Here is a 115,343-nt window from a genome sequence, read left to right as displayed (position 1 = left end):
CACAAATTTCATCTTTTTTCATACTACCCCACATTGTGAAATAGTTTTCAAGAATTCGACGTAATGTATTCTGAATAGTTAGGTTTGACTGATTATTGGTTTTAATATCTGACCAGAGTAGCTCATAGGCTGAACGAATAGGATTCTCAGAGCATTTTTCAATAGTAGAGCCGCTAGAATTTTTCTTGACCATCCAAAAGGTTTCATCGCCCATGATCTGATTCTGACTTCGTCTGTTATTAAAAGTAATTTCTTTATGAAAATAGACATTATGGGTCAAAACAAAAACTTGTTTAATCAAAGCATTATTAGTGCGAACATGATCAAATACACGCTTTATGAGGCTACTTACAATATAGAGAATATCACTATCTAAACTAGAAATAGGGTCATCAAAGACTACAATTCTATTTTCGGTAATTCCTGATGAAGAATGGGAGCCTTTTATAAGTGAATAAAAATAGAGGAAAGTTATAAATGTCTTTTCTCCTTCACTCAAAGATCGGCTAGCATCATCTCCATTTGCTCGGCAAATTCTATAATGACCTTGTTCATCTACAGGGCTTATATAGAATGAGGTAAAGCCGAATGATTTGAGAAGATCGTTTATTTCATTTACTGTCGGTATTGTTGACGTAGCTTTCTTTTCAAATACTTTTAGTTGAGCTTCTAAATTGCCTAAAATTTCTCTTTTTTGTTTTAAGCTATTGTTCATTCCATTAATGGTAGATTCGAGTCTCGTCTTATTTTTTAAATAACTACTCAAGTCACTATCTAACTCATTTATAATGTATTTCCAAACTTGATTTGTAAGGTTTTGCTTTTCAGTCGAGAGGTTCTGGACAACTTGATTGTGGAGCATAATCTTTTGATTTACATCTTGGATCATACCTAAGATTTTACTAATAATAGGTTCTAATGGTTCTAGAGAAACTTTTAGGCTCGGTTCTGACAATTTCCTTTGTAAGATACCTTTGTTCCGCTCCAAACGCTCATTGAGTATTTGAGCTTCTGCTTGAAAAAGGTCTATTTCTAAAAAAGGTATATTTTGACTACTTATGAATTGAATTGCATTTAATACCATTTCAGATGTATCTAGATATTGACTAAATATTTGTTCAACAATGCCTATTTCCTGCTCATATGTTTCACTAAAAAATTTAAGTAATTCATCAGAAAGACTTGGCGAAGTTATTTGTTGGCAAAAAGGGCATTGGGGATAACTTTTTTCAAAATGTTTACGTCCATGTTTAACCCAATCACTATTACCTATAGTTTCTATAAGCTTAGAGATATTAACATCTTGATTACCAATAATTATTCTTTGCAAAATCGGGTTGTTTTCTACTTCGATAAGTGTAGCAGCATTAAAAACTGGAATAAAATTGTATCTTTCGACGTTACGTGAAAATATTGTTGAGGCTTTCTCTTTTAACTCTTCTAATGATAAAAGAATTGATTGATTGATTTGTTTTTCCAGTAGAACTTTATCTTTAAATCTTTCCGCACTATTTCTAAATCCAGTAAAAGCATCCTGAAAATACGAGTCATACTTTTGTTTTTTTTTCCAACATTTTGCTTGTATTTCAGGGTCTAATGCTGCTCTCTCAGCGACTTTACCACCTTGGCTGGCTTCACCATTAAGTTGAATATTTAACCTACGTATCTCATCCTTTACTTTATCGATTTGTGGACGTAATAAAGCAATTTGACGTTCTGCCTCAACTTGATCGTCACCTAGGGTAAAAACTCCTTTAACGGTATTTTCTTGATTGAAATTACGATCAATAAAATCTTTATTATAGACGAGAGTTTTTATTGGTTCTCCACCAAGCCATTGAAGTAAACAATGTGTGTAGCCTGATGATTGATCTATGATTCTACCAATTGTAGATTTTCCGGACCCATTTGCCCCAAATATAAAATTTATTTGCTTTAACCCATCTAATTGTGTTGGTACACTATAAGTAGCAACATTATTTATATAGACTCCAGTAAGCATAGATTTCCCTATTTTTAATTTGCACGATTTAAAATTTATTTTTTTAGATTATATAGTTACATACAAATATCATCTACTAATTTTAGAAATATAAAATCGTCCCATAATAAATAACGGTCGTTTTCTTACATTCGGAACAAGATTCTGAAATGATTTAATTTTTGCTATCCCGTATAAGGTCTTAGATATGAATCGATTAACTTTTATAAACGGTGCGATTGTTTCTGCGACTGATGTTCGCAAATCTTGGAGCAAAATTGTTCAATGTGTCAAAGATAGTCATAAACCTGTTTTTGTTTATACGAAGAATGCGCCCGAAGCTGTTGTTCTGAGTTTTGAAGAATTTCAAAAAATGCAGGAAATTATTGAAGCTGTCCGGCGTGAACAGCTAGGACAACAAATGGTTTATGATCTTTTGGATATTAATCAGCTCACTGGTCAACCGATCAAACACATGCTTTTGAACCCAAAAGGTGTATTTGAAGAAGTAAATGGACAAGAAAAATAGCTTTTTGAGGATATTAACGGATTCGAGATTAGAGACAAGCTGATTTAAAAGTCATCTTATATTTATATTCGTTGAACAATGAGCTTTTATTTTCGTAAAATACTAAGAAGTGGAAAACATATTCGTAAGTTAAGTAGCACTGACATCATAGAGTTGACTAATTTTATTGAAAATTAAAAAGAACACTTGGATGTCTATAAAATTATATTAAATAACGTACTGGGTAAAGTAATAGACTCACCCTAATAGGCAAGTCTATTAAACCAAAAACTATTTAAGATTCTTATTGACCTCTTTAAAGATAGTTTCAAATCTTGATAAAGTAGCTTCTGAAAGGCTATTAACAAAATCCTTATTACTAGCAAATTCTTTTGCAGGTAAATAATGATTAAATCTATTCTTTTTAATAACTTTATTAATTTTTGATAATATATCTTCAATTTCAGTACTTAATTCTTCCACCTTAATTTCAGCATGGGTAGATGAGAGAGAAATATTAAAAAGTTGCAGATATTCATCAATAGTAAATATATCTTCAATATCAGCTTTTTTTCTATTATCCAAAAAATCATGGAAAAATTTTATATTTTTATCAGATATAATTTTTTGAATAGTTAGACTATCAAATCTTGCCTGAGACTTTTGGTCAGTAAACGAATCTAATAGGCAGAAAATTGATAGTTTTGAACCTCGAAGTAATGAAATAAAACTAGCAACTTTATCTAAACCGCCTGTAGGCACAATTGTAATATCTTCATTTAAGCCAGTTCGTTTATTCGCATTCAAATATTCTGAAATTGTGGTCAAGTATAGTAAGTCTGAGACACCTTCTACCAATAGATTTTTTTTAGAAATAAATAAATTCTGTGCAACATCATACCCTAAAGCAGCTTGTAAAGGGAAAAGTGTATTAGGGTCTTTTTGTTGAATACTATCACTAACGATAGAGCTATCGGAGTCACTAAATACCGTTCTGACCCGATTTAATTTCGTTGTTTCTACCATGAAAGGTGAGTGAGTTGTATAAATAACTTGATACTTATCAACTAAACTTTCTAAAAAACGTAGTAAATCTGCTTGAGCAGTTGCATGCAAGTTAAGGCCTGGCTCATCTAAGAGTAGAATATATTTTGAATTTGAATCAGCCTGAATTTTGTTAAACCAAACTAAGAATGAAAAAAACCAATTAAATCCTTTACTTCTATTCTGAAGAGGTAAAGAAACTCTCGTTTTCGAGTTTTTTACTCGAATATCTAAGACATGTTCAACAATATTTGTATCGACCGTTGTAGCACTGCCATAACTTGTATTTACTTGCCTTTTCACAGTAGCTGTTTTTTTATCAATTTTAAATTCAATATTTAAGTTCTGATTTGCAGACCAATATTGAAATAGTGTGTCAGAAATCAAAGCCTCAGTTGCTTCTAATTCAGCAATAAAGTCTTCGAAATCGTCTGCATTAATAAGTTCATTCACATTAATTTCGGATAAATCTAAGAGTGCCTTTGCTGTTTTTAGATCATCCGATAGATCAACATCATCATCTAAAAAACTTTCTAGAATAATCCTTGATGGGAGTTGATAATATTCATCATAGTAAATAAATTTTGGTAAATGTCTTTTTATTAAAACACTATATGCATATCTTTCAATAAAAGTCATCCATGTAGAACTTTTGAAGAAATATTTTCTTAAAGGCTCTAACCTTTCGGTTTCATCTGGGAACTTCTTTAATATTTGATCAAATTTCTCTTCTGTTAGAGCCAACTTCAACTCAGTTTTTACATCATCACCAATATCAGATAAATTTAAGTGTTTTAAAAATAATTCAAAATTTATCGATACACCACTTATTAATGTAGATGAATCACCATAAGAACTTGTTAGGGTGATTTCATTACTTCCTTGCCAAGTTCCTTTACCTAACCTATTTTCGATTAAGCCAATTAGTTCATCTGAAATATGATAAGTGCAAATAATTGCTTTAGGTTTGCTATCCGACTTACTGATACTTTTTAGTTCTTTTCGAGGATAGTCTAACGTTTCGTTAAATTTAAACTTTTCATCATCTTCAAAATAATTAGTTTTAGCTAAACATTCTAAAACAGAAGTTTTTCCCGATTCATTCATTCCTACTAAAACAGTTATATCTTCCTCAATGTTTATTGATTGAGGAGTTGTAAATGACTTATATTTTAATATCTCAATATTTTTAAGTTTAATCATAAATATTTCTCCCTAAAATTAAATATATAACATTGATAAAGATTAACAATTTCATTGTTTCCAAGTTTACTATGACAACTCGCAAAAAACAGTTTTAATGGATATTGGGCATCACCCATTATTTCAATTAATTGAAGTAAATTTATTAAAGCCAACATCAAACCAAGTTCCAATTTATAAAGTATTTTTATCACTTAAATTTACAAAATCTATTGATGAGGAATTTAATATATTTTAAAAAATTTTAAAATATAAGCTTTAGAAATCTTTTCACTAACAAACTAAAACCCTTATTCCTCTTTTTTAGTTTTACATGACTTTAATAAAAAAAGACTACCTTATGGTAAAAATAAAAAGTTAAACCACCTAATAATTTACTTTTCAAAATCAATCTGAACTTTTTTTGTTCATCGGCTCATTCAATTTAGCAATACTTAGCCCATACTTATGAGCATTATATTGCCACACTACAAACTGTTCTAACAACATAGCGTTTTCTTTTTCCAATCTGGTATTCTTGGCTTCCAAACTCTCAATTCTAGCTTGAGCAATTTTCAAGCTTGCAGGAAGCTTTTGTTGTTTTGATTTCAATATTTTTAAAGCTGTTGGAGATTTTTTTCCTAGATCATAAGCGTTCTTAATTCTTGCAAATTTCTGTAGTGTTTGACGAGTGGGTGCAGGTACAAGTTCTAGTTGCACTTCAATCGCTTTGCATAATCGTTCCCACGTTAACTTTTCATTTGGTGACCAATAATCAAGAATTTCAACAATATCTTGAATATTCTGATCCGTTAAATGTTGTGCCATGTTAACTCCATAAATCCATTAACAAAGATTCATGCAAAACTTGCTGTTTTTCAATCTGTTTACGTTGAGTATTCTCAATAGTAGGAATGCGTTTACGACCTGCCTTTTGATACGCTAAATCAAGATGAGGGATATCTTCAGAAGATGGAAGGCTCAAAGGTGTACCATCAGGAATGTTTGGATCGTTCAATAGTGCAATCATCTGTTCACAACGTTTAATCGTTAATTCTCTCATCTCCAACCACACCGTTGCACCAGTAACATTCTTACTAACAGACTCTTTATCCTTTGCCCATAAGATTTTTTCTTTTTTTAGTCTATCTTGAAGCCGTTTTTTCTTTTCTACATCACCTTTAATACAAACATGCTCAGTGCAATTCAAACAGTTTCTATACTTTAAGCAGGGTTCATCAATATACGAATGTGTACAAAGTCCAAATTCCGTAGTGTGCATAGACAACGTGGTTTTGGTATTTAACTCCTGTAGAGTTCGAGGTGTAGCGGTCTGAAATGTAAATGTACTATCAGTATTTACTATACCAACCTCATTTTTCTGCATCTCAATTAAGCCATAATTACGATCTTCAACCGTGGTATGGTCATATACTCGATTTTGCTTCATATCAGCTCGTCCCGACCATTTAGCAAGTAACAAGCTATCCATTCCATTCGTATTTGCTATGGTATTCAATAAATGTCGGAATTGATGAGTTGTCATACTATAATTACCATGTCCCCACCGCTGAAAAATAGATTTCATATTACATAATTGGCGTTTTCCTTTTAAATTTCTTCTTGTGGGCGATAAATCTTCATTTAAGTTATTAATTGTTGGAATCCATAATTCTGAAAAGATAGTTATCTTATTTGAATGAAATTGATTATGAAAAGATGCAAATAGAGCTTCTGACCACTTAATCTGAACTCCATTACCAGTTCTAAAAGGTATATAAGGAAAGCCCTGAGGCAGTCTATTACGCAGAATAATATTTAAATCATTCAGGCAGACTGCGTAATCACTAATAGGAATCTCACGAGTTATTAAAAAACTTTTGCCACTATTTTTTTCTTTACTAGTCTCATCATATAGCGACACATCAAATCCCATTGCCGACAATACTTCACTACGTTTTAATAATTGATCATCAGGCACTTTAGGACAGAACTTATGTCTCGGAAACTTATCGCTTGTCTCAAGCAAATATGCTAAATGTCTAGGCTGTTCTGACATCTTAATCAAACGTTCAATAGCCCGTTTAACCGTTGGAATCATGACACTCGGAATATATTTAATATCATACCCATAATTTTTCTGTGCATACCATCTAATACCTAATACTTTCTCAATATTCGAACCATCTTCTGCAAGCTCTAAACTGCTCTTAGAACGCCTTGGGACTTCTTCCTCGTAGATACAATTATGCTTTAAGAAAAACAGCTCTGATGCACGTTCAGGCGCAGCTAGAAGCAAACTCACAGCACTGGTGACAAAAATATCTCTATTTGACAACTCTGAATCTTTTCGTGAGAAAATATCAGCCAATGCAAAAATAGCATCTTCATCTGGAAGCTTAGATGATCTATATTCTTCTGACTCTTTATCTAGCAGAATTACCTTATCAGCAGGCTTTTTAATTGGATTTTTCCACTCTGGTAAATTCACTATTTTTAATTGGCGAATAAAATCCAAGAGAATCTTTAAGTGTCTTCCCACATGATAAGCAGAACTTGCTTTATAACTTTTCTTTGCATTCTCAGCCGCTAAATCAAAATCAGCAATAACTAATTTAGATAAATCCACTTCACCATATCGATCTAAGCATATTTTTTCTAATACCCGAATTCCCAAAATCGTATCTTGGGTTTTTAACTTACTATTAATTCTTTGATACTTAACATACGCCTTGGCAAATTCTAGAATTGAATGATCCAAGAGATTTTCAGGTCGTCTGTCTTGTGATGGCACACCTGATTTGACAAAGTTTACTTCGCCTTTCCAATAATTCTCATCAAATCTAATATCTTCATTTAATTCTGATAACTGTTTAACAAAATCAATAAACCGCTTAATTTCGAAGTAAGGAGACTGGATTTTGTCTGATGGAAAATATATTAAATTATCCATGATTAAACTCCTTACAAGCAGCAATTACTTGCTGAACGGCAATAATCGCTCGGTCATTCACAGCAGCGACTTCAAGGCTACATCCCATTGCTATTAGATCATCTCGTTCTTTAATTAATTGCTCTAGAACTAGATGATGGGGTGCATTTGCCCAAGGCATAAACTTGCTACACAGATAACATGCTATTGGCGCATGATCCCTACAATATTGATGTGTTCCACATGAGCCAACATCACAGTCCTGTTCCACACAAGATATTCGATTAGCATCTTTAATTTGTGATTGAGCCTCTATCTCATCCTTTACAACTCTTCCTTGAAAAGCATCTGCATATTTGCGTAAGTTCTCATCCATAATGGAAGAGATTTGTTGTGCAATTTCAGGAACACTTTGTACATAGCAATGTGCATTCTGGGTATCATGATGATCTAATAGCTTTGCAATGACATTCACACCTGCTTTCTGTCGAGCGGCATTAGTTCCAAGCGTGTAACGAAACCGATATGCAGTTACAGATATTGGTTTACCAGTTTCTCTAGAGCGGATACCAAGTTTTTGAATAGCTTTTTTCAAAATTTGGGTTAATTTATTGCTCGGTATATGAATAATTTCTTTTGTCAAAATCTCTGAAATTTCATTTTGATTTCCCCAATCCAAATTAACTAACTTCTCAAAATCATAGAATAGTGGTAGCTCTGTAAACTCTTGTTCAGATAGCTCTCTCTTTATTTGTTTAGTTAATTTTTGCTTTAGAATTTGAATATGTTCAAATAAAATTTTTGCAATGCTTTCTCGAATCCCTACTTCACTAAAAGCAAATCGGAATCCACTAGCACCTCTAATTTTAGCTCTCGGAATCTTAAGGATATGAACTGCATTTTTATCATTAAAACTATATTTATCAGACACGTATAGGTCTTTAACCTTTAGTCCTGAAATTTGGATGGGTCTTCTACCAGTCGCACAAAAAACACGAATTAAAGCAGCCTCATAATAGGAAATCTTATTTTCTGCTAAATATTCGTTAGTTTTAGTGATAATTGCTTGGAATTCAAATGGGCTAAATGGGCCTTCATCTGGATCAAGAGAAAGAACGGCTGTACCTTTTTCATTCCCACCTAATCTCCATGAATCTATTAAATCGTAAATTTCATCATCTACTGAAGAGTATCCTAAATTGTAGAGTTTTTTTAAAAAGACTCTAAACTTCGCTAACTTATATTCGTACCGTTTATCATTAAAATAGTTTTTATATTCTAAAATTCCTTTTAAAGTAATTTCTGACTCTCCTGTCAAAACAGGATATTTAAGAGCATAGCGGATCATTTCTTTAGCATGTGTGCTTGAGCTATATTTAGCAAAATGTATAAAGGTATTTAAAACATCCGCCCTAACTTTCTCCGAAAATTTTGAGAGATTCAACATATTAACTGTGTGATTAATATCTAAAACCCATGTATGATCATAAATATCAACTTCAAAGCCTTTGAATGAAATAAAAGAATTTGGCGGTTTATCTAAACTATCAACTTGAAGTAATTTAGTCATTTTCATCCTCAAATTTTTCTTGAATACTTAAACCTACTTCTATAGCTCGTTTATTTTCTGCACGTCTTGAATATCTTCTCGCACTTTGTGAGTTAGGTATCCATCCCATCAGATATGCACGATCATTTTCTACTTTAAATTCAGTTGTTTTACCTGTTGCCACTAAAATTTGAGATTTCTCAGAAAATTTATCATTCCAAGTATGTCTAAATGCATGTGCATGTACATTAAATGCAACAGTTCTCGAAATTTCAGAAAAGATTTTATCAAGAGCATTGATTGAAAGTGGCTGGCCTTTATTTGATAAAATTAAATAGTCCGTAAGTTCTACATTCGGCACGGTTGACCTATAATTTAAAATATAAGTTTCTAATTTTTTCTTTAGATTTTTATTGACTGCAATTGATCGACTTCTAGTTTTCACCAAGGGTTGATATAGTCTAGAATCACTCCCATCGTGAGGGTTACGTCTTATAGTAAGATATACAGCACCATTCTTTTGGGATGTTATATCTGTAATTTTTAAATTTAATAATTCCCCTTTACGACATCCTAGATACAAAAATAGATAGATAATCAGCTCATTTCTATAAGTAATATAATCTGAAATCCAAATACGATTCTGAGTATCAGGATCAACCGCCTTTAAAATTTTATATAATTGCTCACTATCAAAGGACTTATATTCAGACTCAATATCCATGGACTTTCGAGGTCTACGAGATGTAAACAAGCGTTTTGTGTTTGTTATTGCTGATGAATGAAAATATGTCTCTAACCATCCAATATACTCAGCAAAATTAGTTAAACGCCTATATATTAATTGTTTGGACACATAGTCCTGAGTAACAACCAATTTTGCTCTAGATCGCTCTCTGTTATTACCTTTTGGAAAATTTATAATTTTTTTATTTGGAGTCATTCCATCTAATCGGCTACGACTAAAACTGGCTAAATTTGATATAGCTTCGATTTCATTTAATTCCAAAAAGTCTTTACTTTTTATCCTTTGTTCTAAGTCAATTCCTAACTTATCTAACAACTGGAAGAGTAACTTAATATCTTCCAAATTAGCTGAAATTGTATTAATTGATTGACCACGATTTCTTAAATGAATAATCGTATATAAATTTGGATAAGTCATAGGAATACCATCACTATCCAAAAGAACAGCAAATCGCTCGCCACTACTCATTACAAATCTTTTAACAGACATCATGGCTAAAATTAACAAAAAATCTAAGTATTAAATACCATAGAATATAAGTAAAAAAATTTACAGAATTATTTCTAATATCTGTAAATTTTTTATTTAATTTATTGTTAAATAATAAAAAATATTAAAATTTAACAAAATGGGGGCTATAGGGTGTACTATAAAGCATTTGAGTAGCACTTAAGGTTAATAACTGCCGACCTCGTTCTCCACTGCTTAAATCACCAGTCGTAATCCCTCCTGAAAGCTGGGGATAGTAACCGGCTTTAGCAACGTCAACTCCTGAATTTTGACCTGCTAAAGTTGCAATAGATTGTGAAATATCGGGGCTACGCTGAATGGCAATTTTTACCGCATCTTGCAATGTCATCGTTCTAGATGGCAAGTTAGAAAAAGATGAAGCTCGATTATCATTAAGTTGAACAGTAGGAAATTCCTGCACAATAGAACGGTCTAGCTTAAAATTACTAAGCTTGTGCATTTTGGCAACTTTAAAGTCATCACTACTTTTAGGGACAAAAAGTTGTGACAAGTTCTCTTTCAGGGTGTGGTATTGCTCACTTGGCTTAGCAGCGTATATCACGACAGGTACATGTAGTGTACTTAAAAGCATAAGCCCTTTCAGGAAAGCCTGCTTTCTACATATCCCTCTTACTCTTCTTTGGTTATATCCAATCATGCTTATCTTGTTGATCTTGTTTGTTATCGTTTAAAAGCTTCTACATTCTATATAGTTTTTCACCTAAAGCAGCATAATTGATGGAATAAATCACACATTATTTTTTCATTAAATGATTGATATATGTATTTGTTTTTATTTATAAAATACTAAAAAATAAAAAAAGAGGCCTTGACCTCTTTTTAACCAAACAGATTAATGTCTTTAATTAAACTGTGAAATCATCACCTAAATAGACTTTACGTACCTGTTCATTGTCTAAAATTTCTTGTGGTGTGCCTTCGGCAATTACCGAGCCTTCACTTACAATATAAGCACGTTCACAGATTGCTAAAGTTTCACGAACATTGTGATCGGTAATGAGGACACCAATACCGCGATCCTTTAAGGTCTGGATAATATCTTTAATATCGCCTACTGAAATTGGGTCAACACCAGCGAACGGCTCATCCAGAAGCATAAATTTCGGATCTGCAGCCAAAGCACGTGCAATTTCTGCACGACGACGTTCACCACCAGATACACTCATTCCCAATGAATCTTTAATATGACTAATTTTAAAGTCATTTAATAACTCAGTAAGGCGCTGCTGACGTTGCTGTTTATTCAAATCTTTACGCGTCTCTAAGATTGACATAATATTTTCAGCAATCGTCAATTTTCTAAAGATAGAAGCTTCTTGAGGTAAATAACCAATACCCTTACGTGCACGTTCATGCATCGCTAGGTCTGACATATCCAAGTCATCAAGATGAATCTCACCTTTATCCATGCGCACTAGTCCAACCACCATATAGAAACTGGTGGTTTTTCCAGCGCCGTTAGGACCAAGCAAACCAACAATCTGTCCACTTTGCATACTAAAAGAGACGTCTTTGACAACCCAACGCTTACTATAGTTTTTTGCTAAGTGTTTAATACACAAAGTTTGCGGTTGTTGAAGAGCTTGCTGCATTAGTCACGCGCTCCTGGGAAACTTTTTGAACTTGAAGGTGGAATAATGATTTGTACACGGTTTGAAGAAGAACCTTGAGCTTCAACATCACCCTTATTCATACTATATTTCAGGGTGTTACCGCGAATACTTGAACCATCTTGGTATAAATATGCACCGCCAGACAAGGTAATAATGCCTGTATCTGCATTATAAACAATCGTTTGTCCTTCACCGCGTGCAATACCTTTATCAGCACTTATTTGTTGCTGAAACTTAGACGGTCTACCTTTAGCAGTGATCGTTTGAATTTCACGTTTAGAGTTTAGCGTAGCCACAATTGAGTCAGCCTGAAGCTTCATGGTGCCCTGCTCAATCACGACATTACCCGTATAAGTCGTCAAACCGGTTTTTTCATTATAAGTTGCACGGTCTGCCACTAACGAAATTTGTTGATTACGGTCAGACGGCAAAGCAAAAGTCGAAGCAGATGATAAAGCAACGAATGTAATTACCGCAGCTTGTTTTAGGAAAGCTGAAGAACGTTTTAAATTAAGACTTTGGTGCATACTTTCCTCGAATATTAAAAAATTCGTACTGACCATTATTCAAATTGGCTTTTAGTCCTTTGCTCACAAACTCGCCTTGTGGAGACTGAACTGTCACTTGATGATTAGTTTCAATATCTCTAGTTTTTGGATAACCAGTTAATTCATCGGTTTGAAACTCAATGGTTCCTTGCGGTGCCAGCTTAGTGGCTACCACATCACCTGATAACACAACCTTTTGATTATCATCATATCCATAAGCTTGTTTAGCAAAGAATGTTGCATCAACTTTACCTAATTTATACATAGTGGCATTGAGTTGATCCAACTTTGACGTTTTTTGTTGCATATCCTGTTCAAGCTGACGAACTTCAGCACGAATATACAAATTGCCTTTGTCATCAGTTTGAGTCAAATGGACGCCCTGCGCCGAATAAGTCATATTCTTCGCCGAACCAATGTCCAGTTTTTTTGCCTTGCCACTATAGTAGTAGTAACCACCACTCACAGCAGCAACCACTACAGCAACAATATATAAAACTCTGGTATCCATGAGCAGGAATAGCCTACCTTTTTAAGTAATCTTGTTATTAATGCGGTACTGCAAGATATTTTTCAAGAAGTTCTTGGTAAATGCCTTTTGCGATCAGCAACATATCACAAACTTCACGCACAGCTCCACGGCCACCCATCGCCTGTGTTACCAAATCCGCACGACGGCGCACTTCTTCATGCCCGTTTGGAACAGTAACACTCATTCCGGCAATGGCAAATGCTGAAAGATCCGGCCAATCATCACCCATATATAAGCAATCTGAAGGCAGGATATTAAACTGTGCACACGCTTCACGTAGCGCCGAGCCTTTATCTTCACGGCCTTGGAAAACCAGATCGACACCTAAATCGGACATGCGTTTTTCAACGATATTACTTTTTCGTCCAGTAATAATGATGACTTTCATACCCGCTTGTTGCGCAAGTTTCATACCCAAACCATCACGAATGTCGAATGATTTAATTTCATCGCCCGTGTTGGTTAATGTCACAAAACCATCACTTAAAATACCATCAACATCCAGAACCAATGCCTGCAAATGACGTGCTTGTTCTAACAATGCATACGATGCCATTGATTAATTCACCCCTGCCTGAATAAGGTCATGCATACTAATTACACCAATCACTTTGTTCTGGTCATCGACTACTACAAACTGACTGATTTTTTTCTGGTTAAGTTGTTGTAAAGCTTCTACAGCTCGTGCTTCTTGAGAGATCGTTGACGGTTTCTTTGTCATCACTTCAGACACAGGTAAATTTACATCAAACCCTTGCTGTTTATCGATGAGACGACGTAAATCCCCATCTGTAAAAATACCAAGTAGATGGTCTTGTTCATCAACAATTGTTGTCAAACCTAAACGCTTATTTGAGATCTCGTAAAGCACTTGATTCATTGGAGTCTCAGGTGAAACTTTCGGTAACTCGTCGCCTGTATGCATTAAATGTTTTACATGTAACAGTAAACGCTTACCCAACGCACCTGCTGGATGCGAACGAGCAAAGTCATCAGCAGTAAAACCACGAGCTTCAAGTAAAGCAACTGCTAAAGCATCGCCTAAAACCAAAGTCGCTGTCGTACTTGAAGTAGGTGCTAAACCTAAAGGGCATGCTTCGTCAGACTCACCTAGAGTTAAAGCAATATCTGCATTTTGCGGCATTGGGCCTTTATCATCACGACTAATCGTAATAAGAGGTACACCAAGATGCTTAATGAGTGGCATCAACATCATGATTTCATCGCTTTTTCCTGAGTTGGAAATTGCAATAAGTACATCGCCACGAACCAGCATTCCTAAATCACCATGTCCTGCTTCACCAGGATGCATAAAGAAAGACGGCGTGCCTGTCGAAGCAAATGTCGCTGCCATTTTTCGGCCAATATGCCCAGATTTACCCATACCTGTGATCACAACACGACCTTTGCATTGTAATAATATTTCACAAGCACGATTAAAACGGTCATCAATTTGTGTTGCTAATACATCTATGGCTTGTTGCTCAATGCGCAATGTCGCTAATGCACTGCTTTGGAAATCTGTAGGATTAGGCATACGAGTTTGACTCAAAATAATTGATCTGATCTCTGGTTGAGATCGGTGATTTTAATCAAAAGATTTGGGGGCATTCTAGCATAACTCAATCAGTTACACGTTTTTAAATGTATAAGATTTCACAAGCTTATAAAATTCATGCATAAAACTTTGTTAAAAATGATGCATCAGTTATGATGTAACACTATTTTTGTTGAGTGTTTGAAAACCCTTATGCAACCGTTTGTTTTATATAACTCTGAGCAACGAAAAAAAGTTGAATTTGTACCTCGCAAAGAAGGTCACATCGATATGTACGTCTGCGGTATGACCGTTTACGACTACTGTCATATCGGGCATGCTCGAGTTATGGTTGCATTTGACTACATTATCCGTTTTTTGCGTAGTCAAGGCTGGAAAGTCCGCTACATTCGCAACATTACCGATATTGATGACAAAATCATCAAGCGTGCGAATGAGAATGGCGAAACAATCCAACAGCTCACCACACGTTTCATCGATGCCATGAATGAAGATGCAGCGAACTTAGGCTGTTTAGCACCAGATGAAGCACCTAAAGCGACTGAATATATTGACCAGATGCAAAATATGATTGGCAATCTAGTCACCAAAGGCGCTGCTTACCCTGCTTCAAACGGTGATGTTTATTTTGAAGTCACCAAATTTGAAAAATATGGTCGTCTCTCTGGCCGTAAGCTTGATGATATGCAAGCAGGCGCAAGTGAGCGTGTCGATGTAGAAGTTGAAAAGAAACATCCTTTTGACTTTGTGCTTTGGAAACATGCAAAAGAAAATGAACCATCTTGGGCATCTCCTTGGGGTAATGGCCGTCCGGGTTGGCACATTGAATGTTCTGCAATGTCGACTTGCTGCCTAGGCAATCACTTTGACATTCATGGTGGCGGTTCAGATTTAATGTTCCCGCACCATGAAAATGAAATTGCGCAAAGTGAAGCTTCGACTGGTGAGCAATATGTAAACTACTGGATGCATGTTGGCTTTATTAACGTTGATGGTGAAAAGATGTCTAAGTCTTTAGGCAACTTCTTTACGATTCGTGACGTAATGGAGAAATTCCACCCTGAAGTAATCCGCTACTTTATTGTGTCTTCACACTATCGTAGCCCTGTGAACTTCTCTGATGTAGCACTTAAAGAGGCAAAAACATCTTTAACTCGTTTCTATCATTCATTTAAAGCTTATCAACAAGTGTACGGTCAAACGACAACTGAAACGCTTGATCAAAGCTTTATTGAACGCTTTAACAATGCAATGTGTGACGATTTCAATACTGCCGAAGCAATGGCCGTATTGTTTGAACTGAACAAAGAGTTAAACCGTGCCGTAAAAGAAGAGCAAGCTGACCAAGCGACTATGCTTTATTCGACATTACGTCACCTCACCAACATTTTAGGTTTGGTACAACACAATGTAGACGATTTCTTAAAATCAGATATTGGACAAGAAGCACTTGCTTTGTCTGATGCTGAAATTGAAGATTTCATTCAACAACGTGTTGATGCGAAAAAAGCAAAAGACTTTGCTAAAGCAGATAGTATTCGTCAGTCTTTACTTGAGCAAGGCGTAGTTCTTGAAGATACTCGCCAAGGTACAGTTTGGCGTCGTGCTGATTAAACGTTCAATTAGATCACAAGAGTGTTGACACTTTAATGAAACACTCTATAATGTGCTCACATTGCGGGAATAGCTCAGTTGGTAGAGCATAACCTTGCCAAGGTTGGGGTCGCGAGTTCGAGTCTCGTTTCCCGCTCCAAAATTTGTTGTTAAAAATCAATAAGCTGAAAGATTCTAGTAATCTTTTGGCTTGTTTTTTATTGTCGATAGGTCAGCTATGACTATTCAAAATAGTCATATTTCACATTAAAAAACGCTTTATATTTCCGTGCCGCCGCCAAAAAAGTGGGTGTCATTTGTACATCTTCAATTTTTGACGGCAGTGCGCCACCATGAAATTTGGAGTGTTAAAAATGCAGAAACCGACCCGTCGCGGCAACGCTTGGCGTATTGAAGTTCGTTTTAAGGGCAAGCGCTATGCTGCCACTCGTGACACTGCTAGCGAATGCGAACAGTGGGCAGCAACCAAACTATTAGAACTACAATCTGAACAACCAACCTCAGAACCTGAAAAAATCCATATTTCTTTTCAAGCCCTCTTTGATATGTATTATCAGGATGAAGGGCGCAAAATGAAAAGTGCTCGTTTAATTGTTCAAATGCTCAAATGCTTAAAGAAAAATTGGGGCGAACTAGCAGATGAGTCTATACACAATTTAACCCCTGCTCTAGTTAAACAATGGCGTGATAAAAGATTGAAGCAAGTTAAAGGCGCAACTGTCATTAGAGAAATGGCGATGTACAGTTCAGTTTTTGACTTTGCACGAAAAGAATTATTTTTAACTAAAGAAAATCCATTCAAAGAAATTACAAAACCTTCAGCACCGCCGCCAAGACACCAACGTATTAGTGATGACCATATTAATAAAGTAATTAAAGGCTTGGATTATGAATGGGGTAAAACACCTACGCAGCCAAGGCATCGAGTTGCATGGTCATTTTTATTTGCCCTTGAAACTGCAATGCGCAAAGGCGAAATACTTAGTGTGCAAAAGCATTTAATTTTTACTGACTTCATCAGGCTATTAGATACTAAGAACGGCTCTTCACGTGATGTACCCCTAACAGCCAAGGCAAAAGAAATGCTTTCTTGGTTGCCAGAGGATCCAAACGATACGCGAATGGTTCCACTTACATCGAACGCCTTCAGGCTAATTTGGCAACGTAATTTACGCCGTGTTGGTTTAGATGGGGTTATCACCTTCCATGATTCAAGACATGAAGCAATTACAAGATTTGTTCATGAGTATCGCTTACCTGTAGAAATTCTCGCAAAAATCACAGGTCATAAAACAATTAGCGTTTTAGTGAATACTTATTACAACCCGACTGCATCGGAAATAGCCAAGATGTTAAATGCTGCATAACAAAAAAGCCCCTTAATTGGGGCTTTATTTTTAGACGGGTCGCTTCTTATCGAAATGCCACCATACCTTTTTATAATAAACTTCATCACGCAGAAAGTTAACTTTTAACTCATTACCGTTGTAGTCAAACATCTTTGTAACTTCACCATTTTTGTCAAACTCTGCCAGTAAATCAATCATTTTAGAATTCGCTAAGTCGTGAACCTTAATTAATTCTTGCTTCATTATCTAAACTCAAAGTGCACTTACGCACAATGATACTTGAATGTTGTTGTTAATAGAATGTGCTGTGCATCCTGAAAACAGAATGCACAGCATGGTAATGAATGCAGCTAGTTTAGTTCTCTTACACAAAATCACTTTATGCGATTCGGTTACTGATCCAGCCATAAAAGAATTGCTCTTGCGTGGGATTGCGTTCACAAATTTCAATGTAACGTTGGCCTTGCATGATGTTCAGAACTTTAAGCATTACCTTCTCACCATCTTTACCACGTTTAGCAAGAAAGATTTTTAAGGCCCCTAACGTAGCTGAACCATAAATACCATCAACGGCTAAATCGGGCCAACCGCCTTTACCTTGGTTATTTAATAAATTCAACGCACGTTGTAATAAAGGCTTTGCAAAAGAGACACCACAATTAACACCAGTATCAAGCAACTCTTCAGCGATTAGAGGAGATAAAGTATTCACCTGATCAAAACGCGGGTTAATCCAATATTGCTGTTTATAAATTTGCTTTGCTAAATCTAAAGGCAAATCGCGCATTGGGCCCTTCCAACCATTGACACGCGCAACTGCTTCAGTAATTCCGTAGTTAGTTGCGCCGCCACGGTCGTTAGGGTTGTTTACATATCCACCTTCGCGCTTGATAAGGTCATCAATATATTTATCTACTGACATTTGCCCTCTCCTACTTGAATATAGCCTTGAATGCTTCTTTGATTTCAAAGATCAATTCACTAATGGTTTTACCTTTCAGTAATTGAATTGCCTGATACCAAATACCAATAAGCAACATCCCGAATACTGCAAAAATCAGCATGACAAACCCTTGGGTCATATGTGAGTAATGCCCCCAATCTTGATATTCAATAAATGCTGAACCGCCGTATAAGCTAATAGAAACGCTAATTGCGAATTTGATAATCACACCGATGTTGATTTTTATCTTTCCTTCAACATCAATATCGCCACTTAACATGAGCGCAAAAATGCCGCCCATCACCGCCGCCCAAATCTTGATAAACCAAGGTAAGGATTTAATTGTTAAAGGGTCGTTCATTTTTGCCACCAATCTAATGTTTTCATTATTTTATGGATTGGTTTAATTTAAGTATCGTTTTCTGTTGACAGTAAAAAGCCCCTTATTAGGGGCTTCAAAGACTATAGAATTATTCCTCTATCAGCCATTCGAGATTTTGACCTAGTCGCCAACCCTTGGAGTTCAGTCATGTTTAACGCCTTATTAAAAAATATTGCTTCTGCGAATGTTGCTAAATTGGTCAACGTATTTTGCAAAGAGTAAGCACTATTACCTAAAGCGTGATTATTTAATGAGGCATCGTATGTTGCAGCAGTATAGGTTGCTTCATTGCTGGTTTCAATATCTGCTTGTTTTGTAAAAATAATTCCTTGTTTAGTCACTTTATCTACGCTAATAGCAATAAAGAAATTGGATGTTTGAGAGATATTACTAGGGCACGCTAATGATGAAATGCCCCCAGGGCCACCAAGAGTTGTGGGCTTAACGGTTAAATAAGTTTTACCACCACTTGCAAACCCAGACAAACCACTACTTGTTGTGGAATTGCTCGGCACTAAATTACCTAATAAAATAGATAAGGCCGTTGTGTTACATTTAACTACTGCAGCCATTGTTATGCTTTGGTCTGACGAATCAACAATATCACTGATCAAAGCATTCCCCATGGCCGTTGATATTGTAACTCCACTATTACTAAACACTGGCACATATGCTGCATTCTGCTGTAATGTCAGTAAATGACCGTTAACAACACCTTTTAGAGAAGCCGATGAGTCTTTAAACACCCAGTGGTCATAAGAATTGTTTTCAAGATTAGGAACAATTGGCCCTACATCGTTCAATACAGGTAGTGCTCGATCGCTTACAAAATTTTCAGCTTTAAAAAATAATTGAGTCATTTTTAAATTCCTTTGTCTGTAAATGCAGTTAATTCAAAATGCGGGCATACGTGATATAGCGGTCTTTCTACACCTGCAATTTTAATTGAATCTGTTGTTGAATCTCGAAGATTTCCAGAAGCCCCCCCGGTTATAGATATTCCTGCGCCAAGATAATCGAGAGCATATCTAACCTTTACTGATGCACTTGCAGCAGGGGTGCTAGATATTTTGATAATAACTTTGTCATTTTCAGCAGTAATACTGGAAATCGTTGCAGACGCATCATTTACTAAAACTTTAAAACCGCTATCTGTGGTAGGCGCTAAAGTTGTTGTATCAAGTACGAGAGGGGCCTTCGGCACGTCAAAGTGGATATGAATTTCATCGCCAATCAATTGTGCCCCTTTTGGATTAATGAAATCAGGCTTACGGTTATCAACAATTAACTGTTTATATGCTCGTCCGAAATAAGCCCCCATCCATTTGTATCCCACATTTGTTAAATGGATATTGTCTGGGGCGTAAGGCATGTGATACATCGGCGTAGACAATGCAAATGAGTCAGATTCTTGAGCTAAGTGGAGTTGAACTAAAGCTTGGGCTGACCATGTGCGCGCCGCATATGAGAGCTGATATGAAATAAACTTGATATCATCGACTTGCCCCGTAATCTCCTTGATGTCATCATTAGCATCTCTTTGTAATTTTTCTAATTTTTGACGATAAAGCTCATAAGAAGTTTGTGTCCCGGTAATAGCATCGTTCTCACCTTGCACCCAAGCGATTGCTTGAACTTTGTAAGTTTTACCAGAATTTAGTCTTTTGGCTTCAGAAACATGGTGGAGTAGAAACTCATACCATGTTGTGCCCTTTTCAAGCTGATCGATCCGGTATCCGCCATGGCCCGCAGCTGAACAGAAAATCACATGGTCTTTCGGGTTAATCCCATTTTCTAGCATCATTGCACGGCTTGCGTAATTTGCTGCACCCGAACATGGGGTCTCGCCTCGGTCTGTGCCACCATCTGATGCCGGGCTATTAAATTGTTCTACCAACGGAATGACTGAGACTGGGGCTGAGTCCATGCGAGGACCCGTACCAAATGTCACATTAAAATAAGGCTGGTATGTACTTAATATTGTAGTAGCAGTCGCACCTATGCCTAGAGACTGCCCATCAAATACGAAATGATTTACTTCAGCAACTTCTGGTTTTTTGTTTGGTAATTCAAGGCCTGCGATTATTGCTTGATCTTTCTCCGTATCATAACCGATCAAGATTTTGTGCATTGAGTCTGTTAGAACAGCAACCTTCGTTGTGTCTTCTGACTTCATTAAATTGGGGAAGTTTTCAATTACTTGTTCTTGCAACCCCCCTGCCTCAATTCGATCTTTAGATTCATTGTATCCAATTAATATTTTATTCTGCGAATCGACAAGAACAGGGATCACAGATGAGTCCTCATTAGATTTTTTTATTTCTGAAAGATTTTGGGATAAAGACGAAATAGAAGCTTTAGTAAATTCATTGGATTGCTTAACAGGGTCATAATCACTTTTTACAAAAGCTACGCCATCAAAGTTATATAGCCCGGTATTATCACCGTCATTAGTCACATAAACCGTTGAGTTAGCGGGAATGTTAGCGGTATCAGATTGAGCCTCCGAAAAGGTCTTGTAAGCTTTTGCAGACCCACCTTCTAAACCACCGATTTTTGCTCTAAGGTCATTGTAAATATCATCTTCTCTAATAATCGCGCGCTGTTGTTCCTCAGCAACAGTCGCAATATTATGTTCAATGATCTTTTCTTCCCGTATGTAAGTCTCTTGCTTGAACGCAACATAATCGTCCGTCCAAAAAGGAACAGATTCGTTAAACTCTCTTTGGGTTCTACCATCCTTTGTGATAACCATACGGTCTGTAATACCGTCAAATACCTTTGGATTAGTGATCCCTATTAAAGCGTTGATATAACTTGTCAAACGGTTTTCTAAATTCTCTTCACGTTCCATTGCCAGAGAGTCGTAGTTGATATCAGCTAATATACGAGCTTGTTTTTCTTGGTCTAATTGTGTGCCCCACTCTTGAAGCAATGCAGTAAGTTTATCTAGCGCACGTTCAATAGCATCGGGATAAAAATTGTCGTAATTTGTAATATCAAGAAGTTGATCAAGAGGGGTTGCCCCCGCTATATAAAAATATACAGATGATGAAGGCGGTGTGTTAAATGTTACGTACCCCCCAAAGCCGTCTTGATTAAGGGTAACTGTATATGTAGAAGGGTCAACTGTTTCAAACTCAGTTGCACCTTTTTTACGGATAGCAACCCCCGTCGCATCTTCTTGATTGAATACTCGAAAGGTAAAATCAAATCGGGTGTTTGTGCCGTTACCAACATACAGTTGGCTTAAACGGTCGGAAATAGGAACTGTCATCTTTTGCCCACCAATAAAAAAGGCTGTAATCTCTACAGCCAATTTTATGTAAGCTAACTAATAAATAGTTGATTGCTAGTCTTGCACTGTCAACAGGCAATTAGAAAGCCAAATCTAAAGCTTCCTCTTCAGTGTCAGCAAATCCGACCACTTCTTGTCCAAGGTTTTGGATACCTTCCCACAACAATTGATTGGTTGAAGCATCGTATTTATAACTTTCAGCACCTACTAGCAATTCTTTATCGCTTTTTATAACGATAAATTCTTTACCTCCTTGTCGAACGTTGCCTTTACCTAAATAGAAACCGTGACCTAACTTTTTAATGACTAAATATCTCATGCGAAAAACTCCGTAATTTGGTTAGATATTGAACTAACAAAACTACGGAGTCAACTACAATTTTTAGGCAAATCGTTGTTATTTAATGAAAAATAACACTTGATAATTTCTTATCATTCTGGTGCATGTTTCCCTGTTATCGTACCGCGTGTTGCATCGTAAATACTGTCTGGTGCATCTTTCTTGCCTTGAGCTACATCAAGCCAATAACCAGAAGGTTTACCAAGTACAGCAAACGGAATGCCCGTAACGAGGGTTGCTGTATTCATTAAATCTTTTGAAGCTTTACCTTGATTAACTTCTTTATCCTCATCCAAAGCACGGCTTGCATGTTGGATTAATGAAAGTCCACCATCAAACATACTAAACACAGGTGAGGCGGTATAGCGGTCGTTCATCACGTTTTTATCCGTATTGCTGATCGCAGCGTTCGCGGCATTACCGACATACGGTACAAAAGCCGCCAACATTTTTAATTGTGAAAGCGCAAGCTTTGCAGATAAGTCATCCCATTTATTATCGTCATCGTCCTCATCTTTTAGACCGCCTGCGAAGATAACCCCAAGCAATTCAGACAGCATTGATGGAATGGAGATCATCATTAACGCCACATACGCCAAGCGTGGCGATGCTTGCACCCATGAGCCGTTGCTTGCCTCTAACGCTAACTTAGCTTCTGACATTGATGTGTTCCAAACCATATTGAACCAGTTGTAAAACATTAGAAACATGCGTCTAGCAGGCGTGCCGCGTTCAAGATTTGAAATCCCTTCTGGTGACATATCCGTCATGTATTGGCGAATGACGGCATCAGCCGCATGAACCGCATCGTATTGCGTCATACCTTGTTCAGTGTAATGGTTGAAAGCCGCTTGCCAAGAGATCATTTCCATTGGTCTTTGTATCGTTGTCTGCAATACATACGCGTGCTTCATGGTGAAATCTTTCACTGTTTGAATTGCGCCCTTTTGAAAAACAATTTCATCCACCGCATAACGGTATTCATCCGCTGCACGGTCGAATCGGGTTTTCATGAAGTCAGACATTTCCATGATGTTATTTGCCATGTCTTCACGGGTAGCAACTGAAGCAAAATAATGGGTCTGAGCTTTTAGTAATTGTTTCGGCGGTACTGCAACAGCAACTTGTGTAAAGCCTGTGAACTGCTCAACAGCATTTTTTAAGTTACCCGCCATAATCGCAATCCCAGTATTGCGGCGAAGTGTGCGGAAAATACTATCTAGCAAACTAATGCCTGAGCTTTCATCAACAGTCTGATTTGCAATTGCTTTAAGCCAAGGGTTGAAGACTTGTTTAACCCCAAATGGCAATACGCGCTCAATCTCATTTCTAAAATCTTTATTCAGCAATAAACGTCCGATTTGTCGAATCTGTAATTCAAGATGGATGTAACGCAATTCTTTATCAAGATGGCTTGGTAACCGAGACATATCTAGCTCAAGTTGATCGTGGTAACGATCTGCACGTGACTTGGTAAAGTTCGCGCCAGTCGTTGCGATATCTAGAGCCTGCAAGTTGTTTTCAGCTAAGTTTTTATCTTGAATGCGGTCTTGCTCATTTGAGCGAATACGGTCATAAGCAGCAGGCACATAACCGCCTTCATACTCACCAAATGGCGTACTAATAGGCGTACGTGGTAATTCATCAAAATAGCGACCGTTAATTTTTTTATGTGTGATTTGTGCTTGCTCTTTGTATTTATCAAAAAGATTCCAGAGTTTTTGGATGCTATCCATATCTTTTTTGGTAATCACACCCTCTTTAACCATCCGGCTAAAGAATTGATCCCATGCACTGAAATCGACCGAACCATCTTCTAAACGCGCACCCCACCCATAACCTAAAACAAGACGCTCTTTGTTGCTTAAATTACCTGTATGCAAAATCGCATGGAGCAAAGATTGCTTACCCACGAATGTAAAATTATTGAGTTCAGGTGCAGCAATTTTTGAATTATCGAGTTTGCCAAATCCTTCAAATATATCGACCACATCTTTAAGCATCTTGGCTTTTTCAATACGATATTTAGCCAAGGCATCTTGCATAGGGTTGATTAGATATGTACGGAATTTGCCATTTGCACCACCGTCTAACCAAGTTACTACCTGGTCGACACGTTTTGCTGAAGCGCCTAATTCCATGAACTTAGCTTTAAGTTCTGCGGTCTTATCTCTACCCAATAATGTTTGCTGAATCTTCTCAACGCTTTTCTTACCGCCTGTTTGCTGTATTAGTTCTTCACGGACCTGTTCCCGCTCAAAGGCTTCATTGGTTGTATGCCAAATCTTATTTTCTTTAGATCGATGCCAAAGTGTTTCGACCGCAGCCATAACTGCATTGAACTGTTCAAGCGTTAATTCGCGATAGTTTTGGTTTTCAGGCAATGCGCCTATGTTCTGTATTTCGGCATATGTGGTCGGGTCATATTTACGAATCAATTCTAGTTGATGCTCATAATTTGTTGATTCGCGGCCAAGATCATATTTGCCCAAAATGCCGCGGGCAGCGGTCACAAAATCAAAGTCACGGTTTTTAGATAACTTCTCGTTATTTCCAAAAACCTTTTTGACTAAATCAAGATGTTTTTGAATCTGGTCTTTTGCATCATAACTGTATTTGGTTGCATAGAACTGAACCAACTGATTGCGCTTATGGCGTGCAGCTTCTACCGTTTCCCCCTTTCTAAATGCTTCATTTGCCATGCGCCCTAAACGAGCATCATCTTGTGCACGTACATGCGGTCGAATATCTTTAATTTTTTGGCGCTGTACAATGTCTTGAGCAACTGTCTTTGCGGCTTCATTCAAAGCAGACTTGCGGCCAAGTAAACCGTTTAGTGCAGCCATTTCAGCGGAAAGCATACGCGCACGAACATCATTGTGTAATGCGGCTTCGACTGCTTCTATAATGCTTTGCTGATCGAAAAATTCAGAATATTGAACAGCCATACGCGCATCGGTGAGCTCATCAATTTTTTGCTTAGGACTCGGTGAATTAAGCAAGTCACGAATCAATGCATCGCCGCTTTCATATCCGAACATTTCAGCAACTACGTCGGGGTTTTCTCCACCGCGCTGTGCAAAACCATAAGCGCCTTTAGATATGCCTTGGTAAATATCACTATCACGGCCATATTTAGCTTCAATCCAATCTAGTGACAACTTGCCTTTGGTTGTGCGGCCTTCTGCATAGCGTTGCAGCAAATCCATGTCCTGTGAATAATCTAACAACTCAGGATCGACTTGATTTGAATATTGATTAACGCCGCGCAACTGTTCCGCAAATTTATCTTCAAGTTCACGGGTATCAAATTTGCCATGTTCATCTAAAGTTAAATACCCTTCTTCACTAAGCTTCTCAGCCATCGATTCAATTGACAGGCCTTTTACTTTTGACTTTGAAGAACGTACGACAGGTTTATTTCCAACGCCTGATTTGGTTTTAGCTGCTTCATCAATGCCCCAAGTGCTTTCTACTTCATTGGCATCAAGCCCGCCGAATTTAGCAATCGCTTCAAATAGATTGTCGCGTTCAGGCTCAACCTTGGTTGAGTCGCGCTTAGCAACTTGGTCAAGCGGTTGACGTAGAAATGCCATAGCCTGATATACAGGTTCTTGTGCAATTTCTTTTGCCATATCTTCACGAACGGTAGCGCGTTTTTTATCTGCTTCTTTTTGCAATGTTTTCAGATACTTAGACTTCTGCTTTTGGTACCAAATCATATTGCGCAGGGATTTTTGCTCTAAGGTATTTATAGATAATTCTGTTGCAATTTCATGATCTTGGCGCATTTCGTCATAATCTTTTGGCGAAATACCAAGGCGCATTGCATCATCTTGATGAATTAGCATTTCAAGATTTGATGCAGCTTGTGCTTCAGCAATTGCACTTGATGATGCAAGCATACGGTCCATTACACCTGTGATATCCGCATTCAATTCTGCACGGTCATTGATGCCCATAAACTTTTCAATGTTCCGGTACACGGCAATCATGAATTGTCTGAATCGGTTGAAAACTTGCTTTAATGCCGCGCTTGGTGCTTTACCCGTAAAAACATACTGTTCAAAAGTTTCTGCAAATTTTTCGTGTACTTCTGTTTTTTCTGCATCGGTGAAAAAGTCCCATTCGCCCAGATCAGTTGTTTCTGGTGAAGCCCACTTCATTACCGTTTCCATATCCGCGCGGACTTGTGCGGGCGCATCAGGACTTAGGGCGAGTTGCATATTCATTTCTAAGAAATGATGCCCAAGCTCATGCACAAAGGTTGAGAAATCAGCATTTTTGCTTAATACGATTGTTGAGCCATCTTGACCAATGCTGAAAGTAATAGAACCGCGTGTACCGCCATTCGCTTGATTATATTTACGACCATTTGGTGAACGGTACATACTTTCTGAAATTTCATAATCTTTATTTCGACCCTTGTTTTCAACAAAGCCGAGTTTTTTATAAAAACTTGTAAGTCTGCTTTTGTTGCCGCCGAAATCAGAACTTGGAGTAAGTGCGATTGTTTTATTTTGCGAGTCAGCATAGCTAATAATATCCTGCATTGCTTTAGTGCCATTACCTTGATTGCGCATAGCTTCAGGCACAACAATTTTATGCAATGAAAGAACATTACTTGATGGGCTACCTTTTAGACTTAATTCAATTCCATATTGTTTTTTAATGCTCTTAGCAAAATCATCTACTGAGATTGTTTGTTCAGGGTTAGCACTTTGATTAAATGAAATTCCTTTATCCGTGGTCGGCTCATCAGCAATACGAATTGGGTAACGGTCAAAAGCTTCTTTTGCTGAAATCCCAAGTTTATCGCCTAACGTTGAGTAGAAAGCTGAAGTTAATTCACCCGCTGCACGATTGTATTTAGCCGTAAATGTTCCGACTTTAGCCAATTGGTTTTGTACTTCTGTTGCTACCAACTCTTTTGCATCTTCAGCACTTTCAAAACGGGCTTGCTCAGCCATATATGTATCGGCTTCTTGCTGCATTTGTTCCGTTGTTTTTGCAAGGTTCTCTTGAGCTTCGCGATAAGTTGGCATGTCCGGGCTTGAACGAACGTTCTCGACAAAATCTGTTGGACGCTCAATAACCGACATTGCAGAAACAAATTCATTTACTGGTATCTGTACAGTGCCGTTAAATGTTTCCGCGGTACCCAACTGATCTTGCAGACTTGGCGCACGTTCAAATAAATCAGTTGGCTCAATATTACGGTCACGTAATAACTGGTTGAAGGTCTGACCATCTATATAAACTTCTTCAACCGCGCCGTGTTCTTCAACTGCCTGTTTGATAAATGCTTGGCTTGCAGAGTCATCACGTTGTGCTGTCTTGCTTTCTTTGTTGCGGTCAATAAGGTTGTTAAGTACAGCTGCAAACGTACTTGAACGAACAGCATCTTGCTGTTGATCTTGTCGCAATTGGTCTAATGCAAATTGTGCTGTACGTTGGTTTTTAACTTTGGCCGCAGATGTAATTGCTACTTCAGGCGCTGCTGTTGCAACTTCTAACAAGCCTTCTAATGCCATTTCTACAGGGTCGGCTTTTTCACCAACCGCATCGGCCGCACCTTGCACAGAGTACATGCCTGCCGCTGATTGAATGACAGCTTGACCGCCTACAGTACGCAAAGGGCCGCCAAAAGTTACAGGCATTAATGCACCGCCTAAGGCTGAATATTTTGCTGAACCCCATGTCTTTGCAGCTGCATAATCGATCTGTTCTTGGCGGGTTAAAAACTTTTCACGGGCTTCTGCCATGTTCTGCCCATATGACACCAGAGCATCGGCCGTGCCTGCACCTAATGCGCCTTGTGCCGCATTACCTGCGGTTGTTACTCCGCGTACTAACTTTGCCGCCTTTTCTAGGTTCATCACCAAAGGGGCATATTTAGCGGTATTTCGGATAAGTGAATTTGTTAAAACTCCACCTGCCCCCGCGCCTGCATAATATCCAACTAATGCGGGGGGTGCTTGTTCAATTAAAAACTCACCCACTAAACCTGCATCAGCATTGCTAACCAGTTCTTGTGCCGCACCCAATACACCTGCATCATTTGTCTGTGCTGCAAGTTGTGCTTGGTAAAGCGCTTGCGTCATTTCTTGTGATGGGGCAGCTTTATTTTTAACACGTGTTGCCAAGTTAAGAAGGCTATCGTTTCCTGTTGTCGCGCTAATTACTGCGCCTTCTGTCTGACCAATAGCCGCAACAGCACGAATAGCTGCATTTACATATCGATTGCCTTGTTCTTGTGGACTGGTAGGTTCAGCAGTTGCCGTGTGCTCCATCCAATAGACTTGGTTTTCATAGTATTTTTTAAACCGTTCGGCAGACATTACGCCTGCTGTTTTCTTGATGCGGTCGTAATGTTCTTTGAAAACTTGGTCTGATGTTTGGGGCACTAAAGATGTACTTAGCGTATCCAATAAATTAGGGTTTACATTCGGCTTGACCTGCTTTTGAGGGTCTTCGTAAATACCTAGTTCTTTCAGTCTCTTTTTTTGTTCTGGTGATGTTCCTTTAGACAAAACATTTTGTATGTCTTGGTATGAAACAGGTTCGTACGGTTTATTCAAACTAGAACCCAATAACGATACTTTATCGCTAATGTCTTTTAGGTTTTCAAAGTCATCAAGTGAAACAGCGGCTTGATTTGGGTTAAGTGCGTATTTACCCAATACAGGGTCACTTGCAACCACTTCATTGACGCGCTTTTGAGTGTTTACCTCATCAGCAACAGAAACGATCTGTTCAGGCGTTTCTGTCATCTTGTTATAGTCTAAGCCCAACGAACGTGCAGCCTTACGCGCACGGGCTTCTGTATCCGCAATTTGCGTTGGGTTCTTGCCTTGGTTTAATTCGAATAATTGACCAATTGTCAGATTTGTATTTTGATCAGACATAATAAAAGCACTTAAGACTACGGTTATTTGTAATCTTAAATGCTGTTATTGTTTAGACTGCCTTTTGCTGTTGACAGCTTGAGAATAGGGTGTGAATAAATTTATTCCTTTTTTAGTCCTTTTATCGCTTTTTCTTCAACTATTTTTTGGATAATTCTTTCCTTCAGTTGCGATGCAAGCTCTGCTGTTAACTCGTTTGATTGCACTCTTGCATACTTCCGATCAGCGTTACTTTTTGATGTTTCAGAAAGCATAGATTGTTCAGCAACCGCATTAAATGTTTCTTGATTAACTCTGCATTTTCCCATAACTGCCGTTGCTATGTTTTCGGTAGACTCGCCAGAAAGACTATAAAATTTTGTGCTAACATCCACGCACGACATCCACTTTGTAAATGCTATCTCTGTAGGTTCATCAGTCTGAACTTCACTTTTAGCAAACGATAATGGGGTTAAAAACCCACTTAATAAACAAACAATCAATACTTTTTTCAATTTTAAAACCCCCTTCTAGCCATTGAATAATAAGCATTAAGATATTCTGCCAATGTTACTTTTGATAAATCACGACCTTGTTTTTTAAACAAGTCATCAATTTTCTTTTGAGTATTAGGAGCAATATCGTCTTTACTTTTAACTGAGTATATGCGATTTAAATTGCTTTCAGAACTGCCAATTGACACACCAAACAAAGAACGTGATGTTGTGATTTTGGTATTTAGCCCGATCGTTTTAAGAACAGCTCGACTAAATTCATCCTTGGTCAGCTTGCTTCCTTTTCGAGCTTCAGCTTCACGCAATGTTTGTGTTACGTCTGCCTGAACAGCGGCATAATGATCGATCTGATTCTTATTTGTCTTATTTGTAATACCAAGCATAGGTAAATATGGATTTAAATAATCCGAAACCGTCTTAGGGCTAACTTCAATAGCATCTTCTTTTCTTACATCTTTTGGTGGAGCATTAACATCAATATACATTTTTGTGACAGCACGATAGTCTGATGCGGATAATTTATCAGCGTACTGATGCAAAACTGATTGTGGTTTTCCTTTGAAAAGCTCATCTTTATTTAGCATTATCATGCTGTAAATCGTAGGGTCAGTTTTAATATCCTTTTTAAATTTGGCATTACTGACCGCTTCTAAACTTTTGATCTGATTGGGCTCTAAAGCATTAATATCAACCACAGGAATCTGCTCATAAGTAAATTGGCCCGAATTAATACCTTTAAAGTAATAATCGTATACTTGGTTTTGTTTTTCTTCTTTAGCTTTATCCAACCCATTGTAGTACCGATCGGTAAAAATTAAGGCTTTTTGTTTCAACTCTACAGGCGCATTGCTATTCCAAATCTCTGATTGTGCTTGTTCTCGAGTTTTTGCAGGCTTGTTTGCGTACTGCCCAAAATCTTTAGTTAACCACTTATCCATACGTTCTAAATACGCGCGACCTCTAGGCCCTTTAGGTTGCCCCCCTGCTAATACCCTTCTTGCATCCTCATCCCCGCCATGATAGTAAGCGGCAATAACCATTGGGTCTTTTGTTTTATATTTTTTACTAATGTCTGAAATAAAATCAAAAGCAGCGTCAATAGTATCAGCGGGGTTGTTAATATCCCTTTGACCGCCTTTACTGTACTGTTTCCATGTATCAAGTATAAACTGCATAACAGATTTAGCACCCTTTTCAGAAACGGCACTATTATTAGATTTTTCACCAGCCAATCTTAGTCCTAAAATTAAAGGCGCTGCCCATTCCATGCCTTTTTCTTTTGCAGCATGCACAGTGTAAACATCCAAACGTTGATCATTGTATTTGATGTTTTTCATCTGTTCAGGTGTAAGACTTTTAAGCTCCTGAGCAATTTTTGCTGATGCTTGCGGGGGAACGTTTAAAGCAGGGTTGCTGCCCTCTTGAGTTCCGGTTGTGGCCATATTAACTAAAGATTCGACTTGCTGATCTTCAAGTTTTTGATGAATACGCTGATCTACCTTAAAGCTATCTGCTAATGAAATCTCGTCTTTATATTTATTTTTATAGGCAAGTGCTGCTTTTAAATCACCATTTTCGACAAAGGCGCTAATGTTTGTAATGTGGGCCACTGAGACATTTTTAAGATAAATGTTTTCTGCTTCAGTCGCTGCCTTTCCTTCAAGATTCATTAATTTACCTAATGAAGCTTTAAGATTAGCACGGCTTTCATCAATCTTAGTGAAGTCACCAGGATTCTCGTTTATTTCTCGAATAAAACGATCTGCAGAAGATGAATAAACGCTTTGCTGATAAACATCATTTTCACGTACAAAGTAATTTTGTAACGAGCCTTTGAACTGCACCGCGTCACGTTCAGACATTTCTTTAAACAAGGCACGTTGACGGCTATTGCCTAAAGTATTTGCAATTTGCCCAACTCCATCTTGATATGCTTTTGTATAGTAGTCTACAAACCCGCCACCGTTGCCATCATCAAAACTAACAACATCTACACCTTTTTTGTTGCCGTACCCGTCGACATCATTGTTTTGTAAATGGAGTTTTAATTCAGCGAGTTTATTTTGCGCATCAATAACCCGTACGCGGTCCGCTTCATCTTGGTATGCTTGGTACGCATTCAAACCTGAATTAAGTGCACCAACTAAGCTATCAGTTTTATTACCAACTAAGCTAGCGGCTTCGCCTGCTGACATGCCGCCACTGACTTGTACATTTGGAACACTATTGTCCGAAACTTGTCGATTAAATTGTGGGATACGCATTAACTAGCTCCAAACCAATTCCAATTATAATTTTGCCATGATGCACCTTGCGAATTACTGCCACCTATATCATAAAGGCTTGAAGCAAAGTCAGAACCGCCACTAGATGCGGAACCACTTTCAAGCCCTCCACCTAAACCGCCTTTACCCATACTTGAACCAAAAGCGGAAGCAGCTTCACCGCTAAGGTTTAGTATCGTGCTTAATACAGGTCTAATGGATTTCGCAGCAACACGGTAATTTTCGGCTTGATTGCGGTAATTTGTGGATTGAACCTTGTGCCCCCAAGACTGAAGCGCAGCATTGTATTTAATTGAATCAATATCGCCTTGAGCGAGCATCTCTGTTGAAGCAAGTAAATCAATGGCTGAACCTTGTGTTACATCAATACCATTCTCCGCAAGGGCGTTGATTTGGCTTGATTTAAAGGCCGAAACGTTACGCTGATAATCAGTTACGGCATTGGTACCATCTTCGATGGCTTGCCGAGCCTGATTATCTGAAAGGGTTGCATTGTAAAGGGCGAGCTTTTCTTGGTCCTTAAATGACTGTTTTTGCGCCTTCATTTTTGCGTAATTGGAAAGCGCTTCTACACCTTTAACCGCTGCATATGCATATGGATTTGTCATAACGCCCCCATCACGAACGGATGGAACATTTTATTGTTCGCGCCGTATGGTTCTGCTTTTTTTAAATCAAAGCCTAGTCTTTTTAAGAAACGTATAGCATTCTCGTTTTTTTCATACACATGATTTACAAGAACGGCATACTCCGACCGCATTTCCTTTAAAATACTTTGGCATTGTTTGTAAAATTCAAACGGATATTGTTTTATGAAATTTGTGCCAAGTAACCATGGGCAACCAACGTTGCCTATTAAACTTGACATTCCAACACCACAAATAAAAAGCAATTTACCGTTAACTACTACAGTCCAAGCATCGCTTGAATGCTTGATAGACATTTTGATCATCCAATGAAAATTGTCATTGAAGTACGCTTTCATTTCGTCTTTATCGGCATCACGCAGGTTTTCAACAAGAATACGAATATCGCGCTCAGTCGGCTTACGAATTTCAATATTATTTCGTCTCATGTCATTTTTACCTCAATTGCCAATAGCTTCATAGGTAAAGGTTTATCATGTTTTACAGTAATTTGAATGTCACTTTCGTAAGTACTGTCAACTGGTACCTCTATTAAGCCTGAATACAATTTAAGAGGGCTACCATAGCGCTCATTACTGCGCGGTTTAAACTCATCGATTGGTGTACGGTCCTCAATATCTTGGTTCGCACCGACCAAAATGTTTTGAGACTCTCTTACTCTTAGTTGAACTTTATTGACGACTTTAGGTTTAACGGGGTCATTTTGTTCTTGAAAAATTGGCAATGTTTGTAGTTCAGCTTCGTAATTCAGACCAACCCAAATATTAGATAATTCACGTGGCAGTTTTATTGTGCCGTTTTCTACTTTTACATTGGGTTTAACGCCCCCATCTGCAAATACAGATACTGTTTGACCTTCAAGCCAATCTAAGCCGGATAAAGTTGCTGTGGGGTCGCCCTTATACTGAATGCTGCTATCTAAATAGCACTTATCCTGCATATCTAACGGCTGCCTTGTAAGCATACGTTCAATGGTATAAAAACCGTCACGCTCAATAAACGCATATAAAACAGATTGATCATCTTCCGGTATTTCTGCAATAGACAAAAATTTACCGTTGGTGTGATGCTCTGCCCAAGCCCAAACCTGTTGTTTTGGCTCATATGTTAATGAAAGCAAAACACCATCGCCACGTACAAAATATATAATATTCAAAGGGTTACGCAATAATGCACAATCAATAATTTTTTGCCCATCAAAAAGTTGTGGGCACATTATTGATAAGTCGATTGTTTGATAAAAAGATGCGTTGTATCCGCTTGCCAATGATATTTCGTGTACGTGCCCTGTTTGATCAGAGGAAAAAATTGTTGCGCCATCAACTTCAACGGGTGTCACATCATTTGCACCTGTACTGTACTGCTTGTTCATGTTCACACTAGCAGCTGTTACGGCTCCATCCGCTGACATTTTCCAAAGTGCCCCACTTGTCAAAATAAGTAAATCACTCATTGTAACTAGGTGTTTAACACCGTTACCGTCGCGGGCAGCAAACCGTATTTGAATTGAATCTGTATCTTGAGTAGGAATGTGGTACCCGAAATTGTCATCCGTTGCCGTACGCGACATGCGAATCCATTGGGGGGATTTATAACCACCGCCATATACTTTTCGCTGACCATGGTATGCAACTGCGGTCGGGTAAAATTCAAAAGGATTACGAATTAATGGCGGTGTGATTGAACCGTTTGTCTCAATATTATCGTCTGTGAAGCTTGTTTCAGTTGTTTCACCAATAAAGCTTGCCAAACCAGATCGTAGTTTAAAAATGTTATAACGGTTCGCACCTGTTACCGCATCCCATGTAATCGTGTTGTAATTCCCTGCGAGTGTTAAGTCGTTTTGTACAACAACCTTTAAAGATGCAGCAGATTCATTTTGTTCATCTACTGCGGTGACTTGGTAAGAATAATCACGCTCAATGTATGAGTCGTGCATACTTCCACCGGGTTTATACTTATCTTCAATATGGGCAGTTGCGGCAACATTTTGTGGTGTGCCAACGCCATATCCCACTGTAACCAGTTCTGTTATCCATTCCGTTGCGCTTTTACGAATAATTTTTCTAGGTGGATAGTTAGGATGGGTTATTGTCACAACGTCCGCAGATTGAGCATAGCGGAGTTGCATTAAATGATCTTCGGCATACGGTACCGCAACTTCTAAAGGTTCATTGTTTTCATTCAGCAGCATACCGCCGTCAGCAAAGAAATTTATAGCGCCTGCACGAATAGCCAAAACAACGGCTTGCTCTTCACTAAAAACAAAACGGATTAAACGCATTTTGCCCATTGTTTTCGGGTAATGGTGTACGTAGCGGAAGCCTGCACGATAGACAACCCCGCCAAACAGTTCGACATAAAGGTTTTTGCATTTAGCTACACCAGTCTGATATTTCGCCTGATCAATGCGGCCAAACATATCCGGCGAAATTACGCCACCATTAAACGAATATTGCATTTATCGCGCCTCAAACATTGAGCCTGTATGCTCAGGCCGTGCTTCAATCCGATGTTGTTGCAGGTCAATGAAAATTGCTTTGTTCTTTTCAATTTCATAAAGCTGCATCATGGAGATTTGTTTTTGCTCATTCTGTGTCAAAGGGCCTGCTATTCGTGCGGCCAACAAATAAGATAGAGCGGTCTTGAAAGAATCGGGCATTAATGCCAAATCTTTCACATCATGAACATATCGTAAGATTGGTGCGGTATCTTCTGTGAATAGAAGATTGCCTTCTACATAGAATCGACTGCCTGATTCAAGCTGAAATATATGGACCTTATCACTTGGCAGAACATACGCCGTGCCAAACTCATACCCTGCATCGACATTCAAGCGAACGCGCTTAACGGCAAACGTCCATTGATGTTCGTTGTCCAACAGCTCTCTACGGCAAATTGGGTAAAAGGTATTACACAATCTTGCATGCTTTGTCGGTTCGGTTAGTTCATTTACAACATAGCCCTGCGCTAGATGCGACAGGGCTAAATTGCAAAGATCAACAATTGATCTCATAGGCTTTACTCAGCTGTTAAAAGCTCAATAATTTGCGCTTTGGTTTCAGCCCCTGTTAACTGAATGCCTTGTTCAACGGCAGCTTGTGTGAGCGCGTCTTTATTCATTCGTGTATATGGGTTATTAGGGTCTGCATTTTGCTGTTCTGAAATTACGTAATTTTCATTAACAGGTTTAAACCAAGTTTTTTTACCTGTAAGCAAATCGGAAGGCACAAAAAACTTAGTACCAACATCACGAATGCCGTGATAAAAACCCTTTTTAATCGCAACAACTTCAACTTGATTTGACATCTACCAACTCCTTAAACTGGAACAGTTGCGCCGCTTACAGCGTCGTAGTTTGTACGGATATCCGCTTCATTGCCCAACCAAGCCGAAATAGAACCGGTAGGCGCATTGGCAACTGCATAAGACAAACGGATAAAACGTTTTGTCGCACTGTTCACGTAAAAGAACGTACCTTTATTTAATTCAGCTGCTGTAAACGCTTTTGATGCGGCTGCTGCTGTAAACGTTGTACCGTCCGCACTTTCTTCAAGTGTCACTGTAACGGTAGCGTTTGCAGGTCCCACCACATGCCCTTGAAGGCAGACAGGTAAACCTGCTGTACCAACAGATTTATGCACTGTGTCCAAAGTGAAAGTACTAGCACCCGCCGCAATAGCTTGCTTATCGGAGAACTGTAGTAATTTATCAACTAATGCCATGGTTAAATTCTCCTTAAACTACACGGGCTTCAGTGTTAAGAATCACATCACAGATGCGAATTGGCTCACCATCCCATGCTTGAATTTTGCGGCTACCGTCTTTACGGAAGTCTTCAAGAGTCAAGCGCACATTTTTAAAGTGATTGACTTGGCCTTTAAGCGCTTGGTTAACAGTACGGTTCATGTAGATTGCTGTACGTGCTGAACCTGCAAGTGGTAAGAGAGAAAGTGCTTCGTCCAATAAATCAATAAGATTTGCACCAGTAGATGCGTCTTTTGAAAGGTCCGAAACATCAATGTTTGCGATACGAACAACCGAGCGCCAGTCACGTACAGATAAGCCCACGTCCCATTGGAAGTATGTTCGCATTGCTTCATAACGGCCGCCTTGCGCATCAAGTACCGTTTGTTGTCCTTTGTCTTGAATTTCAAGACCCGCTTGCGTACCTTGCGGATAGAACAAGTGAGTTTTTTCACGCCCCCACTGCACAATGTAAATTGACGTATTGTCAGTGCCTGTACCGCCTGCATCCAGAATGTTTACAGCGTTTGCAGGTGCTACGCCTGTTTCAGGGTCAATAAGATGGTTGTAACGCGTTGCTAAACCGTTAAAGGTAGATACATCGCCTGCAACATCACCATAGATAATGTTTTCCATTACCTCTTGTGACATACCCTCTAAGAAGCCTGCATCTTCTTCAGAGCGCCATTGCTTTTTATTTTCGCCTTGAAGGTCGTACAAGGTTTTATCAACTTCTGAATATGAAGTTAACTGACCAGTACTATCAGAGACTTGAACACGTGATGTTTTTTCAGGTTGCACACCATAGTTCAATTTACGCCATGTACCTTTTGGTAAACCTGAGCGAACGCTAGTTTTATTGTGGGTACCGCTATTTGCTTCAAGCACTACAGCATCGTCAAGTAAGTCTTGACGCTTGTTGAGTACTTCGATAATCGCCCCAACTTTAGAGTTCGTACCAATGTTGTGGGCAACGTCGGCTAATGTTGGATTTGTTTGTACAATCGTAGGCATCTAAGTATTCCTTATGATTTGTCATACCATACGGCCGCTGGTGCCACGTTCGCTGTATTTGTGCCTTTTCCATGGGTCATGTTGTCACCTTCTAACAACTTGCCAACTTCTGTCATAAAGCCAATTACAGCGGGATGGTTACCGAGTCCGCTCTTAAAGAGAATCTTAGAGATTTCAGCGCCACGTGGTAAGCTGAAGGCGCGTTGTGCTGTCAACAGGTTTTCCTTCAATTTTTCCCCGCCGTATTCAGGGTCTGCTTTAGCTGCATCAACCCAAGAAGCAATCACTTTTTGCTGTTCCTGTGCTTGTCGTTGTTGCATTTGCACGCCTAAATCGACAAGTTTTTGCACCGCTTCTTGCGGCATTTTGAACTGTTGCCCAAGTTCCTGAAGTGTTTTTGAATCTTCCGGATTCAGTGAGTACCCTTCAGGCATAGTGAAATCTGTGTATTGAATTGGCTGTTCTGCAGGCGGTTCTTCACCACCTAATAAAACTTCAGGCTTTGTTTCAGTATTTTCTGTAGTAGTAGTGCTTGTAGTAGGTGTAGTTTCAACCTGAGTTGTAGCAGGATTGCCCCCACCTGTTTCAGTAGCAGTTGTATTTGCAGCAGGTGTATCCGTTGTAGTAGCGGTAGTTGCTGCATCAGTTGCTGTCGTAGTTGTTGTCACTTCGCTCATGGTTCACCTTTTCTTTAAGTTTTGAAAATCGTAGTTTCTGCATGTCTAACCATGCATCTGAATTGGCTTGTGTGATTTCACCAAGGATGAATAGGCCAAACTCTCGGCGGCCTTCCATGAAAGCAAAATCACTGATTTGTGACCCACCGCCATAGGTGGGCTGAAATACGTTTGCCCGATCGATTAAGCGCATTAGAAAACGCTTACCGTATTCGGTTTCCAAGATTGAGCGCAGGTCATTTAGTTCCTGGTCGCGTTCACTCTTGTTTTCTTTGGCTTTGGTTTCTAAATCGCTCATGCGCCACCGCCTTGTAAGAACATGTCAGATAAAGTTTCTGCATCTGTATCGCTTACAGTCTTGACCGTATTGGCGTTAGTGTTTTGCGTTTGTGCTTGTTGGGCAGCAAGGGCTTGTTGCTGTGCAATTTGTTGTTGTGCTGCACGGTCACTACGGATTTGGTCAACGATACGTTGAGGACGGAAAATATCAGGCGATACGCCGTTAATCTCCGCGTATTCATCCATAAATTTATCTGTATCAACTTTATCAAGTACTTGCGGGTCGACTTGGGCTACTTGCCCAATCATGGCAAGGGCACGTTCAAGAATTGCCGAGCCAGAAGATTTCTGTGCAAGTGCAAGTATGGATACGAAATTGATTTCGACATCAGCGTTTTGAATTGCTTCTGGTGCAATTTGGCGTAGGTATTCACTGTTTGCCAAGACACGCTCAACACAGATTTCAACAAGCGGACGCAATAATTCATCAATTTGACGTTCAACTACCGGACCAAGCATGAGCATCTTTTCAGATTTGCGCTCATATACTTCTGTAGCGGTCATTTTGCCTTTATCAAAAGCATCAAGCATCATGAACAAATCTGTATGGAATGCGCGTTTAACACGCTCTTGACATTGTGCAATCTGCGCCATAACACCGTTCAAATCGAATTGCACATTCAACATCGCTTGAACTTGTGCAACTTGGCTCGTTGGTGACGCTTGGTAGAACGCAATGCCGTTTGGCAATGTCTCACGCTCATGACCTTTTAAGTAATCAGGTAAAAGCAAGGGCGGTCGAACTTGATAGTCCACACCTACTGCAATTTGTTGATGACCTTTCTGTAATGCACGTAAATCACCAATACAATCGCTTGCAGGTCCTTCACCGTACACATCACTACTTGAAACAGTCCAACGGCCGCAAATAACCTGAAAACCCATTAAGCCGCTTTCGCGTAGTAATTTATCCGATGAACTTGGTTCATAGTAAATTGAAGCGAAAGGCATGTTTTTAGGACCATACCCTTTTGCATCTACTCGTTCATAAATCGCATGGCAAACTTCAAACTCTTGTTCGTAGTTTTTATTTTCAAACGCATTCTTAATAGCATCCGAAACGTTATCCAATCCAAAATATTTAACCATGTTGATAGAGGTTAATTTGAATTTGCGATAAACGCCGTTCGGTTTATTAAACTCGTCCGTTGTGATGGCAAACTCACCGAAGGTAAGCGGTATTAAATCCATGAGTTGGGCTTTTGAATTGCGGCCATGTTCAGGTGCTAACGCCGCACCAATGCCAAAAGCGCCTTCTTGCATGTAAATATGATGCACAGTTCGATAAACATTGCTTTTTGAAAAAGCAACATAACAAGCATCCTCAACAGCTTTAAGCCATTGGCGAACTTCAATATCCTTTTGCAATGATTCATCTGCGGCTTGCAAGGTGAACCATTTACGACTTGGCGAACAAGTGCCCGATACCATACCCGCTGCAAGGGTTTTCAACGAGTCTTTACCAGTGTTATCAACAATTTTGGACCATGCAGATCGGTCATGCTTTTCTTGGTTTTTAATCGTTTTGATGGCAGCAGGCAAAACGTGTAACGCTAATTCGGCACAATAGTCGTCCATGTCATTTACACGTAATTGCCAAACAGCATCAAACCGTTTTTTCAGCGCTCTGATATCGTCTTCAGTCATCTTAACCGCCTAATAAAGTTTTCTTGCCTAAGCGCAAATCTTCGTCACTCACACCTTGAGCATCGGTATAAAGCGTATTTGCAATACCACCAGACATGGAGTTTTGTGCTTGCTGTACACGGTCAATAGTCGCGGATGAATCAGGAGATTTTGAATCTTGGCGAGTAGGTTGCTTCGGCGGTGCAATGACTTGCGCCTTTGGTGCATCCATCCCAAGAATATTGGTTACGCCGTCAAGAATATTTTTCACGCACATTGAAGGACTCCGATTAGTTTTGCCTTTTTCGACATTATGCGATTGGCACATGTAAAAGGCCCTGTTTCCTGTTGACACTACGCGTAAGGGTCGTAATCACGTCTTGCAGCTGATGCATTGATCGTCTGCATAATGTGACGTTTAGGTGTATCAATTTGCGCGTTGATAATTGCAGAGCCATAGTCGGGACTGCGGCCAATACGCTTGATGATTTCTTCGCGTGATTCCACTTTGATTTTGGTTCCCTGCAATCCCCAACGTGGCGCCGTTAAATCTGCTAAAAGCTTTGGTTCAGGCGGCAAAGCAACTGTACTGCCGTATGCAGGGTCCAATGCTTCACGGAATTGCCACCATAGTTGTGAACGCAGGTTGTAAAAACTAAGTTGGCCTGAACGGTCAAATGCAGTTGCAGCATTGCGTACGTCTACAGGCACAACATGAATGCCTGATTGCTTTAAGAAATCGTATGTACTTGCACCTACACCAATCACATCGACATGAATAGGTGCATGATCGCGAACATGTGAGACAGCAAACGATGCGCTTGTTGGTCCGTCAGGTGAGTCTTTGCCCTCAAGTACGTTCGGGTTGTCGTACCAATAACCGTAACGCGCAAAACCAATCGTGTTATCGCCGCCACCACGTGCAACGTCCAATCCGTAAGAATCCATCTTGAAATCGCCACGATGCAAAATGCGCATGTCTTCAAGTGGTTTCCAACGTGCTTGAGCTGCTTCAACCCATTCTGTAGGGATAACTTGCCAAGGGTCATCTTCAATACCCGCACCGAAATCGCCGTATAACATTTGTGACCTCAAAGGTTCAGGCAATGCTTGCAAAGTACTCATGTAGCCTGTTTCCATGTAGTACTTGTTATCTGTTACACGTGCAGGAATGAACGTGCGTGACTTGGGCTTAATAATGTGTTCAGGCTTGTAATCCTTCGGGTCGAAGTCATAAACAATTTGATCATCAATAAGTACAAATGGTTTATTACTTTCAACTTCCTGCTCCTTGCCTTTTACCATCGCGAACCAACGGAGCTCACCGGGCTTTGCAGGGTTCGGATGACCCTTCTTAATCCAAGGTGCAAAGTAATCAATTACCCAACGCCCTTCCGCTGTAGTTGGTGGGTTGAAGGTCATTAGACATTTCGATTTGATTGTTGGGTCTGATGAACGATTCCAACCCATTACAAAGCGTGCTTGTGACTCACGAATCTCTGTAGCTTCATCGAGTGCCTTAAAATCATGGGCACGACCTTGCCAACGCTTCTCATCACCCAAGTTATCAAGTCCACCAAATTCGATTAAACGGCCATTGCCCAAGTTCCAGAATGATTTTTGTGAGTTATAGCCATTCTTATGGCCTAGAATTTCTTCACAACGCTGTACGATACCGTCTGTTTGCGCTTTCTCTCGGCGTACAACCAAGCTACGTTTATGTACTGTTAAGAATGAACCAACGATTAAATCCGTTTTACCGCCACCTGCTGCACCGCCATAGCCAATAACATCGGCTTGAGATAAATACGCAGCCATTTGCGGGCCTTCCAATGGAAACCAAATAGGCGCATCGGCAAGTAGTTTTGCTATTTCCGCTTGTTCATCTTCATTGAGTGTTAATAGATATTGCTCAATTTCTGATTCATCCATTTCGGCAAGCAATGCAAGGATTTCATCATCAGTTGTTTTGGTCATAGGTTCACACCATGTACCTTTGCGTAAGTGGCGCAAATAACCAAAACCATTAGGAAAATCCAAAAGTATTTATCCATTTGAACACCTCATTTACCGATGTAATCGGTAACTATCGCTGCAATTGAGAAGACAGCCGCAGTAATCAAAAGAATCGTGTTATACGATCCTGACTGCTTATGATCGATACAAAAAGCTGCAAGTACTGCCATTATTAAAAAAACATATTTCATTGGTCGTTCTCCTTTGCTTTATCAGCTTTAGCCTTTGCTTTTTTCAGTTTGGCAAGCGCAGCAAGTTTTCTGCTTGATGCTTTGGTGTCAGTTAATGGGTTTTCAGGGTCGTTGCTGTGCTCTACACGTTCCTTGAACATGCCAATGTGTTGACCGGCTTTAATCAAAGCCGCCACTTGGTCATTCATTTTGATTTCTATGCCGTGTTGAGATTCTTTAATGCCTGCATAAAGCATTTTTGCTTGTTCGCTTACACGTGTTGTATCTGCAACAGTTACATAACCGTGGCCTTCACCTTGGCATTCAGGGCATTCAGGATTTGGCGCTCTGGTTTTATTAAAACCAAAACCACCATCACAATCAGGTTTAGGTTTCTGATTTACCAAAGCGTTGTAACAAGCATTGTGATACTCGCCCTTAGTCCATTGGTAATAGTGATCTACGCCCCAACAGTAGCGGCAATTAACACGCACATATCTGATTAGTTCGTTAGGGTCCGCAGTTGCCATTTCCCAAAGGCGATTTAGCACTTTGTCTTGAGTGATCTTGTTGCGTTCTGCAAGCTCTTTTTCACCCTTCTCAATTGCTTCCTTAACCTTATCAATCCTTAACAGACGAGATGCCATTACAGCAGCTACATCTTCGTTCTTAACCTTGTAGCCTGCTCTGATATATGCCTGTGCTCCGTTGCGATCTATCAGGTATTCATCAACAAAGCGTTGTTGTTTCCCACTTAGAGACATCAAATCACCTCCTTGTAGCAAATCTTGGTGCAAATACGTCTACACATCTCATGAGAAATATCGTACTTGTCTGCTAGTTGACGATAAGACAGGCCACCTTCACGTAAAGTTCTAATATTTTTTACGTCTGATTCTGTGACCTTTGGTGTTGAATCGCGTTTGACTTTGTCTTTCACGATGAACTCAGGTAGAAACGCAAGTACTGGCATAAACATTTCTCCTAAACCCACATTCCCCAAATCAACATTCCCGCATCGCGTTGTTCTTGATTTGTTCGACCTTGCCAACCAGTGATTCGTTTAAAATCTTCTGAATTGATTTTGGCTTTAGTGGGTTTTACTTCGATAACTGCCAAACCCATATGTTTAGCCATCTGAACAAGCAGCTTGCCTGTAGCATGGTTTTCACCCACACGTCTTGAAATCTGCTCATTAACAGCAATGGATTTGTTAGCACCGCTTCTAAAATTTGCTTTTTTGTTTAGCCAACCTGCTTCAATCACAACCTTTTTGATTAAGTCCTGTTCCGTCTTGAATAATTCAACAACCTCAGCAAAGTTGAGATTTTTTAATTCAAAATGCGATTGGCCTAAAACTGCTACCCCCGATTTTTCTAAATCAGGGTCAATACCGATAATGATTTTAGACATAGGCACCACCTACACGAGCATCGGACCAATTGCATTCAACAGTACGTAAACCATCATGCTGAAAGCGTGACCATAGACGGTCACCCAAATCTGCCTTGAGCTTATTCATAGAAAAATTTGAAATGAGCATCGTTGGTTTTTTGCGGTCATAACGTGCTGTCAAAACCTTATGAATAATTTCAAGTCTGGTACCACGGTCATGCAAACCGTATTCATCCAAGATCAATAAGTCGTATGTAGTGAACTCATAAATTACAGATGCTTCCGATTGATCTTTTGTGTCCTTATCCCATGCATTCATGACACGCTGCGCAAGCTCTTCACTTGTGATGTATCGAACGTACAGGCCTTTTTTGAGAAGTGTTTTTGCAGTTGCACAACCTAGATGGGTTTTACCCGTACCAGTTGAACCAACCATAATGAAATTGGATTTACTTGTAGGTTTAGGATTTTTTTTGTCCTCAGCATAAGCTGCAAGTAATTCTTGTGCATATTCGATGCATTCAGTAAGCGTATTTGCTTGTGCATGAGTAAGTGTTTTGTAATTATCAAATGCAGATTGAGCATGACGTTCGGGAAGCATTGCACCACCAAAGTGTTTATCACGTACCATTTGATCAACACGTGCTTGTTCACCTTGCTTTGAATCATGAACATGATTGATTGCACAGCTTGGGCAAATTTGATGCGGACCCGCTTGTACTTTTTGCACCTGGTGTATTTCGCAAAATCCTTCAGCTAATTTGAAGCCGTTTAAAAGATTCACCATCGCATTCATATTAAATCCTCCGGTATGTGCACAGTTCCTGTGAACGGGCGATCATCTGATTTAGGCTCGTCTTTCCAAGCGTCGTTGACGTTTCTTGAATCGTTAGCCGAATTTGTTTTTGCAGCGGGTTTCGCTTTAGCAAGACGGCTTGCTTTCAAAGCATCGTCTTTCACCCACTGGATGTATTTCGCGTAAATCTTGTTTTCAATGAGACGACCTGAACGTATGTCAGGTGCGTAATGCGGTAGGAAGGTAATCATGAAGGTGTCAAACTCTTCCTGAGTCGTTTTAGGTAGCCCTGCTCTTTGTCTCCATGAGTTAATTTCATGAAGTGAAGGCTTCCACAAACTTAGGTCCTCATCGAGGGAATTCGGCGTTTCTGATTGTGTATGTATATATATAGATGAAGGTGACGATGAAGGGCATGTCTCAAGCATACCTTGAGCATTGCTTGCATCATGCTTATGCATTGCTTGTGCATATGCATAAGCATTGCTAGATTGATGCTCAGTAGATGCATTAGTATTGCTAGTGTCTTGCTCTTTATTCCATCGTGCTTCCGCTGCTTTCTTTGCACGCTCTGACTTTGAAGACTTATTACTTTCAGCTTGAGACTTTAAATCATCCAAATATTTTGAAGATAATTCACTGTCTTTTACTTCAAATAAATTTGAATTTATCAAGATAGTTTTTAAAGCCTTCGCCTTACTCAAATTTGAACGAATTACGCTTGCAATAACGTTGTTGTCATCTGGTATTGCACCGTTACGCCAATAATCCATCATGAGTAAAAATGACGCACCGATTTGCTCGGTGGTCATTCGAGTGGTCTTAGCAAGCATGTCGCCAATATAAATTGGCATCCAAATATCTACGTCTTGGTTGCTCATACCACCTCACTAAACAAATCATTCTGTTTTTCAGCTTGAGGGTTAATCCATAGAACTTCCTCTCTTGGAACGGATCCAGATTGTCCCGAAGCTGCAACAGTTTTAGTAATTTTTTTCCAATTTAATGCTTCATAAATTGGATGCTCAAAACCGCAAAGAATGACTTTGCCTTTTACATTTTTTAGAACAGAAATTAAGTTTTCATGGTCGTCATTCGACATTTCGAATCGATAGGCGTTACAACCAATTGACCGTGTATCCATCACATATGGAGGGTCTATAAAAAATAGGGTTTCTGGTCTGTCATGATCTTGAATGACCTTAATGGCATCACGATTCTCAATAAGAACTTTCTTTAAACGTGCTGCAGCTTGAAGCACAAGTTCTGGTTGACGCTGCCAAATAGTAACTATGTCGCTACCACCTCGAGCTGTGTCTAATCGAAAGCCTGTATTACCCTTAGTCGCTCCTGCACTACCAAAACCCATTTGAGCGCGGACAACTAAGCGACGTGCTCGCTCAATTTTGTCTGTTGTATCAGCTCGAGCATTTAAAAACTCTGTACGTGCATAAGGTGTATGCTCAATTTGAATTGCAAGTTGTTCAGCAAGCTGCTGATCACGTAGCACTTCAAAAAAATTGACTACATCACTATCAAGATCGTTATAGACTTCAACACGGCTTGGCGCTTTTTGAAGTAATACAGAAGCACCACCACCAAAAGGTTCAACATAAGTTTCATGAGTTGGAAAATGACGAATAATCCATTCAGCCATTCGAAACTTACCACCGTGATATCGAATAAGAGGGTGTTTTAAACTCATGACCGCACCTCACTTGCTCGATACATAACTTGTCGGCCAGATATTTCACGTGAACCAAGCAAGCCTGCACCAATTACCCTACCTTCGCAGGTAGCGCACATAGGACGATTAGCGCTTGGTGTATCAAGTAAAATCCCTGTTCCTTTCCCTGTACCGCCGACACACATGGTCATGCCGCACCAACAATGCACGGCAAAATGTGATTTATTTCGGAAAGTAACAAGCGTTACGTGGCGAACTCGATGTGTGTATTCACCACGACGTGCTTCAACAAAAGGAACTGATTGTTTTATTGCTTTGCAGTTTTCATTGCCAAAGCCTTTACGCTTCATGTAGCGGCTTGGTTCAAGGGTGATCATTGCTGTCATGATTCACCGCCTTGGATAACTTTAAATTCGATTACCCACACCCAAGGATTTTGTTTCCATGAACCCTGACCGTAAACCCACTCCCAAACTCGTCTGAAAGCAGGTACTGGTAGTTCATACCAACCAATTTGAATAGCAGCTTCACTTCTAGAATTATCCAAACCCTCTGCTTTCGCATCTGCTTCAGAAAGTTCATTTAAACGTTCAACACGAATGTCAGTAATTTCAAGCAAAATACGAGATGCCCAACGTGGCATGTGGATAGATGGGCGTTTTATTGATGTCCAAGGTGCGAATAAACCATCAGCATAGTAGGCAGCTTGTTTTTCTGGGAAAAACTTAAATTCATCTTCTGCATCTGGATAAGTACGACCTATTGTGCCTTTTTGGTACCACGTTTCACGCACCCAAAGACGGTCACCGATTTGACCAAATGGGCAGTGCATTGGAAGGTCTTTAATTTTCGGAGATAAAAGGCCATCAAAACTTTTAGTAAGCCATTTGCCATCAAGAATACTATCTAGGCTATGGCCTAATGGTTGAGGCTTAACAGGGCGACGAGTTTGCGTCTTACGCCCTTCTAAAATAGCCTTAACCATATTGGTATTAAAAATAATAGGGCGTTCTTTCATGACTGCACCTCGAATACTTTTCTAAGTGCTGCTACGACTTGCTTTATTTCTTCTTCAGTGCGCCACCAACCGAAAGGAATGTGTTGCCCTACATATTGAGATTCTCTATAGCAATATTTTGCATTATCTAAGATGAATCCAATATCACTATGTTTAGGCTTAAACGGTGCAGGAACTTCAACACCGTTAATCAAAATGGTTTTAGGCTTGATGCGAAAAAAGACTTTTTGCACGCCTTCAGACATGCCAGAAAAGAAAACTTTAGTTGATACGTCATCTTCAAGAGGATTGAATGTATCCCAATTTTTTTCTTCCCAAGGCTCAACACTGATTTGAACTGTTTCACCTGCCAATGCAGCAGTTAAAGCAGCTTTACCGTCAACCAATCCTTCAAGGCCTTCAACTTTGATTGTGTTGTATTCAGTAGGTGCGCCAGATGGTTGAGTTTTAGGTAATAACGGTTTTTCCCACATTGCTTGTCGCATTTCATGACATTGCAATTCATCCCAACCATCTGAGCGATAGATATAAGACTTGTCATTTGAGTCTTTAAATATCTGATCACCACCTTCGGTTTCCCAATTCGCATCATTAACATCATTACGATGTAGAACAACAAGATCATTTAGCTGTGACAAAATTATGCTTGTGTGAATTTCTGGTTCATCTGCACTGGTGTAAATATTTCCATCTGAATGTGCATAAAGTGCAGTTACAAGAGGATGGAGATATGATTCTCGTCTAGTAGCTAATGAATATCCAAGTTGCAAAAAAAGATCGATAGCTTGGTTTTTATCATTACGCCCAAACAAAAATATTTTGTAGTTATTCATGACACCTCTCCCATTGCTTGATGAGCACGGTTGAGATGCATCAATACATCACACGAAGTAACGTGACAGTTTTTAGAAACATGATTTTCAATGTGACGGTCATCGCCCATATCTTCAATTTTTCGCTGTTCTACTGGTTGAACTAAACAGTGGTTACACTGCTCTCCTTTAAACTCAGGACATTTGTTTTTGCACTTATGTTCTGTTAAATTAGTCATGTGATTTAATCCCTATGGTTAATGAACAACTAAGCCTGATCCACGAAATCAGGCTTTTTTAATATCCAAGTTTTTCTTTTTGACCACTGATCTCGTCATGAAATAGGTCATCAACGGTCTCAATACGATTCATCCAACTTTTTGACATCACCAAAAGTGCAGCTACCCGTTCTTTATCAATACTTTGATAATCCTTTGGTACCACTTTCAAACCTAAGCAACTCAACAGCTCGCAAAAGTTTTCAATTTCTGTTAAGCCATTGCTTTTCTTGTCGTTTTTCATTCTCGACAAAGTGCTTGCATCTACATTTAGATGTTCAGCAATTTCTACATTTTTGTTTGATGCAAGCGCCTGCAATATTCGGGAGACGTCATTTCTGGCGCTTGCAGATAGATCGACTAATAATTTGCTCATGTGGTTTCTTCCGCTTTCTGAGTAACTTTCTTATGAAGAGCTAAGAGACCAGAAGCAATCTTGTGGGAAATGCGTTGTCCTCTTTTGCCATTCTCTAAGTCACTTACATAACTTTGAGAGCAAGGAACTTCAGCAGCTATTTGTGGTTGAGTCATACCGCTTTGTTTAATATCAGCGATTATTTCTTGCCAATTTTCCATAGATACTCCAATAAGTATATCGCTTTAGAAGTAATTTATCTTAATTGCGATATTAATGCAATCTCCATATCGATAAGCTTTTGTATCACAATTGCGATACAGAGAAGCTAGGATTTTTAAAATGGCAGAATTAACACCAGGTGATCGTTTGCGATTTTTAAGAACTCAAGCCGGTCTCAATCAAAAAGAACTTTCTAAAAAGACAGGTGTAGGGCAATCATCTATTTCTGACTTTGAGAACAATGTGAAAATTATGGCTGCTGATAAGTTGGCAGCAATTGCAAAAGCATTAAACAGTACATCTGAGTACATAATCTTTGGTGGCTCTAATGCCAAATTAATGGAAGATAAAAAGCTTGCTGTCTGGGAAGATGGTGATGAAATTCCATCAGATATGGTAGCAATTAAGTACTATGATGATGTCCGTGTTAGTGCGGGATATGGTTATATGAATGAAACCCCACAAACACATAAGCAGCTTTGGTTTAGACGCGATTCCTTAGATGCTTATAATGTAAGTATTAAAGATTCTGAAGCAGTCGTTGTGCAGGGTGAAAGTATGTACCCTGAATTTTCGGATGGACAAGTTATTGCTGTTGATAGATCAGCCACAAAAATATTTGACGGTGAAATTTACGCTTTCCAAGTTGGAGAAGACACTAAAGTAAAATTTCTCTTTAATTGGACAGAACAAGGTGAAGGCGGTTTTAAAGCAGTTTCACGAAATGAGGATAAAATTCGTTTTCCAGATGAGTACTACTCACCTGCCCGTATAGAAGCAGAAGGAATATACATCATTGGTCAATACTGGTGGAAATCTCAACTTAAAAGAATTAGAAGATAAACTGAATATCGCAAAAGCCCGCACTATGCGGGTTTTTTATTGTTATAAAGAAATCAAAATATCTTAATTGCAATATTTATCTCGATTGCTATTGACAATTAATATCTTAATTGCGATATTTATCTCACCAACTACTAAATGGAAAGTTAGGTGAATGTTATGCCAACTAAGAACACTTCATTCAGTCAAACCCTAGCAAACCTTCAACGTGGCGACACGATCGAAGAATTAGACGCACTTTTGACTGAAGCACTCCAAGCTTCAAACGACACAGGCAAAGTATCAAAAATTACTGTTACTTTGACTATTAAGCCTAATGGTCGTGGTACCTACAAAATTCAGGACGATATCAAGTCCACTCTTCCAAAATTCGACAAAGAACCAACCGTTCTATTTACGGATGGTGACCAACAACTCGTGCGTGAAGACCCACGCCAACAGAAATTGAATCTTGAGCACATTGACGCGGGCACACCTGCTGAGCTCAAGCAAATTCCAACTGAAAATAAACCAACAATTAAGTCTTTAAGTTAATCAATTAGCTTACTTAACTACTGTTTTTATTAATTTTTTCTAAACAAGCCATTACAGGAAAAAACCAATGAGCGAACTTAACAATATTGCTGAAACTAACTACAAGCTTGGTCAAGAAAGCCTGCAAAATGTCACTCAATCAACAGGTGTATTGCCTTTTGTTGTAGTGCCTGAAGGTAGTGAAGTTCATGAATTTGAAGCATTACTACAACGCCCTCTAACTTTAGCGCAAAGCGTTACTTTACATACAGCAAAAGACTTTATTGCCTATGTTACGCGTTATGCAGATAAAAACTCTTTAGTGTTTGTTGATGTATTAAAAGGCAAATTTAAAGCTGTTATCGATTATCACGAAGTCGAGAAAGAAACTAATACTGGCTCAGTACTTGCGCCACGACATGGCAAACATGCAGCACATTTTATTGCTGAAAAAACGCCTGAATTTCAAAAAGTTGAAGACAACTCAGGCCGTAAGTTCTCACAAACTGAATTTGCTTTGTTTTTAGAAGATGTAATGCCTTACATCAATCAACCAGACGCAGCAGTTTTGTATGAAATCGTACAAACATTAAATGCAAAAACGAATGTTGATTTTAAATCAGGCATCCGTACCGATAACGGCCAAGTTCAATTGACCTACAACGAAACAATTGAAGCGCGTGCCGGTACTGCGGGCAATCTCACTATTCCTGAACAAATCGTTTTCGGTATCCAAGTACATCGTGGCGGCAATCACTATGCCCTGCCTGCGCGTTTCCGCTATCGCATTAAAGAAGGCACGATTGTGTTCTGGTACGACTTAGATCAACTAGAAAAAGCAATCGAAAAATCAATGGAAGACACCGTCGAATATATTCGTGACGGTAAAACCATTACCAAAGATGATCAAGAAATTGAATTAGCAGGCCTGCCTAACTATGTGCAGATTCTGGAAGGTTCAGTTTAATTTTTTCTAACTTTTAGACATAAGAAAGCCCCGAAATTTTGGCGAAGGACGGGGCGATCTAAACAAGCATTACTTCTTCACTGTTATTCAACAGCTAAAGATAACGGGGTCATTATGGAACAGAACATTATGGTTAGTCAAATTTCAAATAATCATCGTAATCTGATTAAAGGATTAATTCGAAAACAAAAAGTAAAGCGAATTAAAAATGCTTTGCGAATTCAACGCGACCAATTAATTGCGGCAATAAAAGACGCATATAAAAACAGCCCTGCTTTAGGTTTTGGAACATGTTTTATTGGTGGGATTGTTGTTTTAGTGGTGACTATGAGTTTTGCACTAGCGTCTGCACATATGGCCTATAAGAATTTAGGCCCACAACAAATAAGTATTTTTTCACCTATTTACACAGTAGATGATTTGGATTTAGGCCCTTACAACGACTGCCACACTGATTGTCATGCATCAATTCTTACCAGTGATATGCGCTTCCGCATTGAAGTCGGCTTTGACTTCTCAGGCTATGACAACAGCAATGGATTTAACCGAGCTACAGGCATCCAAATTGATCGTTTAGAGCCAATCAATGTGGTTGATGAAGAAGGTGTTGTAAATGCCTATATCGACCGCTTTGAGCTTGTAAAGATCAATGAAGCGCTTGAAGAATCAATTGAAACAAAATTAGCAAAGTTGGGTGGCTGATATGAATACACAAATTGACCGTGAAAAATTCCTAGAAAACCGTAAAAAAGGTATTGGCGGTTCAGATGTGGCAGCCATTCTAGGTTTCAGCCCTTATAAATCACCATATCAATTATGGCTTGATAAAACAGGTCGTAGCGAGCAGTCAGAACAAAATGAATCTGCTCACTTCGGAAATTTACTTGAAGATGTAGTTGCTAAAGAGTTTTCGCGCAGATCAGGTATGAAAGTTCAGCGCGTAAAACAGCAATTATTTTTAAAAGATCACCCTTGGGCCCTTGGCAATATTGACCGTGCTGTGATTAATCCTGAAATCTCAGGGAACGTACGCTTTAAAGATGGTGCATTGACTACAGATCAATTGCTTGAATGTAAAACAGCTAGTGAATACATGAGCAAGTTATTCGGTGAACAGGACACTGACCAGATACCAGACTATTACCTAACACAATGTCTTTGGTATCTGATGATTACAGGCTGTCAAGTTATTCATTTAGCTGTGCTAATTGGTGGCAATAAGTTCCGTATGTATCGCATCGAACGCGATGAGGACCTTATTAAATCTATTTTCAACCAAGTAAAAGCATTCTGGTTTAAACATGTTTTAGCAGATGTACCACCGGAACCAACTTGTTTTGATGATGTTTTACATCGTTGGTCTAAACACGTAATTGGTAAACAGGTAGAAGCAACACGTGATCATTTAAAACTAGCTGAAGAACTAATCAAAGTTCAACAAGCTAAAAAGGATGCGGAAGCTCGCGAAGAAGCTATCAAGTTAGAAATCGCTACTTCTATGCAAGATGCTGAAATGATGATTAGTCGAGGTAAAGCTATCTGCACCTATAAAGCCCAATCTTCAACACGCATTGATACCAAAGTGTTGAAGGAAAAAGAACCTGAACTTTTTGAAAAATATTGCAGTACTAGCAGTACTCGAGTTTTTCGCATCGCAACCAAATTTAAAGAATCTCTAATTTAAGGAAACTTATCATGAATGCATTAGTACAAAACACAGGCTTTTTAACTCCAACTACATTAGCGGAAGCAATGCAGGTTGCAGATTTATTGGCTAACTCTGAAATTGTTCCTAAGGACTACCAGAAAAAACCAGGCAACATTTTAGTCGCAATGCAGTGGGGTGCTGAAATTGGCTTGCAACCACTTCAAGCAATGCAAAACATCGCGGTAATTAATGGCCGCCCTTCTCTTTGGGGTGATGCTGTACTTGCTCTTGTTCGTAGCTCAGGTTTGCTTGAACAGTTTGAAGAAACTCAAACAGAAGATATGGCGACTTGTACCGTTAAACGTAAAGGCCAAAAAGCTGTAACTAAAACTTTCACTAAAGAAGATGCTAAACGCGCAGGTTTATTAAGCAAACAAGGTCCTTGGACACAATATCCAAAACGCATGATGCAAATGCGTGCACGTGGATGGGCATTGCGTGATGAGTTCACAGATATTCTAAAAGGCTTTGGAGTAGCTGAGGAAGAGCGTGATAAAGAAATTGATGTAACACCTGAGCCATCGAAGCTACCAAAACATCAAGGTGCTGCGGGTTTAAAAGCTCAGTTAGCCGAACGTGAAGAACAACAAGATAAAGTAGTTGAATTAAAAGTCTCTTTTGATGTTGAAAAATGCATCGAAGATATTGGCAAGGTTGAAAACCTAGCTGATTTAAAATCACTTGGCTCAACGATTCCTTCTGATCTTGGTGAACCGGCACAGACGGATATTAAAAACGCTTACGCAAATCAGAAATTCTATCTTCAGCTTTTAGATGATTTGGAAGTTGCAAACTCAATTGAAGCAATTAATTCAATTATGGAAAAGCAATTTGAGCCAAACACATCATTCTTAACTGATGCACAGATTGATTCTGTCAGTGCATTGTTTGAAAGAAAAACGGCTGAATTAACCGCATAACTCACTATCACTTTTTAAATAAATTTTATACGAGCACCCTTAATTTTAAGGGTGCTTAGGGAAATTCATCCATGAAACCTACTCTTGAACAAAAACAAGCCATTGATATGGCAATTGATGGTGAGTCTTGCAAGGTAACTGCTTATGCGGGTGCAGGAAAAACATCAACGCTTAAATTGATTGGTAATGCTAAAAGCTATCAATCTGGCATGTACTTGGCGTTTAACAAAGCAATTGCTACTGAAGCACAAGGTAAATTTAACAGCAACGTTCGTTGTAAAACTTTCCATAGTCTCGCATTTAATTCGGTACCGCGTTGGTTTACTAAAAAACTTAGCAATCGTCGCTTAATGTCGAATCAAATTGCATCACGTCATGACCTTGAATCGTATCAAGTGCCTGTAGCCTTAACAAAGCAACGTGGTGAAGATGACCAAAAACGCTTATTTAACAATAAGCGCATGGCTACATCTTTAATTAATGCAGTTGGCTATTTCTGCCGATCTAATTATTCAGAAATCCAGTTATCACAGGTTTACGCTGCTTTACCCGATTGGATGGAAGAAACACATCGTGCGGAACTAGCCAAAATTCTTTTACCAAAGGCAAATGACTATTGGCAAGATATTCTCGACCCGTTCGGTGTAAACCGTTTAGAGCATGATCATTATTTAAAGTATTGGGCACTCAGTAAACCAGTCATCAACACAGATTTTATTCTGTTTGATGAAGCACAAGATGCTGACCCAATCATGCTGAACGTTTTAAATAATCAAGCTGCTCAGGTCATTTATGTTGGGGATAGACACCAACAAATCTATGCATTTCGTGGTGCAGTAAATGCAATGCAGTCTTTAGAAATACCAGAAACACGACTCAGCCAGTCATTCCGTTTCGGCAATGAAATTGCAGACCTAGCAAACAAAATTCTATTCAATGTGCTAGATGAAGAAATTCCTTTACGCGGTTTTGAACAAATTGAATCACAAGTTTGTGAGGTTCATGACAGCGTTGCTGATGCAATTATTTTCCGGACCAATGCCGCTGCCCTTTCACACATGGTTGAGCTTATCCAGTTAGGGCGTGAACCACGTCTTGAAGTTGATACAGCTACTTTAATTAAAAATATTGAAGATGCCAAAAAGGTTAAAGCCGGTGTACGCGTAGCCGATGGAAGTGCATTTGAAGGCTTCAGCACTTGGGAAGAAGTGCTTGAATACAGTCACGAAGTTTCAAACAGCGACCTTAAACCACTTGTGAGTTTGATTGAAAAAGTAGGCGAAAACGCACTTATTGAAGCTTTATTGAAAAGCAGTTCTAACGACTACGACTGTGTTGTGACAACGGCTCATAAATCCAAGGGACTTGAATTTAACAAGGTCAAATTGGGCGGTGACTATTTCTATAAAGAGGCAGTTTCTGAAGGTGAAAAGCCATTAACACCAGATGAAGCACGTTTGTTATACGTGGCCGCAACCCGTGCAAAAAAACAACTGGATATTACCGCTCTAAACCCTCTTTTCAAAAATATTAAATCGGGAGTCGCAGCATGAATACATCAACTGTTGTTTCATTAGATCAAATTAGAGCTGTGCTTGAGTCAAACACTACCAATGCACATGCAGAAGTGATGGCCCTTTTAGAAAAGCCATTATTAGCGGAAACGTTGATAAAAACACGTGGCAACCAGACTAAAGCAGCCGAATTACTTGGCTTGAACCGTGGAACCCTACGCCAACGTTTGAAAGCTCACAACATTTTAAAAACGAAGGTGGCAGCATGACAAATTTAAATAAATTAAGAAGTGATTTTGAGGCTATTTACTGGAATCCAACAGCAGTAGATTGGTTTTCTTTTAATGAAAAATTGAATCGCTATATTGACCTTGACCCGCATACAGGAAACTTTCCTCATGAAAGTGAAGAATTGATTCATCAATTGAATCAGTTAAACAACGCTTGGGATTTATACCAAAAAGCCAAAGCACAAACAGTGCCAAATGAAATCATCAATGAAATTCAATCTTGGATTGCTGTTAAATCATTCGCTGTAGAAGATGCACATCCAGATTTGCCAATCATTGATGCTAATGAATTAGGTGAATTTATCGAACAATTAGTTAAAGGCGAATCGGGAGCTGAGCAATGAACAATAACCCTGAAACAATCGAAATCAATGGTTTAAAAACCATTCACAAGCTTTGTGAATTTGCTGTAAATCACAATATGGAAGGATGTTCTTTTACAGAAATCGTTGAACGCATGTTCTCTGAATTAGAGGAAACCACCAAAAAGCTTGTGATGAAAGCAAGTCGAGTCGAATTAACCTGTGAACAATTATATGCCGCAGCTAATTTTGGCTCACCCGATAATGACCCTGATTTGATAGATACAGAAGTCACGATTGCTTGGTTTGAGAGTGGACACAGTGGAAGTGGTTACTACGCTTATATCAGTGAATATCCAGAAGAAGGCGCAATCAAATTAGAAAGTAAATTGGGAGCAGAACAGCCATGAAACCATTTTATTTAGTTTGGAGTGAAGGCCGTGGCAATCCTACTTATAAGCATGAAAGTTATGCGAATGCTGAACATGAAGCGCACCGATTGGCAAAACTTAATCCTGGTGAAGAATTTCATGTTTTGATATCAAGCTGCACTCTTCATATTCCTGACCCAGTTATTAAAACAGAGCATTTAGAAGACATGCCTTTTTAAAAATTTCTAATGAACATTCTTAGCAATGTTCTACAGGTGTAATCGCATTGCTGACCCTCTGTGATTACTCCTGAGAACATTGCTAAAACATAAGGTGTATAAAGATGGGAAAATATATTGTTGTAGTTGAATCAGAGAAACCGCCACAGATTTTTATTCACGATGAAATTCAAAACATCGGTAAAGTTTTAGAAATTAAAGCGGAAGAAATACCAAACCGTGTGCCGGCTTCTTGGTTGATGGAACGGTATAATTTATCAAGAAAAACTATTATTGAGGAATTAAGAGCGTTTAATCTTGGCGGTGATGGGAAGCACCTTTATAGTCCCGCTACTGTCATGCCGATTTTAGATAATCTAAATAAGGCTAAAGCCCAAAGGCAAGCAAGACGGAAAAACTAACAAGGGGCTTTATGCCCCTTTATTTATTTGGTTTTTAAGTATTTAAAATAAAAATCAGACATTTCTACAGAACAAAAAAAATCAAACTTTATTATGGAATCTCTCCAACTTTCGAGAACATCTGAACACTGAGGACTTGCACTTATACTGAAATATGGAAGTTTAGAAACAAACTCATCATTAATTTGCGAAATTCTAGTACTGTATTTCTCCAACTTATCTTTATGTTTTTCCAAAATTTCATTTGATTCAAAAGTAGAAAGACAACTTTTATATTCTAGGAGGGATTTTTGAATATGAGTTAATTCAGATGAGAATAATCTTATCTCAACACAAGCATCAATCCATTTCTTTTCCCCCTCTTGCACAGTTGAACCTTCAATCGTGGCAAACAACACTTGAGATTTTCTAAAATGGGCAAGCAATTTTGCCCCTTTGATCTTTAAATAGTCCTGATGTTGTTTCAATAAGTTGAATTTATGCTCATCTTTCCAATCGGTATAAAAATAAAATGCAGCAGTAGCAGCAACAATTGTTGAAAATGCTGAAAGATAATCTCCATCAATATTAAATTCATGCTTGAAGTAAATTGAGCAACTTAAAAAAAATAGAAAGCTAAAAATTAGGGTGCATATAATTTTAAATATTTTCATGTTAAATTTATGTATCAATGGATAAGAATTATTTTAAACAAAAAACAGATAATTTAAATATTTTATTACAATAAAACGCCCTGCCACCACTGCGCCACCACTCAATTCTAAGTCTTTGATTTATTTTAAATATTATAACCTTGCCAAGGTTGGGGTCGCGAGTTCGAGTCTCGTTTCCCGCTCCAAAATTTAAAAACCACTTAATTCGAAAGGATTAGGTGGTTTTTTATTAGCTATTGGTTAGTTTTGTCTAATTTAAACTAACTTATACTTTAAGTATTAAAAAACCCACCAAAAGGCGGGTTTAGAATTAAATATTTAAAACATCATAATTTTAAGGCCTATTTTTAAAGATCTAAACTTTTGAGCTCATTAAGACGCTCTTTAGTTTTATCGGCCTCACAACTCAAGATAATTAAATGAGAACCAGCACCCAATGTTTGAGCCCCATAATATCCCATTAATCCAGAACATTGTTTTGTACGATAATCAAGCCAAGCCTTTTGGGAATTTTCCAAACTAGCTTTCCCTTCACTATCTAAGTTTGAAACTAATTTATTGTAAATTTTATTCATTTTAGCTTTATCAGTTTTTAACTGTTTTTCAAAGCATTCTATATCAGAATAAATATTACCAGTCTTACATTCCGCATGAGCAACCCCACAAAATAACACTAACAAAGCAAGCATTAGTTTCTTCATTTATATGATACCTTTCAAATTTCTAACTATTTGAATCATTATATTTTAATTATGATATGAAATAACTTTTATTCTTATCCGAGTTTTTAGTTATCTAGCTACCTTAGCCATTTCAGTTACTGCAGCATGGTTAATGGATCGTTATAGCCTTTCTCGTAAATTGATTATTGATGAGCTTCGACCATTTAAGAAAGGAACAGATGGGAAACACCTTTATGATCGTAGTGAAGTCATTCCTATACTTGAAAATTTAAATAGGTAAAGACAGCAGCGGCAGTCGAGAAGGAAGAATTAAAAAGGTGCTTAAGCGCCTTTATCCTTTAGCCGATAACTTCCCTATCAAACTAAAAACGATCTCAACATAAAGTTTACCAACCAAGTCATTTTCGAGATCTCTAAAATTTTTTAATTTATTAATTGTTTCTTCATAGTTATTTGTATCTGGGATTTTTTGAATTTCATTACATACATTCTGATAAGAATTATATAGCTCATCTTCATAATCAATAATCGTTTTATACATCTCATCAAAATTATTAAAGTCACTCTTAATTTCTTTAAATACTCTTGAGAAAGTAGTATATGACAAAGTAATTTTTTCGATTACTTCAAACGTCAATGCTTGTGTAGGCCGATTGAATTTAAGCTTGTGTAGCATTTCATGTAAGCTATATAAATCTTCAATATATTTGACATTTAATTTTCTATAATCTTGTTTAATAGTTTTTATAAGTTCAGTGAACACCTGATGTTCTTGTTCATCTCTCCAATCATTGAAAAGTATAAGAGCAATAACTGAAGCAAATAAAGTTGCTGCAGCAGACAAATAGTCTCCTTCTAGACCAAAAATATGTTTTCCCATGAGAGAAAAAATTATACAGATTAGTAAAAGAGCTATTTCTATTCCTATTAATTCAAATTCATTAAAATTTTTCATTAGCTAAAGTTAGTAAATAGTTTCCTTAATCTTAACCTAAGATACTGAAAGTTTTAAAATTATTACTTTTTATTATCGACACTACTTTTAATAATTTTTATCTCTGTTAATAAAAGTAGGTATGATAGGTATTTCAACCCTTAGTCTTATTAATATTTACAATAAGAAAATATTACATTATATATTTAATAAATATTTATAAATTTTAACCATATAATTTTAGTTTTATCATGAGCCCGACATGACTTTTTATTACAGATCGGGGGGAGAAATAGATAATGAGCTTTGTCTACGTACCAATACTACAAACGAAACAAAATGAGTATGCTGCATTAAATGAACTTTCAGAAGATGTCAAAACAGCTATTAAACCTTTGTTAAGTTTAACAGAAGTTGATAAGGAAAGACGTTCAAGAGAAATTCCGAGACAAGTTGCTGAAAAATGGGGAAATTATCCATGTTATATAGACTTAAATACCAGTGAAGACTTCCAAATTGAAGAAGAGAATTATTTTAAATGGATAGGGCAAAAATGCTCAGAAAGAGGCTTACAAAATATCGATTTTATTTTATCTTTAGACTCTACTCAAACAGCAATACAATCTACCGCCTCAATAATAAGTACTTATGGTTTCGGTTTAGCGCTAAGAATTTCAATTGCAGAATTAAATACCGAAACCAACTCTAATATTGAAGCCCTTCTAGCTAGCTGTAATAAAAGACATGATGAAATAGATATTATTATTGATTTTGCTGAGAATGTAGCAAAAACTAGTTTCATTCATCAACAATCGATTGCTCAAGTTTTAAATACTATTAATAAAATCTCTTTATTCAAAAATATTGTAATTGCAGGCAGTTCAATTCCAAAAGACTTGCCAAGAGAAAGTTACAATCCCCATGGTTTTGAACCACGTACAGAGTGGATCTCATATTTAAGTTTAGTTACCCCCTATATAGGACAGGCAAACTCTAGAATTCCAGTTTTTGGAGACTATGCAGGGGTTCATCCTGAAGAATTTCTCTCCAACACCCCTGTAAAACCAAATGCTAAAATTAAATATACTCATGAAGATAATTATATGGTAGTTGTCCGATATCAAGCTCATGTGCATGATGATGGGTTTGGACAATATTTTGATATGGCAAATTATATTGTTAATTCTGGATATTTTTATGGTTCTAATTACTCAAGTGGCGACAAATATATTGATGATTGCTCCAAAAGAAAGGCTGGTCCTGGGAATTTTGGAACATGGGTCAAAGTTGGCGTCAACCACCATATAACTTTGGCAGTTAGTCAAAACGCCAAGCTACACGGGCCTTCAAGATAGACCGTACAGAATCTCTTATTTCATCAATACTTAAGTTATCTATTATTAATTGATAGATAGCTTTTTTTTGAAGCTTTTTTATCTTCCAGTCGACTTCTTCATAGTTTGATAGCAATTCAAGTGCTTCTTCTTTCCATATTAACTTTAAAACTTCCATAGGATTTATTTCAGTATTCTTCTTATTACGTCGAAAAGTACCTAAATGAATTCCACCCTTTTTTCCCTTCACAGCAACTTTAATCCCCCACCAATTAGGAACCATTTCAATTGCTTCTTTAGCGTGCTTCTCACCAACAACTAAAGTAACTTTATCCATTACAGCAGAGTAACAAATTGCCTGAGAAGGAAGTCTTTTTAAGGTATCAGAATCACTTTTTAGCTCATATCCATGAAGTTCGCCATTAACTACCGCGATGTCAATTCGATTACGGCCATAATCTAAGCCCAGCTCATCAATTACTAAGGTAGATGGATCATTTATATGGTCTTTTAAAACCTTATTTTTGACTGCTAGCCTAACATCCTTATCGAGCATTTTATTGATACTCATAACACCCCCCTCGTTCGCAAAACATCAAATTTATACTTGATGCAAAAGCGTAACGGATTATATGCTATCCAAAATCATGAATGAACATGCATTTATGTGAATGGTTAGTTACTATTCAAAAATTTTATATACTATTCTTATAAAATTAATCTTTGTAAGAATTCCTCTACTTAGTATTTAATTTAAACTAAAAACATAATTTACTCTACTGTTACTCATCAAATCGTTCAATATATCCGCTTCAATTGTAAAAGTTTATTCGACACCACTTCAGCACCATTTAAACATAACCTATTGTTATTTGATATTTATTATAACCTTACTAAGGTTAGGGTCGCGAGTTCGAGTCTCGTTTCCCGCTCCAAGATTTAAAAACCACTTAATTCGAAAGGATTAGGTAGTTTTTTTATTGTCTATAGGTCAATTCAAAATTCGCATTAAAAAACGCTTTATATTTCCATTGCAGTACCATGAAATTTGGAGTGTTATTATGCAAAAGCCGGTTAAGCGCGGAGACGCGTGGCGCATCACTGTCCGTTATTTAGGTAAACATTATACAGCTACTCGAGATACTGCGAGTGAGTGTGAACAATGGGCCGCTAAAAAATTATTAAAATTACAATCTTAACAGGCTAATCCTGAGTCTGAAAAAATCCATATCTCTTTCTATGCCCCTTTTGAACAGCACTATCAAGAAGAAGGCAGAAAAATGAAGAGTGCCCGCTTAATTGTTCAAATACTTAAATGCCTAAAGAAAAAAGAATAATGAAAATATAATTAATATCTTATGATTAAACCCATCATTAAGTTTTTATTGATATTGAAATTAAAAATTGGCTTAAAATTAAAAATTAGCTTAAAAGTATATTATCGCAAAGTCTCCCCCATTGAGGAGACTTTCTAAGTATTAAATGACTTAAGGATGAATTTTTTTCAATCCATCTTCTACAGCAAATTTAGCTTCCTCCCACTGTAAACGTGAACTGCCTTTAACTTGTTCCCATTTAGTTTTCAATTTAGATTCAACCTCGAAAAAATTAATTTCTGCATTATTATCTACACGATTTTCATAACCTAAACGATAAGCCGCCCGATAATCACGATCATATTCTAGATTCTTGTCTTCAGTATAATATGGCATTTTTTTATAGTTTTCTCGCCAATAATTATCTTCTTCTTGCCAGTCATTACTATCATCTTTTTGATTATTTGTTTGAGCTATATCATTACCTGCTATTGCCCCTACCACACCACCAATAATCCCCCAACAACAGCACCTGGAGGGCCACCAACAACACCAAATGCAGCACCTACCGCCGCTCCTCCCAAGGTTCCTGCACCTGTAGCAACCAAATTCTCTCCCCCTTCATTCATATCGGGTACATGATTGTTATTAGTCGGTGGAGAGTTTAAATCTGGACGAGCATTATCAATTGTGGATGAAATGTCTTGTAATGGTTTGCTATTTGATACATTACCATTAGAAGATGGCTCTTTTTGAGTCGTATGATTACCAACTGAATTTGATTGTTTTGTATTTACCATTTTCTTACTCCCTATATTTTAAAATCTAGTGACTTTCAAAAGAGCTAGAATATTAAAAGAACTTTTGAAGTATGCTTGACAATTATTATAATTCACCTTTAGGTTAGTTATGTTTCATAAATACCCCTATTAAGTAAGGAGATGTTATTAATTAAAGAAATTATTTCTCATCAATAAAAATTCTTATTCAAATAATCTTCACAATTATATCATTCTTTATCCCACAATCATTATATTTCGCTAGATTAAACACTACCCACAACACTCTAGTTTTACACCACCCTGCAGGAAATTATTATTTTATGTATATGCAATTTAAAAAAGCCTAGTTAATTAATACTAGGCTTTTTAAATGTATTTTTAAAAGATAATAATTATATATTATTTCATATTTTTAAATATATCTTCAGCTGCTTTTAGGTGTTTCGCAACAGCATCACGTGTTTGTACGAGCATATTTTTTAATTCAGAACTTTTCGTGTTTGGTATTAACTGCTTATCAATTATCGTTAAAACTTTACGGTGAACTTTAACTTGACTCATCATATAATTTTTATCAGTATCTGATGTTATTTGATTAAGCTTACTAACAATTTTATCACTATCATTTTGCAATGATTTACTAAGATTACTGGTTTGTGAAATCAACTGTAACCGACTTGCCAACGCTTGTGCATTTTTTTCATTGGCTGAATGTTCTTTAATCATCATTTCAGCATATTTCTTAGCTTCATCCATTTTTAGTTTTGGCAATGCAGTTTTTGCCTGCTTAATTTCACCATTATTAGCTGTACTTAATATCTTGAAAATTTGACTATCAGTCAAATTTTCATGGTTTTCATTTAATATTTTAGAGTGATTCTTCCCATCATTTATAGTTTGTTGATTCGCTGCCATAATCTCAAATGCACTGAAGCTTAAAACACCACTAATTGCGATACAGCTAATAATTTTCTTCGTTAAAATAGCTTTCATACCAATATCCTTTAACTTAATTCATGAGTATTTCTACCTATGGGTAGCTTTTTCACATTTCCAATCTATATCCCTACTTGTAAATTCAAGGTTGGGGTTATTTATTCATTATTTCAATCAACCATATTTATACCGCTCGTTGAATATTCTTCGCAAAGGGTAAATAGCTTATTTAAAGTAGATGATATAAATTTAATAATGAATCATGCCTCTGTATCCAATCTTATTAATGTAAATATAAAATATATATAATTTTAAAAAACATTAACTTAAAAAATTTTTATTTTTTATTTTTACGAAAATAACAATAAAGCTCGTTATATTAACTTATAGATACTAAAGCTAAAATTAAATATATTTAAAGAAAATTTAAACCAATTTAACTTATTCACCCATCTATAAAAAAGCGTTCTCCTAAAGATTTTAAGTCACACACTGCACACAAACAGTGACATGCACTTTTGTAGATATCGTATGAGCTGTGCAACCTGAAAGTAGAATACACAGCGAAATCAGAGCCTTCATAGTGAAACGCGGTTAGCAATCCAGCCATAAAGGAATTGTTCCTGCGTGGGATTTCACTCACAAATTTCGATGTAACGTTGGCCTTGCATGATATTAAGAACCCGAACTAATACCTTCTCTCCTTCTTTACCGCGCTTAGCCAGTGTTAGCGAAGAGGTAAGTAAGAAATAAAGTTCTATCTTCCAACCTAAGCTAGCCATTTCCCCCTAACACTCACATATTTTTAGCTAATTCTTTTGCCAAACATTGTTCATGCCAAGTGGTTTGAAAATTCTCGACAGCTTTTGACTTAATGAGAGGGTCTTCAAATAGCTTTGAAGAATATGCAGATTTGATAAGCTCTTTATAAAGTTGTTTGGCTTGTTGCTCTTCAAGATGATTGGCGATGTCATGTAACTCTTTAGCTGGCACTTCATGTTGTCTAGCATCCATCACGCCACTCGCTGCTTTTTTCACAGTTTCACAGTAATGGAGTTCCATCGCTTCCGATGCTGCATAACATTGAATTGAAATTGCGCTTATAAAGAGGAATATAAATCTCATAATCTCACCTTAATTTGACGCGCAAGGTTAGCAATTAATCTCCCAAAATTTAAGTTAAAAAAGGTTAATTTTTCTATTCTCTTATTTTATTTCACCTTTTGCACTTGAGTATCAGAGGCTTTTAGCAATTTTCCATCTGCCGCGACTGGCACCATAAATGGAATTTGTTGACCTGTATTTTTATCAATTAACAGAGAATGGCGCTCACCACTTTCGAATAAGTTGTGTTCTCCCCATTGACGTAGAGCAACAATCACAGGAAATAAACTCTCCCCTTTAGGGGTTAGCACATATTCCTGATAAGCCGTACCATCTGAAGCATCTTGCATTTCAAGAACACCAACATCCACCAACTTTTTCAGCCGGTCAGAAAGAATATTTCGTGCAACGCCTAAGCTCCGCTGGAAATCTCCAAAACGGCGCATTCCATCAAAAGCATCACGCACAATAAGCAGTGACCAGCGATCTCCTATGAGATTGACACAGCGTGCAACAGGACAAGGTTCTTCTTTCATCAATGTAGAGTTAGCCATTGAGTTTCCTTACCAATAATCAGTAACAAGATATCTAGTTGCATTTTAAAACCAGTCAATCTAATATTCAACTAGTTGCATTTTAAAACCAGTCAATCTAATATTCAACTAGTTGCATTTTAAAACCAGTCAATCTAATATTCAACTAGTTGCATTTTAAAACTAGACTGAATGGATTTAGGATAATGAAAGCTTCTCTTGTATCTTCAACATCTTCAGTAGATAACAATAAAACGCATTCGAACCTACCTCGTAGCGTAGTTTTACTATTTGCTATAGCAAGTGGTGCAAGCGTAGCAAATGTCTATTATGCACAGCCTTTGCTCGACATCTTGGCGAGTGACTTTAATGTTAGTCATGCCGTCATTGGTGGTGTGGTTACAGCCACTCAAATAGGTTGTGCACTTGCCCTCGTGTTTTTAGTGCCGTTGGGTGATCTTGTAAATCGGCGTCGGTTAATGACACTGCAACTACTGGCTTTAATATCTGCATTGCTAATGGTTGCCTTTGCCCACTCTACAATTGTTCTTTTGACAGGAATGCTTGCGGTAGGTCTACTCGGCACAGCCATGACACAGGGGCTTATTGCCTATGCTGCAAGTGCTGCGGCCCCACATGAGCAAGGGCATGTGGTTGGTACTGCACAGAGCGGTGTGTTCATTGGGTTACTGCTTGCCCGTGTATTTTCAGGAGGAATAAGTGATATAGCGGGTTGGCGCGGCGTGTACTTTTGCGCAGCTATCATTATGCTCATGATTGCCTTACCACTTTGGAGGCGACTCCCTCATTTAAATGTTCAGCCTGTTACCATGCGCTACCCGCAACTTCTATCTTCTATGTTAAAGCTACTGCGCCAAGAAAAAGTCCTACAAGTACGCGGTGTATTAGCCTTACTCATGTTCGCGGCATTTAATATTCTCTGGAGCGCATTGGTACTACCGTTAAGTGCACCACCCTATAACTTTTCGCATACTGTAATTGGGTCTTTTGGACTGTTCGGTGTAATCGGTGCTCTAGCCGCCACTCGTGCTGGCCAATGGGCCGACCGCGGATATGCTCAGCGCACAAGCTTGGCAGCACTGTTAATATTGCTGCTCGCATGGTGGCCGCTTTCACTTATGACCTACTCACTTTGGGCGCTGGTGATTGGCATAGTATTGCTCGACTTAGGTGGACAAGCCCTGCATGTGACCAACCAAAGTATGATTTTTCGTACTCGCCCAGAAGCGCATAGTCGGCTTGTGGGTCTATACATGCTCTTTTATGCAGTAGGTAGTGGACTGGGTGCAATCAGCACAACAGCGACTTATGCTTATGCAGGATGGCTCGGCGTATGTAGTCTAGGCGCATGTGTGAGTTTATTGGCGTTATTATTTTGGTGGAGAACGATGAAGCTATAACCCAAGTATTTTAAAAGTTCGTTCATCTAATTCTCTCAATTCATCCAAAGTATAGAGCCGCCCCTTTGGATCAAAAAATTTATCAAAATCAAATTGCCCTTCTTTATATAACTTATAACGTTTAGGGCCTAACCATTCTTTTTGGAAAAAATTATCGGTCAGATTAAAAAACTCTTTGAAGGAAATATTTGCATCTATTTGGCCCATTAACTGAGTCCGCTCATCTTTAGGAATATCTCGTACTTTTCTTTCATCCATAACGAAAGATCGGTTCCCAATAAGCCTTCCATCCTTACTTACAGGGACCAGAATACTTCGGCAGTTCGGATGCAAAGGTGGCACTCTTTTCGCCGGGTCATTCAGTTTCCAAATAGAACCATCAACGGCTGCACAGATTTTAGAAGTTCTACCATCTAAAACACTCACGAACCTTACATATTCAAAATTAAAATTTTTGAAGTTATATAAATAGACCTGATTTGATATATGGCTACGTAGCGTTCTAATAATTCTTTCAATATCGATTTTGGTACTGTTGAGCAATCCATCTTCGTACTTAAGGCGTTTTGTACCCGTAATACGTTTGATGATTTGCTGAGGCGTCATTCCGGTATTCATACCATCCCGAATAGCATATTCAATGCGTTGAAGGGCATTTTCACTAATTTGAGCTAAGGATTCATCAACCAAGGCACCTCCAGCCAAAGGCACTCGTTTTATTGACTGATAAAGCCGCTCTCCCTTTAAATCTTTAATAACCTTACCAAATAGTTTGGCCATATAGTTTGACTCATATATAGCCAAAGCAATTGCCGAGTGAGTAAACATTTCCAGTAAAACAGTATTAATTGAATTAAACCAGTTCGAAATAACAAGTTGGATGTTTTTTAGATGCTGAGTTGTATACTCACCACCAGCAAGAGCAAACCTCTCTGTTTCATTCAGCTCTTTCATTAAATTGCTTAACCGATCAAGCATAACCATCGTTTCACTATTAAAAAACTTATAAAGTTCATTTACCGATCGCGATGATGCTCGGTAGAGATAAGCTTGATGCTGGGTAAAAACATCAAAAAGTGATTTTTCAGTAATATTCTTCATGTAAGTTACCTCTACAAAGGTGCACTTTATTTTTCTTTTTATATCGCTGTTCTATAAAATTTATTAATAGTTTTGAGTAGTTAAAAAGTTTATAAAGCTAATTAAAATAGTACTTTTGTTTTACGAACTTTTTTTGCACACTAATATTTCTAATAAAATTAGTGAGCCACAAAATAAATTCATCCCTATACTCAAAACGAGGAAGTAGACTTAAGTCAACTTTTATCTCTCTTTCAGAAAGAGGCTTAGTTAAACATTCTTCAAAATCAATTTTGGTATATTTTAACTTTAAATCATTTTGTTCGGCTTCTTTTCTAATTTCTGCCATCACTCTATTGAGATTGGTTACAGGGTTATCCGTAATCTGGTACTTTTCATACATATTTTCGTATACATTTTCGGCAATATCTAAATATTTAATGAGTTCAGCATTCTCATTCATCTCTTCATCATCCTATTTTTTTGGAAATTATGTACCAGTAAATGTTTCTATACGTAATTTAAGATTATTTTTATGTGAAAAATATTTTAATAAAAATAACAATATAATCTCCAACTTATTATTTTTTATGTCATTATTAATTCTTTATAAAACATTTCCATATTTACTGACATTTTTGATAAGTTTTATATGCTGATCATTTAAGCTTGTTAAATAAAAAAACCGCCCCAGAAGGCGGTAGCTGAATATTATCAGCCAGATATAGAAGTAAGGTGGACAAATACTTCTATATTTAAGAGGATATTTTATTATTTTTAATGAAATCCTCAGATTTAAAGTAGTTAATAATCATCTCAGCATTTTCTTCTTTGCTTGGTTCAGCAGCCACAGGAATTTCGGCTTGATCAATTTTAAAGCCTTTTGGAATATAGTTTGAAATTGGAGGAAGCTTCTCTTTCCCTCCAATTGTCATTCGCTCAATAAAGCCTGCAAGCCACAAAATGAATTCATCTTCATTTTTAAACTTGGGCATAAGACTTAAATCAATATGCACTGATTTTTCTTTATTAAATTGATTTAAGCATTCTTCAAAATTTATAAAATTGTACTTAAGTTTGAACTCAGTACCTTTAATTGCTTTACGAATCAAGCTAATTAAACAATTTAAATTTTGAATGGTATCTTCAGTAAATAAATTATCTTTTTTAATTTCCTTGTATACTTTCTCCGCTATAGCTAAATACTTTGGCATTTCTTCCTCCTCAATATTATTATAAATAATTGAAAATAAAAAAAATTCATCTTCTGATTATGAAGACTTAATTGTAATTGAGTGCAAATAAATTTAAAACAATGTAAGAACTACCCATATTATGTAAAATTGCACCATAATGGAACACAAATAGTCAAACTAATGTTAAATGTTTCACAATTTTATTTAATACTTTTAACTAATTGGAAATATTTTCTTTCAATTGTAAATGATTATTTTTCACACAACATGAGTAATAAATTATCATTAAAAAACAATGTAGAAATAATTTTTATAAGTACCTCTCATGCTTCTAGATTCACCATACTTTAGTCTTTTTTCAGTCATAAATTTGAAGAAAAACTTAATTAAAAGATGAGGTTATAACACCTACCCATCTGTTATATTTTTTTGAAAAAATTCTGTATCTATGATTACACCTTGCCTTTCTTCATGATAGTAACTATCTAGACACGAGGTAGCTAACATGAGTTTTTTAAGAAAGAAAAATAAAGCTAGTTTTGTACTATTTATTATTACCCTCTATTCAATGCTAGGGTTCGGCTTAGGTTTTATTATTTGGGAGTATTTCCTACAAATTCCATAACTTGAGCTAATAATTGATTTTTAAAGTAGCCGTTTTGATGGTTCTTTGAAAGATAATGTTTGCTTTACCTTTATACGGCTAAACCATGGTGGTTAAAAAAATACCTTCCAAATATAAGGTGTTAATATTTGGAAGGCACTTTGTAATCAGCTAAAGCTAGTGTCTCGTAATTTCTGCATTAATTTCTAAGCTTATTTCTTTACTACGATGGTAAGCTGCTTTTAAAGCCAGCCGAATATCATCAGAGAGGTTGCCTAATTCAAACATTCGTAATGCAGACTCTGTAATACCATTCGCTAATGTGACCTTGCCACATAACTCACTAGGCTGAACATTACTTTTACGAACCATTTCTACAGCGCCTGATGCAGCTTGAAGTATTAGATCTAAAGCAAATTGCTTATCTAGCCCCATAGACACCCCTGTTTTCACCATACTGTCGAGAATATAGAAGAAGTAAGCTGGTCCTGAACCCGATAAAGCAATAATCGCATCACTTTGGGATTCTGAATTTGCCCAATAGGTTCGCCCTGTTGCTGAGTAAATTGTTTCTATCACTTCTTTATCTAAAGGCTCTAAATAGTCTGAACCAATTAACACATGAGTACCTGTATAGGTTAATACAGGGGGATTAGAAATGACTCTGATAATTTTTTTTGAACCCGTAATACTCATTAATTGTTTAATATTAACTCCGGCCATCATCGACACAATAGTTTTATCAGCTAACCATTTTTTTAAGGGCGCCAGTATAGCCTTTAAGTCTTTTGGGTCTAGTAATAGAACAACTATATCTGCCTTTTTCACCTCATGTTGCTTTTGCTTTAGAATGATTTGATTCTCAAATTTGACTTCCTCTATTAGATTAATTTTTTCTCTTTGAAAGCCTTTTAAAACTAAACCTCCAATTAAAGCTAAAGACAAATTACTGCTACCAATGAAGCAAATATTAGGCTGTACTATATTCAACATTTAGAATTATTTCCTTCCTTTAGATATACTACAAAAAGAAATATTATTTATGACTTAAGTCATGACCGTTAAGACAAGAAAAATTTAATAAATTTTCATGAATGTTAAGTTTAATTTTACAATGATTTTATATTATGAGCTAAGATTACTCTTTACTTATGGCTTTATAAGTAACAAATTAATCTAAATTGTTAAAAATATGTAATTAAAAATAATTTTTAGCTTATCTCATTGAAGAAATAGACTTACCAGACTTAAAGTATTTAATTAAAATTTACTTAATAAAAACTTTGTTCTTTTTTAAAGAAACTTTCAGCTATTCTGGAGGCTTCTTGAAAATTGATTTCATTACACACCCAAAATGATAAAAGCTTTCCATCCAAATGGAAATATTGCTTGTGATATTCAGTTACATCATCTGAATGAGGATTTCCTATAGAGAAATAATTTTCATTATTCTTTCTTACTTTACCGTTTAAAATACCGCCAATACAAATATCCATTTTTATACCAGTTATAAAGTCAACTTATACAACACAATTCTAATTTCTATATTATATAAAACAAATAATCAACTTATTTAATTATCCATATAAAAAACCCACAAAGGAAGAAGTGGGTTTTTTAACTATATTGATGATTAGAGCCGTTTAATTGAGCAAATCACTACAGATCAAATCGTCTAAAATCATCAAATTACTTTAGTTTAAGCATTCGTCACAATTGTGATATTCGAAGCTTGTGGGCCTTTTTTACCCTGTGTTACAGTAAACTGAACACGCTGACCTTCTAAAAGAACTTTAAAGCCTTGTGTTTGAATCTCAGAAAAATGTGCAAAAACATCTTTACCTTCATCAGTTTGAATAAAACCGAAACCTTTAGTTTCATTAAACCATTTTACTGTACCAGTAGTATTAGACATAAATTAATCCTAACTTTTAAAAACATTATCATTTATTATTGGGCAAACCAATAGAACTAAAAAATACACATTCTACTTAAATATCTAAAAATATACGGAGGATTATAAATAAAACTGCGAAAAGAGAGACTTTGGGTAACATGAATATTTTTGTAGTTAGTGTCGACTATACACGCTTCTTAACGAATTGCAATCGATATCTTAATTAATTCATTTCTTATTGAATACGAAGGTATCAAATTCTAACTTTCTATCTGATTTTCAATGATATTTAAATATAATTTTCTAACACTGTATCTATATATTAATTAAATATATTTAATACTTTTTAAAGCATTGAATTTTTAATTTTCAAATAATTTAGAGTTTAAAAAATAAAATTGTGTAGGAACTTTCAAATATTATCCTATTAATTTACTTTTTTATAAATTATACATACTTGTCTGTATACATAATTCCTATTCTGCTTTAAAGTAGGCATGCAATTAACATATTGATGATAAACAGGAAGTATCAACGTGAGCGGTCTTTTAGTTTTTATAACCATTGCTTTTCTTACTTTATCAAGCCCAGGCCCAGGCGTTTTATTTACAGTAACAAATTCAATAAATTATGGTGTGAGAACAGCTTTATTTGGCATTAGTGGTTTAATTATTGGTATGTTTATTATCGCTGTGATTTCTGCAAGCGGTGTCGGACTTATTATTACTAGCAACCCTACTATCTTCACTGCTTTAAAATCTATTGGGGCCTTTTACTTAATGTACTTAGGTTATAAAAATTTTATTAAAAAATCCCCAACTCAAGACTTATTAGAAACTGAACATAATGAAAAAAGTATAAAGAAATCAAAGCTTTTCTATCAAGGGTTGTTTGCCTCACTACTTAATCCCAAAACAATTGTCTTTTTTATTGCCCTTTTCCCACAGTTTATTGATATTAAAAAAGAAATATTAAATCAGTTTTTGGTTTTATCTTTAACATTCTGCTTGATCGGATTTTTAATTCATTTAGTTTATGCCAACTTTTCCTCAATATTCAAAGAGAAGATGCTTGCCGGAAATAATTTTTCTAAGCTCAATAAAGTCAGTGGTTGTATATTTTTTCTTTTAGCAGTTTTACTTATTACTCAATAAAACTATTTTATGAAAGTGAGCCAACTTGTAAGGCTATAACTCAATAGCTTTAGCAAGTTGGCTTTTTTATAAGCTGATACGATTAGCAAGCCATCCATAAAAGAATTGCTCATGCTTCGGATTTGTTTCCGTAATTTCAATATAGCGTTGGCCTTGCATAATATTAAGAAGCCGTACCAGCACTTTTTCACCTTCCTTACCACGGTTTTTAATATATTTTATTAAAGCCTGCAAAGTGGCTGGCCCATATTCACCATCTACCTTAAGGTCTACCCAGCCTTCTTTGCCCTGCCTATTCAATAAATTTAATGCACGTTGTAAAAGTGGTTTTGTGAAACTAATACCACAATTCACACCCGTGTCGAATAACTCTTCAGCAACAAGTGCGCTGATCAAATTAACTTGATCAAATCGCGGCTCAAGCCAATATTGATTCCTATAAATTTCTCTGGCTGTCTCTAACGTTAAATTCTCCATTGCACCTTGATAACCATAACTACGAGCAACGGCTTGTGTAATTCCAAATTTAGTCGCATGCCCATGATCAAGCGGATCATTTACATAGCCACCTTCGCGTTTTATTAGTGCATCTAAATATTGTTCAATATTCATAAGAGTTGTCCTCATCTTTATTAGGGCCAAACAGCTATTAGCTTTGGATATCATCTTTCGCTTTTTTTAGATCTTTCATGACTTCAACAATGGTTTTTCCTTCTTGTTTATTAATGAAATTAAATATCCACCTCACAATTGCCCAACCAGGTAAGCCACAAATAAAGAAGAATCCACCTAAAGTGATCATTCCCCATATATCTGTCACCCACTCATGTAAATTCCATTTCATGATAATAAAGGAGCCACCAGTCAAGCTTGAAACAACCGTACAAATCAAACCAACGACCCATTCTTGAGGTGAACGTGGAAATCGCATAATTAAAACTACTGCAACGACTAAGCTCACTGCTAAAGCCACCATCATGACGGTGCCATAAAGGTTAAAAGCGGCAGCTAGCCCATTTGAAGTTAAAAAATTTTCCATAATTTAATCCTGCCTAAAGCGTAATTTTTTGAAAAATAATCATGGCTACTGCTTTGTTATTTTTCATATTTTTATATCTAACTCTGCTATGTACACAGATTTAATCTAGTCGGTCTTGTTCTTTTTAAACCGCTATGAATGACAAAAGCCTCAGTAAAACTGCACCGCTAGATAACCTCTCTTTTTTGACCAAAAAGTTGAGATAACAGGTTGCCGTATATCGGAAACTTTTGTGACGCATTAAATTCTTTGTTAGATTCTTCATGTTCTTGATACCCTTTATCGACGAACATTAAGCCTGATCCACGGAATCGGGCTTTTTTTATTCCATTTCTTGTTTTTAATAGTCTGTACAAACCACTCATCGACTATCGCCATTTTTATATTCTGTCATCCATTGAGGCAGAATAATCGTTACTTTCTTAATAAGGTATTGATAAAATTAAGAAATCAATTTCAAATAAAATATTATTTTCGTTCTATCAATATGCCCTTATAACTGATATTATAACTATAGTTATTATTAGTCAATAACTATAGTTGTTTTACTAAATATAACTTAAGTTATATATTTGTTATAAGTTAGCTGGTGCGATCATTATGGCTCTTAAAGACCGTTTAAAAGATTCAAGGATTAAAGCTAAAAAAACACAGGCAGAGGTTGCTGAAGCAGTAAAGATGTCTCAGCCTGCTTATCAAGCTTTAGAATCGGGGAAGAATTTAAAATCTGCTTTTCTTCCACTCATTGCACAGTTTTTAGGTGTAGATGCTTATTGGCTTACTACAGGAAACTCAGAAGACTCTTTTAGAGAAAGTGATGTATTTAGTCCTACTGTTGTGAGTAACGATGCAGCAGACCAATATGTCTGGATCGAAGTAGTTGAAGCGAATTTTTCTTGCGGTACAGGCGAATCAATTGAATTTCATTTTGATGCAATTAATGGGAAAATTCCTTTCCCCGCTTCATTCTTTAAAGAAAAACGTGTTGCTCAGGAATGCATGCGTATTATTAAAGCTAAGGGCGATAGTATGACCGATTACATCAAAGATGGTGATCTGGTCGGTATTGATATTTCTCAAACAGAAGTAATTGATGGTGAAATCTATGCCGTTTATTTTGCTGGTGAAGGCATGATTAAACAAATTTTTAAAGAGGCAGATGGCTCTTTAATTTTGCATAGTTTAAATGAAAAATTTAGGGACCGACGTGTCACCGAAGAGAACGGGAAAAACTTTAAAGTCATGGGGCGTCAGTTCTGGAGAGCAGGCTAATTTAGTTATTAAATATAGCTAAAATAATAATACGACCTTTTTCATCACTTTCGTCTTTTTATAACTTTAATTATTTAGATTTCTTCACGATATAAAAAAACCTATCTCCTTTAAAAGAGATAGGTTTTTTTGCTTTATTACCATGATTTTATCAACAATATGTATTTAAACGATAAAGTTGATTAAACCCAGCATAGAAGCTTTTTCCGTCTTGGTTTAACTCAATTTCTTCACCAGTTTGAAGCTGAATTTTCTTTCCAACCTCAACCCAACGATAACCATCAAGCGAGTTTTGCTTACGGACGTGAGGAACAATCCTCACATTAATTTCATTGCCATTTACGGCTGTGGCGATTTGCCACTCATTTACTATATTCACAATCATTCACTCATCACTGAGCTCATGTGATTTAACGGTATTTAATTAGAACGCTAGATTTAAGGTATGGACAATTCGTCTAGAATTTAATATTTAGCTTTATATAGGGTTATTTATAAGCTAATTGCTTTCCATGATATCGTATCATGAAAAGTAGTACATCACAGAGCATAATATTTTGGATGCGGGGGTCGGATTTGAACCAACGACCTTCGGGTTATGAGCCCGACGAGCTACCAGACTGCTCCACCCCGCAATTGGAAGTAAGCTTTATACGCTTATATATTTTATAAAGCAAACTTTATTTTTTAATCGGTTGTAATTATTAAGAATTATCTTTTTATTAATTTTTCTTTTTATCCGCTCAAATTAAATAAGCCCCTCAATTTCAATTTTAACGCTCTAAATTGTTGTATTTATTTTAAACAGAACCCGTTATTCATAGACAACAATTGCCATGCTTGGGTAGCTTTTATACTATCTAGTTTCAACCCATCATTTATAGTTTATATGTCTGATCCTCAGCTCTCTCTTAGTGAATATCTCGGTACAGTGCAGGAAGTCATACGCCTGACCTTTGACGAGCCTGTATGGGTGAGAGCGGAAATTCGGAATTTAAATGTTAAAGGTGGACATTATTATTTAGAGCTCGCAGAAAAAGATGCTGACACCGACAAGGTCATTGCAAGCTGTAAAGCGACTATCTGGAAATTTTCAGCAAATAAAATTGTTCTCAAGTTTGAACGTGAAACAGGTATTGAGTTAGCTAGTGATTTAAACGTTTTAATCAAAATTAGAGCGCGTTTCGATCCGCAATATGGATTTTCAGTCAATATTGAAGAAATAGACTCAAGTTTTACACTTGGAGAAATTGCAAAACGTTATCAACAAATTGTAGAACGTTTAACTCAAGAAGGGTTAATACATAAGAACAAACTTCTCCCTACTCCTTTTGATATACAAAATGTATTAGTTATTGCTCCTCAAAATGCTGCGGGTTTAGGTGACTTTAAAAAGGATGCGGATGCTCTTGAGCGAAATAGGGTTTGTCATTTTGTTTATCAAAGTGCGACCTTTCAGGGAAATACGGCTGCCGTCAGTCTTATGGAGTCGTTGGCAACAGGTTTAAAACAATGGGCAAATAATTTTAACTTTCCACCCGACCTGATTGTGATTATTCGTGGTGGCGGTGCTGTAAATGACTTAGCTTACTTAAATGATTATGAGCTTGCCGCCCTACTCTGTAAACGTAGCGTGCCGATTTGGGTCGGTATTGGACATGAAAAAGATCGTACTATCCTTGACGAGATTGCACACCGTTCGTTTGATACTCCAAGTAAAGTGATTGCGGGTATTCGCAACCATATTGTTGAACGTGTACAAGAAGCTGTAGACAACCTACAAACAATCAAACTCTTGTCACAACATCAAATTACGACCTACCAAAGTAAGAGTGATCAATATCTACAACATATTAAATCCTCTGCCCAAGCTCAGCTTAATTCAGCTCACCAGTTCCTTGAGCAGATAAAGGAACGCATTCAATTTGTTTCACAGCAACAAGTTAAATTTTCTTTGTCGCAAACTGAATCTCTTATGCGAGAAATTCTTTTGCAAAACCCGAAACAGATTCAAGCAAAAGGTTATGCAATTGTAAGATCAGAAGGCAAAGCAATTCGTTCCATTCACCAAATCACAAGCTCTACCATTACTGTTGATATGCAAGATGGAGCAATTAACGCTAATATTACCGAGGTAATTCCAAATGAATGATAAAGAACTGACTTTTAAAGAAGGTCATGACATTTTAAAGCGAAATGCCGAATTACTTGAATCTCAGGAAAGCCCGGATATTGATAATTTGATGAAGATTGTTGAAGAATCCATTGGTGCTTATAAAGCTTGCAAATCTCGCATTGAAGCAGTCCAGCAAGCTTTAGATGAAACTTTTAAAGAATAAATTTCCATAAAAAAAGCCCATTTCTACTTCTCATTGAAGAAATGGGCTTAGTGAAAACCACTTAGTCCTGAAATACAAAAATGTGGATTAAGTCACATTTTTGCAGAAACATAGTCCCATAAGGACCCCTTGGTGTTCAAGATTTTAATTGTGTCTATACGTTAGTTTGCTTTTATTTTAAGCAACACTAAAACAGATGAAAAAATCAACTTTTCTTCGCCCCTCTATAATTCATCTTCATTAAACGGGCCAACTAATTTATAAATTTTTCCATCTTTTGGATTTTCATAGAGTAAATCCATATTCGGTAGAATAATATCGTCATCAATTTCGATATGCTCTACACTTTTATACAGCTCTAATTTCTGATCGTTCGCAGGCCTAACCTTTGCTAAAGCAATACTTTCTTGGTCAAACTGATCTTTAATAACGACTTTTAATCTCTTCATGAAACAACTCCTGTATATTAAATTTTTTAATATAAATTAATTTGTTAGGTCTAAAATGAGCTAATCGCTGAATAGCCGATTGGCATGGCAAAAAAAGTTAAAATAAATGCAGCAATACGTTGTAAGTTACGTTGATTTAACCAAGTGACTTTATTTGAGATTAATACTGTACCAAACATAATCCATAAAAAAGCAATTGGGGTAATTAAAGCTAAAAAGACAACAATGTGAATAAAATATAAATGAGGAACTTCCCACGCTGCATGGGGAAAAATCGCTGAAGCAAAAAGTAAAGCTTTCGGATTTAAAAGTGTCGCAAGAAATAAAGCTTTTGGCGTAATAAGCGGTCGGTCTAACTTAATATCTTCAGACGATGTCATCCAGAGTTTAAAAGCAAGATAGAGTATAAAGCCCGCACTCATCAGCTTTAATATGGCTGGAAGCCATGGAATGAAATGAGACACCGATTCAAGTAAAACACCCCATGAGGTAATTGCGATCAGGTAACCTATGACCTCTGCCGGAATCAACTTAAGAGAATGCTTTACCCCTGCTTGTATGCCAGCCGAGGCTAATAATGTATTTGTTGGTCCTGGAGTCAACAAAATAGTGACTACAAGTCCAATAAATAAAAATGACACCATAGGCAAAAAACTCTATTGATTACGCTAGGCGAAATATGTCAAAAACAATCCTGTATTGTCGACAAAATCGTTGTAACAAGAAATATTACAAATATTTTTTATTTTTTAAAATCAAATTATTAATAAAAAATGAACTCAAGCTTCACTATAAATTATTCAATTTTAAATTTGCAAAATACGTCACATAAATTTTAAAAAAACCAAATTTAAGTTAAAAATAGACTTAATTTATCTATAAAAATGAAGTGGTTATTTTTGTATCTTTTTTAGACAAATTCTCACGTTTTTCATCCCACAAAAAAGAAAAATTACAGAGCTTGAAATTATCAAATTGATCAATATATATACACATGAAAATCGTGATTTTACTGAATAGATGTATCGTTCCCATCAATTCATTGATCGCCGCTTTCATCGAATTAAATAGTTGATGGAGGATGCATGATGAATGCTTATGTACGCCCTCATCCCGATGGTTTTAAATCTTATTTAGGAAAGGATCAGAAAACCGGCCTCTATACAGTACGGGTTGGTTGGACAGTATATGAAACCAATGCCAATGGTTCAGTTTTGTATATTGTTAAAGAGGAAAGTAAGATTCCACTGGATGTAGAAAAGTTTAAAACTGACCGACCTAAAATCTATGATGCGCTTTTAAATGAAGTGCAATTTCAACGCAGAAAACAATTGGCTATTGATCTTCAAAAGTCCAATATTCCCTCTTATGATCGTAAAGCCTACAAAAAGCGCCGCGGCTTTACAGGTTCTTAATTTAATCCACCCATAGTCAAGTCATACAGAAAAAGCACCCGTGGGTGCTTCTTCTTTATCGACCAGTTGCAATTAATACAAACAAACTCAGTATTAAAGTGCTTAATGATCGTTTGCAGTGTACGTGGACTTCATGCTCAGCTCCGTGAGCGTACTGTTCAATGTTTTCCATTACGTGTGCCCTTAAAGTTCACACTAATAATTTGCCTAATTTTCATACATTAAAAAATTAGCCAAAAGTATTATATCCAAACAAATTTTATTTTTTGTTTTTAGGTATCTCTTCTTAAGGTTTTACTGTCTTTTTAGAATTTAGCTAACAAAATACCTGTAACATTCTTATACGAGGTTAATCTCGTATTGAGCATTTGTAGATCTTTCATTTCAAAGTGCCCGATAGGAAAAATGATTTTATAAAATGAAAAAAGATAACAATATTCGTTTTTTTAATAATAGCCTTTCAAAAGGAGAATATTAAAATGAATAGCTCACAAGAACCAAATCAATCTCTGTTTAATCAAGCATCCACCTCTATTCAAGCCTGCATTGAATGTATGTTTGCTTGTAAACATTGTGCCTCTGCATGTTTACAAGAAGAGCATGTGCATATGATGCGTGAGTGCATCAAACACTGTTTAACCTGTGTAGAAACCTGTCAGTTATGCACATCTTTAGAATTAAGACATTCCGAGCTTGCTGAACAAGCCATGCAGCTATGTGCTAATGCTTGTCAACTATGTGCAGCTGAGTGTAGTAAACACGAACATGAGCATTGTCAGGTTTGTGCAAAAGCATGTTTAGCGTGTGCTCAAGCTTGTCAGGCATATCGTGCTTAATTTTTAGACGTGTTTAGAAACCTACGGCCTATTACGTTCGTAGGTTTTTAAACTTTATAGAACAAAGAATTAAATTTTTAGATCAGATGAGTCATTACTTTTTTAGGCATAAAAAAAACCCGCATCTTGGGGAAAATGCAGGCTCTTAGATCTCCCACAACGACCATGAGTTCATTATTAAGCTTGAACTTTAAACCGTTAACTAAATGTACCCTTAATAAAAATAAATTGCAATACAGAATAGTCTGTATATTTGAAATATTTTATTATTTTTACATTACTTTTTCTTAAATAGTTTAAAAACATAAGCTATCCCACACTTAGAAATAACTTTTCATAGGCATTAAAAAAGCCCGTTTCACGGGCTTTTCTGCAACGTTGAGCACTCAAAAAATGTGTCTATCCATTTTTATTTGCTCTTTGCTAGCTGTTTATAAGGTCTTATCGTATCTTTTGCCCTGTCCCAAGTTTCCCTGTGGATCGAGGAGATATTACGATTACCTTAAGTACATTTATAGCACATTATTTATTCATGGCTAGTGCTGTTCACGTTTTTTTACAAATAGATAAAATACTTCAAACCTTCATATTTCAAGGGTTTTCGACGCCATTTGGGTACTGGTGAGCCGTATCACAAATTGGATACCACTTCACTTGTGAATTGACAAAAGCATGAGAAATGACTGGCGTCGATATTTCTTCATTAATGAGCCCTACCCTTAAACGCACCACATCAGGTTTATCTAAACGTTCACTCCAGACAGGTGAACCGCAGATTTTACAGAACACTCTTTTTTTATTAGGCGATGCAAAATACGCTTGCAAAAGATTTTCACCCTGTACAATCTCTAAATCGCTTTTTTTTACTTGAGTGATGGCCGCAAAAGCAGCCCCTTGTGCTTTTTGGCATTGCTTACAATGACAGACCATGATGGGTTCGAATTCGGCATTAATACGAAGTTGAATCCCATTACAAAGACAAGAAGCTGTATAAGCCATGATTTTTCCTTTTTTATTTTTATAAGGTTTAACTTACCCCTACACCTTTTTCAATGTGGTCTAAAATCGCACACGAAGCCTGTTGGTCACCACAGCAATCATCAGCTGAAGCCTGCAAAATATTAACCATTTCCTGTAAATGAGCAATTTTTTGCTTTAATTCGGCAATGTGTTTTACGGTTAAAGCTTTCACCTCTGCACTATGCCGATCGGTATTTTTCCAAAGCGAAATAAGCTCTTTCATCTGTTCGGATGAAAAACCTAACTCTCTGGCATGTTTTAAAAAGTTTAAAGTTTTAAGGTCTGTTTCTGAATAAATACGATAGCCAGAAGCAGAACGCTGAGCTGCTTCAAGTAAACCGATTTCTTCATAGTAGCGAATCATTTTCGCTGAAATGCCCGAATGTTTGGATGCCTGACCGATATTCATCTCACACCTCAAATATTAAATTTGGTTTAAGACCTGCTGTCATGATCTTAAACCAAAAGTTGATTTTCAGCACGCTTACTCTACTGGCGCATGAAAGCGTTTTAAGCGTAATGCATTGCCTAAAACAAAGACCGAAGAAAGTGCCATCGCACCTGCTGCAAACATAGGTGAAAGTAATACACCAAATGCTGGATATAGCGCACCTGCTGCAATTGGAATTAGGGCTACGTTATATACAAATGCCCAGAACAGGTTTTGACGTATATTTCGCATGGTGGCTTTACTTAGTGCAATTGCATTCGGTACGCCTTTTAAACTACCTGACATCAACACCACATCGGCAGCTTCAATCGCAACATCAGTTCCTGTACCAATGGCTAAACCGACATCTGCTTGCGCCAAGGCTGGTGCATCGTTAATACCATCACCAACAAAAGCCAAACGACCATACTGTTCTTGCAGTTGGCGAACTGTATCCACTTTGCCTTCGGGTAAAACCTCGGCCACGACTTCATCAATGTTCAGCTTTTTGGCAATTGCTTGCGCCGTATGACGGTTGTCTCCTGTAATCATGGCCACTTTGAGACCTAATTTATGTAAGGCCTCAATCGCAGCATAGGTTGTTTCTTTAATTGGGTCTGCCACGGCAATAATTGCTGCAAGTTGCTGGTCAATGGCAACATAGAGTGGTGTTTTGCCTTCTTCACCTAACTGAGCAGCAATCGCTTGGAATGAGCTGGTGTCTAAACCAAGTTGGTGCATATAACGGTCTGCGCCAATTTGTACTTTTTGACCTGAAACTTCCGCTTCAATACCTGAACCTGTAATCGAGTTAAATGCTGTTACTGGTAATAAGTTTATGCCTTCACTTTCTGCTGCTTGCACAATAGCTAAAGCAATTGGATGTTCAGACTTGGCTTCGACTGAGGCAACTAAAGTCAGCACTTGGTTACGTTCAAAGCCAGATTGCACATTAAAGTCTGTCAGTGTCGGTTTACCTTCGGTGAGTGTACCCGTTTTATCAACGGCAACGACTTGCGCTTCTTGTAAAAGCTGCAAAGCTTCACCTTTACGGAACAAGACACCTAGCTCAGCACCACGTCCAGTACCGACCATAATAGAAGTTGGTGTTGCAAGCCCCATCGCACAAGGACAAGCAATAATCAGTACCGCAACAGCATTCACCAAGCCAAAAGTTAGCGCAGGCTCTGGCCCAAAAATAAACCAAACCAAGAAAGTAATTGCAGCAATTAGCATGACTACAGGCACAAACCACATAGTGACTTTATCGACTAAGCCCTGAATCGGAAGTTTAGAACCTTGGGCTTGCTCAACCATGCGAATAATTTGTGAAAGTACAGACGAAGAACCAACGGCGGTTGCCCGAATGTTTAGAGTACCGTTTTGATTGACTGTACCCCCAACTACTTGTTGCCCTATTATTTTTTCAACAGGAACAGGCTCACCCGTAATCATAGATTCATCAATATAGCTGTGCCCTTCAACTACTTCACCATCGACTGACACACGTTCACCCGGACGAATTTCTACAATAGTTCCACTGACCACTTCGACAACAGCAACTTCCACCACTTGACCGTCACGCTGAATACGAGCTGTTTTGGGCTGCATTCCAACTAAATGTTGAATCGCTTGCGAAGTACGTCCTTTAGCTTTTGCTTCAAAATATCGCCCGAGTAAAATTAAACTGACAATTACAGCAGCCGCTTCAAAGTAAACATTGACCGTACCTTGTGGTAAAACCTGCGGCATAAAGGTTGCCACGACTGAGAAACTGTAGGCAGCTAAAGTTCCAACAGCCACTAGCGAGTTCATATCTGGTGCTAAACGCCATAAGGCTGGAATCCCTTTTTGGTAAAAACGGCGTCCAGGAAAAACGAGTACTAATGTGGTCAAAACAAACTGTAAAAGCCAGCTATTGTATTGACCAATGGTGTGCATGACCCACATGTGAAAAGCTGGGATTAGATGTGAACCCATTTCCAAAATAAACACAGGTAAGGCCAACACAATCGAAATGATCAAATCTTTTTTAAGCTGATCTAACTCTGAAGCTTTTTTATCGAGTTGCTCATCTTGTTTTTTTTCAGCTGCTTTCGCGTCATAACCTGCTTTTTTAACGGCACGAATTAAGTCTTCAACATTGACTGATGCATCTGCTTGTACCCAAGCCTGCTCTGTTGCTAAGTTGACAGTTGCCTCTTGAACACCGTCTACTTTTTTGAGGGCTTTTTCAACACGTGCAACACAAGATGCACAGGTCATGCCCTCAATAGACAACTCCACTGGTGCAGCTTTTGGAACATCATAACCCGCACGTTCAACTGCTTTAACCAGTGCTTCGCGCTGAATCGGTTGATTTGAATAAACAACGGCTTTTTCTGTTGCCAAATTAACGTTGGCAATCTCTACATTTTCAACTTTCTTAAGTGCTTTTTCGACACGTCCTACACAGGAGGCACAAGTCATGCCCTCAATTGAGAGTGTTTCACTATATGCTGGCAATTTTGTGGTTTTTGAGTCCATCAAACACCTCTGCAAATCTGCAAAATTTAATATTCTGTATTGAGCATACAGATTCCCATCATGGGAAGGTCAAGCATATTTTTTTAAAAATTTGGTCTTGACCTTACAATCATGACAAGGTTTAGACTTAGTGTTATCCAAACAAACATCTCATTCTTGATGGAGTATGAATATGAAACTACTTATTGAAAATATGACTTGTGGTGGCTGCGCACGTGGTGTGACTGCAACGATTCAAGATGTCGATCCAAATGCAAAAGTAGATGTAGACTTAGCGACCAAAATCGTGACTGTTGAAAGCAGTGAAAGCGTCGATAAAATTACCGAAGCACTTGAAGAAGATGGTTTCCCAGCGAAAGTGCAATAAGATATAAAACTGCATAGCTTCAACCTTGAGGCTATGCACCTCCCTTATTTAAGAGTCGATACCATTTGAATCATCTATCGGGTTCTGATCAAGTGTAAAAACAGTTCGTTGATAAGGTATCCCTTCTAAATCATAAACCTGATAAATACAGTCGAACAATGATTGTAAGTCTTCACTTCTGTCCATTGCCCGTGCAGTAATAAAAATTGGGCTGACCGCGCCGTTATCTAAAATCGGAATATAGTTTAAGTGTGGAAATCGAATGGTATCGGCACTTGCTGGAATAATGCAGATTCCTTCTCCCGCTGCCACTAAGCCCAAAGCCAATTGAATTTCTCGTATCTCATGCATATTTTTGGGAACCAAACTATGTTCGGCAAAAATATTCAAAAGCTGGGTTGAGAAGTTCGGTTTCGGTGAAGTGGGATACATAAACATCTTTTCATCAATCAAATCGGCCAGATATACCCCTTCTGTGCGCTGTGCAATTGGATGACTGGTATGCGCGGCAACGACCAAACGCTCTTTACGTAAAAGAATTCGCCTCACGGCGGGATCACTAATTCTTAAACGCCCAAACCCGACATCAATACGGCCTTCTTTTAAGGCCTGTAACTGTTCAGTTGTACTTAATTCTATGAGCTGAATATTCAGATGAGGCTGCTGCTGACGAAATAAATAAATGATTCGAGGCAGCAACCCATAAAGTAAAGACCCGACAAAACCAATGGTCATGCTTCTTTCGATGAGACCAATACGCTTGGTCATACTTTTTATTTCTTCAGCATTCGACAAAAGTTTAACAGCGTGCTGATAAAAGAAATGCCCTGCTGGCGTGGTCTGTAAAGGGCGGCTTCCTCGCTCAAAGAGTTGAATTCCAAGCTCACTTTCCAAATTTTGGATTTGCCGACTCAAAGGCGGTTGAGCAATAAATAGTTTTTCGGCTGCCTTGGTGAAGCTCTGTTCTTCTACAACAGCCACAAAATACCGTAAATGTCTTAGTTCCATCAGGTTTCCATACCTTTAAGATATATTAAAATGCAAATTCAGTCTTAGACACAGTTTAACCATTCTTTTAAGGTATATACAAGAAATAACCCGATGAAGTTATAGATCACTTGTATAGCACCGATTGAAATCATACTGGCCAACATTCGATCTATCTTTATCCATTCGCGGTTAAACACCCGACGCGTTTATGCGCTTCATTGACATATTAGGATATCAAGACCTTTTAAATCGTAGCGAAGGTCTTGATGACTTCCACCCTTTGGAAAGTCGGAGAACGGACATGCCACGTATTCCTGTAATCAATACCAGCCATCTTGACCGTATTGATGAATTACTTGTAGACAATATCGATACAGGTGAATTTAAACTTCACCGCTCAGTTTTTACTGATGAAGCCTTATTTGACCTCGAAATGAAATACATCTTCGAAGGTAACTGGGTTTACTTGGCACACGAAAGCCAAATTCCAAATAATAATGACTACTACACGACTTATATTGGTCGTCAGCCGATTATCATTGCCCGTAACCGTAACGGTGAACTTAATGCCATGATCAATGCATGTTCACACCGCGGAGCACAACTTTGCCGTTACAAGCGTGGTAACAAAGCAACGTATACTTGCCCTTTCCACGGCTGGACTTTTAATAACTCAGGTAAATTGCTCAAAGTAAAAGACCCAACTGACGCAGGTTACTCTGACTGCTTTAACCAAGACGGTTCACATGACCTTAAAAAGGTAGCTCGTTTTGAGAGCTACAAAGGCTTCTTATTTGGTAGCTTAAATCCCGATGTTCCTTCGCTTGAAGAATTTTTGGGTGAAACCACCAAAATCATCGATATGATTGTTGACCAGTCTGAACATGGTTTGGAAGTTTTACGTGGTTCATCTACCTATACCTACGAAGGCAACTGGAAACTAACTGCTGAAAATGGCGCCGATGGTTATCACGTTTCTGCTGTTCACTGGAATTACGCAGCAACAACTCAACACCGTAAAGAAACTCAAGCTGCCGATAACATCCGCGCGATGAGTGCAGGTTCTTGGGGTAAACAAGGCGGTGGCTCGTATGGCTTTGAAAATGGTCACATGTTGCTGTGGACACAATGGGCAAACCCAGAAGACCGTCCTAACTTCCCAAAAGCAGACGAATACACCGAAAAATACGGTGAAGCGATGTCGAAATGGATGATTGAGCGTTCACGTAATCTTTGTCTGTACCCAAATGTTTATTTGATGGATCAATTCGGTTCACAAATTCGTGTACTTCGTCCACTTTCGGTCAATAAAACCGAAGTCACCATTTACTGTATCGCGCCTAAAGGTGAAGCACCTGAAGCTCGTGCACGCCGTATCCGTCAATATGAAGATTTCTTCAATGCCTCAGGCATGGCAACGCCAGACGATTTAGAAGAGTTCCGTGCTTGTCAGGCAGGCTACGCAGGTATTGCACTTGAATGGAATGACATGTGCCGTGGTTCAAAACACTGGATTTATGGACCAGACGATGCAGCAAACGAAATCGGTTTAAAACCCATGTTAAGTGGTATCAAAACTGAAGATGAAGGCCTGTATCTGGCCCAGCATCAATATTGGTTAAAGACCATGAAACACGCGATTGCATCAGAGAAAGAAATTGCTGATCAGGGAGAAACAGCATGAGCACTCAAGACAAAGCAACTTTAGAAAATATTGCTCAGTTTCTTTATCGCGAAGCTCGCTTTTTAGATGATGAACAATGGGATGACTGGCTTGAATGCTATGCGCCAGAAGCTTCTTTCTGGATGCCAGCTTGGGATGACGACGATAGATTAACTGAAGATCCACAATCTGAAATTTCACTTATTTATTATCCAGACCGTCAAGGTTTAGAAGATCGAGTGTTCCGTATTAAAACCGAACGCTCATCTGCAACCATGCCGGACACACGCACAAGCCACAATATTGCCAACGTTGAAGTTCTCGATCGCGACGGCGACAAAGTCACTGTTCGCTTTAACTGGAATACCTTAAGTTTCCGTTATAAGACAAATTACAGCTATTTCGGTATGTCACGTTATGTGATCGATTTTTCAGGTGATCAACCAAAAATCTTGAGCAAGTATGTCGTTTTGAAAAATGACTATATCAATCAAGTCATTGATATCTACCACCTTTAAGACATACCCCTCAGCTAAACGGACTGTTGGCTGAGGGTAAAAGTTTCAAATATTTTGTAGGATACATGCCATGTCAAACCACAATGTTGCACTTCAATTTGAAGATGGTGTTACACGTTTCATTAGCGTAGCTCAAGGCGAAACCCTATCTGACGCAGCCTATCGCCAAAAAATTAATATTCCTTTGGATTGCCGTGATGGTGCATGTGGAACTTGCCGCGCATTTTGCGAGTCAGGTCATTATGACATGCCAGAAGAAAGCTATATTGAAGATGCATTAACCCCTGAAGAAGCTGAGCAAGGCTATATTCTTGCTTGCCAATGTCGACCAACTTCAGACGCCGTATTTCAGATTCAAGCGTCGTCAGATGTTTGCAAAACAGAAATTCATAGCTTTCAAGGTACATTAGCCCGCGTTGAAAAATTATCAGACTCAACCATCACATTTGATATTCAACTTGATGAAGGCCAACCGGATATTCATTTCCTTGCAGGTCAGTATGTGAATGTGGCAATTCCTGAAACTGGCGAAACCCGTTCATATTCATTTAGCTCAAAACCGGGTAATCGTTTAACTGGTTTTGTGGTCCGCAACGTACCAAATGGCAAAATGAGTGAATTCTTAAGCAAGAATGCCAAAACTGGCGACAAAATGACATTTACCGGACCATTCGGTAGCTTCTACTTACGTAATGTAACGCGTCCAGTGTTGATGCTGGCAGGCGGTACTGGCATTGCCCCATTTATGTCGATGTTACAAGTGCTTGAAGAAAAAGGCTCCGAACAGCCTGTTCGCTTGGTTTTTGGTGTCACCAATGACTTTGATTTGGTTGCTTTAGAAAAACTCAATGAGTTGCAGGCGAAATTCCCATGGTTTGAATACCGCACTGTAGTTGCAAGCCCTGAGAGTAACCATGAACGCAAAGGCTATGTAACGGGTCATATTGAAAGTGAATGGTTAAACGGTGGCGACGTCGATGTTTATCTATGTGGCCCAGTACCGATGGTAGAGGCTGTACGTGGTTGGTTAGAAACTGAAAATATCAAACCAGCAAACTTCTTGTTTGAAAAATTCTCTGCAAACTAACTTAAGGTGGAGAAATTATCTATGTCAAACCGTCAAAGATTTACTGATAAAGTCGTAATTGTTACGGGTAGTGCCCAAGGTATTGGTCGCGGCGTGGCATTACAAGTCGCGGCTGAGGGCGGACAAGTCATCATGGCTGACCGCTCTGAATATGTTGAAGAGGTTCTCACAGAAATTCAGCGTGCAGGTGGTGAAGCTGTCACGATTAATGCTGACCTAGAAACCTATGCAAGCGCGCAAGCTGTTGTTGCAAAAGCTATTGAACACTATGGTCGGGTCGATGTCCTGATTAATAATGTAGGTGGCGCGATCTGGATGAAACCTTTTGAAGAGTTTTCCGAAGAAGAAATCATCAAGGAAGTGAATCGCTCATTGTTTCCAACTTTATGGTGCTGCCGCGCTGTGCTACCCGCCATGATTAAGCAACAATCGGGTGTGATTGTAAATGTATCTTCCATTGCCACCCGTGGCATTAACCGTATTCCATACTCCGCATCTAAAGGCGGGGTAAATGCCCTAACAGCATCGCTTGCTTTTGAACATGCTAAAGACGGGATTCGAGTCAATGCTGTTGCGACTGGTGGAACCGAAGCGCCACCTCGCAAAGTACCACGTAACACCAATCCGTTAAGTCAAAATGAAAAAGACTGGATGCAACAAGTAGTTGATCAAACAAAAGATCGAACATTTATGGGCCGTTATGGCACAATTCAAGAACAAGTCAATGCAATTTTATTTCTTGCATCAGACGAAGCATCGTATATAACAGGGTCGATCATTCCGGTCGGAGGTGGAGATCAGGGTTAACCCTGATCTTTTTATATATTTGGATAAATAACATGATTTGCATGGAGGCAATCAGACATGGCAACCCTGTTCAAGACATTAAAAAATGACTGGTCCATATCAGCAACAGTTGCGGGCTTTCTTGCAGTTTTAATTTCTTACTCAGGCCCACTGATTATTTTTTTCCAAGCTGCTCAGCGTGCCCATGTGTCCACAGATATGATGGTGTCATGGATTTGGGGAATTTCAATCGGCGCTGCCGTTTCAGGTATTTATCTTTCGATTAAATATAAAACTCCTGTGATTACCGCGTGGTCCGCACCGGGTACCGCCCTGTTAGTTACCCTATTTCCAAACATCTCATTGAATGAAGCAGTAGCCGCCTATATTACTTCTGCCATCGTTATTTTCTTAATTGGTATTACAGGTTACTTCGACAAATTATTGAAGTGGATTCCGCAAGACGTTGCTGCGGGCATGATGGCAGGTATTCTTTTTCAGTTTGGTATTAGCCTATTTACCGCATCTGATAGCATGCCTTTGATTGTCTTTAGTATGCTCATTGTCTTTTTAATTGCCAAACGTTTAATGCCTCGCTACACCATGATTTGGGTGTTAGCTGCTGGAGTTTTATTAAGCCTCATTTTAGGCAAAATGAATCCGGTTGATGTGAGTTTTAATTTAGCAATCCCCCAGTGGATTAGCCCGGAATGGACTTGGAACTCAACACTCAACCTCGCCGTTCCTCTTATTTTAGTCAGTCTAACTGGCCAATTTTTACCGGGTATGGCGATTATGAAACTTAGCGGTTATGACACGCCAGCCAAATCCATTATTACGGCCACCAGTATTGCCTCGTTAGCCGTTGCCTGTGTCGGTGGTATTACCATTGTGCTTGCCTCAATTACCGCTGCTTTATGTATGGGTAAAGATGCACATGAACTGAAAGAAAAACGCTATATCGCAGGGATTGCCAACGGAATTTTTTATATTTTAGGAGGCTTATTTGCTGGCAGTATTGTCATGCTATTTAGTTTACTTCCTAAAGAGTTGGTGGCAGCACTGGCAGGTTTAGCTTTGCTTGGTGCAATTGCTACCAATATTTCTGTTGCCATGAAAAATGATGGTCAACGTGATGCTGCACTTATTACCTTTTTAGCTAGCGCATCAGGTATGCATTTTCTTGGATTAAGCTCAGTTTTCTGGGGTATTTGTATTGGTGTAATCGCCCATTTCATTCTTACACCACGCTCAACGCCAGCCACAAATTAATTTTTTATCTAAGCGCCCACCACTAAAATAAAGCTTCAAACGCCAAATCAGGATGCAAATAATTCGCTATCCCTGTTTTGGCAATTTTTATTTAATATAAATTAAATTTCATTTTTAATATGAGTTTCTAAAATAATTGACTTTAATATTTTTATTTATTTCCACTTTAATTCCTAATATAAATTTAGCTATATTTCTAGCTATGATTCTCAGCAATAAAATCTATAAAAAGATATCTATAAAATCCTTAAAATTCTCACAATACAATATTTAACCCTATTTAAAACATAACAGAAACAACAACCAAAATTATTAAAATAAACCATATTTTTCAATATTTTAGTTTAATAAAAACATAATACCTTAAAGACATAAAGATATATCAATTAGGTTTTTGACTCTATTCCAATAACAAAATAGTTTATTAAAAAATAACGCGATGCTTCACAAATTGGAGGTGAAGAAAATGGACACAAGCAAGGTTAATATTAATGAGTTAATTGATAAAGCCCGTTTTACATCTTTTCATTGGAAAGTTTTAATCTGGTGCTTACTTATTATTATTTTTGATGGATATGATTTAGTTATTTATGGGGTTGCTCTTCCTCTATTAATGCAGCAATGGTCGTTAACTGCGGTAGAAGCAGGCCTGCTCGCCAGTGCTGCACTATTCGGGATGATGTTTGGAGCCATGATTTTCGGCACACTTTCAGACAAACTGGGACGCAAAAAAACCATCCTGATTTGTGTCACCTTATTTAGCGGATTTACCTTTATAGGTGCCTTTGCCAAAGGACCAACAGAGTTTGCTATTTTGCGCTTTATTGCAGGGCTTGGGATTGGCGGTGTCATGCCAAACGTTGTGGCACTTATGACCGAATACGCACCCAAAAAAATCCGCAGTACATTAGTTGCAATTATGTTTAGTGGCTATGCAATTGGTGGCATGACATCTGCGCTACTCGGTGCATGGCTCGTAAAAGATATGGGCTGGCAAATCATGTTTTTAATTGCGGGTATTCCCCTGTTGCTGCTCCCGCTCATTTGGAAGTTTTTACCAGAGTCTCTCGCCTTTTTAGTGAAATCTAACCATAGCGAACAAGCAAAAAGTATTGTGAGTAAAATTGCGCCTCAAACTCAAGTCAATGCCAATACTCAACTGGTGTTAAATGAAAGTACAACAACAGATGCACCTGTCCGTGCGCTTTTCCAACAAGGCCGTACCTTCAGCACGTTTATGTTCTGGATTGCTTTCTTTATGTGCTTACTCATGGTGTATGCCTTAGGAAGCTGGTTGCCTAAACTCATGCTGCAAGCGGGCTATTCGTTAGGTGCGAGCATGTTGTTCCTCTTTGCACTTAATATTGGCGGCATGGTCGGTGCAATTGGTGGCGGTGCTTTAGCAGACAGATTTCATTTAAAACCTGTCATTACCATTATGTTTATTGTGGGATCAGCAGCTTTAATTCTGCTTGGCATTAATAGTCCACAATTTATTTTATATAGCCTGATTGCGATTGCCGGTGCTGCCACAATTGGTTCACAAATCTTACTCTACACTTTTGTTGCGCAGTTCTATCCGACAGCACTTCGTTCAACTGGCATGGGCTGGGCATCGGGAATTGGCCGTATTGGCGCGATTATTGGACCAGTTTTAACAGGTGCTTTACTTTCATTTGAACTTCCTCACCAAATGAATTTCTTGGCGATTGCAATTCCGGGTGTGATTGCTGCACTTGCAATATTTATGGTCAATCTAAAAGCCTCTGTTGCTGCACAAACGCCATCAACTTTTAACCCTCAAAACACGCTTACCCAGCAGTGAACATAAATGCGCCGAGGACTGGCGCATCTTTTTGGAAATGGATTATGGAATTATTACACCGTTTTAAACCACACACTTTAGCTTTTGCCACTTTATTTTTTATGTGCAGCAGTTCTTGGGCTGCAAACCCAAATCAGCAAACTGAAGATGAGTGGAAATTTACTTTAAAAAATGCCTATATCAACCGCGATTTTGACAATGATGCACTCAAAGATACGGGTAGCTGGTCTCAGGCAGCGTCACTATTTTATAAATCGAAAATGCATGACACTCCGTTAATCATAGCAGATAAGCCCATTACCATTGGTGCCGATGCTTCTGTTCAATACGCCGTGCGCTTGAGTTCAGACAAACATGTTGCGGACACTGTTTTGCCTTTTAATAAAGAAACACAATCTCAAGCATCTGACTTTTTAAAATACGGCGCAACTTTAAAACTAGGCTACGACAAAACCCTTTTAAGTGTGGGTGAACTCTGGTTGGATTTACCTGTAACAGCTGTGGATGCCAGCCGACAATTGCTTGCTTCTTATTGGGGAACCAATCTTAAGTCACAACTTTCAGATCAGCTTTATGCAGAAATTGGTCGAGTTGAAAAAGTGTCGCCACGCAATGAAGAGGACTTTAAAAAGTTTTCTTTCACTACAAATGGAATGACCAAAGAATCTGATGGCCTGAACTACATTGACCTACGTTATCAATTTACGCCGACACTCAAGGGTGAATATTACTTTGGTAATTTAGAAGACCTCTACAATAAACACTATGTAGGACTTGAGCATAATTGGAAACAACCTAATTTTGCCCTCACCTCTAAGTTTAAATACTTCAATGCAAAAGATGATGGCAATACTTTTGATATCGATGCGCAAAACATTGGGGTATTAGAGACACTTAAAGTGAAAAATCATACCTTTGGTTTGGGGTACCAGCAAATTATTGGTGAGTCGGCTTATCCATTACCGGATGGTTTTTTACCAGAAACCTATTTCATTAACTGGAATGCTACAGGTTTCTTTAAAGAAGATGAGAAGTCTTATCATGTGATGTACGGCTATGACTTTAAAGATTACGTTCCGGGCCTAAATGCGATGGTGAAATATGTTTATGGTCATGACTTTAAAGCAGCAAATGGCGAGAAAAACCACGAAACCGAGTCAAATGTGATTTTAAACTATACGTTTCAACAGCCTTTCTTAAAAGGCTTTGCCCTGCAATATATTCGAATTGATTACAACGTAAAACATGGCAATGACTTTGGTGAAGATCGCTTGTTTGTGAACTACACTAAAAAGTTTTAATTATTTTTGATTCAAATAAAGCGGGCTAATTTTGGCTCGCTTTATTATTTTTGTGCCATAAAAAAAACGCTCTTACGAGCGTTTTTAATTAATCTAGTAACTTAAGCAACATGCTTTTGTACAACAATCGAACCTACTGAATAACCAGCACCGAAAGATGAAATCACGCCATATTCACCATCATCTACTTCGTGGCCTGTACGATGTAAAGCAATAATTACACCTGCTGAAGAAGTATTGGCAAACTCATCTAGAATAATTGGTGCACGGCTTAGATCTGCATCTTTACCAGCCACATATTTCAAGATTAATTCATTCATGTTGGCATTGGCTTGGTGTAACCAGAAACGCTTAATATCGTTTGCAGTTAACTGCATTTTTTCCAACTGCGCATTAATGATTTTTGCCACCAACGGACAAACATCTTTAAATACTTTGCGGCCATCTTGACGGAATAACTTGTCGTCAACCACTGCATCTTCGCTACGGTTTAAGAAACCAAAGTTATTGCGAATGTTATTTGAAAATTGAGTAAATAAATGAATATCTAAAATTTCAAAACCAGTTTTAGTAGTGGTTTCTTCAATAATAGAAGCGGTCGCCACATCACCAAAAATGAAGTGACAATCACGGTTACGGTAGTCTAGGTGACCAGATGTAATCTCAACATTCACTAATAAAACACGGCGAGCACCTGAACGAATTGCATCTGCCGCTTGTTTCAAACCAAAAGTAGCAGCTGAACATGCCACGTTCATGTCGTAAGCATAACCTTGAATACCAAGTGCCGACTGGATTTCAATTGCCACAGCCGGATAAGCACGCTGCATATTTGAACACGCCAAAATCACAACATCGATATCTTCAGCAGTTACACCTGCATTTTCCATTGCCTGTTTTGCAGCAATAACGCCCCACTCTGCTTGAATTGAAAGTTCATCATTTGAACGTTCAGACAAACGCGGACGTAAACGTGTTGGATCAAGAATACCCGATTTTTCAATCACGTAACGGCGCTTAATACCAGAAGCTTTTTCAATAAATTCAGCACTTGAACCACGTAATTCTTCTAGCTCGCCTGCTGCAATTTTCTCTGCATTCTCTTGGTTATATTGTTCCACATAAGCATTTAAACTGTCGGCCAGTTCTTCATTAGAAATGATTTCTGTTGGGTGAAATAGCCCAGTACCTGTGATACGAATGCCCATGTAAAACTCCTAAAAAAATGAATAGGGTCTGTTAATCTTTCATTTATAAATTGCGTTGCCAGCTAAAAACAACATAAACAGACCCCGATCTATTTTAACTGATTCCCAAACGATCCCATAACTTTTGTAGTCGAGTTGGCGAAATAGGCATCTTGGTTTTCATCGGCTGAGAAAATAAAGAAATCCGTAATTCTTCCAGCATCAAATACAATTCTTTGATTCTTGGATCATTTTTGAACTTAAATACCTTGTCCATCCATGGATCGACATCGTCAATAGCAGCATGATCTCGCTGTAGATTATTTGGCAATCGATCTAAACGCAATAGCAGCGCTTTTAAATAACGTGGATATTCCTGCCAAAGATCAACTGGCTGGCAATAGACAAAATTGCCGAGTGACATTAAATCTAGCTGATCTTCAATATCATCGATACTGCGTCCAAATACGTCCGGATCAAGTACTAAAAGTTGACGACGGATTTGTTGCCACTGAATATAAATATCACTTAATTGCTCAAGTGCTTGCTGCCCATAGCTCAAAAATTGTTTTTTGACCTGTTCTAGCAGTTGATTAAATTCATCAGCATTGATTGGCAAAGTCGTAATTGCCATTTGTAAAGTCGCGTATACCAGCATTTGCTCAAGTTTAGCTTTATCGCCTAAAGGTGAATAAGCCAACGCAAGCGGTTTCGAAATCTGCTTTTTCAACTGACGAACCAAATCGCCAAGTTGCATATGGACCAGACGAATAATACCTTCGCGATGTTGTTTAATCGCCTCTGCCTGATCGTTAAATGTTTGTATAACCACGCCGGACTCATCTTTCGCCTCAAGTTCGGCAAAATTTTTAGTTGGCACTAAAGCTTGATATTGTTTAACAACAACACCTGTCACCTTCTGTGAAGCTTCAAAGGTAAAGTTTTCAGGGAAAGTTTTAAATTCACCTTTTTGCTGTTTCACCGGACGATGCGTTTCTACGCGACAACGAGCCTTCAACTCAGCCAAGTCACGGCCTTTGGCGATCAATTTACCTTTTTCATCAATCACCTTAATAAAAGGCACCAAATACGGATCTATGCGTTCAAATGAAAAATCTTTTTCCGTAATCTGCTCACCACGTAAAGCAAACGCCAGATAGCTAAAGATATGTTGTCGCAAATGTACAGCATCAATACCTTGCATGAGCTTACGCGCCATATCTGGAATTGGTACGAGGTTACGACGTTTATCTTTTGGTAAGGCTTTCAATAAGGCTTCAATGAGATCTAAACGCCAGCCTGGAATCCCCCACGACCAAATATTTTCATCTACCTGAGGCAATGCCTGTACCGGAATTTGGACCGTTGCGCCATCTTCATCATGACTTGGGTCAAAGCGATAAGTAGTTGCCAAGCGTAACTGGCCATTATGTAAATGATCAGGGAATTGCTGCGTGGTCGGACGGTCATTGAGCCAAAGCGCATCATCTTCTACATATAAATAACGCGGATTTTTTGCTTCTACAGTTGCACGCCAGTCTTCAAAACTACGACGACTCGCAATTTCTTCAGGAATTTTCGATGCATAGAACTGATAAATCGTTTCTTCATCGACCACCAAATCGCGGCGACGTAATTTATCTTCAACTCGCTCTACTTCTTCAAGTTTAAGCAAGTTGTGTTTTAAAAATGGTGGAACTGTCCCCAGATTTCCTGTGGTTAATGCATCACGTAAGAAAATCTCATGTGCAGCAGGTTGATCAACTTTTTCAAAATTAACCAAACGCTTCGGTTCAATAATTAAACCAAACAATGAAATTTGCGCATAAGCATTTACAATACCAGCTTTTTTAGACCAATGCGGCTCGAAATAGTGATATTTCAATAAGTCGCGTGCAGCAAGCAAAATCCATTCAGGATCAATTTTTGCTAATGTACGTAAATAGACCTGAGAGGTTTCCACCATCTCAAAAGCCATCACCCACGCAGTATTGGTTTTATGCAATGTACTGGCCGGAAAAACTTTAGCCTTTTGCTGACGCACTGCCATAAAGGTATTACGTTCATCAGTTTTATTGGCAATAAAAGACAATAAACCGGTCAGCAAAGCACGGTGCAAGTTTTCATAATTTGCAGGCTTTTCATTAAAACTAAGTTTTAAACCTTCGGCCAGCTCAACTAACTGCTGGTGTGTCTGTTTCCATTCCCGTAACCGTAACCAGCTTAAGAAATGCTGCTTAGCAAATTGACGACGCTTGTTTTCCGACATTCCTGCTTCACCTTTAGGATTTAAAGTATCCCAAAGTTTTAAATAAAACAGAAAATCTGAATCTGCCTCTTTGAATAGTGCATGCTTTTGATCAGCTTGCATTTGTTTATCTGCTGGACGTTCACGCGGGTCTTGAACTGCAAGTGCACTCACCACCACCAAAATTTCTTTGAGTACACCAAAATGAGCCCCACCCACAATCATACGTGCGAGTCTTGGATCAATCGGCATACGTGCCATCATTTGGCCGACTTTGGTCAGTTCGTTTTTCTTCTCGTTCAGCGCACCTAACTCAATGAGTAGCTTACGACCATCATTGACTAGACGGAAATCTGGCGGCTCAATGAAATCAAAGTTTTCCAGCTCACCTAAACCTAAGCTCTGCATTTGCAGAATAACCGATGCCAAGTTAGTTCGCTTAATTTCAGGTTCGGTAAACTCAGGACGACTTAAAAAGTCTTCTTCGCTATATAAACGAATACATACACCTGGAGCAACACGACCACAGCGCCCTTTACGTTGATTTGCTGCAGCTTGTGAAATTGCCTCAATCGGTAAGCGTTGCACGCGTGAACGGTAGTTATAACGAGATATACGTGCAAAGCCGCTATCAATCACGTAGCGAATATTAGGAACAGTCAGTGCAGTTTCTGCAACGTTCGTCGCAATAATAATACGGCGGCCCTTTCCACTTGGGCTAAAAATCTTTTGTTGCTCAGAAACGGCTAAACGCGCATACAAAGGTAAAATTTCGGTATGTCTCGGCCCGTACTTTTGTAAGGTTTCCTGCAATTCTCGAATTTCTTGCTCTGTGCTTGAGAAAATCAGAATATCTGCATGTTCTGGATGACCTTTTTCCTCGGCATCAGCAAAGCATTCTTCTACAGCTTGTACGACTGCACGCGGCAGGTTTTCTTCAAAGTCGTCGAACTCGTCGTCATCACTACCACCAATATTCATTTCTGAAATTGGACGATAACGCACTTCGACCGGATAACTACGCCCTTCTACTTCAAAAATTGGTGCATTATTAAAGTAGTTACTAAAACGATTTACATCTAAAGTTGCCGAAGTCACGATGACTTTTAAATCTGGGCGTTTTGGCAGTAACTGCTTTAAATAGCCCATAATAAAATCGATATTGAGTGAGCGCTCGTGCGCCTCATCAATAATGATGGTGTCATATTTAGACAAGAAGCGGTCATTGCCTAACTCGGCAAGCAAAATACCGTCGGTCATTAACCGGACAATCGAATCTTGCGAACCTTGTTCATTAAAACGGATTTTAAAACCAATCGATTCGCCGAGCTTTTCGCCGACTTCTTCTGCAATACGCTGCGACACACTACGTGCAGCTAAACGACGTGGCTGGGTATGACCAATCATACCAGTCAAGCCACGCCCTGCTAACATTGCAATTTGAGGGAGCTGAGTAGTTTTCCCTGAACCTGTTTCACCAGCCACAATAATGACCTGATGCTTTTGAATCGCTTCTATTAAACGGTCAGCATATTGGGTTACAGGAAGATCCTGATTTAATTTGATTTTTGGTAAGCGTTCAAAACGCTGTCTAACTTTTGCATTAGACTGTTTAAATAATTTTTCAATCTCTGCAGTATTGGCTTTTTTATCTTTACGTAAACGATTTAAACGGTAACGATCTCTCGCCATCACCCATTGATCTATATTTAAACCATTCAGCACAGATAAATTTTCCTGAAAATTCAACAATCCTCTATTTTACGCCTTAATGACCATAAGGTAAAACAATTGGTTTTTTATATATTTTTAATTTTTTTACATTTCACCCTTGAATTTTTAGTATGTAAGCTTCATGTTGTTAGGCAAGTTTCTTTTACTATAACTGTCATTTGATTTACATGTTTTTGCAGTCAAATCGAATACAGTATTTGGGGACTTAAAAATCGAAAATTTCATACTTATTCAATTTTCCGATTTTAGTCATGTAAAAATACTATTTCCCCAATAAAGAATTTTTATTTATTCTACATCTCGTAAACAAGTTTAAATATAAACCTCAATCATGGAGACAATGATGAGCTTGATTAATACTGAAGTTAAACCTTTCCAAGCAACTGCTTACCACAACGGCCAATTCATCGAAGTGAACGAAACTAACCTTAAAGGTAAGTGGTCTGTTGTATTCTTCTATCCTGCTGACTTCACTTTCGTATGTCCTACTGAGCTTGAAGACTTAGCTGATAACTACGCTGAATTCCAAAAATTAGGCGTGGAAATCTACGGTGTTTCTACTGACACTCACTTCACTCACAAAGCTTGGCACGACACTTCAGACGCGATCAAGAAAATCCAATACCCATTAATCGGCGATCCAACTTGGACTCTTTCTAAAAACTTTGACGTTTTAATCGAGTCTGAAGGTTTAGCTGACCGTGGTACTTTCGTTATCGATCCAGAAGGTAAAATCCAAATCGTTGAAATCAACGCTGGCGGTATCGGTCGTGACGCATCTGAACTTCTTCGTAAAGTAAAAGCTGCTCAATACGTACACTCTCACCCAGGTGAAGTTTGCCCAGCTAAATGGAAAGAAGGCGAAGCAACTCTTGCTCCATCTATCGACCTAGTTGGTAAAATCTAATCTCTCTTAGATTTTAAAAACCTAAAGAACCATCCTTTATCGGATGGTTCTTTTGTTTTGAATAAGCACATCACATTTTCTACTGATACTTTTACAATTCTGCCCTTCCCCGTTACCTAAACATTGAGTAATGTCAAATAAACAACTGGTTAATTTTTGAGTACGTTTGATATGAAATAAAGGGGTGCATTTATGGCGAATACAGCGGTCGTCACTTCATGGAAATACAATGCGACATCGCGTCATTTAAAAATCTTTTATAGCGATGGCTCAGGAGATCTTTATCATCCTGTTCCTGAGTTTGTTTATGACAACTTATTGCGTTCAACCGATAAAGCCGCTTTTGTACACAAATACTTAGAATTTAATTTGCACTTTACCCGACTCTCTTTGGTGATTGCCTCATAAAATTATAAAAAAGGCCTGTTCAAAACAGGCCCCAACTGGAATATGAAAAATTATTTCAGCATAACTATTTTGTGACCACTAAACACAAACCTGCGCCGACAGGCAAAATGCTACTCATGTAATCCGGATCTTTTTTAATTAAGGCTATAAATCGATTTACTTCTGCCGCATGAGATATCACATTATCGACAACTAAAACCCCACCTTTAGGCTTCATTAGGCGTTTTAAATCTGGCCAATAATTTTCATATGCATCACGTTCAGCATCTAACAAAATAAAATCAAATTTTTCCTGAGCTGCTTTTAAGTAATCGGCTGCATCTCCTACCCAAAATTGAACAATTTCACTGAGCTCTAACTCAGCTACATGACGTTTTGCCTCTGCACTTCGCTTTGCATCAATTTCAACTGTAATGACTTGCCCACCAGTCGCTTGGGCAGCTTCGGCAAGCCACAAAGTTGAATAGCCTGTTGAAGTGCCAATTTCCAAAATAGACTTGGCTTGCTGCATACGAATAAGCTGGGAAATTAGCTGAGCAGATTCTACTTCTATATTACGATACCGTTGTAAACGATCGGATTGCTGTGAGTCATGCTGTTTAAAGGTGTCATATAAATCAGCAACTCTTTGTAAGAAAATAGTATTTGGCATCTATTTTACTCCTTCTTTATATGACAGCCGTTTTATTTAAGTACTTTGTATTAATTTAAAACGCGGTACGACGCTACCATCACTCATTTGCACGGTTTCAGTAAACATATCAAGTGGTCGAACCCAAGTTGAATAATCACCATATAAACATTGATAAACGACCAATTCCTCTTCAGTTTCACTGTGTTTTGCTACAGAAAAAACTTGATAGAGATTACCTTTATAATGCTGATAAATGCCGCGTTGCAATGACATGAAAGTACCTTTTAATGTTATGACATAAAATCTTTACAGCCATATAACATATATAAATTTTCAAACACTTTCACTTTAAAATACTGCAAAACTAAAAATGAAATTAAGATGCTCTTTCTGTACTTTCTTAACTTACGCGTTGTTGCAAACCAGCATTCAAAAAAACGATTAAATTCATAAAAACATACTGTTTTACCTATTCATTGTTTTAACGTACTATGCATCTATTGAAAGAATTTGGATGCATTGGAGTAAAAAACAGATGTTAGATCAAAACATTAAAACTCAATTAAAAGCTTACCTAGAACGTTTAGAAAGTCCAATCGAATTAGTTGCTGCTTTAGATGAATCAGACAAAGCTGCTCAAATTAAAGAATTAGTAACTGAAATCGCTGAGCTTTCTGACAAGGTAACAGCCCGTTTTGACGGTAACAATACACGTCGTCCAAGCTTTGGTGTGGCTAAAGCAGGTGAACAACCTCGTGTGTTCTTCGCAGGCTTACCAATGGGTCATGAGTTTACGTCTTTGATCTTGGCGCTGTTACAAGTGTCTGGCTATGCACCTAAAGTGTCGGATGAAGTTTTAAATCAGATTAAAGGCTTAAACCTCAAAGCTAACTTTGATGTATTCGTATCGCTTAGCTGTCATAACTGTCCGGACGTGGTACAGGCGCTTAACCTGATTGCTATTTATAATCCGAACACTACAGCAACCATGATTGATGGTGCATTCTTCCAAGACGAAGTGGAACAACGCAAAATCATGGCTGTACCGATGGTATTCCAGGACAATGAGCACATTGGTCAAGGTCGTATGACGCTTGAAGAGATTGTGGCAAAACTTGATACCAATTCAGCTGAAAAAGACGCAGCAGCACTCAATGCCAAAGATGCGTTTGATGTATTGGTGATTGGTGGTGGACCTGCAGGTGCAACAGCTGCAATCTATGCGGCACGTAAAGGCATTAACACAGGTATCGTGGCTGAACGCTTTGGTGGTCAGGTCATGGACACCATGGACATTGAAAACTTCACTTCTGTGCAAAAGACCCAAGGTCCTAAGTTTGCTGCTGAAATGGAAGCACATGTTCGTGAATACGATGTGGATATCATGAACCTGCAACGTGTCAGCAAAATCACTGGTGCAGACCAAACAGCAAATGGCTTGGTTGAAGTTGAACTTGAAAACGGTGCAAAACTTGAATCGAAAACTGTGATCCTTTCAACAGGTGCACGTTGGAGAGAAATGAATGTACCGGGTGAAGCTGAATACCGTACCCGTGGTGTAGCGTACTGTCCACACTGTGATGGTCCATTGTTCAAAGGCAAACGTGTTGCCGTGATTGGTGGCGGTAACTCAGGTGTTGAAGCGGCGATTGACCTTGCAGGTATTGTTGAGCATGTAACTCTGGTTGAGTTTGACACTAAACTTCGTGCTGACCAAGTCTTGCAAAACAAGTTAAATAGCTTGCCAAACACCACAGTGATTATGAATGCGTTAAGTACAGAAGTGTTAGGCGACGGTTCACAAGTAACCGGTCTTAAATATAAAGACCGTGCAACTGATGAAGAGCATGTGGTAGAGCTTGCAGGGATCTTTGTACAGATTGGTTTACTTCCAAACACTGACTTCTTAAAAGACAGTGAGGTTGAGTTAACCAACCGTGGCGAGATCATTGTCAATGACCGCAACGAAACCAATGTAAAAGGTGTATTTGCTGCAGGTGACTGTACCACTGTACCGTACAAGCAGATCATTATTGCTACAGGTGAAGGCGCTAAAGCATCACTCTCTGCGTTTGATTACATCATTCGTTCTGGGCAGTAAAACTGGTCAAATCACTATCATTTGGTTCAAGCCTAGCATTACAAAATGCTAGGCTTTTTTAATACGAGAGTTACAACTTTTTAACAATTTTTGATCTTTATTAATCAGTTACTTTATGTTTATATTTTAGACATCCATAATTTTGGATGCCATGAATTAGAAGGAAAAACACAATGAATAAATTACTTGTTGCTTTAGGTCTTGCTGCGACTGTTGCCCTTGTTGGTTGTAATAAAGATAAAGCTCCAGAAACTGGTGCTACTACAGGTGAACACTTAGAAAATGCTGCTCAACAAGCAACAGCAGATATCAAATCTGCTGGTGATCAAGCTGCGAGCGATATTGCAACTGCAACAGACAACGCTTCAGCTAAAATTGATGCTGCTGCTGACCACGCTGCTGATGCGACTGCTAAAGCTGCAGCTGAAACAGAAGCTACTGCACGTAAAGCGACTGCTGATACAGCTCAAGCTGTTGAAAATGCAGCTGCTGATGTGAAAAAAGATGCTCAACACTAATTCGCTTTAGCATTAAAAAAGCCCCTATTGCTTAGGGGCTTTTTTAATGCTTTTGAAAATTGCTTATGAAATTAAACCTTCATCACGCATTGCAATTTGTACTGACTGACGTTCTGCAACTTTATTACGTAAGGCAATAATATGTTTATATGGCGTTAAATCATGCTCAATTGAGTTTGACCAATTTGTTAAAACAAATAAATACGCATCTGCTGGACCAAAATTATCATTTACCAGATAGTCATAATCCGACTCAGCCAAATAATTATCGATATATTTTAAAAGACGGTCGATTTCAGCATAAGCTTTGGTTTTTTCATCATTTGTTAACGGCGCCCCAAAAAATACCGCGTATGCATCATGCAGTTCAGAATTTAAATAGCCCAACCATTCCAACACTTTCGCACGGCCTAAGCCCGAAGGAGGAATCAAATCTTGTTTAGGGTCATGCTGAGCAAGGAAAGGTAAAATCGCTACGTTTTCAGTTAAAATTAAACCCGGATTAATTTCTAAAGCTGGTACATATCCCTTTGGGTTAATTTCATAATAATCTGCACCTTTTTCTGTTTTATGTGTTTTTAAATTTACTCGTTCTAAATCAAAATCAACATTAATTTCATTTAAAATAATATGTGCAGCTAAAGAACATGCGCCTGGCGAATAATATAATTTCATATCTGATCCTTGTTATCTCACATTAACGTTTTAAATTGGTTCTAAAAAACCTGCAAGGTTTGTACAATTCCTTAATTGTAAAAAAGCGTAAATTTATAAATTACTTACACTACCTAATATTCTTGAAAAAGTTTTCCCTTGCAAGTTGTCTTGCGTGACGATTGTTTAAAATATGATAAAACACATTCACATCACGCATTTTTACCCTTAACTACGTTTAAAAAGCTGGCTAATCCATTCCATTAATTGAGATAAGAAATCGAAAATTGGACTTTTCTGGTTATCATTTGGCTGATTCGAGTCTTTGCCATTTAAATCTAGATCGACAATCACAGGGTCATGGTCTGAAGAACGATAGGCATCTTCACCATAGAACAAGGCTTTTTGCTCATCAGTTTTATATTCTTCGTTGTAATCTAGAACCGTCGGCTCGTCAGCATTAATATGCCAAGCAAAAGTACGAACTACTTTTGGATATAAATCTGCATCAGCAATAGCATGGTCTAAGTTACCCGCTCCACCATTACCATTTGCATCACTTGCCACACCAAAAACATAACTGTACGCCTGAGCGCCTTGCCCAACTTTAGCGTCATTGAGTAAGACTTTATAATTGGCTTTTTCAAATGCCAAAATCGGCGCCTCTTTTGCATAACTATTCATGTCTCCAACGAGTAAAGCATTTTGCTTAGGCACTTGCGTCGGATTTTTTGCTAGCCACTGCACAATTTGATCAACTGCTTTTACACGGGTTGGATTCCAGCATCCCTGACCATCATTTTGATCGGCATCAGAAGAGTTAGCATCTACTCCACTACACCCTTTTGATTTCAAATGGTTTGGAATAACGGTAAATGTTTTATTACCACGGACAGCTTGGAACGTTTGAGCTAAGGTCGTTCTGTTTTTATCACCTAAATCAAGCACAACAGCTTTATTTAAAGGCTTCACACGCTTACTGTTATAGATAATCGCAACAGCAATAACATCATTACCTAAACGATCCAGATTTTCAGGAATAACATATTTCCAGTCTGGACCTAGTGCACTCGTTAAATGAGCAATTGCGCTGTTTGGGCCATAGCCATTGTTGGCAATTTCCATTAAACCGTAAACGTCAGCATCAATCGATTTGAGTGCACTCACAATTTTACGGTGCTGTTTATCAAACTCTGCTTGTGTGTTTGCACCACGCTCTGTTGGGAAACCTGTTGCACCATTGTCATAGTTCAAGACGTTAAATGAAGCTACACGAATATGATTGGCATTTTTCGTAATAATATTTTGACGCGGGTTGGTTTGAGTAATAACTTCTGGTTGCGTACGTCCAAGCACTGGTTGTACGCGCCAACCGTTAAAACGATACTCTAAAATCCCTTCGATATTTTTAAGCTGGTAGCCTGAACGCAATGTATTGGCAGCACTAAAATTTGTAGGTAACCATGGTGTACGGTTTTGATTGTTATAACCATCATCAAAAATAATTTTAGATAATAAATTTTTCTGAGCTAGAGCTTTAGCTTCAGGAGATAGCGCTGGATATAAATTGGTTGGAATATATAAGCGACCTAAACTTAACGATAACTCACCATAACGACCATAATTATAATTCTCACTCACCGTTAAAGTCTGAGGCAATTTCACCAACATGCCTTGATAACGCTGCGGAGAATGGGTTGAACCGCCTGTTAAGCTCGAAAATGGTAGTTCAAGGCTAATTGGCTGAACCTGATTTGCCATATTGCTATTACAGGTTTGAATATCTTGTTGTAATTGGTCAATCTGTAGCTGATTTTGATAGCTCGTTAAACGACCACGTAAAATAACCTCATCACCAATTTGTCCACCTTTCACCGCACTACTATTCGGAATATAAACAAAAATGGCATTGCTTACATTTGCACGTGCTTTCGTATCAGGTGTTTGAACATAAAAACCTGAGAAACCATTTGCATAACGATAGTCGGCAGTAATTACCCCACGCACGGTATAAGTCTGGTTTTGTGCTGATGTTGCTAAATCGGCAATTGGTGTATCTGAGCTTGAACAGCTGACCGTTTCAATAGGAGGCTGAGTAGTAGTACCTGATAGATTTGTAAAATCATTTCGGTTTGCCCATGCTGTCCATGAATGGTCCAAATCAAATGCCGCTGTCGGATCAATACTCAAAGCTGGATTTTCAGTTTCAATACGTTTAAAGCTATTTCCCAAGCTTGAAACAACAGTTCCCCATCCTGCCTCAGGTCGTTCCCCAATACGGCCAAAACGATCTACAGGTGTGCCTTTATAAACAAGCACAACTGCATCATCCCCATTAAAAGACAATGCAGCCACTTGATTTACTTTATTGCCAAGTTCTGTCTGTAATTCTGAACGCCCCACCAAAAATTTTTGTTTACTTGCAAGCGTACCTTGTAAACGGAAGGTAGCTGTTTTCGCAGTTCCACCATTATTAAATTGTTGAATTTCATAATCAGCCAAGTTAACAGTAGTACCATCCGGGTTATAAATTTCTAACCCTTTTTTATTACTGCTACCATCAACATACTGGCTAAACATGAGCTGTGCCTGAGCAACAGAACTATATGAAAATGCACCTAATGCACTTAAAAAAACCGAAAGTATTTTTAATTGAAAAGTTTTCATGAGTAAAAATGTTCATGTGAGTTTTAATTAGCCTCTTAGCTTAAATATTGATCATGACATCTACATGAAGAAAAACACCGAAACATTTGACTTGACCACCTGAAGACTTAAAATACCGCATTTGAATTTCAATATTGCCAAGGTTATGTCGATCGATCAGTTAGAAACGCAAATTGCAGAATTGGACAATTTGCCTGAACACCGTGAAATTGTGACGTTTATGCGTCGTTCAGCCCCACTCAATACGTCTCAACGCACGGCTTTAGAACAACATCGCGATTTAATTTTGGAATATCCCGTGGGTGACTTACGTCAGCACTTTGAGCATCCGGAGCGCCCTTTAACAGTTGAAATCGGTTTCGGTATGGGCCGTTCTTTAGTGCTTATGGCTAAAGCGAACCCTGAACGCAACTATGTGGGTATTGAAGTCCATGTACCAGGCATTGCTCAATGTGTCTATGAAGCAGGTATGGCAGAACTTAAAAATTTACGTGTACTCGATGCTGACGCAATTCAAGTACTACGTGAAATGCCTGACAACAGTATCAACTGCGTACAACTTTACTTCCCGGACCCTTGGCAAAAGAAACGTCATTTCAAACGCCGCTTCGTTATGCATGAACGTATGCAATTGGTTGAACAAAAACTTGAGCTTGGTGGCACATTCCACGCTGCAACAGACTGGGAACCGTATGCTGAGTGGATGTTAGATGTTTTAGACAACCGTCCAAACCTTGAAAACTTGGCTGGTAAAGGCAACAGTTATCCTCGACCAGAATGGCGCCCAGTGACTAAGTTTGAACGCCGTGGTATTGAGTCAGGTCATAAGATTAATGATTTTATCTTTAAGAAGATTAAGTAAAATTTACTACCAGATACAAAAAATGAAGGCATTAAATAACTCATATTTAATGCCTTTTTTAATCTTTAAATAAATGAAAAATTTAAGATAAAGACCAAAAATAATTTGGTCTCATCACTCTAATTTTTAAATAATAATTTGCTGGTTATTGATTAGATCATTTAAATTAACGTTTGTATTATTCAATGTTAACAACAATGAACTACTATACGTCGTTCCTGCACCATCCCTATCGATATACAACTGTGTATTTAAACCACTCACCACCGTTTTTATAAATGGTTCCAAACTAGTAAAGTTATAAATACCAGAATAACCAATTAATAGATCACCGATATCAATTTTATCTGCATTTGTATTGGATGTTGTATTACCAATAGTAAAATCCGACCAAACATCTGTACCATTTCCGCCAAGAGCATCAGATTGAACTAATAATTGATACAGTGCGGTATCGATCCCAGTTCCGCCAGTAAGTTGATCGTTTCCTCCTTGACCATCCAAAATGTCATTACCTGCTCCACCGTTTAACGCATTTACTCCACTATTACCTGTAAGTGTATTATTTAATGTATTACCTGTTGCATTGATGGCTGTTGAACCAGTTAAAGTTAAATTTTCCAAATTACTGCTCAATGTATAAGTAATAGAGCTTAGAACCGTATCTATACCTTCACCAGCATTTTCCGTGACAATGTCACCTGTATTATCAATTACATAAGTATCATTACCTATACCACCAAGTAACTTATCAGCTCCTGCTCCTCCATCCAGATAATCATCACCAACACCTGCTGTTAAAGTATTAATTGCACTATTACCAACAAGTACATTATTGAGCGCATTACCTGTACCATTAATTGCTGTTGATCCAATCAATGTTAGATTTTCGAGATTATTCCCGAGAGTATAAGTAATCGAACTAAGAACAGTATCTATCCCTTCACCGGCATTTTCCGTGACAATGTCACCTGTATTGTCAATAACGTAAGAGTCATTACCTATTCCTCCTAATAATTTATCTGCACCAACTCCACCATTTAGGTAATCATCACCTACGCCACCAGTTAAAGTGTTAATTGCACTATTACCAACAATTACATTATTAAGTGCATTACCTGTACCATTAATTGCTGTAGTACCTGTTAAGGTTAAATTTTCCACATTATTTAATAATGTGTAAGTAACACTACTTTGGACAATATCAGTTCCCTCATTCACACTTTCACTAATGACATCTGCAGTACTATCTACAATATAAGTGTCATCACCTTTACCACCGTACATTGTGTCGTTACCAGTACCACCATTTAAAGTGTCATTACCTGCTTGTCCATAAAGAATATCATTACCAGCTTGTCCAGTTAGGGTGTCATTCCCTGAAGCTCCATATAACGTATCAGCATTGCTTGTTCCATTTATTGTTTGATTTTGAACAACAAATATTAGCTTAAACACATCAGAAACTGATTGGTTAGCTATATCTTTGACTGTGATTTTAATATTTAACGGAACTGTGTTATCAGGGGAAGTACCGCTCAATACTCTCGTAGTTGGGTTGAAACTGAGCCACGATGGTAATGCAGAGCCATCTTCTAAGGTAGCCGAATACGTTAATGTATCGCCATCAGGATCTTTGAATGTTGTTGCAGGAACGGTATAGCTAAATGCTTTAGCATCCGTCACACTTTGATCTGCAATTGCATTCAGCAATGTTGGGGCTTGGTTCGGTAGACTAACTTTTAAATTAAATGAGGTGGCCGTACTGTAACCATACATATCTGTTCCCCAATAAAAGAACGATAAGTTGCCAGTCACATTAGCAGGGGGAGTACCAGATAAAGTTTGTGTCGCAGTATCAAAACTTAACCATGATGGAATAGATTGGTATTGTCCACTACTATCTTTAGTCGTTAAAGTAATTTTATAACTCAAAGAATCCCAGCTATCCTGATCAACAATAATATTATTAGCAAATTTATAGCTAAATTCAGTTCCCTGATTACTTGTAATTAATGGTATAGCTGCATTAACAGTTGGTGCATGGTTTGTTAAGGCTCTATTAACTAATGTGTTAATATCATCAACACCCCAAATCACTCCAGAATCAAAATTAATCTGATCCATCTTATAGGTGGTATTTTCGGTATCTGCAATATAATAATTAGAAAGCCAAATATGATCATTTGTACCTTTAAAACTAAGATATACGCTATCGCCATATTTTTGAGCAGATACATCATTAGCTGAATAACCTTGAATTTTTAATATATTTACAGCATCAATATTATCTTCAAAGCTGTAGGTATCTGTACCACCACCTCGGCTAAAAATATAAGTATCATTTCCGGCTAAACCATCAATATAATTATCTTGCTCATTTCCAACAATGATATTATCAAGATCATTACCAAATCCTGTTTTAGCATTACCTTTTAAAATAAGATTTTCGATGTTATTTTCTAATATTTTATAACTATCTGTTAAAACTGGGTTTCCATTTTCATCTTGACTAATAAAGCGTGCATCTTCCCAACGTTCAAGAGTATCTATACCACCATCAACATCTTCAACAACCTGGTCACCCTCTATAAAGTAAGTATTACCATTCTCATCAGTTTCGATAGTTTCGGTTGTATCAACAACATAATAATCATTACCTAAGCCACCCTGCATATAGTCACTACCTGCACGGCCATCGATATAGTTATTACCTGCATTACCGATAAGCTTGTTATCAGAAGTATTCCCATAAATACTTAAATTTTGACTACCTAACAATGTCACAGCTTCTAAGTAACCTAAACTTAGATCTATATTTTGTGAAATATGAATTGTGTCATAACCGCCATTCGGGTCATTTTCTTCATAAGTATCTTGTTCATCAACAATAAAAGTATCATCACCCGAGCCACCGACAAGATGATCGGTCCCAGCTCCACCATCTAAATAAGCTCCACCATCTCCAGCCTTCAATGTGTCGTTTCCATCTCCTCCATATAAAAACTGTATATTTGATGAAAGAGAATAACTTACAATAATATCATTACCATCATCGCCATATGCTTCAGTTTTTTGATTACCTAAATAAATATAATCATCACCCTCTCCACCATAAACAACATCTTTAATATCATAGATATTACGTGCTAAATTTATATTTAAATAGGGACTATTACTAATTTGATTATTAGACAGAGGGTCATAAGTATAAATTACATCATTACCAGCTCCGCCACTTATTTTGTCAATTGCAAAGACATCAGGTGTAATGATTACATCATCCCCCTCTCCTGCATAAACTTGACTAGATCCTAAACCACTATTTATTTGATCATTACCATTACCTGCATAAATAATATCGCCAGATCCAGTACCACCGACATAATCAGTTAAACCTAAAATAATATCATTAGAAGCAGTATATTCTGAAATAACTTCACCCTGTGAAAGAAAATCACCAAAAGAAAGTTTTGTTTTATTAAAAGCATAGGGATTGAGTTCTAAATTAAATTTAAAACCAGAAATTTCCACATCCATATTTTTCAAATTTTCAATATCATTAGGATTAAAAACTCCACCAATTGAAAACTTATAATCCATATCTTTAAGTTCTTTTTGTGATTGATCTCTAATTAATAGTCGAATTTCACCTAATGAGAAATCATAATAGATACTTGAAATTCTCTCGCTATATTTATTGTAGTTATAATACTTAACTCCATTATAATCACTTAAAAATTCAGATAAAGAGTTTATAAAAGGACTAATAATCATGTTAGCTTTTTCTTGTACATAATTGCTTTCATGGATATCAGAAGCATTATGAATATAAATGCTTCCTTTAAAATCTGAATCAAATATCTTAGTATTTCTTCCATTTACTTGATAGGAGTCATATCCTTCTCCACCATAAAATTCACTGTTATTATTTCCTATTAAATTATCATCTCCCTCTCCTCCATAAAGGAATCCAATATTACCTGGATCAACAATAGCATCATTACCATTGCCTCCATATATATAATCAACACCACTCCCACCATAGATAGCATCGTCACCATTTTTTGAATATACAGTATTATTAAAATAAGGATTACCCACTATAATATCATTTCCATCACTACCATTATGAAGAAAATTTATTTTTTGGCTCAAATCTTCTGGATACCATACAGTATCGCTAAATTGTATTTCTTTTATATTATAATTCAAAATAAAATCAGTAATAGTGACGCTTGAATCAACCCCATAAAATATATTTAAATTATTACCAACAATCTCTAACTTTATATTTTCTGAACTTACAGATAAAAACCTTAATACACTTGCATCTGTATCATTAATTACATTGTTATATCCTAATATATCAAATACATATTCATCTTCTCCATTTCCTCCTTCTAAAATATTATTGCCTTGTCCACCACTTAAAATATCATTACCATCCCCACCATATAAATGATCATCACCATCATTACCATATAGTGAATCTTCCCCCGAACCTCCAATAAGTTGATCATTACCTGTACCTCCTTCAATAAAGTCATTTCCATTGCTAGCTTCCAAGTAATCATCCCCCTCACCACCTTGTAACTGATCATTACCTTCTCCCCCTAGTAACCGATCATTACCTGTACCTCCTATTAATTGGTCATTTCCTTCTCCACTATCAATAACGTCATCACCATTACCACCTTCTAATTGGTCTTCTCCATCACCACCAAAGAGTTGATCGTTTCCTTCTCCACCATAAATAAAGTCATTTTCATAACTACCATCTAACCAGTCATCTCCCTCATCTCCAAATAGCTGATCTGAACCCTCAAGACCTTTAATTATATCGTTGCCTGTACCCCCATAAATCGTATCCCCAATATCTGAGCCACTTATCTGATCATCTCCACCGAGCAGGTGATATTCATCTGCCTGATATTGCCCATTGGAAATAACATTATTTCTAATTTGTTGAATATCGACAAGGTCGCCTAAATCAGAGTTGCGATAAATCAAGTTATCATTATCAATATAACTATTTGTAAAAATTAAATAGAGTCCCTGAATACCATGCCAAGATCCACTCCAAATTTTATAACTTAACCCTGCACGCTCTTTTAAATAAGTATCGAGGTGAATAACATAATCATTTTGAATAGTATTATTTAAAATTAAATTTTCATCGTATATACTTTTACTAAAATGAAGATATTGATTATAACCACCCGTAATATTATTCCCATATTCATCTGTGATAATCCCCCCATCAACTGTTGGTTGAGTTTCATGATCATCAAAGAAAGTTAATTTAAATTGAGGTAAAACAGCATTAGGGTCTTGACTTGTTGTTGGGCTAATAATACTAACGGCATTGTTATACCAATAGATATTTATATTTGAAAGATTGAAACTTCCTTTTAAATAATAGTGATTCTCTCCAGAACTATCTAAAACTTTAACTTCCGAATCTCTTACTTGAATATGATAGATATCATTTCCTTCCCCCCCAGATAATTGATCATTTCCTTCATTACTTATGAAATAATCATCACCTTTACCACCAAAAATGATATCATCTCCAGCACCACCATCTAAAGTATCATTACCATCAAAACCAGATAAACTATCTTTTCCATTACCACCATAAAGCTGATCATCACCATCAAATGCACGGTTATTAATCACATCAGCTACAAGGAAATCATCTCCATCCCCTCCATATATAATATCTGAACCTCCATCACCACGAATATTATCATTCCCAGCATCACCATATAACGTATCATTATTATGATATTGGATATCTATCTGATTACTATCACCATAAATATAATCGTTATCTTTTCCGCCATATATTATATCTCTGCCACCATCTCCAAAAATTGTGTCATTTCCTTCCCCACCGTAAAGCAAGTCGTCTTTATGATATTGAATATGTATACTAGTTTCATCACCCTCTATATAATCTTCACCCTCTCCGCCATATATAGTATCTGAACCTCCTTCTCCCCAAATCAAATCATTTCCATTACCACCACTAACAGTATCATCTCCATGATATTGAACATCTATATTAATGCCATCTCCTGAAATTCTATCTTCGCCATCACCACCATTTATTGTATCATTGCCTCCCTGTCCCCAAATTTCGTCATTTCCGTCGTTACCCTCAATATTATCTTCAGCATGGTATTTACCATCTAACTCACTATTATCACCGAATATTAAATCATTACCATTTCCACCTTGAATTATGTCTTTTCCACCATCACCAACAATTTGATCATTACCATTCCCACCATATAAATAATCATCGCCGTGTATATCCCCAGCTAGATTAGGATGATCTCCTGCGATTTGATCATCATCATCGTCACCATAAATTTCGTCACTTCCTAAATTCCCCCAAATTTGATCTTTTCCAGCCCCCCCATAAACAAGATCATGACCAAAACGACTATAAGTCTTAGGTTCAACCGGCGGAGCTAAGGTATCTATTGAATCATTTAAATCAGCTTGAATAATGTCATCGCCATCACCACCGTAGAGTTCATCGCCCTCTAACCCGCCAGTAAGCTCATCATCCCCTTGCCCACCAATAATTTGATCAGCACCATCGCCACCATATAAGATATCTTTATTTTCTCCCCCATATAAATAATCCTTACCATCCATTCCATAGATAGCATCATCACCCACTGCACCATATAAAAAGTCTGTATCAGATGAACCCAAAATAATGTCATTTCCTATACCACCATAAGCGATATCACTACCAGCATAGCCATGACCGTAATTTAAAGATTCTAAAAGATTATAAATATAATACTTACCATTTTTCCCTGTATAATAAATATTAAAAGAGGGCAGAATCTGTTCTGTAATTTGTCCTATACTATTATTTGTATAATGTGAAAATCTATTATTATCGCCTAAATTAATTTCAAAATTAAAATTTAAAATATTATATTCTTTATCTAAGTCTGTGAGACCTGTATCTGCATCTCCCATTTGATTCAATAATGAATCTTTAACAGCATTTAGTCTGCTTGAAGTCATAATGATATCATTACCAACTCCTCCATAAACCTGATCTCTACCACCACCCGAAAATACAATATTACTATCTTGATCTGAAGTAACTACTCCAGCGTAAATAACATCATTCCCATCACCTGTAGAAATCAGATCATTACCATCACCAGCAATAATTACAGCATCCTCATTGGTTGCATGAATAAAGTCATTTCCTGAAAAACTTGCTACATAACGCTCACCAAAAATAATATTATTACCCTCTGATCCAAAGGCATAAATCGAGGTATCGGATGGTGGAGTACTATTATTCTCTAAATCACCGAAATTAAGTCCTAATGCCCCATTTTTAAAATATTTTATAATAATACTATTGTTGTCATCTTCTTTACTAATGACTACTTTTTGTGTTGTAGCTACCCC

112 protein-coding genes, 2 tRNA genes and 3 pseudogenes (2 of these 117 cut by a window edge) are annotated in these 115,343 nt (G+C 37.8%); 40 read left to right on the top strand and 77 right to left on the bottom strand.

Going from position 1 to position 115,343, the window contains the following annotated elements:
- Positions 1–2,002, bottom strand: partial view of an AAA family ATPase gene (locus GO593_RS13590; RefSeq protein WP_000955310.1) — the 5' portion only. 212 nt of this gene lie to the left of the window's left edge; the window shows 2,002 of its 2,214 coding nt (coding positions 1–2,002); the start codon lies at positions 2,000–2,002; the stop codon falls past the left edge of the window.
- A gap of 187 nt (positions 2,003–2,189) precedes the next feature.
- On the opposite strand from GO593_RS13590, the gene GO593_RS13585 reads away from it, so the two are divergent.
- Entirely contained in the window at positions 2,190–2,510 is a 321-nt protein-coding gene (locus GO593_RS13585) for a type II toxin-antitoxin system Phd/YefM family antitoxin (RefSeq protein WP_001081101.1), read from the top strand.
- A 270-nt stretch (positions 2,511–2,780) separates the two neighbouring features.
- Here the strand turns inward: GO593_RS13585 and GO593_RS13580 are convergent, their stop codons facing one another.
- From GO593_RS13580 to GO593_RS13530, 11 genes and pseudogenes are all read right to left on the bottom strand, one after another.
- On the bottom strand, positions 2,781–4,736 hold the full coding sequence (locus GO593_RS13580; protein ID WP_000593543.1) for an AAA family ATPase: 1,956 nt from the start codon (positions 4,734–4,736) through the stop codon (positions 2,781–2,783).
- A 387-nt stretch (positions 4,737–5,123) separates the two neighbouring features.
- Positions 5,124–5,543 (bottom strand): hypothetical protein, encoded by a 420-nt coding sequence (locus tag GO593_RS13575; RefSeq protein WP_000046992.1) that lies wholly within the window; start codon positions 5,541–5,543, stop codon positions 5,124–5,126.
- Between the two features lies 1 nt (position 5,544).
- Positions 5,545–7,668 carry a hypothetical protein gene (locus tag GO593_RS13570; RefSeq protein ID WP_000369336.1) on the bottom strand — a complete coding sequence of 708 codons (2,124 nt, stop codon included), beginning with the start codon at positions 7,666–7,668 and terminating at the stop codon, positions 5,545–5,547.
- On the bottom strand, positions 7,661–9,217 hold the full coding sequence (locus GO593_RS13565; protein WP_000163911.1) for a site-specific integrase: 1,557 nt from the start codon (positions 9,215–9,217) through the stop codon (positions 7,661–7,663). The genes GO593_RS13570 and GO593_RS13565 overlap by 8 nt, the downstream gene beginning before the upstream one ends.
- On the bottom strand, positions 9,210–10,436 hold the full coding sequence (locus tag GO593_RS13560; protein WP_002147669.1) for a site-specific integrase: 1,227 nt from the start codon (positions 10,434–10,436) through the stop codon (positions 9,210–9,212). Before GO593_RS13560 ends, GO593_RS13565 begins: the two co-directional genes overlap by 8 nt.
- Positions 10,437–10,593: 157 nt before the next feature.
- Positions 10,594–11,046 (bottom strand): annotated as a pseudogene (locus GO593_RS13555) (TolC family protein); the annotation flags it as partial.
- A 274-nt stretch (positions 11,047–11,320) separates the two neighbouring features.
- Positions 11,321–12,067 (bottom strand): LPS export ABC transporter ATP-binding protein, encoded by a 747-nt coding sequence (lptB, locus tag GO593_RS13550; protein WP_001183458.1) that lies wholly within the window; start codon positions 12,065–12,067, stop codon positions 11,321–11,323.
- Positions 12,067–12,615, bottom strand: coding sequence for a lipopolysaccharide transport periplasmic protein LptA (gene lptA, locus GO593_RS13545; RefSeq protein ID WP_000554244.1), 549 nt, complete (start codon positions 12,613–12,615; stop codon positions 12,067–12,069). The genes lptB and lptA overlap by 1 nt, the downstream gene beginning before the upstream one ends.
- Positions 12,599–13,147, bottom strand: a complete 549-nt coding sequence (gene lptC / locus GO593_RS13540; protein ID WP_000381220.1) for an LPS export ABC transporter periplasmic protein LptC — start codon at positions 13,145–13,147, stop codon at positions 12,599–12,601. Before lptC ends, lptA begins: the two co-directional genes overlap by 17 nt.
- A gap of 37 nt (positions 13,148–13,184) precedes the next feature.
- Positions 13,185–13,724, bottom strand: a complete 540-nt coding sequence (locus GO593_RS13535) for a KdsC family phosphatase (RefSeq protein ID WP_000179337.1) — start codon at positions 13,722–13,724, stop codon at positions 13,185–13,187.
- Between the two features lie 3 nt (positions 13,725–13,727).
- On the bottom strand, positions 13,728–14,705 hold the full coding sequence (locus GO593_RS13530) for a KpsF/GutQ family sugar-phosphate isomerase (protein ID WP_001133554.1): 978 nt from the start codon (positions 14,703–14,705) through the stop codon (positions 13,728–13,730).
- Positions 14,706–14,918: 213 nt separating this feature from the next.
- Here GO593_RS13530 and cysS point away from each other — a divergent pair, with 213 nt between their 5' ends.
- The 3 genes from cysS (at position 14,919) to GO593_RS13515 (ending at position 17,707) form a co-directional block, all read left to right on the top strand.
- Positions 14,919–16,340, top strand: a complete 1,422-nt coding sequence (gene cysS / locus GO593_RS13525; RefSeq protein WP_001182288.1) for a cysteine--tRNA ligase — start codon at positions 14,919–14,921, stop codon at positions 16,338–16,340.
- 63 nt (positions 16,341–16,403) lie between these two features.
- Positions 16,404–16,479 (top strand) — tRNA-Gly (locus GO593_RS13520).
- Positions 16,480–16,693: 214 nt separating this feature from the next.
- The gene (locus GO593_RS13515) at positions 16,694–17,707 is read left to right on the top strand and encodes a tyrosine-type recombinase/integrase (RefSeq protein WP_001171606.1); all 1,014 of its coding nucleotides are present in this window, start codon (positions 16,694–16,696) and stop codon (positions 17,705–17,707) included.
- Between the two features lie 30 nt (positions 17,708–17,737).
- Here the strand turns inward: GO593_RS13515 and GO593_RS13510 are convergent, their stop codons facing one another.
- The 33 genes from GO593_RS13510 to GO593_RS13350 form a co-directional block, all read right to left on the bottom strand.
- Positions 17,738–17,932 (bottom strand): hypothetical protein, encoded by a 195-nt coding sequence (locus GO593_RS13510; RefSeq protein ID WP_000807024.1) that lies wholly within the window; start codon positions 17,930–17,932, stop codon positions 17,738–17,740.
- 136 nt (positions 17,933–18,068) lie between these two features.
- Positions 18,069–18,611, bottom strand: a complete 543-nt coding sequence (locus tag GO593_RS13505) for a glycoside hydrolase family 108 protein (protein WP_000109880.1) — start codon at positions 18,609–18,611, stop codon at positions 18,069–18,071.
- 10 nt (positions 18,612–18,621) lie between these two features.
- On the bottom strand, positions 18,622–18,993 hold the full coding sequence (locus GO593_RS13500) for a hypothetical protein (protein ID WP_000999573.1): 372 nt from the start codon (positions 18,991–18,993) through the stop codon (positions 18,622–18,624).
- Between the two features lie 101 nt (positions 18,994–19,094).
- Positions 19,095–19,874 carry a hypothetical protein gene (locus tag GO593_RS13495; protein WP_000192603.1) on the bottom strand — a complete coding sequence of 260 codons (780 nt, stop codon included), beginning with the start codon at positions 19,872–19,874 and terminating at the stop codon, positions 19,095–19,097.
- Between the two features lie 2 nt (positions 19,875–19,876).
- The gene (locus GO593_RS13490; RefSeq protein WP_002135133.1) at positions 19,877–22,291 is read right to left on the bottom strand and encodes a sialate O-acetylesterase; all 2,415 of its coding nucleotides are present in this window, start codon (positions 22,289–22,291) and stop codon (positions 19,877–19,879) included.
- A 100-nt stretch (positions 22,292–22,391) separates the two neighbouring features.
- A complete protein-coding gene (locus tag GO593_RS13485; protein ID WP_001269943.1) occupies positions 22,392–22,631 on the bottom strand; it encodes a hypothetical protein in 240 nt (79 codons plus the stop codon).
- Between the two features lie 113 nt (positions 22,632–22,744).
- A complete protein-coding gene (locus GO593_RS13480; protein ID WP_001283522.1) occupies positions 22,745–29,560 on the bottom strand; it encodes a hypothetical protein in 6,816 nt (2,271 codons plus the stop codon).
- Between the two features lie 101 nt (positions 29,561–29,661).
- Complete coding sequence (locus GO593_RS13475; protein WP_000756748.1) at positions 29,662–30,054, bottom strand: hypothetical protein; 393 nt, start codon at positions 30,052–30,054, stop codon at positions 29,662–29,664.
- A gap of 2 nt (positions 30,055–30,056) precedes the next feature.
- A complete protein-coding gene (locus tag GO593_RS13470) occupies positions 30,057–32,318 on the bottom strand; it encodes a transglycosylase SLT domain-containing protein (RefSeq protein ID WP_001222481.1) in 2,262 nt (753 codons plus the stop codon).
- Complete coding sequence (locus GO593_RS13465) at positions 32,318–32,947, bottom strand: hypothetical protein (protein ID WP_000184352.1); 630 nt, start codon at positions 32,945–32,947, stop codon at positions 32,318–32,320. The genes GO593_RS13470 and GO593_RS13465 overlap by 1 nt, the downstream gene beginning before the upstream one ends.
- The gene (locus GO593_RS13460; RefSeq protein ID WP_001254054.1) at positions 32,944–33,414 is read right to left on the bottom strand and encodes a phage protein Gp13 family protein; all 471 of its coding nucleotides are present in this window, start codon (positions 33,412–33,414) and stop codon (positions 32,944–32,946) included. The genes GO593_RS13465 and GO593_RS13460 overlap by 4 nt, the downstream gene beginning before the upstream one ends.
- Positions 33,411–35,447, bottom strand: a complete 2,037-nt coding sequence (locus tag GO593_RS13455) for a phage tail protein (protein WP_001200120.1) — start codon at positions 35,445–35,447, stop codon at positions 33,411–33,413. The genes GO593_RS13460 and GO593_RS13455 overlap by 4 nt, the downstream gene beginning before the upstream one ends.
- On the bottom strand, positions 35,448–36,002 hold the full coding sequence (locus GO593_RS13450; protein WP_001256668.1) for a hypothetical protein: 555 nt from the start codon (positions 36,000–36,002) through the stop codon (positions 35,448–35,450). It abuts the gene before it with no gap.
- Between the two features lie 5 nt (positions 36,003–36,007).
- Positions 36,008–36,295, bottom strand: coding sequence for a hypothetical protein (locus GO593_RS13445; protein ID WP_000070960.1), 288 nt, complete (start codon positions 36,293–36,295; stop codon positions 36,008–36,010).
- An 11-nt stretch (positions 36,296–36,306) separates the two neighbouring features.
- Positions 36,307–36,711: a Bbp16 family capsid cement protein gene (locus GO593_RS13440; protein ID WP_001229565.1), complete on the bottom strand. Its 405-nt coding sequence runs from the start codon at positions 36,709–36,711 to the stop codon at positions 36,307–36,309.
- A gap of 13 nt (positions 36,712–36,724) precedes the next feature.
- A complete protein-coding gene (locus GO593_RS13435) occupies positions 36,725–37,747 on the bottom strand; it encodes a major capsid protein (RefSeq protein ID WP_001142380.1) in 1,023 nt (340 codons plus the stop codon).
- Between the two features lie 11 nt (positions 37,748–37,758).
- Positions 37,759–38,424: a hypothetical protein gene (locus GO593_RS13430; RefSeq protein ID WP_000005808.1), complete on the bottom strand. Its 666-nt coding sequence runs from the start codon at positions 38,422–38,424 to the stop codon at positions 37,759–37,761.
- Positions 38,390–38,722, bottom strand: a complete 333-nt coding sequence (locus tag GO593_RS13425) for a Bbp19 family protein (RefSeq protein WP_001281315.1) — start codon at positions 38,720–38,722, stop codon at positions 38,390–38,392. Before GO593_RS13425 ends, GO593_RS13430 begins: the two co-directional genes overlap by 35 nt.
- Positions 38,719–40,410: a portal protein gene (locus GO593_RS13420; RefSeq protein ID WP_000133667.1), complete on the bottom strand. Its 1,692-nt coding sequence runs from the start codon at positions 40,408–40,410 to the stop codon at positions 38,719–38,721. The genes GO593_RS13425 and GO593_RS13420 overlap by 4 nt, the downstream gene beginning before the upstream one ends.
- A gap of 1 nt (position 40,411) precedes the next feature.
- On the bottom strand, positions 40,412–40,666 hold the full coding sequence (locus GO593_RS13415) for a hypothetical protein (RefSeq protein ID WP_000337838.1): 255 nt from the start codon (positions 40,664–40,666) through the stop codon (positions 40,412–40,414).
- Positions 40,667–40,743: 77 nt separating this feature from the next.
- On the bottom strand, positions 40,744–42,366 hold the full coding sequence (locus GO593_RS13410; protein ID WP_025079718.1) for a magnesium and cobalt transport protein CorA: 1,623 nt from the start codon (positions 42,364–42,366) through the stop codon (positions 40,744–40,746).
- Positions 42,367–42,592: 226 nt separating this feature from the next.
- A complete protein-coding gene (locus GO593_RS13405; protein ID WP_000058891.1) occupies positions 42,593–43,339 on the bottom strand; it encodes a terminase small subunit in 747 nt (248 codons plus the stop codon).
- The gene (locus GO593_RS13400; protein WP_001144535.1) at positions 43,339–43,548 is read right to left on the bottom strand and encodes a hypothetical protein; all 210 of its coding nucleotides are present in this window, start codon (positions 43,546–43,548) and stop codon (positions 43,339–43,341) included. The genes GO593_RS13405 and GO593_RS13400 overlap by 1 nt, the downstream gene beginning before the upstream one ends.
- A gap of 11 nt (positions 43,549–43,559) precedes the next feature.
- Positions 43,560–43,988, bottom strand: a complete 429-nt coding sequence (locus GO593_RS13395) for a hypothetical protein (RefSeq protein WP_000034751.1) — start codon at positions 43,986–43,988, stop codon at positions 43,560–43,562.
- Positions 43,981–44,766 (bottom strand): ATP-binding protein, encoded by a 786-nt coding sequence (locus GO593_RS13390; RefSeq protein ID WP_000993236.1) that lies wholly within the window; start codon positions 44,764–44,766, stop codon positions 43,981–43,983. Before GO593_RS13390 ends, GO593_RS13395 begins: the two co-directional genes overlap by 8 nt.
- A complete protein-coding gene (locus GO593_RS13385) occupies positions 44,763–45,647 on the bottom strand; it encodes a DUF1376 domain-containing protein (RefSeq protein ID WP_000070447.1) in 885 nt (294 codons plus the stop codon). The genes GO593_RS13390 and GO593_RS13385 overlap by 4 nt, the downstream gene beginning before the upstream one ends.
- Positions 45,644–46,471, bottom strand: coding sequence for a DNA adenine methylase (locus GO593_RS13380; protein ID WP_000053663.1), 828 nt, complete (start codon positions 46,469–46,471; stop codon positions 45,644–45,646). Before GO593_RS13380 ends, GO593_RS13385 begins: the two co-directional genes overlap by 4 nt.
- Positions 46,468–46,839, bottom strand: a complete 372-nt coding sequence (locus GO593_RS13375) for a hypothetical protein (RefSeq protein WP_000126181.1) — start codon at positions 46,837–46,839, stop codon at positions 46,468–46,470. The genes GO593_RS13380 and GO593_RS13375 overlap by 4 nt, the downstream gene beginning before the upstream one ends.
- Entirely contained in the window at positions 46,836–47,471 is a 636-nt protein-coding gene (locus GO593_RS13370) for an ASCH domain-containing protein (RefSeq protein ID WP_000664574.1), read from the bottom strand. The genes GO593_RS13375 and GO593_RS13370 overlap by 4 nt, the downstream gene beginning before the upstream one ends.
- Positions 47,468–48,304, bottom strand: a complete 837-nt coding sequence (locus GO593_RS13365) for a hypothetical protein (protein ID WP_001067292.1) — start codon at positions 48,302–48,304, stop codon at positions 47,468–47,470. The genes GO593_RS13370 and GO593_RS13365 overlap by 4 nt, the downstream gene beginning before the upstream one ends.
- Positions 48,301–48,522, bottom strand: coding sequence for a hypothetical protein (locus GO593_RS13360; protein WP_000183472.1), 222 nt, complete (start codon positions 48,520–48,522; stop codon positions 48,301–48,303). The genes GO593_RS13365 and GO593_RS13360 overlap by 4 nt, the downstream gene beginning before the upstream one ends.
- 58 nt (positions 48,523–48,580) lie before the next feature.
- Positions 48,581–48,937 (bottom strand): hypothetical protein, encoded by a 357-nt coding sequence (locus GO593_RS13355; protein WP_000040627.1) that lies wholly within the window; start codon positions 48,935–48,937, stop codon positions 48,581–48,583.
- Positions 48,934–49,137 carry a helix-turn-helix domain-containing protein gene (locus GO593_RS13350; RefSeq protein WP_000432867.1) on the bottom strand — a complete coding sequence of 68 codons (204 nt, stop codon included), beginning with the start codon at positions 49,135–49,137 and terminating at the stop codon, positions 48,934–48,936. Before GO593_RS13350 ends, GO593_RS13355 begins: the two co-directional genes overlap by 4 nt.
- A 121-nt stretch (positions 49,138–49,258) precedes the next feature.
- On the opposite strand from GO593_RS13350, the gene GO593_RS13345 reads away from it, so the two are divergent.
- The 12 genes from GO593_RS13345 (at position 49,259) to GO593_RS13290 (ending at position 57,206) form a co-directional block, all read left to right on the top strand.
- The gene (locus tag GO593_RS13345) at positions 49,259–49,981 is read left to right on the top strand and encodes a LexA family transcriptional regulator (protein WP_000829424.1); all 723 of its coding nucleotides are present in this window, start codon (positions 49,259–49,261) and stop codon (positions 49,979–49,981) included.
- A gap of 159 nt (positions 49,982–50,140) precedes the next feature.
- On the top strand, positions 50,141–50,515 hold the full coding sequence (locus GO593_RS13340; protein WP_001142429.1) for a hypothetical protein: 375 nt from the start codon (positions 50,141–50,143) through the stop codon (positions 50,513–50,515).
- Positions 50,516–50,582: 67 nt separating this feature from the next.
- Positions 50,583–51,461 carry a DUF2303 family protein gene (locus GO593_RS13335; protein WP_001292874.1) on the top strand — a complete coding sequence of 293 codons (879 nt, stop codon included), beginning with the start codon at positions 50,583–50,585 and terminating at the stop codon, positions 51,459–51,461.
- A 114-nt stretch (positions 51,462–51,575) separates the two neighbouring features.
- Entirely contained in the window at positions 51,576–52,163 is a 588-nt protein-coding gene (locus GO593_RS13330) for a hypothetical protein (RefSeq protein ID WP_001985142.1), read from the top strand.
- Position 52,164: 1 nt separating this feature from the next.
- Complete coding sequence (locus tag GO593_RS13325) at positions 52,165–53,145, top strand: YqaJ viral recombinase family nuclease (RefSeq protein WP_001095959.1); 981 nt, start codon at positions 52,165–52,167, stop codon at positions 53,143–53,145.
- Between the two features lie 11 nt (positions 53,146–53,156).
- Positions 53,157–54,089, top strand: coding sequence for a hypothetical protein (locus GO593_RS13320; protein WP_000993143.1), 933 nt, complete (start codon positions 53,157–53,159; stop codon positions 54,087–54,089).
- 71 nt (positions 54,090–54,160) lie between these two features.
- The gene (locus GO593_RS13315; RefSeq protein WP_000805180.1) at positions 54,161–55,642 is read left to right on the top strand and encodes a UvrD-helicase domain-containing protein; all 1,482 of its coding nucleotides are present in this window, start codon (positions 54,161–54,163) and stop codon (positions 55,640–55,642) included.
- Positions 55,639–55,872: a helix-turn-helix domain-containing protein gene (locus GO593_RS13310; RefSeq protein WP_001098185.1), complete on the top strand. Its 234-nt coding sequence runs from the start codon at positions 55,639–55,641 to the stop codon at positions 55,870–55,872. Before GO593_RS13315 ends, GO593_RS13310 begins: the two co-directional genes overlap by 4 nt.
- Positions 55,869–56,237 carry a hypothetical protein gene (locus tag GO593_RS13305; RefSeq protein ID WP_000183282.1) on the top strand — a complete coding sequence of 123 codons (369 nt, stop codon included), beginning with the start codon at positions 55,869–55,871 and terminating at the stop codon, positions 56,235–56,237. Before GO593_RS13310 ends, GO593_RS13305 begins: the two co-directional genes overlap by 4 nt.
- Positions 56,234–56,605, top strand: a complete 372-nt coding sequence (locus GO593_RS19260; RefSeq protein ID WP_001063852.1) for a hypothetical protein — start codon at positions 56,234–56,236, stop codon at positions 56,603–56,605. Before GO593_RS13305 ends, GO593_RS19260 begins: the two co-directional genes overlap by 4 nt.
- Positions 56,602–56,805: a hypothetical protein gene (locus GO593_RS13295; protein WP_000802162.1), complete on the top strand. Its 204-nt coding sequence runs from the start codon at positions 56,602–56,604 to the stop codon at positions 56,803–56,805. Before GO593_RS19260 ends, GO593_RS13295 begins: the two co-directional genes overlap by 4 nt.
- Positions 56,806–56,909: 104 nt before the next feature.
- Complete coding sequence (locus GO593_RS13290) at positions 56,910–57,206, top strand: hypothetical protein (protein WP_000521592.1); 297 nt, start codon at positions 56,910–56,912, stop codon at positions 57,204–57,206.
- Between the two features lie 23 nt (positions 57,207–57,229).
- Here GO593_RS13290 and GO593_RS13285 read toward each other — a convergent pair whose 3' ends face one another.
- Together GO593_RS13285 and GO593_RS13280 are read right to left on the bottom strand one after the other, a co-directional pair.
- Positions 57,230–57,859, bottom strand: a complete 630-nt coding sequence (locus GO593_RS13285) for a hypothetical protein (RefSeq protein ID WP_000688783.1) — start codon at positions 57,857–57,859, stop codon at positions 57,230–57,232.
- A 347-nt stretch (positions 57,860–58,206) separates the two neighbouring features.
- A complete protein-coding gene (locus tag GO593_RS13280; protein ID WP_001985145.1) occupies positions 58,207–58,560 on the bottom strand; it encodes a lysozyme inhibitor LprI family protein in 354 nt (117 codons plus the stop codon).
- A gap of 133 nt (positions 58,561–58,693) precedes the next feature.
- Between GO593_RS13280 and GO593_RS19325 the strand changes: the two genes are divergently transcribed.
- Positions 58,694–58,822 (top strand): hypothetical protein, encoded by a 129-nt coding sequence (locus GO593_RS19325; RefSeq protein ID WP_002135113.1) that lies wholly within the window; start codon positions 58,694–58,696, stop codon positions 58,820–58,822.
- Positions 58,823–58,873: 51 nt separating this feature from the next.
- Here GO593_RS19325 and GO593_RS13275 read toward each other — a convergent pair whose 3' ends face one another.
- On the bottom strand, positions 58,874–59,497 hold the full coding sequence (locus GO593_RS13275) for a hypothetical protein (protein WP_000787873.1): 624 nt from the start codon (positions 59,495–59,497) through the stop codon (positions 58,874–58,876).
- 278 nt (positions 59,498–59,775) lie between these two features.
- Here GO593_RS13275 and GO593_RS13270 point away from each other — a divergent pair, with 278 nt between their 5' ends.
- Positions 59,776–60,831 (top strand): beta family protein, encoded by a 1,056-nt coding sequence (locus GO593_RS13270; RefSeq protein ID WP_000011633.1) that lies wholly within the window; start codon positions 59,776–59,778, stop codon positions 60,829–60,831.
- Here GO593_RS13270 and GO593_RS13265 read toward each other — a convergent pair.
- Positions 60,794–61,381, bottom strand: coding sequence for a sce7726 family protein (locus tag GO593_RS13265; protein ID WP_000026345.1), 588 nt, complete (start codon positions 61,379–61,381; stop codon positions 60,794–60,796). The two genes, GO593_RS13270 and GO593_RS13265, sit on opposite strands and share 38 nt — an antisense overlap.
- A gap of 490 nt (positions 61,382–61,871) precedes the next feature.
- Here GO593_RS13265 and GO593_RS13260 point away from each other — a divergent pair, with 490 nt between their 5' ends.
- On the top strand, positions 61,872–62,009 hold the full coding sequence (locus GO593_RS13260; RefSeq protein WP_001171615.1) for a hypothetical protein: 138 nt from the start codon (positions 61,872–61,874) through the stop codon (positions 62,007–62,009).
- 288 nt (positions 62,010–62,297) lie between these two features.
- Here GO593_RS13260 and GO593_RS13255 read toward each other — a convergent pair.
- The 5 genes and pseudogenes from GO593_RS13255 to GO593_RS13235 form a co-directional block, all read right to left on the bottom strand.
- Positions 62,298–62,926, bottom strand: a pseudogene (locus tag GO593_RS13255) (hypothetical protein).
- Between the two features lie 381 nt (positions 62,927–63,307).
- Positions 63,308–63,901, bottom strand: a complete 594-nt coding sequence (locus tag GO593_RS13250) for a DUF4142 domain-containing protein (RefSeq protein ID WP_000644342.1) — start codon at positions 63,899–63,901, stop codon at positions 63,308–63,310.
- A 578-nt stretch (positions 63,902–64,479) separates the two neighbouring features.
- Positions 64,480–64,563 (bottom strand): annotated as a pseudogene (locus GO593_RS19375) (hypothetical protein); the annotation flags it as partial.
- A 76-nt stretch (positions 64,564–64,639) separates the two neighbouring features.
- Positions 64,640–64,969: a hypothetical protein gene (locus GO593_RS13240; RefSeq protein ID WP_001210982.1), complete on the bottom strand. Its 330-nt coding sequence runs from the start codon at positions 64,967–64,969 to the stop codon at positions 64,640–64,642.
- A gap of 86 nt (positions 64,970–65,055) precedes the next feature.
- The gene (locus GO593_RS13235) at positions 65,056–65,502 is read right to left on the bottom strand and encodes a winged helix-turn-helix transcriptional regulator (RefSeq protein ID WP_000024025.1); all 447 of its coding nucleotides are present in this window, start codon (positions 65,500–65,502) and stop codon (positions 65,056–65,058) included.
- Between the two features lie 185 nt (positions 65,503–65,687).
- On the opposite strand from GO593_RS13235, the gene GO593_RS13230 reads away from it, so the two are divergent.
- Complete coding sequence (locus GO593_RS13230) at positions 65,688–66,902, top strand: MFS transporter (RefSeq protein ID WP_000648038.1); 1,215 nt, start codon at positions 65,688–65,690, stop codon at positions 66,900–66,902.
- On the opposite strand, the gene GO593_RS13225 is transcribed toward GO593_RS13230, so the two are convergent.
- The 3 genes from GO593_RS13225 to GO593_RS13215 form a co-directional block, all read right to left on the bottom strand.
- Positions 66,897–68,003 (bottom strand): minor capsid protein, encoded by a 1,107-nt coding sequence (locus GO593_RS13225; protein WP_000790419.1) that lies wholly within the window; start codon positions 68,001–68,003, stop codon positions 66,897–66,899. The two genes, GO593_RS13230 and GO593_RS13225, sit on opposite strands and share 6 nt — an antisense overlap.
- Positions 68,004–68,100: 97 nt before the next feature.
- Positions 68,101–68,445, bottom strand: coding sequence for a hypothetical protein (locus tag GO593_RS13220; protein ID WP_001004676.1), 345 nt, complete (start codon positions 68,443–68,445; stop codon positions 68,101–68,103).
- Positions 68,446–68,737: 292 nt separating this feature from the next.
- Positions 68,738–69,196: a hypothetical protein gene (locus tag GO593_RS13215; RefSeq protein ID WP_001127325.1), complete on the bottom strand. Its 459-nt coding sequence runs from the start codon at positions 69,194–69,196 to the stop codon at positions 68,738–68,740.
- A 487-nt stretch (positions 69,197–69,683) separates the two neighbouring features.
- Between GO593_RS13215 and GO593_RS13210 the strand changes: the two genes are divergently transcribed.
- The gene (locus tag GO593_RS13210) at positions 69,684–69,803 is read left to right on the top strand and encodes a hypothetical protein (protein ID WP_001982898.1); all 120 of its coding nucleotides are present in this window, start codon (positions 69,684–69,686) and stop codon (positions 69,801–69,803) included.
- Positions 69,804–69,959: 156 nt separating this feature from the next.
- On the opposite strand, the gene GO593_RS13205 is transcribed toward GO593_RS13210, so the two are convergent.
- From GO593_RS13205 to GO593_RS13195, 3 genes are all read right to left on the bottom strand, one after another.
- Entirely contained in the window at positions 69,960–70,775 is an 816-nt protein-coding gene (locus tag GO593_RS13205; RefSeq protein WP_000932369.1) for a pyrroline-5-carboxylate reductase family protein, read from the bottom strand.
- Positions 70,776–71,053: 278 nt separating this feature from the next.
- Positions 71,054–71,278, bottom strand: a complete 225-nt coding sequence (locus GO593_RS13200) for a hypothetical protein (RefSeq protein WP_000350299.1) — start codon at positions 71,276–71,278, stop codon at positions 71,054–71,056.
- Between the two features lie 203 nt (positions 71,279–71,481).
- On the bottom strand, positions 71,482–71,697 hold the full coding sequence (locus tag GO593_RS13195) for a cold-shock protein (protein ID WP_000072673.1): 216 nt from the start codon (positions 71,695–71,697) through the stop codon (positions 71,482–71,484).
- 518 nt (positions 71,698–72,215) lie between these two features.
- Between GO593_RS13195 and GO593_RS13190 the strand changes: the two genes are divergently transcribed.
- Positions 72,216–72,833, top strand: a complete 618-nt coding sequence (locus GO593_RS13190) for a LysE family translocator (protein ID WP_000015977.1) — start codon at positions 72,216–72,218, stop codon at positions 72,831–72,833.
- A gap of 66 nt (positions 72,834–72,899) precedes the next feature.
- Here the strand turns inward: GO593_RS13190 and GO593_RS13185 are convergent, their stop codons facing one another.
- Together GO593_RS13185 and GO593_RS13180 are read right to left on the bottom strand one after the other, a co-directional pair.
- Complete coding sequence (locus tag GO593_RS13185; protein ID WP_001019688.1) at positions 72,900–73,445, bottom strand: glycoside hydrolase family 108 protein; 546 nt, start codon at positions 73,443–73,445, stop codon at positions 72,900–72,902.
- A 37-nt stretch (positions 73,446–73,482) separates the two neighbouring features.
- Positions 73,483–73,872: a hypothetical protein gene (locus tag GO593_RS13180; protein ID WP_000427180.1), complete on the bottom strand. Its 390-nt coding sequence runs from the start codon at positions 73,870–73,872 to the stop codon at positions 73,483–73,485.
- Between the two features lie 600 nt (positions 73,873–74,472).
- Here GO593_RS13180 and GO593_RS13170 point away from each other — a divergent pair.
- Entirely contained in the window at positions 74,473–75,144 is a 672-nt protein-coding gene (locus tag GO593_RS13170; protein WP_001185372.1) for an XRE family transcriptional regulator, read from the top strand.
- A 151-nt stretch (positions 75,145–75,295) separates the two neighbouring features.
- Here GO593_RS13170 and GO593_RS13165 read toward each other — a convergent pair whose 3' ends face one another.
- Together GO593_RS13165 and GO593_RS13160 are read right to left on the bottom strand one after the other, a co-directional pair.
- Complete coding sequence (locus tag GO593_RS13165) at positions 75,296–75,529, bottom strand: transposase (protein WP_000636785.1); 234 nt, start codon at positions 75,527–75,529, stop codon at positions 75,296–75,298.
- Between the two features lie 173 nt (positions 75,530–75,702).
- Positions 75,703–75,779, bottom strand: a tRNA-Met gene (locus tag GO593_RS13160).
- A gap of 254 nt (positions 75,780–76,033) precedes the next feature.
- Here GO593_RS13160 and xseA point away from each other — a divergent pair.
- The gene (gene xseA / locus GO593_RS13155) at positions 76,034–77,296 is read left to right on the top strand and encodes an exodeoxyribonuclease VII large subunit (RefSeq protein ID WP_001283226.1); all 1,263 of its coding nucleotides are present in this window, start codon (positions 76,034–76,036) and stop codon (positions 77,294–77,296) included.
- A complete protein-coding gene (xseB, locus tag GO593_RS13150) occupies positions 77,289–77,483 on the top strand; it encodes an exodeoxyribonuclease VII small subunit (protein ID WP_000998196.1) in 195 nt (64 codons plus the stop codon). Before xseA ends, xseB begins: the two co-directional genes overlap by 8 nt.
- Before the next feature lie 224 nt (positions 77,484–77,707).
- On the opposite strand, the gene GO593_RS13145 is transcribed toward xseB, so the two are convergent.
- Together GO593_RS13145 and GO593_RS13140 are read right to left on the bottom strand one after the other, a co-directional pair.
- Positions 77,708–77,932 carry a hypothetical protein gene (locus GO593_RS13145; RefSeq protein WP_000825869.1) on the bottom strand — a complete coding sequence of 75 codons (225 nt, stop codon included), beginning with the start codon at positions 77,930–77,932 and terminating at the stop codon, positions 77,708–77,710.
- 50 nt (positions 77,933–77,982) lie between these two features.
- A complete protein-coding gene (locus GO593_RS13140) occupies positions 77,983–78,576 on the bottom strand; it encodes a LysE family translocator (protein ID WP_000253369.1) in 594 nt (197 codons plus the stop codon).
- Positions 78,577–79,017: 441 nt separating this feature from the next.
- Here GO593_RS13140 and GO593_RS13135 point away from each other — a divergent pair, with 441 nt between their 5' ends.
- Both GO593_RS13135 and GO593_RS13130 read left to right on the top strand, forming a co-directional pair.
- Positions 79,018–79,347: a hypothetical protein gene (locus tag GO593_RS13135; RefSeq protein ID WP_000980495.1), complete on the top strand. Its 330-nt coding sequence runs from the start codon at positions 79,018–79,020 to the stop codon at positions 79,345–79,347.
- A 479-nt stretch (positions 79,348–79,826) separates the two neighbouring features.
- The gene (locus tag GO593_RS13130; protein WP_001088962.1) at positions 79,827–80,183 is read left to right on the top strand and encodes a four-helix bundle copper-binding protein; all 357 of its coding nucleotides are present in this window, start codon (positions 79,827–79,829) and stop codon (positions 80,181–80,183) included.
- A gap of 591 nt (positions 80,184–80,774) precedes the next feature.
- Here GO593_RS13130 and GO593_RS13125 read toward each other — a convergent pair.
- The 3 genes from GO593_RS13125 to GO593_RS13115 all read right to left on the bottom strand — a co-directional run bounded on the left by GO593_RS13125 (position 80,775) and on the right by GO593_RS13115 (position 84,159).
- Positions 80,775–81,182 (bottom strand): GFA family protein, encoded by a 408-nt coding sequence (locus tag GO593_RS13125; RefSeq protein ID WP_000331902.1) that lies wholly within the window; start codon positions 81,180–81,182, stop codon positions 80,775–80,777.
- 28 nt (positions 81,183–81,210) lie between these two features.
- On the bottom strand, positions 81,211–81,612 hold the full coding sequence (gene cueR, locus GO593_RS13120) for a Cu(I)-responsive transcriptional regulator (RefSeq protein WP_001020650.1): 402 nt from the start codon (positions 81,610–81,612) through the stop codon (positions 81,211–81,213).
- Positions 81,613–81,687: 75 nt separating this feature from the next.
- Complete coding sequence (locus GO593_RS13115; protein ID WP_000377593.1) at positions 81,688–84,159, bottom strand: heavy metal translocating P-type ATPase; 2,472 nt, start codon at positions 84,157–84,159, stop codon at positions 81,688–81,690.
- Between the two features lie 166 nt (positions 84,160–84,325).
- Between GO593_RS13115 and GO593_RS13110 the strand changes: the two genes are divergently transcribed.
- Positions 84,326–84,526, top strand: coding sequence for a heavy-metal-associated domain-containing protein (locus GO593_RS13110; RefSeq protein ID WP_001985155.1), 201 nt, complete (start codon positions 84,326–84,328; stop codon positions 84,524–84,526).
- A 48-nt stretch (positions 84,527–84,574) separates the two neighbouring features.
- Here GO593_RS13110 and GO593_RS13105 read toward each other — a convergent pair whose 3' ends face one another.
- Positions 84,575–85,534: a LysR family transcriptional regulator gene (locus GO593_RS13105; RefSeq protein ID WP_000423276.1), complete on the bottom strand. Its 960-nt coding sequence runs from the start codon at positions 85,532–85,534 to the stop codon at positions 84,575–84,577.
- Positions 85,535–85,817: 283 nt separating this feature from the next.
- Here GO593_RS13105 and benA point away from each other — a divergent pair, with 283 nt between their 5' ends.
- The 7 genes from benA (at position 85,818) to GO593_RS13070 (ending at position 93,968) form a co-directional block, all read left to right on the top strand.
- Positions 85,818–87,200, top strand: coding sequence for a benzoate 1,2-dioxygenase large subunit (benA, locus tag GO593_RS13100; protein WP_001137396.1), 1,383 nt, complete (start codon positions 85,818–85,820; stop codon positions 87,198–87,200).
- Positions 87,197–87,697, top strand: coding sequence for a benzoate 1,2-dioxygenase small subunit (gene benB / locus GO593_RS13095; RefSeq protein WP_000107002.1), 501 nt, complete (start codon positions 87,197–87,199; stop codon positions 87,695–87,697). Before benA ends, benB begins: the two co-directional genes overlap by 4 nt.
- A gap of 70 nt (positions 87,698–87,767) precedes the next feature.
- Positions 87,768–88,784, top strand: a complete 1,017-nt coding sequence (gene benC, locus GO593_RS13090) for a benzoate 1,2-dioxygenase electron transfer component BenC (protein WP_000064950.1) — start codon at positions 87,768–87,770, stop codon at positions 88,782–88,784.
- 21 nt (positions 88,785–88,805) lie between these two features.
- On the top strand, positions 88,806–89,591 hold the full coding sequence (locus tag GO593_RS13085) for a 1,6-dihydroxycyclohexa-2,4-diene-1-carboxylate dehydrogenase (protein WP_000071232.1): 786 nt from the start codon (positions 88,806–88,808) through the stop codon (positions 89,589–89,591).
- A 57-nt stretch (positions 89,592–89,648) separates the two neighbouring features.
- The gene (gene benE / locus GO593_RS13080; protein ID WP_000212311.1) at positions 89,649–90,842 is read left to right on the top strand and encodes a benzoate/H(+) symporter BenE; all 1,194 of its coding nucleotides are present in this window, start codon (positions 89,649–89,651) and stop codon (positions 90,840–90,842) included.
- A 466-nt stretch (positions 90,843–91,308) separates the two neighbouring features.
- A complete protein-coding gene (locus GO593_RS13075) occupies positions 91,309–92,667 on the top strand; it encodes an aromatic acid/H+ symport family MFS transporter (RefSeq protein WP_000381293.1) in 1,359 nt (452 codons plus the stop codon).
- Between the two features lie 44 nt (positions 92,668–92,711).
- On the top strand, positions 92,712–93,968 hold the full coding sequence (locus GO593_RS13070; protein WP_000421431.1) for an OprD family outer membrane porin: 1,257 nt from the start codon (positions 92,712–92,714) through the stop codon (positions 93,966–93,968).
- A gap of 101 nt (positions 93,969–94,069) precedes the next feature.
- Here GO593_RS13070 and GO593_RS13065 read toward each other — a convergent pair whose 3' ends face one another.
- Both GO593_RS13065 and hrpA read right to left on the bottom strand, forming a co-directional pair.
- Positions 94,070–95,176 carry a beta-ketoacyl-ACP synthase III gene (locus tag GO593_RS13065; protein WP_000512836.1) on the bottom strand — a complete coding sequence of 369 codons (1,107 nt, stop codon included), beginning with the start codon at positions 95,174–95,176 and terminating at the stop codon, positions 94,070–94,072.
- 94 nt (positions 95,177–95,270) lie between these two features.
- Entirely contained in the window at positions 95,271–99,128 is a 3,858-nt protein-coding gene (gene hrpA / locus GO593_RS13060) for an ATP-dependent RNA helicase HrpA (RefSeq protein ID WP_000931808.1), read from the bottom strand.
- 352 nt (positions 99,129–99,480) lie between these two features.
- Here hrpA and ahpC point away from each other — a divergent pair, with 352 nt between their 5' ends.
- Positions 99,481–100,044 (top strand): alkyl hydroperoxide reductase subunit C, encoded by a 564-nt coding sequence (gene ahpC, locus GO593_RS13055; protein WP_000052794.1) that lies wholly within the window; start codon positions 99,481–99,483, stop codon positions 100,042–100,044.
- Between the two features lie 192 nt (positions 100,045–100,236).
- Complete coding sequence (locus GO593_RS13050; RefSeq protein ID WP_000024050.1) at positions 100,237–100,452, top strand: KTSC domain-containing protein; 216 nt, start codon at positions 100,237–100,239, stop codon at positions 100,450–100,452.
- A 64-nt stretch (positions 100,453–100,516) separates the two neighbouring features.
- On the opposite strand, the gene GO593_RS13045 is transcribed toward GO593_RS13050, so the two are convergent.
- Positions 100,517–101,104 (bottom strand): O-methyltransferase, encoded by a 588-nt coding sequence (locus GO593_RS13045; RefSeq protein WP_001133993.1) that lies wholly within the window; start codon positions 101,102–101,104, stop codon positions 100,517–100,519.
- Between the two features lie 36 nt (positions 101,105–101,140).
- Positions 101,141–101,359, bottom strand: coding sequence for a DUF1653 domain-containing protein (locus tag GO593_RS13040; RefSeq protein WP_000058246.1), 219 nt, complete (start codon positions 101,357–101,359; stop codon positions 101,141–101,143).
- A gap of 262 nt (positions 101,360–101,621) precedes the next feature.
- Between GO593_RS13040 and ahpF the strand changes: the two genes are divergently transcribed.
- Entirely contained in the window at positions 101,622–103,187 is a 1,566-nt protein-coding gene (gene ahpF, locus GO593_RS13035) for an alkyl hydroperoxide reductase subunit F (RefSeq protein WP_000886807.1), read from the top strand.
- 173 nt (positions 103,188–103,360) lie between these two features.
- Complete coding sequence (locus GO593_RS13030; protein ID WP_001037895.1) at positions 103,361–103,705, top strand: hypothetical protein; 345 nt, start codon at positions 103,361–103,363, stop codon at positions 103,703–103,705.
- A gap of 63 nt (positions 103,706–103,768) precedes the next feature.
- Here GO593_RS13030 and GO593_RS13025 read toward each other — a convergent pair whose 3' ends face one another.
- Positions 103,769–104,380, bottom strand: coding sequence for a glutathione binding-like protein (locus tag GO593_RS13025; protein ID WP_000781338.1), 612 nt, complete (start codon positions 104,378–104,380; stop codon positions 103,769–103,771).
- Positions 104,381–104,587: 207 nt separating this feature from the next.
- Positions 104,588–107,026 carry an ExeM/NucH family extracellular endonuclease gene (locus GO593_RS13020; RefSeq protein ID WP_000847219.1) on the bottom strand — a complete coding sequence of 813 codons (2,439 nt, stop codon included), beginning with the start codon at positions 107,024–107,026 and terminating at the stop codon, positions 104,588–104,590.
- Between the two features lie 145 nt (positions 107,027–107,171).
- On the opposite strand from GO593_RS13020, the gene trmB reads away from it, so the two are divergent.
- Complete coding sequence (gene trmB, locus GO593_RS13015) at positions 107,172–107,888, top strand: tRNA (guanosine(46)-N7)-methyltransferase TrmB (protein WP_000020861.1); 717 nt, start codon at positions 107,172–107,174, stop codon at positions 107,886–107,888.
- Between the two features lie 126 nt (positions 107,889–108,014).
- On the opposite strand, the gene GO593_RS13010 is transcribed toward trmB, so the two are convergent.
- A protein-coding gene (locus GO593_RS13010) for a putative Ig domain-containing protein (RefSeq protein ID WP_002134769.1) crosses the window boundary here: on the bottom strand, positions 108,015–115,343 show its 3' portion. The gene runs 1,338 nt beyond the window's last position; only the last 7,329 of its 8,667 coding nucleotides appear in the window; its start codon lies off the right edge, out of view; the stop codon is at positions 108,015–108,017.

The organism is Acinetobacter baumannii, from assembly GCF_009759685.1.
Taxonomy (GTDB): Bacteria; Pseudomonadota; Gammaproteobacteria; order Pseudomonadales; family Moraxellaceae; genus Acinetobacter; species Acinetobacter baumannii.
This window is presented reverse-complemented; position numbering and strand designations above follow the sequence as displayed.

What these genes read in the sequence shown, in the direction of transcription:
- GO593_RS13585 (WP_001081101.1), top strand. Translation starts at nt 2,190, where the DNA reads ATGAATCGATTAACTTTTATAAACGGTGCGATTGTTTCTGCGACTGAT.
- GO593_RS13580 (WP_000593543.1), bottom strand. Translation starts at nt 4,736, where the DNA reads ATGATTAAACTTAAAAATATTGAGATATTAAAATATAAGTCATTTACA.
- GO593_RS13575 (WP_000046992.1), bottom strand. Translation starts at nt 5,543, where the DNA reads ATGGCACAACATTTAACGGATCAGAATATTCAAGATATTGTTGAAATT.
- GO593_RS13570 (WP_000369336.1), bottom strand. Translation starts at nt 7,668, where the DNA reads ATGGATAATTTAATATATTTTCCATCAGACAAAATCCAGTCTCCTTAC.
- GO593_RS13565 (WP_000163911.1), bottom strand. Translation starts at nt 9,217, where the DNA reads ATGACTAAATTACTTCAAGTTGATAGTTTAGATAAACCGCCAAATTCT.
- GO593_RS13560 (WP_002147669.1), bottom strand. Translation starts at nt 10,436, where the DNA reads ATGATGTCTGTTAAAAGATTTGTAATGAGTAGTGGCGAGCGATTTGCT.
- lptB (WP_001183458.1), bottom strand. Translation starts at nt 12,067, where the DNA reads ATGCAGCAAGCTCTTCAACAACCGCAAACTTTGTGTATTAAACACTTA.
- lptA (WP_000554244.1), bottom strand. Translation starts at nt 12,615, where the DNA reads ATGCACCAAAGTCTTAATTTAAAACGTTCTTCAGCTTTCCTAAAACAA.
- lptC (WP_000381220.1), bottom strand. Translation starts at nt 13,147, where the DNA reads ATGGATACCAGAGTTTTATATATTGTTGCTGTAGTGGTTGCTGCTGTG.
- GO593_RS13535 (WP_000179337.1), bottom strand. Translation starts at nt 13,724, where the DNA reads ATGGCATCGTATGCATTGTTAGAACAAGCACGTCATTTGCAGGCATTG.
- GO593_RS13530 (WP_001133554.1), bottom strand. Translation starts at nt 14,705, where the DNA reads ATGCCTAATCCTACAGATTTCCAAAGCAGTGCATTAGCGACATTGCGC.
- cysS (WP_001182288.1), top strand. Translation starts at nt 14,919, where the DNA reads ATGCAACCGTTTGTTTTATATAACTCTGAGCAACGAAAAAAAGTTGAA.
- GO593_RS13515 (WP_001171606.1), top strand. Translation starts at nt 16,694, where the DNA reads ATGCAGAAACCGACCCGTCGCGGCAACGCTTGGCGTATTGAAGTTCGT.
- GO593_RS13510 (WP_000807024.1), bottom strand. Translation starts at nt 17,932, where the DNA reads ATGAAGCAAGAATTAATTAAGGTTCACGACTTAGCGAATTCTAAAATG.
- GO593_RS13505 (WP_000109880.1), bottom strand. Translation starts at nt 18,611, where the DNA reads ATGTCAGTAGATAAATATATTGATGACCTTATCAAGCGCGAAGGTGGA.
- GO593_RS13500 (WP_000999573.1), bottom strand. Translation starts at nt 18,993, where the DNA reads ATGAACGACCCTTTAACAATTAAATCCTTACCTTGGTTTATCAAGATT.
- GO593_RS13495 (WP_000192603.1), bottom strand. Translation starts at nt 19,874, where the DNA reads ATGACTCAATTATTTTTTAAAGCTGAAAATTTTGTAAGCGATCGAGCA.
- GO593_RS13490 (WP_002135133.1), bottom strand. Translation starts at nt 22,291, where the DNA reads ATGACAGTTCCTATTTCCGACCGTTTAAGCCAACTGTATGTTGGTAAC.
- GO593_RS13485 (WP_001269943.1), bottom strand. Translation starts at nt 22,631, where the DNA reads ATGAGATATTTAGTCATTAAAAAGTTAGGTCACGGTTTCTATTTAGGT.
- GO593_RS13480 (WP_001283522.1), bottom strand. Translation starts at nt 29,560, where the DNA reads ATGTCTGATCAAAATACAAATCTGACAATTGGTCAATTATTCGAATTA.
- GO593_RS13470 (WP_001222481.1), bottom strand. Translation starts at nt 32,318, where the DNA reads ATGCGTATCCCACAATTTAATCGACAAGTTTCGGACAATAGTGTTCCA.
- GO593_RS13465 (WP_000184352.1), bottom strand. Translation starts at nt 32,947, where the DNA reads ATGACAAATCCATATGCATATGCAGCGGTTAAAGGTGTAGAAGCGCTT.
- GO593_RS13460 (WP_001254054.1), bottom strand. Translation starts at nt 33,414, where the DNA reads ATGAGACGAAATAATATTGAAATTCGTAAGCCGACTGAGCGCGATATT.
- GO593_RS13455 (WP_001200120.1), bottom strand. Translation starts at nt 35,447, where the DNA reads ATGCAATATTCGTTTAATGGTGGCGTAATTTCGCCGGATATGTTTGGC.
- GO593_RS13450 (WP_001256668.1), bottom strand. Translation starts at nt 36,002, where the DNA reads ATGAGATCAATTGTTGATCTTTGCAATTTAGCCCTGTCGCATCTAGCG.
- GO593_RS13445 (WP_000070960.1), bottom strand. Translation starts at nt 36,295, where the DNA reads ATGTCAAATCAAGTTGAAGTTGTTGCGATTAAAAAGGGTTTTTATCAC.
- GO593_RS13440 (WP_001229565.1), bottom strand. Translation starts at nt 36,711, where the DNA reads ATGGCATTAGTTGATAAATTACTACAGTTCTCCGATAAGCAAGCTATT.
- GO593_RS13435 (WP_001142380.1), bottom strand. Translation starts at nt 37,747, where the DNA reads ATGCCTACGATTGTACAAACAAATCCAACATTAGCCGACGTTGCCCAC.
- GO593_RS13430 (WP_000005808.1), bottom strand. Translation starts at nt 38,424, where the DNA reads ATGAGCGAAGTGACAACAACTACGACAGCAACTGATGCAGCAACTACC.
- GO593_RS13425 (WP_001281315.1), bottom strand. Translation starts at nt 38,722, where the DNA reads ATGAGCGATTTAGAAACCAAAGCCAAAGAAAACAAGAGTGAACGCGAC.
- GO593_RS13420 (WP_000133667.1), bottom strand. Translation starts at nt 40,410, where the DNA reads ATGACTGAAGACGATATCAGAGCGCTGAAAAAACGGTTTGATGCTGTT.
- GO593_RS13415 (WP_000337838.1), bottom strand. Translation starts at nt 40,666, where the DNA reads ATGTGCGTGAAAAATATTCTTGACGGCGTAACCAATATTCTTGGGATG.
- GO593_RS13410 (WP_025079718.1), bottom strand. Translation starts at nt 42,366, where the DNA reads ATGACCAAAACAACTGATGATGAAATCCTTGCATTGCTTGCCGAAATG.
- GO593_RS13405 (WP_000058891.1), bottom strand. Translation starts at nt 43,339, where the DNA reads ATGTCTCTAAGTGGGAAACAACAACGCTTTGTTGATGAATACCTGATA.
- GO593_RS13400 (WP_001144535.1), bottom strand. Translation starts at nt 43,548, where the DNA reads ATGCCAGTACTTGCGTTTCTACCTGAGTTCATCGTGAAAGACAAAGTC.
- GO593_RS13395 (WP_000034751.1), bottom strand. Translation starts at nt 43,988, where the DNA reads ATGTCTAAAATCATTATCGGTATTGACCCTGATTTAGAAAAATCGGGG.
- GO593_RS13390 (WP_000993236.1), bottom strand. Translation starts at nt 44,766, where the DNA reads ATGAATGCGATGGTGAATCTTTTAAACGGCTTCAAATTAGCTGAAGGA.
- GO593_RS13385 (WP_000070447.1), bottom strand. Translation starts at nt 45,647, where the DNA reads ATGAGCAACCAAGACGTAGATATTTGGATGCCAATTTATATTGGCGAC.
- GO593_RS13380 (WP_000053663.1), bottom strand. Translation starts at nt 46,471, where the DNA reads ATGAGTTTAAAACACCCTCTTATTCGATATCACGGTGGTAAGTTTCGA.
- GO593_RS13375 (WP_000126181.1), bottom strand. Translation starts at nt 46,839, where the DNA reads ATGACAGCAATGATCACCCTTGAACCAAGCCGCTACATGAAGCGTAAA.
- GO593_RS13370 (WP_000664574.1), bottom strand. Translation starts at nt 47,471, where the DNA reads ATGAAAGAACGCCCTATTATTTTTAATACCAATATGGTTAAGGCTATT.
- GO593_RS13365 (WP_001067292.1), bottom strand. Translation starts at nt 48,304, where the DNA reads ATGAATAACTACAAAATATTTTTGTTTGGGCGTAATGATAAAAACCAA.
- GO593_RS13360 (WP_000183472.1), bottom strand. Translation starts at nt 48,522, where the DNA reads ATGACTAATTTAACAGAACATAAGTGCAAAAACAAATGTCCTGAGTTT.
- GO593_RS13355 (WP_000040627.1), bottom strand. Translation starts at nt 48,937, where the DNA reads ATGAGCAAATTATTAGTCGATCTATCTGCAAGCGCCAGAAATGACGTC.
- GO593_RS13350 (WP_000432867.1), bottom strand. Translation starts at nt 49,137, where the DNA reads ATGGAAAATTGGCAAGAAATAATCGCTGATATTAAACAAAGCGGTATG.
- GO593_RS13345 (WP_000829424.1), top strand. Translation starts at nt 49,259, where the DNA reads ATGGCAGAATTAACACCAGGTGATCGTTTGCGATTTTTAAGAACTCAA.
- GO593_RS13340 (WP_001142429.1), top strand. Translation starts at nt 50,141, where the DNA reads ATGCCAACTAAGAACACTTCATTCAGTCAAACCCTAGCAAACCTTCAA.
- GO593_RS13335 (WP_001292874.1), top strand. Translation starts at nt 50,583, where the DNA reads ATGAGCGAACTTAACAATATTGCTGAAACTAACTACAAGCTTGGTCAA.
- GO593_RS13330 (WP_001985142.1), top strand. Translation starts at nt 51,576, where the DNA reads ATGGAACAGAACATTATGGTTAGTCAAATTTCAAATAATCATCGTAAT.
- GO593_RS13325 (WP_001095959.1), top strand. Translation starts at nt 52,165, where the DNA reads ATGAATACACAAATTGACCGTGAAAAATTCCTAGAAAACCGTAAAAAA.
- GO593_RS13320 (WP_000993143.1), top strand. Translation starts at nt 53,157, where the DNA reads ATGAATGCATTAGTACAAAACACAGGCTTTTTAACTCCAACTACATTA.
- GO593_RS13315 (WP_000805180.1), top strand. Translation starts at nt 54,161, where the DNA reads ATGAAACCTACTCTTGAACAAAAACAAGCCATTGATATGGCAATTGAT.
- GO593_RS13310 (WP_001098185.1), top strand. Translation starts at nt 55,639, where the DNA reads ATGAATACATCAACTGTTGTTTCATTAGATCAAATTAGAGCTGTGCTT.
- GO593_RS13305 (WP_000183282.1), top strand. Translation starts at nt 55,869, where the DNA reads ATGACAAATTTAAATAAATTAAGAAGTGATTTTGAGGCTATTTACTGG.
- GO593_RS19260 (WP_001063852.1), top strand. Translation starts at nt 56,234, where the DNA reads ATGAACAATAACCCTGAAACAATCGAAATCAATGGTTTAAAAACCATT.
- GO593_RS13295 (WP_000802162.1), top strand. Translation starts at nt 56,602, where the DNA reads ATGAAACCATTTTATTTAGTTTGGAGTGAAGGCCGTGGCAATCCTACT.
- GO593_RS13290 (WP_000521592.1), top strand. Translation starts at nt 56,910, where the DNA reads ATGGGAAAATATATTGTTGTAGTTGAATCAGAGAAACCGCCACAGATT.
- GO593_RS13285 (WP_000688783.1), bottom strand. Translation starts at nt 57,859, where the DNA reads ATGAAAATATTTAAAATTATATGCACCCTAATTTTTAGCTTTCTATTT.
- GO593_RS13280 (WP_001985145.1), bottom strand. Translation starts at nt 58,560, where the DNA reads ATGAAGAAACTAATGCTTGCTTTGTTAGTGTTATTTTGTGGGGTTGCT.
- GO593_RS19325 (WP_002135113.1), top strand. Translation starts at nt 58,694, where the DNA reads ATGGATCGTTATAGCCTTTCTCGTAAATTGATTATTGATGAGCTTCGA.
- GO593_RS13275 (WP_000787873.1), bottom strand. Translation starts at nt 59,497, where the DNA reads ATGAAAAATTTTAATGAATTTGAATTAATAGGAATAGAAATAGCTCTT.
- GO593_RS13270 (WP_000011633.1), top strand. Translation starts at nt 59,776, where the DNA reads ATGAGCTTTGTCTACGTACCAATACTACAAACGAAACAAAATGAGTAT.
- GO593_RS13265 (WP_000026345.1), bottom strand. Translation starts at nt 61,381, where the DNA reads ATGAGTATCAATAAAATGCTCGATAAGGATGTTAGGCTAGCAGTCAAA.
- GO593_RS13260 (WP_001171615.1), top strand. Translation starts at nt 61,872, where the DNA reads ATGCAAAAGCCGGTTAAGCGCGGAGACGCGTGGCGCATCACTGTCCGT.
- GO593_RS13250 (WP_000644342.1), bottom strand. Translation starts at nt 63,901, where the DNA reads ATGAAAGCTATTTTAACGAAGAAAATTATTAGCTGTATCGCAATTAGT.
- GO593_RS13240 (WP_001210982.1), bottom strand. Translation starts at nt 64,969, where the DNA reads ATGAGATTTATATTCCTCTTTATAAGCGCAATTTCAATTCAATGTTAT.
- GO593_RS13235 (WP_000024025.1), bottom strand. Translation starts at nt 65,502, where the DNA reads ATGGCTAACTCTACATTGATGAAAGAAGAACCTTGTCCTGTTGCACGC.
- GO593_RS13230 (WP_000648038.1), top strand. Translation starts at nt 65,688, where the DNA reads ATGAAAGCTTCTCTTGTATCTTCAACATCTTCAGTAGATAACAATAAA.
- GO593_RS13225 (WP_000790419.1), bottom strand. Translation starts at nt 68,003, where the DNA reads ATGAAGAATATTACTGAAAAATCACTTTTTGATGTTTTTACCCAGCAT.
- GO593_RS13220 (WP_001004676.1), bottom strand. Translation starts at nt 68,445, where the DNA reads ATGAATGAGAATGCTGAACTCATTAAATATTTAGATATTGCCGAAAAT.
- GO593_RS13215 (WP_001127325.1), bottom strand. Translation starts at nt 69,196, where the DNA reads ATGCCAAAGTATTTAGCTATAGCGGAGAAAGTATACAAGGAAATTAAA.
- GO593_RS13210 (WP_001982898.1), top strand. Translation starts at nt 69,684, where the DNA reads ATGAGTTTTTTAAGAAAGAAAAATAAAGCTAGTTTTGTACTATTTATT.
- GO593_RS13205 (WP_000932369.1), bottom strand. Translation starts at nt 70,775, where the DNA reads ATGTTGAATATAGTACAGCCTAATATTTGCTTCATTGGTAGCAGTAAT.
- GO593_RS13200 (WP_000350299.1), bottom strand. Translation starts at nt 71,278, where the DNA reads ATGGATATTTGTATTGGCGGTATTTTAAACGGTAAAGTAAGAAAGAAT.
- GO593_RS13195 (WP_000072673.1), bottom strand. Translation starts at nt 71,697, where the DNA reads ATGTCTAATACTACTGGTACAGTAAAATGGTTTAATGAAACTAAAGGT.
- GO593_RS13185 (WP_001019688.1), bottom strand. Translation starts at nt 73,445, where the DNA reads ATGAATATTGAACAATATTTAGATGCACTAATAAAACGCGAAGGTGGC.
- GO593_RS13180 (WP_000427180.1), bottom strand. Translation starts at nt 73,872, where the DNA reads ATGGAAAATTTTTTAACTTCAAATGGGCTAGCTGCCGCTTTTAACCTT.
- GO593_RS13170 (WP_001185372.1), top strand. Translation starts at nt 74,473, where the DNA reads ATGGCTCTTAAAGACCGTTTAAAAGATTCAAGGATTAAAGCTAAAAAA.
- GO593_RS13165 (WP_000636785.1), bottom strand. Translation starts at nt 75,529, where the DNA reads ATGATTGTGAATATAGTAAATGAGTGGCAAATCGCCACAGCCGTAAAT.
- xseA (WP_001283226.1), top strand. Translation starts at nt 76,034, where the DNA reads ATGTCTGATCCTCAGCTCTCTCTTAGTGAATATCTCGGTACAGTGCAG.
- xseB (WP_000998196.1), top strand. Translation starts at nt 77,289, where the DNA reads ATGAATGATAAAGAACTGACTTTTAAAGAAGGTCATGACATTTTAAAG.
- GO593_RS13145 (WP_000825869.1), bottom strand. Translation starts at nt 77,932, where the DNA reads ATGAAGAGATTAAAAGTCGTTATTAAAGATCAGTTTGACCAAGAAAGT.
- GO593_RS13140 (WP_000253369.1), bottom strand. Translation starts at nt 78,576, where the DNA reads ATGGTGTCATTTTTATTTATTGGACTTGTAGTCACTATTTTGTTGACT.
- GO593_RS13135 (WP_000980495.1), top strand. Translation starts at nt 79,018, where the DNA reads ATGATGAATGCTTATGTACGCCCTCATCCCGATGGTTTTAAATCTTAT.
- GO593_RS13130 (WP_001088962.1), top strand. Translation starts at nt 79,827, where the DNA reads ATGAATAGCTCACAAGAACCAAATCAATCTCTGTTTAATCAAGCATCC.
- GO593_RS13125 (WP_000331902.1), bottom strand. Translation starts at nt 81,182, where the DNA reads ATGGCTTATACAGCTTCTTGTCTTTGTAATGGGATTCAACTTCGTATT.
- cueR (WP_001020650.1), bottom strand. Translation starts at nt 81,612, where the DNA reads ATGAATATCGGTCAGGCATCCAAACATTCGGGCATTTCAGCGAAAATG.
- GO593_RS13115 (WP_000377593.1), bottom strand. Translation starts at nt 84,159, where the DNA reads ATGGACTCAAAAACCACAAAATTGCCAGCATATAGTGAAACACTCTCA.
- GO593_RS13110 (WP_001985155.1), top strand. Translation starts at nt 84,326, where the DNA reads ATGAATATGAAACTACTTATTGAAAATATGACTTGTGGTGGCTGCGCA.
- GO593_RS13105 (WP_000423276.1), bottom strand. Translation starts at nt 85,534, where the DNA reads ATGGAACTAAGACATTTACGGTATTTTGTGGCTGTTGTAGAAGAACAG.
- benA (WP_001137396.1), top strand. Translation starts at nt 85,818, where the DNA reads ATGCCACGTATTCCTGTAATCAATACCAGCCATCTTGACCGTATTGAT.
- benB (WP_000107002.1), top strand. Translation starts at nt 87,197, where the DNA reads ATGAGCACTCAAGACAAAGCAACTTTAGAAAATATTGCTCAGTTTCTT.
- benC (WP_000064950.1), top strand. Translation starts at nt 87,768, where the DNA reads ATGTCAAACCACAATGTTGCACTTCAATTTGAAGATGGTGTTACACGT.
- GO593_RS13085 (WP_000071232.1), top strand. Translation starts at nt 88,806, where the DNA reads ATGTCAAACCGTCAAAGATTTACTGATAAAGTCGTAATTGTTACGGGT.
- benE (WP_000212311.1), top strand. Translation starts at nt 89,649, where the DNA reads ATGGCAACCCTGTTCAAGACATTAAAAAATGACTGGTCCATATCAGCA.
- GO593_RS13075 (WP_000381293.1), top strand. Translation starts at nt 91,309, where the DNA reads ATGGACACAAGCAAGGTTAATATTAATGAGTTAATTGATAAAGCCCGT.
- GO593_RS13070 (WP_000421431.1), top strand. Translation starts at nt 92,712, where the DNA reads ATGGAATTATTACACCGTTTTAAACCACACACTTTAGCTTTTGCCACT.
- GO593_RS13065 (WP_000512836.1), bottom strand. Translation starts at nt 95,176, where the DNA reads ATGGGCATTCGTATCACAGGTACTGGGCTATTTCACCCAACAGAAATC.
- ahpC (WP_000052794.1), top strand. Translation starts at nt 99,481, where the DNA reads ATGAGCTTGATTAATACTGAAGTTAAACCTTTCCAAGCAACTGCTTAC.
- GO593_RS13050 (WP_000024050.1), top strand. Translation starts at nt 100,237, where the DNA reads ATGGCGAATACAGCGGTCGTCACTTCATGGAAATACAATGCGACATCG.
- GO593_RS13045 (WP_001133993.1), bottom strand. Translation starts at nt 101,104, where the DNA reads ATGCCAAATACTATTTTCTTACAAAGAGTTGCTGATTTATATGACACC.
- GO593_RS13040 (WP_000058246.1), bottom strand. Translation starts at nt 101,359, where the DNA reads ATGTCATTGCAACGCGGCATTTATCAGCATTATAAAGGTAATCTCTAT.
- ahpF (WP_000886807.1), top strand. Translation starts at nt 101,622, where the DNA reads ATGTTAGATCAAAACATTAAAACTCAATTAAAAGCTTACCTAGAACGT.
- GO593_RS13030 (WP_001037895.1), top strand. Translation starts at nt 103,361, where the DNA reads ATGAATAAATTACTTGTTGCTTTAGGTCTTGCTGCGACTGTTGCCCTT.
- GO593_RS13025 (WP_000781338.1), bottom strand. Translation starts at nt 104,380, where the DNA reads ATGAAATTATATTATTCGCCAGGCGCATGTTCTTTAGCTGCACATATT.
- GO593_RS13020 (WP_000847219.1), bottom strand. Translation starts at nt 107,026, where the DNA reads ATGAAAACTTTTCAATTAAAAATACTTTCGGTTTTTTTAAGTGCATTA.
- trmB (WP_000020861.1), top strand. Translation starts at nt 107,172, where the DNA reads ATGTCGATCGATCAGTTAGAAACGCAAATTGCAGAATTGGACAATTTG.